106 protein-coding genes, 9 tRNA genes and 7 pseudogenes are annotated in these 99164 nt (G+C 30.2%); 65 read left to right on the plus strand and 57 right to left on the minus strand.

All coding sequences use genetic code 11. From position 1 onward, the window contains the following. Window positions 1-110 (plus strand): annotated as a pseudogene (locus ACOTU8_RS04865) (methyl-accepting chemotaxis protein); the annotation flags it as partial. Between the two features lie 42 nt (window positions 111-152). Here ACOTU8_RS04865 and pflA read toward each other — a convergent pair. The 20 genes from pflA to ACOTU8_RS04965 form a co-directional block, all read right to left on the minus strand. Further along, window positions 153-2519, minus strand: coding sequence for a DUF7494 domain-containing protein (pflA, locus tag ACOTU8_RS04870; RefSeq protein ID WP_422342025.1), 2367 nt, complete (start codon window positions 2517-2519; stop codon window positions 153-155). Between the two features lie 21 nt (window positions 2520-2540). After that, on the minus strand, window positions 2541-3929 hold the full coding sequence (gene nuoN / locus ACOTU8_RS04875) for an NADH-quinone oxidoreductase subunit N (protein ID WP_422342026.1): 1389 nt from the start codon (window positions 3927-3929) through the stop codon (window positions 2541-2543). After that, window positions 3919-5406 carry an NADH-quinone oxidoreductase subunit M gene (nuoM, locus tag ACOTU8_RS04880; protein ID WP_422342027.1) on the minus strand — a complete coding sequence of 496 codons (1488 nt, stop codon included), beginning with the start codon at window positions 5404-5406 and terminating at the stop codon, window positions 3919-3921. The genes nuoN and nuoM overlap by 11 nt, the downstream gene beginning before the upstream one ends. A 1-nt stretch (window position 5407) precedes the next feature. After that, the gene (gene nuoL, locus ACOTU8_RS04885) at window positions 5408-7198 is read right to left on the minus strand and encodes an NADH-quinone oxidoreductase subunit L (protein ID WP_422342028.1); all 1791 of its coding nucleotides are present in this window, start codon (window positions 7196-7198) and stop codon (window positions 5408-5410) included. Window position 7199: 1 nt separating this feature from the next. Continuing rightward, complete coding sequence (gene nuoK / locus ACOTU8_RS04890; RefSeq protein ID WP_070298995.1) at window positions 7200-7496, minus strand: NADH-quinone oxidoreductase subunit NuoK; 297 nt, start codon at window positions 7494-7496, stop codon at window positions 7200-7202. Beyond that, on the minus strand, window positions 7493-8011 hold the full coding sequence (gene nuoJ, locus ACOTU8_RS04895) for an NADH-quinone oxidoreductase subunit J (RefSeq protein WP_422342029.1): 519 nt from the start codon (window positions 8009-8011) through the stop codon (window positions 7493-7495). The genes nuoK and nuoJ overlap by 4 nt, the downstream gene beginning before the upstream one ends. Then, entirely contained in the window at window positions 8008-8649 is a 642-nt protein-coding gene (gene nuoI / locus ACOTU8_RS04900) for an NADH-quinone oxidoreductase subunit NuoI (protein WP_422342030.1), read from the minus strand. Before nuoI ends, nuoJ begins: the two co-directional genes overlap by 4 nt. 9 nt (window positions 8650-8658) lie before the next feature. Further along, window positions 8659-9657 (minus strand): NADH-quinone oxidoreductase subunit NuoH, encoded by a 999-nt coding sequence (gene nuoH, locus ACOTU8_RS04905; protein WP_422342031.1) that lies wholly within the window; start codon window positions 9655-9657, stop codon window positions 8659-8661. Then, a complete protein-coding gene (gene nuoG, locus ACOTU8_RS04910; protein ID WP_422342032.1) occupies window positions 9650-12112 on the minus strand; it encodes an NADH-quinone oxidoreductase subunit G in 2463 nt (820 codons plus the stop codon). The genes nuoH and nuoG overlap by 8 nt, the downstream gene beginning before the upstream one ends. Beyond that, window positions 12109-12801, minus strand: coding sequence for a hypothetical protein (locus ACOTU8_RS04915; RefSeq protein ID WP_422342033.1), 693 nt, complete (start codon window positions 12799-12801; stop codon window positions 12109-12111). The genes nuoG and ACOTU8_RS04915 overlap by 4 nt, the downstream gene beginning before the upstream one ends. Further along, on the minus strand, window positions 12798-13025 hold the full coding sequence (locus ACOTU8_RS04920) for an NADH-ubiquinone oxidoreductase subunit E family protein (RefSeq protein ID WP_422342034.1): 228 nt from the start codon (window positions 13023-13025) through the stop codon (window positions 12798-12800). The genes ACOTU8_RS04915 and ACOTU8_RS04920 overlap by 4 nt, the downstream gene beginning before the upstream one ends. Further along, a complete protein-coding gene (gene nuoD, locus ACOTU8_RS04925) occupies window positions 13022-14248 on the minus strand; it encodes an NADH dehydrogenase (quinone) subunit D (protein WP_422342035.1) in 1227 nt (408 codons plus the stop codon). Before nuoD ends, ACOTU8_RS04920 begins: the two co-directional genes overlap by 4 nt. A gap of 1 nt (window position 14249) precedes the next feature. Continuing rightward, window positions 14250-15044, minus strand: coding sequence for an NADH-quinone oxidoreductase subunit C (nuoC, locus tag ACOTU8_RS04930; RefSeq protein ID WP_422342110.1), 795 nt, complete (start codon window positions 15042-15044; stop codon window positions 14250-14252). After that, the gene (gene nuoB, locus ACOTU8_RS04935; protein ID WP_422342036.1) at window positions 15041-15544 is read right to left on the minus strand and encodes a NuoB/complex I 20 kDa subunit family protein; all 504 of its coding nucleotides are present in this window, start codon (window positions 15542-15544) and stop codon (window positions 15041-15043) included. The genes nuoC and nuoB overlap by 4 nt, the downstream gene beginning before the upstream one ends. Next, on the minus strand, window positions 15526-15915 hold the full coding sequence (gene nuoA / locus ACOTU8_RS04940) for an NAD(P)H-quinone oxidoreductase subunit 3 (protein WP_070277942.1): 390 nt from the start codon (window positions 15913-15915) through the stop codon (window positions 15526-15528). The genes nuoB and nuoA overlap by 19 nt, the downstream gene beginning before the upstream one ends. Window positions 15916-16027: 112 nt before the next feature. Beyond that, window positions 16028-16693, minus strand: coding sequence for an ATP-binding cassette domain-containing protein (locus ACOTU8_RS04945; RefSeq protein WP_422342037.1), 666 nt, complete (start codon window positions 16691-16693; stop codon window positions 16028-16030). After that, on the minus strand, window positions 16686-17396 hold the full coding sequence (locus ACOTU8_RS04950) for an ATP-binding cassette domain-containing protein (RefSeq protein ID WP_422342038.1): 711 nt from the start codon (window positions 17394-17396) through the stop codon (window positions 16686-16688). The genes ACOTU8_RS04945 and ACOTU8_RS04950 overlap by 8 nt, the downstream gene beginning before the upstream one ends. Beyond that, window positions 17393-18187 (minus strand): ABC transporter permease, encoded by a 795-nt coding sequence (locus ACOTU8_RS04955; protein ID WP_422342039.1) that lies wholly within the window; start codon window positions 18185-18187, stop codon window positions 17393-17395. Before ACOTU8_RS04955 ends, ACOTU8_RS04950 begins: the two co-directional genes overlap by 4 nt. Next, window positions 18174-19118 carry an ABC transporter permease gene (locus tag ACOTU8_RS04960; RefSeq protein ID WP_422342040.1) on the minus strand — a complete coding sequence of 315 codons (945 nt, stop codon included), beginning with the start codon at window positions 19116-19118 and terminating at the stop codon, window positions 18174-18176. The genes ACOTU8_RS04955 and ACOTU8_RS04960 overlap by 14 nt, the downstream gene beginning before the upstream one ends. After that, window positions 19118-20653, minus strand: coding sequence for an ABC transporter substrate-binding protein (locus ACOTU8_RS04965; protein WP_422342041.1), 1536 nt, complete (start codon window positions 20651-20653; stop codon window positions 19118-19120). Before ACOTU8_RS04965 ends, ACOTU8_RS04960 begins: the two co-directional genes overlap by 1 nt. A gap of 335 nt (window positions 20654-20988) precedes the next feature. Here ACOTU8_RS04965 and ACOTU8_RS04970 point away from each other — a divergent pair. Next, window positions 20989-21057: pseudogene (locus ACOTU8_RS04970) on the plus strand (globin); the annotation flags it as partial. Window positions 21058-21285: 228 nt separating this feature from the next. Beyond that, window positions 21286-21708 (plus strand): single-domain globin Cgb, encoded by a 423-nt coding sequence (gene cgb / locus ACOTU8_RS04975; protein WP_422342042.1) that lies wholly within the window; start codon window positions 21286-21288, stop codon window positions 21706-21708. 19 nt (window positions 21709-21727) lie between these two features. On the opposite strand, the gene ACOTU8_RS04980 is transcribed toward cgb, so the two are convergent. The 3 genes and pseudogenes from ACOTU8_RS04980 to ACOTU8_RS04990 form a co-directional block, all read right to left on the minus strand. Further along, window positions 21728-23359: a multidrug ABC transporter permease/ATP-binding protein gene (locus tag ACOTU8_RS04980; RefSeq protein ID WP_422342043.1), complete on the minus strand. Its 1632-nt coding sequence runs from the start codon at window positions 23357-23359 to the stop codon at window positions 21728-21730. A 36-nt stretch (window positions 23360-23395) separates the two neighbouring features. Further along, a pseudogene (locus ACOTU8_RS04985) lies at window positions 23396-23843 on the minus strand (MFS transporter); the annotation flags it as partial. Then, window positions 23834-23988: pseudogene (locus ACOTU8_RS04990) on the minus strand (MFS transporter); the annotation flags it as partial. The pseudogenes ACOTU8_RS04990 and ACOTU8_RS04985, both read right to left, overlap by 10 nt. A gap of 87 nt (window positions 23989-24075) precedes the next feature. Between ACOTU8_RS04990 and ACOTU8_RS04995 the strand changes: the two are divergent. The 15 genes from ACOTU8_RS04995 (at window position 24076) to hisIE (ending at window position 34385) form a co-directional block, all read left to right on the plus strand. Then, window positions 24076-24873, plus strand: a complete 798-nt coding sequence (locus tag ACOTU8_RS04995; protein WP_422342044.1) for an MBL fold metallo-hydrolase — start codon at window positions 24076-24078, stop codon at window positions 24871-24873. Between the two features lie 87 nt (window positions 24874-24960). Then, the gene (gene infA, locus ACOTU8_RS05000) at window positions 24961-25179 is read left to right on the plus strand and encodes a translation initiation factor IF-1 (protein WP_422342045.1); all 219 of its coding nucleotides are present in this window, start codon (window positions 24961-24963) and stop codon (window positions 25177-25179) included. Window positions 25180-25350: 171 nt separating this feature from the next. Further along, window positions 25351-25464, plus strand: coding sequence for a 50S ribosomal protein L36 (rpmJ, locus tag ACOTU8_RS05005; RefSeq protein WP_002781429.1), 114 nt, complete (start codon window positions 25351-25353; stop codon window positions 25462-25464). A 2-nt stretch (window positions 25465-25466) separates the two neighbouring features. Continuing rightward, window positions 25467-25832, plus strand: coding sequence for a 30S ribosomal protein S13 (gene rpsM, locus ACOTU8_RS05010; RefSeq protein WP_422342046.1), 366 nt, complete (start codon window positions 25467-25469; stop codon window positions 25830-25832). 9 nt (window positions 25833-25841) lie between these two features. Further along, the gene (gene rpsK / locus ACOTU8_RS05015; RefSeq protein WP_002779544.1) at window positions 25842-26234 is read left to right on the plus strand and encodes a 30S ribosomal protein S11; all 393 of its coding nucleotides are present in this window, start codon (window positions 25842-25844) and stop codon (window positions 26232-26234) included. Between the two features lie 31 nt (window positions 26235-26265). After that, window positions 26266-26892 carry a 30S ribosomal protein S4 gene (gene rpsD, locus ACOTU8_RS05020; RefSeq protein ID WP_422342047.1) on the plus strand — a complete coding sequence of 209 codons (627 nt, stop codon included), beginning with the start codon at window positions 26266-26268 and terminating at the stop codon, window positions 26890-26892. A 12-nt stretch (window positions 26893-26904) separates the two neighbouring features. Beyond that, window positions 26905-27918 carry a DNA-directed RNA polymerase subunit alpha gene (gene rpoA, locus ACOTU8_RS05025; RefSeq protein ID WP_002932419.1) on the plus strand — a complete coding sequence of 338 codons (1014 nt, stop codon included), beginning with the start codon at window positions 26905-26907 and terminating at the stop codon, window positions 27916-27918. A gap of 3 nt (window positions 27919-27921) precedes the next feature. Continuing rightward, the gene (gene rplQ / locus ACOTU8_RS05030) at window positions 27922-28275 is read left to right on the plus strand and encodes a 50S ribosomal protein L17 (RefSeq protein ID WP_240378323.1); all 354 of its coding nucleotides are present in this window, start codon (window positions 27922-27924) and stop codon (window positions 28273-28275) included. A gap of 172 nt (window positions 28276-28447) precedes the next feature. Then, on the plus strand, window positions 28448-29347 hold the full coding sequence (gene hisG / locus ACOTU8_RS05035; protein WP_053872692.1) for an ATP phosphoribosyltransferase: 900 nt from the start codon (window positions 28448-28450) through the stop codon (window positions 29345-29347). A 7-nt stretch (window positions 29348-29354) separates the two neighbouring features. Then, entirely contained in the window at window positions 29355-30641 is a 1287-nt protein-coding gene (gene hisD, locus ACOTU8_RS05040; protein WP_422342048.1) for a histidinol dehydrogenase, read from the plus strand. Beyond that, entirely contained in the window at window positions 30638-31696 is a 1059-nt protein-coding gene (gene hisB / locus ACOTU8_RS05045; protein ID WP_422342049.1) for a bifunctional histidinol-phosphatase/imidazoleglycerol-phosphate dehydratase HisB, read from the plus strand. The genes hisD and hisB overlap by 4 nt, the downstream gene beginning before the upstream one ends. Then, the gene (gene hisH / locus ACOTU8_RS05050; RefSeq protein ID WP_422342050.1) at window positions 31693-32280 is read left to right on the plus strand and encodes an imidazole glycerol phosphate synthase subunit HisH; all 588 of its coding nucleotides are present in this window, start codon (window positions 31693-31695) and stop codon (window positions 32278-32280) included. Before hisB ends, hisH begins: the two co-directional genes overlap by 4 nt. After that, window positions 32277-33011 carry a 1-(5-phosphoribosyl)-5-[(5-phosphoribosylamino)methylideneamino]imidazole-4-carboxamide isomerase gene (gene hisA, locus ACOTU8_RS05055; RefSeq protein WP_422342051.1) on the plus strand — a complete coding sequence of 245 codons (735 nt, stop codon included), beginning with the start codon at window positions 32277-32279 and terminating at the stop codon, window positions 33009-33011. The genes hisH and hisA overlap by 4 nt, the downstream gene beginning before the upstream one ends. Beyond that, window positions 32993-33760, plus strand: a complete 768-nt coding sequence (hisF, locus tag ACOTU8_RS05060) for an imidazole glycerol phosphate synthase subunit HisF (RefSeq protein WP_422342052.1) — start codon at window positions 32993-32995, stop codon at window positions 33758-33760. Before hisA ends, hisF begins: the two co-directional genes overlap by 19 nt. A 1-nt stretch (window position 33761) precedes the next feature. After that, window positions 33762-34385, plus strand: a complete 624-nt coding sequence (gene hisIE, locus ACOTU8_RS05065; RefSeq protein ID WP_422342053.1) for a bifunctional phosphoribosyl-AMP cyclohydrolase/phosphoribosyl-ATP diphosphatase HisIE — start codon at window positions 33762-33764, stop codon at window positions 34383-34385. 24 nt (window positions 34386-34409) lie between these two features. Here hisIE and dapD read toward each other — a convergent pair whose 3' ends face one another. After that, entirely contained in the window at window positions 34410-35570 is a 1161-nt protein-coding gene (gene dapD / locus ACOTU8_RS05070) for a tetrahydrodipicolinate N-succinyltransferase N-terminal domain-containing protein (protein ID WP_422342054.1), read from the minus strand. Window positions 35571-35595: 25 nt separating this feature from the next. Beyond that, window positions 35596-36702, minus strand: coding sequence for an Mrp/NBP35 family ATP-binding protein (gene mrp / locus ACOTU8_RS05075; protein ID WP_038401857.1), 1107 nt, complete (start codon window positions 36700-36702; stop codon window positions 35596-35598). Between the two features lie 122 nt (window positions 36703-36824). On the opposite strand from mrp, the gene ispDF reads away from it, so the two are divergent. The 6 genes from ispDF (at window position 36825) to prfA (ending at window position 41891) form a co-directional block, all read left to right on the plus strand. Then, the gene (ispDF, locus tag ACOTU8_RS05080) at window positions 36825-37940 is read left to right on the plus strand and encodes a bifunctional 2-C-methyl-D-erythritol 4-phosphate cytidylyltransferase/2-C-methyl-D-erythritol 2,4-cyclodiphosphate synthase (protein WP_422342055.1); all 1116 of its coding nucleotides are present in this window, start codon (window positions 36825-36827) and stop codon (window positions 37938-37940) included. Further along, window positions 37937-38824: a hypothetical protein gene (locus ACOTU8_RS05085; protein ID WP_422342056.1), complete on the plus strand. Its 888-nt coding sequence runs from the start codon at window positions 37937-37939 to the stop codon at window positions 38822-38824. Before ispDF ends, ACOTU8_RS05085 begins: the two co-directional genes overlap by 4 nt. Beyond that, window positions 38802-39962, plus strand: a complete 1161-nt coding sequence (locus tag ACOTU8_RS05090; RefSeq protein ID WP_422342057.1) for a sulfate adenylyltransferase — start codon at window positions 38802-38804, stop codon at window positions 39960-39962. The genes ACOTU8_RS05085 and ACOTU8_RS05090 overlap by 23 nt, the downstream gene beginning before the upstream one ends. Before the next feature lie 4 nt (window positions 39963-39966). Continuing rightward, entirely contained in the window at window positions 39967-40467 is a 501-nt protein-coding gene (gene pgpA, locus ACOTU8_RS05095; RefSeq protein ID WP_422342058.1) for a phosphatidylglycerophosphatase A, read from the plus strand. A 78-nt stretch (window positions 40468-40545) separates the two neighbouring features. Further along, a complete protein-coding gene (gene rpsT, locus ACOTU8_RS05100; protein ID WP_422342059.1) occupies window positions 40546-40809 on the plus strand; it encodes a 30S ribosomal protein S20 in 264 nt (87 codons plus the stop codon). Between the two features lie 14 nt (window positions 40810-40823). Then, window positions 40824-41891: a peptide chain release factor 1 gene (gene prfA / locus ACOTU8_RS05105; RefSeq protein ID WP_422342060.1), complete on the plus strand. Its 1068-nt coding sequence runs from the start codon at window positions 40824-40826 to the stop codon at window positions 41889-41891. 13 nt (window positions 41892-41904) lie between these two features. On the opposite strand, the gene ACOTU8_RS05110 is transcribed toward prfA, so the two are convergent. Continuing rightward, window positions 41905-42660 carry a HugZ family heme oxygenase gene (locus ACOTU8_RS05110; RefSeq protein ID WP_422342061.1) on the minus strand — a complete coding sequence of 252 codons (756 nt, stop codon included), beginning with the start codon at window positions 42658-42660 and terminating at the stop codon, window positions 41905-41907. A gap of 199 nt (window positions 42661-42859) precedes the next feature. Here ACOTU8_RS05110 and chuA point away from each other — a divergent pair, with 199 nt between their 5' ends. Genes chuA through chuD form a run of 4 tightly spaced genes read left to right on the plus strand, consistent with a single transcriptional unit; the run spans window position 42860 to window position 47520 of the window. After that, on the plus strand, window positions 42860-44980 hold the full coding sequence (chuA, locus tag ACOTU8_RS05115; protein ID WP_422342062.1) for a TonB-dependent receptor: 2121 nt from the start codon (window positions 42860-42862) through the stop codon (window positions 44978-44980). After that, the gene (gene chuB, locus ACOTU8_RS05120; RefSeq protein WP_422342111.1) at window positions 44955-45941 is read left to right on the plus strand and encodes a FecCD family ABC transporter permease; all 987 of its coding nucleotides are present in this window, start codon (window positions 44955-44957) and stop codon (window positions 45939-45941) included. Before chuA ends, chuB begins: the two co-directional genes overlap by 26 nt. Next, entirely contained in the window at window positions 45941-46717 is a 777-nt protein-coding gene (gene chuC, locus ACOTU8_RS05125; protein WP_422342063.1) for an ABC transporter ATP-binding protein, read from the plus strand. Before chuB ends, chuC begins: the two co-directional genes overlap by 1 nt. After that, a complete protein-coding gene (gene chuD, locus ACOTU8_RS05130; protein WP_422342064.1) occupies window positions 46714-47520 on the plus strand; it encodes an ABC transporter substrate-binding protein in 807 nt (268 codons plus the stop codon). Before chuC ends, chuD begins: the two co-directional genes overlap by 4 nt. On the opposite strand, the gene ACOTU8_RS05135 is transcribed toward chuD, so the two are convergent. Continuing rightward, complete coding sequence (locus tag ACOTU8_RS05135; protein WP_422342065.1) at window positions 47517-48374, minus strand: radical SAM/SPASM domain-containing protein; 858 nt, start codon at window positions 48372-48374, stop codon at window positions 47517-47519. The genes chuD and ACOTU8_RS05135 overlap by 4 nt on opposite strands. Window positions 48375-48539: 165 nt before the next feature. Between ACOTU8_RS05135 and kgtP the strand changes: the two genes are divergently transcribed. Further along, a complete protein-coding gene (kgtP, locus tag ACOTU8_RS05140; RefSeq protein ID WP_422342066.1) occupies window positions 48540-49799 on the plus strand; it encodes an MFS transporter in 1260 nt (419 codons plus the stop codon). Here kgtP and ACOTU8_RS05145 read toward each other — a convergent pair. Together ACOTU8_RS05145 and mutY are read right to left on the minus strand one after the other, a co-directional pair. Further along, complete coding sequence (locus ACOTU8_RS05145) at window positions 49792-50130, minus strand: cupin domain-containing protein (protein WP_422342067.1); 339 nt, start codon at window positions 50128-50130, stop codon at window positions 49792-49794. The genes kgtP and ACOTU8_RS05145 overlap by 8 nt on opposite strands. A gap of 47 nt (window positions 50131-50177) precedes the next feature. Beyond that, complete coding sequence (gene mutY, locus ACOTU8_RS05150; RefSeq protein ID WP_422342068.1) at window positions 50178-51197, minus strand: A/G-specific adenine glycosylase; 1020 nt, start codon at window positions 51195-51197, stop codon at window positions 50178-50180. A 72-nt stretch (window positions 51198-51269) separates the two neighbouring features. Between mutY and ACOTU8_RS05155 the strand changes: the two genes are divergently transcribed. The 7 genes from ACOTU8_RS05155 to ACOTU8_RS05185 all read left to right on the plus strand — a co-directional run bounded on the left by ACOTU8_RS05155 (window position 51270) and on the right by ACOTU8_RS05185 (window position 54187). Next, the gene (locus tag ACOTU8_RS05155) at window positions 51270-52022 is read left to right on the plus strand and encodes a hypothetical protein (protein ID WP_422342069.1); all 753 of its coding nucleotides are present in this window, start codon (window positions 51270-51272) and stop codon (window positions 52020-52022) included. A 71-nt stretch (window positions 52023-52093) separates the two neighbouring features. Beyond that, window positions 52094-52168 (plus strand) — tRNA-Gly (locus ACOTU8_RS05160). A 9-nt stretch (window positions 52169-52177) separates the two neighbouring features. Further along, a tRNA-Leu gene (locus ACOTU8_RS05165) sits at window positions 52178-52266 on the plus strand. 18 nt (window positions 52267-52284) lie between these two features. Continuing rightward, window positions 52285-52358, plus strand: a tRNA-Cys gene (locus ACOTU8_RS05170). Window positions 52359-52379: 21 nt separating this feature from the next. Further along, window positions 52380-52467: transfer RNA gene (locus ACOTU8_RS05175), tRNA-Ser, on the plus strand. Window positions 52468-52704: 237 nt separating this feature from the next. After that, window positions 52705-53685, plus strand: coding sequence for a bifunctional diaminohydroxyphosphoribosylaminopyrimidine deaminase/5-amino-6-(5-phosphoribosylamino)uracil reductase RibD (gene ribD, locus ACOTU8_RS05180; protein WP_422342070.1), 981 nt, complete (start codon window positions 52705-52707; stop codon window positions 53683-53685). Then, entirely contained in the window at window positions 53666-54187 is a 522-nt protein-coding gene (locus ACOTU8_RS05185; RefSeq protein ID WP_422342071.1) for a hypothetical protein, read from the plus strand. The genes ribD and ACOTU8_RS05185 overlap by 20 nt, the downstream gene beginning before the upstream one ends. Window positions 54188-54195: 8 nt before the next feature. Here ACOTU8_RS05185 and sdaA read toward each other — a convergent pair whose 3' ends face one another. From sdaA to ACOTU8_RS05205, 4 genes and pseudogenes are all read right to left on the minus strand, one after another. Next, a complete protein-coding gene (gene sdaA / locus ACOTU8_RS05190) occupies window positions 54196-55560 on the minus strand; it encodes an L-serine ammonia-lyase (RefSeq protein ID WP_422342072.1) in 1365 nt (454 codons plus the stop codon). A gap of 14 nt (window positions 55561-55574) precedes the next feature. After that, entirely contained in the window at window positions 55575-56825 is a 1251-nt protein-coding gene (gene sdaC / locus ACOTU8_RS05195) for an aromatic amino acid transport family protein (protein WP_422342073.1), read from the minus strand. Window positions 56826-57094: 269 nt separating this feature from the next. Further along, window positions 57095-57511 (minus strand): PepSY-like domain-containing protein, encoded by a 417-nt coding sequence (locus ACOTU8_RS05200; RefSeq protein WP_422342074.1) that lies wholly within the window; start codon window positions 57509-57511, stop codon window positions 57095-57097. A gap of 62 nt (window positions 57512-57573) precedes the next feature. Beyond that, window positions 57574-58302: pseudogene (locus ACOTU8_RS05205) on the minus strand (DUF4261 domain-containing protein). 147 nt (window positions 58303-58449) lie between these two features. On the opposite strand from ACOTU8_RS05205, the gene exbB reads away from it, so the two are divergent. From exbB to ACOTU8_RS05220, 3 genes are read left to right on the plus strand one after another with little or no spacing between them, the layout of a single operon-like run. Further along, window positions 58450-58875, plus strand: a complete 426-nt coding sequence (gene exbB, locus ACOTU8_RS05210; protein WP_422342075.1) for a TonB-system energizer ExbB — start codon at window positions 58450-58452, stop codon at window positions 58873-58875. Further along, window positions 58868-59257: a TonB system transport protein ExbD gene (exbD, locus tag ACOTU8_RS05215; RefSeq protein WP_422342076.1), complete on the plus strand. Its 390-nt coding sequence runs from the start codon at window positions 58868-58870 to the stop codon at window positions 59255-59257. The genes exbB and exbD overlap by 8 nt, the downstream gene beginning before the upstream one ends. Continuing rightward, window positions 59254-59937 (plus strand): TonB family protein, encoded by a 684-nt coding sequence (locus ACOTU8_RS05220; RefSeq protein WP_422342077.1) that lies wholly within the window; start codon window positions 59254-59256, stop codon window positions 59935-59937. Before exbD ends, ACOTU8_RS05220 begins: the two co-directional genes overlap by 4 nt. 12 nt (window positions 59938-59949) lie before the next feature. Here ACOTU8_RS05220 and ACOTU8_RS05225 read toward each other — a convergent pair whose 3' ends face one another. Together ACOTU8_RS05225 and ACOTU8_RS05230 are read right to left on the minus strand one after the other, a co-directional pair. Beyond that, the gene (locus ACOTU8_RS05225) at window positions 59950-60819 is read right to left on the minus strand and encodes a hypothetical protein (protein WP_422342078.1); all 870 of its coding nucleotides are present in this window, start codon (window positions 60817-60819) and stop codon (window positions 59950-59952) included. 3 nt (window positions 60820-60822) lie between these two features. After that, window positions 60823-60984, minus strand: coding sequence for a hypothetical protein (locus ACOTU8_RS05230; RefSeq protein ID WP_422342079.1), 162 nt, complete (start codon window positions 60982-60984; stop codon window positions 60823-60825). Window positions 60985-61078: 94 nt separating this feature from the next. Here ACOTU8_RS05230 and ACOTU8_RS05235 point away from each other — a divergent pair, with 94 nt between their 5' ends. After that, on the plus strand, window positions 61079-62062 hold the full coding sequence (locus ACOTU8_RS05235; RefSeq protein WP_422342080.1) for an ATP-binding protein: 984 nt from the start codon (window positions 61079-61081) through the stop codon (window positions 62060-62062). Window positions 62063-62146: 84 nt separating this feature from the next. Here ACOTU8_RS05235 and aroC read toward each other — a convergent pair whose 3' ends face one another. From aroC to ACOTU8_RS05255, 4 genes are read right to left on the minus strand one after another with little or no spacing between them, the layout of a single operon-like run. Beyond that, complete coding sequence (gene aroC, locus ACOTU8_RS05240) at window positions 62147-63235, minus strand: chorismate synthase (protein ID WP_422342081.1); 1089 nt, start codon at window positions 63233-63235, stop codon at window positions 62147-62149. Continuing rightward, window positions 63235-63909 carry a ribonuclease III gene (rnc, locus tag ACOTU8_RS05245; protein ID WP_422342082.1) on the minus strand — a complete coding sequence of 225 codons (675 nt, stop codon included), beginning with the start codon at window positions 63907-63909 and terminating at the stop codon, window positions 63235-63237. The genes aroC and rnc overlap by 1 nt, the downstream gene beginning before the upstream one ends. Next, the gene (gene rnhA / locus ACOTU8_RS05250; RefSeq protein ID WP_422342083.1) at window positions 63896-64336 is read right to left on the minus strand and encodes a ribonuclease HI; all 441 of its coding nucleotides are present in this window, start codon (window positions 64334-64336) and stop codon (window positions 63896-63898) included. Before rnhA ends, rnc begins: the two co-directional genes overlap by 14 nt. After that, entirely contained in the window at window positions 64323-65309 is a 987-nt protein-coding gene (locus ACOTU8_RS05255; protein WP_422342084.1) for a tetratricopeptide repeat protein, read from the minus strand. The genes rnhA and ACOTU8_RS05255 overlap by 14 nt, the downstream gene beginning before the upstream one ends. Window positions 65310-65379: 70 nt before the next feature. On the opposite strand from ACOTU8_RS05255, the gene dnaG reads away from it, so the two are divergent. From dnaG to ACOTU8_RS05320, 13 genes are all read left to right on the plus strand, one after another. Continuing rightward, window positions 65380-67197: a DNA primase gene (gene dnaG, locus ACOTU8_RS05260; protein ID WP_422342085.1), complete on the plus strand. Its 1818-nt coding sequence runs from the start codon at window positions 65380-65382 to the stop codon at window positions 67195-67197. Window positions 67198-67278: 81 nt separating this feature from the next. Continuing rightward, on the plus strand, window positions 67279-67551 hold the full coding sequence (locus ACOTU8_RS05265) for a NifU family protein (protein ID WP_178890497.1): 273 nt from the start codon (window positions 67279-67281) through the stop codon (window positions 67549-67551). Further along, the gene (locus ACOTU8_RS05270) at window positions 67538-68089 is read left to right on the plus strand and encodes a histidine kinase (RefSeq protein ID WP_178890496.1); all 552 of its coding nucleotides are present in this window, start codon (window positions 67538-67540) and stop codon (window positions 68087-68089) included. Before ACOTU8_RS05265 ends, ACOTU8_RS05270 begins: the two co-directional genes overlap by 14 nt. Further along, the gene (gene murE / locus ACOTU8_RS05275; RefSeq protein WP_422342086.1) at window positions 68073-69356 is read left to right on the plus strand and encodes a UDP-N-acetylmuramoyl-L-alanyl-D-glutamate--2,6-diaminopimelate ligase; all 1284 of its coding nucleotides are present in this window, start codon (window positions 68073-68075) and stop codon (window positions 69354-69356) included. The genes ACOTU8_RS05270 and murE overlap by 17 nt, the downstream gene beginning before the upstream one ends. Window positions 69357-69359: 3 nt before the next feature. Further along, on the plus strand, window positions 69360-69671 hold the full coding sequence (locus ACOTU8_RS05280) for a YbaB/EbfC family nucleoid-associated protein (RefSeq protein WP_178890494.1): 312 nt from the start codon (window positions 69360-69362) through the stop codon (window positions 69669-69671). Then, complete coding sequence (locus ACOTU8_RS05285; RefSeq protein WP_178890493.1) at window positions 69668-70762, plus strand: PDZ domain-containing protein; 1095 nt, start codon at window positions 69668-69670, stop codon at window positions 70760-70762. Before ACOTU8_RS05280 ends, ACOTU8_RS05285 begins: the two co-directional genes overlap by 4 nt. Continuing rightward, the gene (gene ispA / locus ACOTU8_RS05290; protein WP_178890492.1) at window positions 70759-71604 is read left to right on the plus strand and encodes a polyprenyl synthetase family protein; all 846 of its coding nucleotides are present in this window, start codon (window positions 70759-70761) and stop codon (window positions 71602-71604) included. Before ACOTU8_RS05285 ends, ispA begins: the two co-directional genes overlap by 4 nt. 9 nt (window positions 71605-71613) lie before the next feature. Continuing rightward, a complete protein-coding gene (tkt, locus tag ACOTU8_RS05295; RefSeq protein WP_422342087.1) occupies window positions 71614-73512 on the plus strand; it encodes a transketolase in 1899 nt (632 codons plus the stop codon). 1 nt (window position 73513) lies between these two features. Continuing rightward, entirely contained in the window at window positions 73514-74623 is a 1110-nt protein-coding gene (gene iamB, locus ACOTU8_RS05300) for an ABC transporter permease (protein ID WP_422342088.1), read from the plus strand. Then, the gene (iamA, locus tag ACOTU8_RS05305) at window positions 74624-75346 is read left to right on the plus strand and encodes an ABC transporter ATP-binding protein (RefSeq protein ID WP_178890489.1); all 723 of its coding nucleotides are present in this window, start codon (window positions 74624-74626) and stop codon (window positions 75344-75346) included. A gap of 2 nt (window positions 75347-75348) precedes the next feature. Continuing rightward, window positions 75349-76239 (plus strand): MlaD family protein, encoded by an 891-nt coding sequence (locus ACOTU8_RS05310; RefSeq protein ID WP_178890488.1) that lies wholly within the window; start codon window positions 75349-75351, stop codon window positions 76237-76239. Continuing rightward, entirely contained in the window at window positions 76239-76838 is a 600-nt protein-coding gene (locus ACOTU8_RS05315; RefSeq protein WP_422342089.1) for an ABC-type transport auxiliary lipoprotein family protein, read from the plus strand. Before ACOTU8_RS05310 ends, ACOTU8_RS05315 begins: the two co-directional genes overlap by 1 nt. A 55-nt stretch (window positions 76839-76893) precedes the next feature. Next, window positions 76894-77394: a flagellar FLiS export co-chaperone gene (locus ACOTU8_RS05320; RefSeq protein WP_215484987.1), complete on the plus strand. Its 501-nt coding sequence runs from the start codon at window positions 76894-76896 to the stop codon at window positions 77392-77394. A gap of 325 nt (window positions 77395-77719) precedes the next feature. On the opposite strand, the gene map is transcribed toward ACOTU8_RS05320, so the two are convergent. From map to ACOTU8_RS05350, 6 genes are all read right to left on the minus strand, one after another. Next, window positions 77720-78478, minus strand: a complete 759-nt coding sequence (map, locus tag ACOTU8_RS05325) for a type I methionyl aminopeptidase (RefSeq protein WP_422342090.1) — start codon at window positions 78476-78478, stop codon at window positions 77720-77722. A gap of 9 nt (window positions 78479-78487) precedes the next feature. Continuing rightward, complete coding sequence (gene murI, locus ACOTU8_RS05330; protein WP_422342091.1) at window positions 78488-79231, minus strand: glutamate racemase; 744 nt, start codon at window positions 79229-79231, stop codon at window positions 78488-78490. 1 nt (window position 79232) lies between these two features. Further along, window positions 79233-79688: a C40 family peptidase gene (locus tag ACOTU8_RS05335; RefSeq protein WP_422342092.1), complete on the minus strand. Its 456-nt coding sequence runs from the start codon at window positions 79686-79688 to the stop codon at window positions 79233-79235. Between the two features lie 8 nt (window positions 79689-79696). After that, window positions 79697-80866 (minus strand): Na+/H+ antiporter NhaA, encoded by a 1170-nt coding sequence (gene nhaA / locus ACOTU8_RS05340; protein ID WP_422342093.1) that lies wholly within the window; start codon window positions 80864-80866, stop codon window positions 79697-79699. Continuing rightward, window positions 80863-82011, minus strand: a complete 1149-nt coding sequence (nhaA, locus tag ACOTU8_RS05345; protein ID WP_422342094.1) for a Na+/H+ antiporter NhaA — start codon at window positions 82009-82011, stop codon at window positions 80863-80865. Before nhaA (ACOTU8_RS05345) ends, nhaA (ACOTU8_RS05340) begins: the two co-directional genes overlap by 4 nt. Window positions 82012-82126: 115 nt before the next feature. Next, window positions 82127-82306 (minus strand): YjfB family protein, encoded by a 180-nt coding sequence (locus ACOTU8_RS05350; protein ID WP_422342095.1) that lies wholly within the window; start codon window positions 82304-82306, stop codon window positions 82127-82129. 553 nt (window positions 82307-82859) lie between these two features. Here ACOTU8_RS05350 and ACOTU8_RS05355 point away from each other — a divergent pair. The 8 genes from ACOTU8_RS05355 (at window position 82860) to ACOTU8_RS05390 (ending at window position 90958) form a co-directional block, all read left to right on the plus strand. Next, on the plus strand, window positions 82860-84950 hold the full coding sequence (locus tag ACOTU8_RS05355) for an FTR1 family iron permease (protein ID WP_422342096.1): 2091 nt from the start codon (window positions 82860-82862) through the stop codon (window positions 84948-84950). Then, entirely contained in the window at window positions 84947-85486 is a 540-nt protein-coding gene (locus ACOTU8_RS05360; protein ID WP_126213783.1) for an iron transporter, read from the plus strand. The genes ACOTU8_RS05355 and ACOTU8_RS05360 overlap by 4 nt, the downstream gene beginning before the upstream one ends. Before the next feature lie 82 nt (window positions 85487-85568). After that, the gene (locus ACOTU8_RS05365) at window positions 85569-86972 is read left to right on the plus strand and encodes a Fe-S-containing protein (RefSeq protein WP_422342097.1); all 1404 of its coding nucleotides are present in this window, start codon (window positions 85569-85571) and stop codon (window positions 86970-86972) included. After that, entirely contained in the window at window positions 86959-88251 is a 1293-nt protein-coding gene (locus ACOTU8_RS05370; RefSeq protein WP_422342098.1) for an ABC transporter permease, read from the plus strand. The genes ACOTU8_RS05365 and ACOTU8_RS05370 overlap by 14 nt, the downstream gene beginning before the upstream one ends. After that, window positions 88241-89359 (plus strand): ABC transporter permease, encoded by a 1119-nt coding sequence (locus tag ACOTU8_RS05375; protein ID WP_422342099.1) that lies wholly within the window; start codon window positions 88241-88243, stop codon window positions 89357-89359. Before ACOTU8_RS05370 ends, ACOTU8_RS05375 begins: the two co-directional genes overlap by 11 nt. Then, entirely contained in the window at window positions 89356-90009 is a 654-nt protein-coding gene (locus tag ACOTU8_RS05380; RefSeq protein WP_422342100.1) for an ABC transporter ATP-binding protein, read from the plus strand. Before ACOTU8_RS05375 ends, ACOTU8_RS05380 begins: the two co-directional genes overlap by 4 nt. Beyond that, on the plus strand, window positions 90006-90494 hold the full coding sequence (locus ACOTU8_RS05385) for a TlpA family protein disulfide reductase (RefSeq protein ID WP_422342101.1): 489 nt from the start codon (window positions 90006-90008) through the stop codon (window positions 90492-90494). Before ACOTU8_RS05380 ends, ACOTU8_RS05385 begins: the two co-directional genes overlap by 4 nt. Beyond that, window positions 90455-90958, plus strand: a complete 504-nt coding sequence (locus ACOTU8_RS05390; protein WP_422342102.1) for a TlpA family protein disulfide reductase — start codon at window positions 90455-90457, stop codon at window positions 90956-90958. The genes ACOTU8_RS05385 and ACOTU8_RS05390 overlap by 40 nt, the downstream gene beginning before the upstream one ends. Window positions 90959-90967: 9 nt before the next feature. Here ACOTU8_RS05390 and ACOTU8_RS05395 read toward each other — a convergent pair. The 12 genes and pseudogenes from ACOTU8_RS05395 to recA form a co-directional block, all read right to left on the minus strand. Beyond that, window positions 90968-91395 (minus strand): annotated as a pseudogene (locus ACOTU8_RS05395) (DUF411 domain-containing protein). A gap of 287 nt (window positions 91396-91682) precedes the next feature. Next, window positions 91683-92054 (minus strand): hypothetical protein, encoded by a 372-nt coding sequence (locus tag ACOTU8_RS05400; protein WP_422342103.1) that lies wholly within the window; start codon window positions 92052-92054, stop codon window positions 91683-91685. A 172-nt stretch (window positions 92055-92226) separates the two neighbouring features. Continuing rightward, window positions 92227-92311: transfer RNA gene (locus ACOTU8_RS05405), tRNA-Leu, on the minus strand. 4 nt (window positions 92312-92315) lie between these two features. Next, window positions 92316-92392 (minus strand) — tRNA-Arg (locus tag ACOTU8_RS05410). 14 nt (window positions 92393-92406) lie between these two features. Next, window positions 92407-92483: transfer RNA gene (locus ACOTU8_RS05415), tRNA-Arg, on the minus strand. Window positions 92484-92487: 4 nt separating this feature from the next. Next, window positions 92488-92564: transfer RNA gene (locus ACOTU8_RS05420), tRNA-His, on the minus strand. A 24-nt stretch (window positions 92565-92588) separates the two neighbouring features. Then, window positions 92589-92666: transfer RNA gene (locus ACOTU8_RS05425), tRNA-Pro, on the minus strand. 42 nt (window positions 92667-92708) lie between these two features. Next, window positions 92709-93557 (minus strand): DNA ligase, encoded by an 849-nt coding sequence (locus ACOTU8_RS05430; RefSeq protein ID WP_422342104.1) that lies wholly within the window; start codon window positions 93555-93557, stop codon window positions 92709-92711. Next, on the minus strand, window positions 93557-94219 hold the full coding sequence (cgpA, locus tag ACOTU8_RS05435; protein WP_422342105.1) for a glycoprotein CgpA: 663 nt from the start codon (window positions 94217-94219) through the stop codon (window positions 93557-93559). The genes ACOTU8_RS05430 and cgpA overlap by 1 nt, the downstream gene beginning before the upstream one ends. Next, window positions 94209-94412 (minus strand): hypothetical protein, encoded by a 204-nt coding sequence (locus ACOTU8_RS05440; protein WP_002839177.1) that lies wholly within the window; start codon window positions 94410-94412, stop codon window positions 94209-94211. The genes cgpA and ACOTU8_RS05440 overlap by 11 nt, the downstream gene beginning before the upstream one ends. Window positions 94413-94477: 65 nt before the next feature. Further along, complete coding sequence (eno, locus tag ACOTU8_RS05445; RefSeq protein WP_422342106.1) at window positions 94478-95722, minus strand: phosphopyruvate hydratase; 1245 nt, start codon at window positions 95720-95722, stop codon at window positions 94478-94480. Next, window positions 95722-96753, minus strand: coding sequence for a recombinase RecA (gene recA / locus ACOTU8_RS05450; RefSeq protein WP_422342107.1), 1032 nt, complete (start codon window positions 96751-96753; stop codon window positions 95722-95724). Before recA ends, eno begins: the two co-directional genes overlap by 1 nt. A gap of 106 nt (window positions 96754-96859) precedes the next feature. Here recA and ACOTU8_RS05455 point away from each other — a divergent pair, with 106 nt between their 5' ends. The 4 genes and pseudogenes from ACOTU8_RS05455 to ACOTU8_RS05470 all read left to right on the plus strand — a co-directional run. Continuing rightward, the gene (locus tag ACOTU8_RS05455) at window positions 96860-97720 is read left to right on the plus strand and encodes a menaquinone biosynthesis family protein (RefSeq protein WP_422342108.1); all 861 of its coding nucleotides are present in this window, start codon (window positions 96860-96862) and stop codon (window positions 97718-97720) included. 11 nt (window positions 97721-97731) lie between these two features. Beyond that, window positions 97732-98001, plus strand: coding sequence for a flagellar biosynthesis protein FliQ (fliQ, locus tag ACOTU8_RS05460; protein WP_002851290.1), 270 nt, complete (start codon window positions 97732-97734; stop codon window positions 97999-98001). Then, on the plus strand, window positions 97998-98774 hold the full coding sequence (murB, locus tag ACOTU8_RS05465) for a UDP-N-acetylmuramate dehydrogenase (RefSeq protein WP_422342109.1): 777 nt from the start codon (window positions 97998-98000) through the stop codon (window positions 98772-98774). The genes fliQ and murB overlap by 4 nt, the downstream gene beginning before the upstream one ends. Before the next feature lie 281 nt (window positions 98775-99055). Next, window positions 99056-99164, plus strand: a pseudogene (locus ACOTU8_RS05470) (autotransporter); the annotation flags it as partial.

The raw sequence follows: 99164 nt of genomic DNA on the forward strand, positions 1-99164 counted from the left end.
AAACTACTAAAGATAATGTTGAAATTGCTAATGAATCAGCTATTATTTCTAGTACAGTAAGTGATATAGCTAATAATATCTTAGAAGATGTTAAGAAGAAGAGGTTTTAATCTTAGATAACTAGCTAAAAAGCTAGTTATCTCTAAATTTACTTATTGATTTAAAATTTGATTTTTACTCTTACATAAATTCTGCCAATTTGAAACACCTTTGATTTCAAGACATTGCTTTAAACTTTCTTTTTCAGCTTGTACATTTTGTATTCTTTCATAAGTTAAGGCTTGGATATATAAAGCTCTTGCTCTATCCTCATCTGAAAGTTTTAATTTAAGCAAATCTGTTAAAACAACTAAACTTTCTTCATTTTTATCAACCTTAGCCAAAGCATCAAGATACATAAATTCTAAATTAGGACTAAAAAGATTTATACCTTTAAAATTTTGATAGTCAATGGCCTTAGGTGCGTAAGTTAAAATAGTTGTTTGCATATTATGATCATTAGCATAAGAAAGTAAAGCATCATAGGCTTCTACCATACTAAAATTCATTGGAAAACTTTCTAAAATTTGCAAAATTTTAATGGCTTGATTATAGTCATTTAAACGCAATAAAGATAAAAATTGCAAATAATAAGCCTTAAAATTCTCATCATCGCTTTTTAAAATTCTAGAATTAGCTATATCTTTAGAAATTTTAATCACCTGAGAATATTGTTTATTGTCAAAAAGAATAGATGCTTTTTGAAGACCATAAAATATGGAATCTTCATTATAATTTTTATCTATATAATCAAGTGCTTGTTCAACATTAGAAGTTCTAATAAGACAAGCTAACATTTGTTTTTTATTCTCAATTTTCTGACCTATATCATAAGTACTAAAACGCATAAAAATATTTGCAGCATTGATACAATTATCAGCTTTTATCGCATTTTTTAAATCATTAATAGCTGCTTTCTCTAAAAATTGAGTAGCATTTGGAATTTTTTTACTTTCTATAAGATCTTTATAAGCTAAAATCGCACTAAAATTTCCCTCTTTATAATAAAGTGCAACATCTTCATCTAAAGCTTTATTTGCAATATTCTCATCTTTATTTGCATATTGCTTCATTAAATCTGTATAACGCTGATGTAAAAAGCTTGCATTATTATCGCCTAAAGCAAAGAATACCTCATCACTCGCTTTTTTAATTTCATCTAAATATTTACCATCTAAATAATCATCCATATACAAATCAAGGTATTTTTTAGCATCGCTAGATCTGTTAGTATGTGATAAAACCAAGGCTAGATCTTTTAAAGTTTCTTCATAACTTGGATCAAGTTTAGACATTTTAGCAAAGGCATCTTCATAAATACTTGCACTTATATCAAATTGTCCTTTTTGATTAAATAATTTAGCAAGTTCTAAAGATCTTTGAATATCTTTTCCAAAATATTCAGGATTGGCTTTTAAAATGGTATTAATATACTCTATAGCTTTATTTACTTGCTCATTTGAAAGCAAATTCTTTGCCAAACTCATAGCTGCTCTTGCGGCTAAATCTAAATTTTTTGTATTAAAATAAGTATTTTCATAAATATTTACAGCTTTTTCTTTTTCATTTAAATTATAAATATAGTCTGCATAATCAAGTTTTGATAACTGAGTAAAATAACTATTTGGTTGCTCATTGTCTAAGATTGACATTGTATACTCTACATCAGCACGCTGAGCTAAAGCGATATAAGTTCTTAACATTATATGTAAAACTTCTGAAAAATTTTTATCACTTGTAAAAGTACGCGTCCAATTTTTAGCATCATCAATCATCTTTTCTAAAATTTGTTGATCGCGCATACTTGGATCTTGGGTATAAAGTTTATTTTGAGCTCTTAATTTATATAGTATAAATTCACTAGTAAAAATACTGCCACGATATCTATTGATAGCATTTTGTGCATCAATCACCACTTGATTATAATTAGCTTTATCGTATTCTTTTTTGATGCGTAAATAAGTATTGATATCTGCACTTTGAGGGATAACAACAGGATCAGAATTTAAATCTAAAGCTCCAACATAAGGCAAGCTCTCATGTGGAAAATTGATATTAAAATCAAGTCCATCATAGTCTTTAATAGGTGCTAGCTCTGGTGCAAAAATAAAAGTAAAAGCCTTGCTTTTATACGAACTTGATGAACTAAGCTCTTTATCTATATAAATATTTTGAGAAGTGTCAAACATTCTTGCTTGCATTTTTGGCAAAATGATCATTTTAATTTTTTGAGCTTCTTGTATAAATTTTAAATCAAAAGCAGAAAAACTCTGATCTTTTAATTTATTATCAACCATACCTGCAATATCACATTCAAAATGAACTTTTGCTTCGGTAATAAATTTTTGACATGTAAATTCTAAATCATTACTTGCATGCAAAACTGCAAAAGCTTGATTATTTTCGCGACCCGTGTTTAAAACAAGCTCAAAAGCAAAAGCATTTAAAAAACTTAATAAAATTAAAAATAATATTCTCATAAAATAATTATAGCAAAACTCTTATAACATTAACAATATAGCAAAAGTGCTTACACAAACACAAAAAGCTAAAATAAAATTTTGCATAAAACTAAACTTAATATTACAAACCTTATCATTTTTCATGAATAAAGCGTGAATTAAAATTTTTAAATACGCATAAAGCATAATAACAGAAGATAAAGCCACAAAAAGTGCCAAATACCAATATCCATTTAAAATTGCCGTATTTAAAATCATAAATTTACCCCAAAATACTCCAAAAGGCGGGATACCTGCTAAAGAAAGCACACTAATGCTCAAACAAAAAGCAATTAAAGGTTTTTTAACCAAAAGCCCATTTAAACTCTCATAAGAATTATTCTCATAATTGCTTAAAATCATAAATACAGCATAATTTGCAAAAGCAAATAAAGTCCAATATCCAAAAATAGCAAGCAAAATTCCATCAAAATTTTGTTCTTTTAATAAAGGAATGCAAGCTACCAAAACCAAAGAAGAATGTACTACAGAACTATAAGCAAACATTTTTTTGATATTGTTTTGACTTAGAGCCGCAAAAGCGCCTATAAGCATAGAAAAAATTACTAGAACTATTATGATATATTCAAAACCTGTATTATTTAAAAAATCAAACAAACGAATAACCACAACCAACATGGCAACTTTTGGCACAACTGAAATAAAAGCAACCAAATTTGTATGTGCTGCATAATACACGTCTTTAAGCCAAAAATGAAAAGGTGCCAAAGAAAGCTTGATTGCACAAAGAACAAAAATCATCACTCCAGCACCCAAAAGCATGGGATCTTTTTGAAACTCATTTTTTAACGCTAAATTAGCAGATAAATCTAAAGTTCCTGTTTTTAAATAAATAAAAGCTACAGCCATAACAAAAAACCCAGCTCCTACAGCCGCTACACTAAAGTATTTTATCGCACTTGAAATAGCATTATCACTTCCACGCATTGCTATTAAAGTATAAAGTGCTAAAGAAGAACTTTCAAGTCCTATAAAAATGAGTACTAAATTTGAGCTTGAAACCATCAAAAGCAAAGATGCAATCATAAATAAAAATAAAGCATAAAATTCACCTTGATTTTCTTCTTTTTGCATAAAAAGATATAAAAATGAAAAACACAAAATCACCAAAGAAGCATAAAATGAAACAATATCATTATTTAAAGTAGCCAAAAAAGCTTTTGCTTCTAAACCTTGGGTATTTGCATTATTTAAAATCAAAAAAGCACTTACAATTAAAGACAAAGAACTTATACCGATATAAAACGAACGATGAAATTTCCAAAAACCAGAGCAAAGCAAAAGAACTATTGCAGTTGTAATTAAAAATAAAAATGGATAAGATAAGCTTATATTTAAAAGTTCTAAATTTAAAAAATTATTTAACATTTGCCTCTCCTATTTTGGATAAAAAATCTAAAGTATTTTGCTCAACAGCTCTAATATTCATTATTTTTATAAGATTATCCACATCTTTTTGTATCGGTTTTAAAAGTGTATTTGGCATAAGCCCTAGTCCAAAAATCATTACTACAATACACACAAGCGCTACTATTTCTCTAAAGCGTAAAGAAAAACTCTCTATAAAGCTTTGTTTTTGCATGAAAAATATTTTTCTAAATACTGCGAACATATAAATCGCCCCTAAAATAATCACCAAACCTGCTAACAAAGCATAAAATAAATTAATCTTTGCTATACCTAAAAGAACTAAAAATTCTCCAACAAAAGAAACAGTTAAAGGCAAAGAAACACTTGCAAGTAAAATCAACATAAAGAAAATTGAAAATAAAGGCGCCTTTTTAGCTAAAGAATGATAAAAAGCGATATCATAAGTGTGATATCTTTGGTATAAAAGCTCAACCATTAAAAACAAAGCTCCTGTAACCATACCATGTGCAAACATATAAAAAACCGCACCACTAATACCCAAAGCATTTAAAGAAAAAATTCCCAAAATCATTACACCAAGATGTGAAATAGAACTATAGGCAATCAATTCTTTAATATTATCTGCCTTATAAGCAATTAAAGCATTATAAACGATACTCACTATACACAAAGCTATAATTAAAGGCATAAAATACACACTTGCATCCGGAAAAAGTGGTAAACAAAAAAGTAAAAATCCAAAAGGAGCCATTTTAAAAACTACAAGCATTACAGAAACAAGTACAGGTGAATTTGCATAAACCTTAGGTGCCCAAGTGTGAAATGGAAAAAGGGGTGCTTTAATAGCAAAAGCGATAAAAAAAGCTCCAAAAAGTAAAAGTTGCTCTGTAAAATTTACTGCAGAGGCATTATTTTTCCAAATTTCCAAGTCAAAAGTGAAGATATTTAAAAGTTGATAATTCAAATAAGCTTGATAAATCAATGCTACAAGCATTAAAATTGAACCCGCAAAAGCATAGATAAAAAATTTCACCCCTGCTCTAAAATCTTTACCATAAACTCCCATAATATAAAGCAAAGGCAAAAGAGAAAATTCCCAAAAAACATAAAATAACAAACCATCTTTTGCGCTAAAAAGTCCCATAATAGCAAATTCTAAAAAGAATATACAAGATACAAGTGCCTTTTGTTCCAGCTTTAAAAATAAAAAGCTTAAAAATATCATCAAAGAACTTAAAAGCATCAATATAAGTGCTATGCTATCTATCCCTATATGAAAACTAAAAAATTTAAAAATTTTAAAAGAAAGATTATAATCAAAACTTGCTCCTTGTAAAAAATCCGCAAAAATATCCAAATTTAAAGCCAAAATCATAAAACTTACAACAACGCTAAAAACCTTAACACCTCCACGATTTAAAAGCAAAACCACAAAAGCAGAAACTAAAGGAAAAAATATCAAATAATTTAGCATTTTACACCATCCATACCAAAATCAACAAAATCACAAAAGCTGCCACCAAAAATCTAAGCATTAAGTTTAAGCTATTTGGCATAATCATTTTTTGTGAAATATTTTGAGAATACAAAGCAATTTTTTCAACTATTCTATCAAAAATGTAAAGATCACAATGTTTTAAAATCGTACATAAGCTTTCATATTTTGAAACGATAAATTGATGATAGAATCTAGGAATGAAATAATCATTACCTAAAAGTTTGTGAATTTTATTTTCTTCAATACTTTCTTTAAACCAAGAATTTTTATAAGCAAAAATAGCCAAAATTATACCCAAAATAGCTGCTACACTCGCACAAATCATTACGATTTGATTTTGTGCATCAATAAAAACTAATTTTGTGCTTAAATATTCAAAAAAACTATGTTCAAAAAATCCTGCAATAATAGCTAAAACCATCAAAGGACTCATAGCAAAAAGTGCGATTTTACTTGCTTCATATGGATGTTCATTGTGTCTTACAGGGGTAAAAAATACCAACATTAAAAGTCTAAAGCTATAAAATGCGGTTAAAAAAGCTGCGATTAAAAGCACTAAAAAAATACCATGGTGAAAAGAAATGAAAGAATATCCCAAAATCAAATCTTTAGAGAAAAATCCTGCGAAAGGATAAATTCCTGCTAAAGCTAAAGATCCTATACACATCAAAATAGCTGTAAATTTTAAAGGTTTAAAAAGTCCACCCATTTTTTTAATGTCTAATTTATCATTCATAGCATGCATTACATTTCCAGCACCTAAAAAAAGTAAAGATTTAAAAAAAGCATGTGTAGCTAAGTGAAATAAAGCTATACCATAAGCCCCAAGTCCTGCAGCCACAAACATATATCCAAGTTGCGATAAAGTAGAGTAAGCAATAATGCGTTTTAAATCCTTAGCCACCAAAGCCATAGAGGCTGCAAAAATCGCTACAAAAGCTCCAAGTAAGGCGATAATATAAGAAACTTCAGGAACTAAATCATAAAGCGTGCTCGCACGAATTACCAAATAAACCCCCGCTGTTACCATGGTTGCTGCATGGATTAATGCAGAAACAGGAGTTGGCCCTGCCATAGCATCAGCAAGCCAAGTGTGAAAAGGAAATTGTGCAGATTTTCCCATAGCCCCTATAAATAAACAAGTTGCAATTAAGATCAAAGCGTTGTGATCTAGGCTTTGTGCCATGAAAAAAACTTCATCATATTTTAAAGTTCCTGCTTGTAAATAAAGCCAAAAAATTCCTAAAAGCATACCCAAATCCGCAATACGATTCATAATAAAAGCTTCATTAGCCGCAAAAGAATAAGTATTATTTTTATACCAAAAACCTATGAGCAACCAAGAGCAAAGCCCAACGCCTTCCCAACCTACGAAAAGTCCTAAGAAATTATCACTCATAACTAAAAAAAGCATAGAAAAGACAAAAAGTCCCAAATAAGCAAAAAATTTATTAAAACCTTCATCATGAGCCATATAAAAAATACTATAAAAATGCACACAAGTAGCTACAATACCTACAACACTCATCATAGTAAGCGAAATGGCATCTATATCAAAGCCAAAATTTACTCCAGCAAACCATTCAAACAAACTCACATTAAAAGCTTCATTGCAAAAAAGCAAATACAAAGAACAAAAAGCACTTAAAGCTATTAGAAGTGAACAAATTATCCCTACAAATTGTTTTTTCTCACTCAAAGCAAAACAACTTGCAAACAAAAAAGCTATAAAAGGACTAAAAAGAGAAATCAAAGCTAAATTTTGCATACTAAGCCTCCACTTCTTTTAAGCTTTTTAATTCCAAGGTGCCTTTTCTTCTATACCAAAGCACACACAAAGCTACACCAACAGCCACTTCACAAGCCGCTACACCCATGATAAAAAGCGCAAAAACCTGTCCATTTAAATCATTGTGCATTTTAGAAGCTACTACTAGGGCTAAATTGGCACTATTTAATAAAATTTCACTCGAAATAAAAAGCATAATGAGATTTTGTCTTTTTAAAATCCCTACAAGCCCTATGACAAACATTAAAATAGCAACAAAAAAATACTTTTCTATCATTGTTTTTCCTTTGTAAGCTCTTTATGAGTAAGAGTGATAGCACAAACTAAAGCAATCAAAAGCAAAATAGCTATAAACTCAAAAGCTAAAAGATATTTTGAAAAAATCGCTAAAGCCAGTTGTTTATTAAAATCAAACAAAGTAGGATCATTTAAAGGCAAATCCGTGCTGATATTTTGGTATTTAAAACCTATAAGCATAGCCAAAAGTAAAACAGCACTTAAAATTATCAAAGTAAAAAAACTTTTTTTAGCTTTAAGTTGTTCTTTAAATTCTTTAGAAGCATCAAAAAACATCATCGCAAAACTATAAAGTCCAAGCACAGCTCCACTATAAACGATGATTTGTATCACGCCTAAAAACTCTGCATCAAGTAAAAAATAAAATCCCGATAAAAACACCATTCCACCTGCTAAAGCTGAAAGAGAATAAAGCATATTTTTACTTAAAACCGCAATAGCAAAAAAGCCTAAAACCACTACACTAAAAAATACAAAAGCCAAATTTTCTATCATTTGTTTTCTCCTTGCTCTTGTGTATTTTGATTTTCTAAGGCTCTTTCTTGCATCACATCATAATAATTTGGCGTTTTTTTAACCCACAAATTTGCATCCTTTCTAAGACTTCCTGCTCCTTCAAATTCAACTTGATTTTTAAGCTTATCAATAGGAGTTAAAAAATCTTGCTTATAGCCAAAATAAGACCTTTGCTCGGCTGCATTTTCATACTCTGTTCCATGTACTATAGCAAGTTCAGGACAAACTTCAGCACAAAAACCGCAATAAATACAACGCCCTAAATTAATACTATAATTTCCTACTTTCTTACGCCCATTTTCATCTAAAGAAGTTTCCATTCTGATACAATTACTGATGCAAATTTTTTCGCAAAGCCCACAACCTATACATCTTTCATTTTCGCTTTCTATAAAACGCATCAAACGATGAACAGCACGGTAACGATTGTCAAGCTTTACCTTTTCAAAAGGATATTTAATCGTAGCACTATTATTTCTCTTAAGTAATTCTCTCATCATCACAAAAAGCCCCACAAAAAGCTCTAGTTTAACGCTTCTACGCAAAGCTTGTAAAATTTTCTCCCAAGTGCTAATAGGAGTTTTTCTTTTTTCATCCACTAAATAATAATTTTTCATATCAAACTCCTATAAAAGAACTGCCAAAGCAGTAATTAAAAGATTAAAAACGGCTAAAGGGATTAAGATCAAATAGCACATTTTCATCACTTGATCAGGACGCAGTTGAGGAAAAGCTGCTCTTGCCCAAAAATACCAAAAGAAAATAAAACTTGATTTTACTATCATCATAATCCAACCAGGAATAATCCAAAAGCTATTAAAACCCCCTAAAAACAAAAGAGTTACTAAAATAGCTCCAGCTATCATAGAAGTGTATTCGCCTATAAAAAACATACCCCATCTTAAACCTGAATACTCTGTTCCATAACCCGCTACAATTTCAGCGTCATTTTCAGTTAAACAAAGCGGGGTTCTATTGGTTTCTATAAATAAAGCAATCACAAAAAGCACAAAAGCTAAAGGTTGCTTAAAAATGAGCCAAGAAAAAAATCCATCGCTTTGATAATTGTTAATATCCACTAAAGAAAAAGAACCTACAAGCATCACAATGGCAATTAAAGCTAAAGCTCCTACACTCTCATAAGAAATAATTGCTACAAGCCCTCTTGCAGCACCTAAAATCGACCATTTATTATTACTTGCAAGACCACCTAAAAACACTGCATAAAAACAAAGTCCTGAAGTACCGATGACAAAAAGCAAAGTCACATTGATATCTGCCACTATGGGCTGAATTACCCTTCCAAACAAAGTAAATTCCGGTAGCATTGGAATAGCCGCTAAAGCAACAAAAGCACAAATAGCAGAAATCAAAGGTGCTATGGCAAAAATAAATTTTTGTGAATTTGAAGGGATTATATCTTCTTTAGTAAAAAGTTTTATCATATCAGCTACTAACTGAATAAGCCCAAAAGGTCCTACCATATCAGGCCCTATGCGTCTTTGAAAATAAGCTAAAACCTTTCTTTCAGCATAAGTTGCAAAACCTGCTAAACTCGCAAATATCGCAATGATAATAATACATTTAATTAAAGCCTCTAAAGCAAAAAAAGCAAAATCACTCATGGTTTGCTCCTAATTTTTCTAAATTTGCCACAACAAATCTTTCATCAAAAAAGCTTAGCGTATCAAGTTTTTCATCAAAATACGGCAAGAAAGCTCCATTTTTTATATCCTTATCCACACGCACGCTAAGGCTTAATTCTTTATCTTTTATTTTAAGTTTTACAAGATCTTTATCTTTTAAATTTTTCTCTTTAGCTAAATTTTCACTCACACCTAAAAAAATCACCTCATTAATCGCACTAGCACGATTTGAAAATCTACCAAATTGATAGCTAGGATTAGCACTATAAAGCAAAATTTCATCTTCTTTTAAACTTAAATTTTCCAAACTTGGAAAGACAAATTCTTTTTTAGCTTCTTGTTTAAAGCATTCTAAATTAAGCTCATACCCCCTTTTACATTCACCGCCATTGGTATAAAAATTGTCTAAATGATCAAAATCAATTGGAGAAAAACCTTTATTTATAGGGAGTCTCTTAGTATAATTTATAGTATATTCTTCATCAAAACCTAAAGCATTAGCCAAATCATTTAAAAAATATCCATTAAATTCTAAAGCAGCATTAGTTGGTACCACTCTTTTATCATAGTTTAAAAAAGTACCTTCTTGCTGATTTAAACTCGCACTAGCCAAATTCGCATGTTCCTCATAAGAAAAACTAAAATCACCCTTTTCATTGTAGCCTAAAGTCTTGCCTTCTTGTGTGTTTTTATCTAAATCACAAATCATTGCTACTCCCAAGGTATTTGTATGCGTAGGATTTAAAAAGACTTTAAAAGGTGTTGTACTTTGGATTAAAGCAAGCAATTTAGCTAATTTTTTAGCTTTTTTATGAAAATAAAAATCACTTCCCACAACAAAAGTAAAACTTGTTTTTTTGAGCAATAAATCCTCTAATTTATCCTCATCTATACCTAAATTTTTGGCAAAAATAGAACGTTTTACCTCTATAGTCTTTTTCACTTTTTTAGTTACGACTTTTTTTACTTCTTTTTGGATTTCATTACCTTCTTCATCTTTTTCTATGATTTGTTCTACAACTTCTTCATTAATACTTTCTTCTATTTCTTTATTGTCACTTACAAAAAACTCTGCTAAATTTGTTTTAATGTTTTCATCTTGGCTAAATTTTTGAAGTAAAAAGTATAAAATTTGTTCTTCATCTCCACTTTTATGGGTGTATGAGATAAAATTTTTAGAATATTTTGCTATACCCATATCTTCCATAGGATGAAAATAAAGCCCTGAGCCTTTATTCATCACTAAAGCATTATTGATTTTATAGCTAAGCGTTGGAGCATCATATCTTAAAAGCGTTCCAGCTACAACTAAAAAATCACTTTTTGTTATATCTTGAGTATTAGCACTATAAAACTCACCAGAATTAGCGATAAATTCTTGTAAAAATTCTTTAAATTTCAAAGCTTCTTCATTGATCAAAGAAAGATTAAATTCCTTTTTTAAATTTTGCAAAATCAAAGCTTCTTCATTGGTAATAAAACTATTAAATTTAATATTTTTAATTTCATTTTTCTCAAAAAGTTCCACAAGTTCTTTAAAGGCTTTTTCGTCTTTATCCGCCTCATTTTGCGTATCAAAAGCAAATCTTGCAGCCTTATTTAAACTCGCAAAAGCAAAATCATTACTCACACGATAAATTTTTTCTTTTTGATTGCTAATGCCGCTTTGCTTAATATCATAATACATAAGCTCACAATCGCTTGAATGCGGATTTGAAGCTGGGATTCTTTTAAGTTCCCAAATATTTGAAGTGTATTGAAATTTCGAACCTATTAAAGCCCCTGTTGGGCACACACTTGTGCATTCTCCACAAAATGAACAATCAAGCGCATCGCCATCTGTAGGGCCTATCAAACTTTTTTGAAATTTAGTCCAAATCGTATAAGCATCTTTTCCCATGCTCTCTTTAAAGCTATTATCCACACTATCGCCACCACGAGGAACAGTCTTTAAAGCACTTTCGCCAATTTTATCCTTACAAACTGTAATACAACGCTCACATACTATGCAAAGTGCGGGATCGTAATTAATCATTCCCCAATGTTTATACGGTTTATGCGTGTCTTTAATCCAATGTTTTTGAACATTTACACGGCTTTTATGAGTGAAATTTTGCAATTCACACTCGCCTGATTTATCACAAACTCCACATTCTAAAGGATGATTGATACAATAAGCTTGCATGATCTCATTTCTTTCATCCCAAAGATTTTGCAAATCACTTTCTACAACCATGCCATCTTTTGCTTTAGTATTGCAAGAATATACCTTTTTACCATCAACTTCAACCATGCACATACGACAAGCCAAAGTAGGACTACAGCCTGAAAGATAGCAAATCGCTGGGATAAAAATATCATTTCTTCTTGCTATATTTAAAATATATTCGCCTTCTTCAAAGGCGCAATCTATACCATTAATCCTAACTGTCATTTTGCTTCCTTTATGCGAATTGGAGTAAAATCAAAACCATTGTTTTCATAATTTAAAAAAGCTATGGTGCCTTGTAAATTTTCATCTAAACAAAGCTTGGTTTTAAGACTAAAATCTTTAGCCAAAATTTCAACTTCACGTTGATCTTTACATTTTGCAATTTGTAAAAATTGCCTTGAACAATGTAAATTTTTATCTTGCAAATTTACTCTAAAAAGCACTAAGCCATCATAATTATCTAGTTCTTTTAGGGTGTTTAATTCTGCCTTTTTAAAATCGCATTCTTCTTCATCGCTATCTAAAATCTTTAATTCATATTTTACGCTTAAGAAATTCAAAAAATATTTGATATTTTCGCTATCTTTGTAAGAATGGATATTTTTATCTATGATTAAATGCTTAGCCTCTTTTAAAAAAGCAAGCACTTCGCCTGCTTCTTCCTCTCCAAAGCAAGATTCAGCACTTAAATATCCCTCATCTAAATCGCAAAATTGTCCTTCATCGCTTAATTTACAAAGTAAGGCTAAAACAAAACTCAAACTTGCAATTTCGCATTTGTAAAATTTAGCTTTTAAATTTTTATCTTCCAAACAAGAAATATTAATACTATTTACACCTATTTTTTCACATAAATTTTTGTTTTTAAGGCTTGGCATATCTAAAAAACAAAGAGCATTATCATAAATCATACTCTCTCCTTTTTTATAACAATAGTCCAATCCACTTGATTAAATTTCAAAGAATTTAAAAGCTCACAGCCTTGTTCTTTTACAAAAGAAAAACTTTTTTCAACAGGAGAAAAATCGCCGATTTCAAAAAGCACCGCTAAAACCTCGCCTTGTTTTGCTTCTTTTATAATTTGTGCTAAATCTTCAAAAAGATCTTTACTTTTTCTTAAATCTACTCTTCTCATCGATCTATCTCACCTAAAACTATATTTACATTACCCATGATTGCCACCACATCAGCTAGATAAGCACCTACAAGCATTTCTTCAAAAAACGCACAATGCCAATAACTAGGCGTTCTAGCCTTTAAACGATAAGGTCTTCCTGTACCATCACTATGGATAAAAAAGCCAAGCTCACCTTTTGGGCTTTCAGTTGGCACATAAACTTCACCTTTAGGAGGTTTTAAACCTTGAGTGATTAAAACAAAATGCTGCATTAAAGAATAATTCTGCGTTAAAATTTGTTCCTTTGAAGCACTTACATACTCAGGATGCGTAGCTAAAATTTCAGGCGGAGTGTCTTTATAAAGTGTGACACATTGTCTAAGGATTTTCAAACTTTCACGAAATTCTTGCATATAAACTTTATATCTTGCATAAGAATCCCCTTGCGTAGCATAAGGCACACCAAATTCGACTTCATTATAAAGCAAATAAGGCTCTTCTTTGCGTATATCGTATTTTATACCGCTTCCTCTTAACATCACACCCGTACAACCCCAATTTAAGACTTGTTCTTTAGTGACTACACCTACATTTTCAGTTCTTAAACGCCAAATTCTATTATCATCTAAAAGATCTTCATAATCCTTTAAATCATTTGGAAATTTATCGCAAAATGCAAGCATTTCTTCCAAATAATTCTCAGGTAAATCAAGCATAACCCCACCTATTCTCATAGAAGAATGTGTAAGTCTTGCCCCACAATATTTTTCTATCAAATCCAAAACATACTCGCGTTCTCTAAAACAATACAAAAACACACTCATCGCACCAATATCAAGCGCATGAGTGGCAAGCCAAAGTAAATGCGATGCGATACGGTTTAATTCTAAAAGTATCATGCGTATCACTGCTGCACGGCGTGGAATTTCTAAACCACAAAGCTTTTCAACCGCTGCACAATAAGCATAATTATTCGCTGAAGCGGCGATATAGTCCATTCTATCAGTAGTAGGAATAAATTCTTGATAAATCATATTTTCAGCCATTTTTTCCATACCACGATGCATATAACCTATACAAGGACGTGCTTTTACAACTTGCTCTCCATCAAGTTCTAAAACAAGGCGTAAATTTCCATGCGCTGAAGGGTGTTGAGGGCCTAAGTTGATAATCATTTTTGAGTCTTCTTGCTCAAAAACTATATTTTCATAATAAGGTTTTAACTTGCTAGGAATTTGCATTTTAACGCCTTTTCTCTAAAATTTTTGCTTCATCACGTTTTACTTTTTTTACAAAAGTCACACCTTCATCTTCTTGATATTCTTGTTTAAAGGAAATTTCCTTCTTTTGACCGCCTTTTGGTACTTCATGATAAAGTCTTGCAAAATTTAGCGTATCTTTATCATCAACAAAACCAGAATCTCTTTGTTCTTCGCCCACTACTTCACGGTATTCTTTACCAAAAATTTTATCAATCTCATACCATCTTGCAAACTCATCGCCCTTTAAAGGATAAGTTTTTAAAAGCGGATGCCCAAACCAATCATCGGGCATTAAAATGCGTTTTAAATTAGGATGATTTATGATGAAAATTCCAAACATATCATAAATTTCTCTCTCACTCCAATTTGCTCCTTTAAAAATATGAGCCACGCTTTGCAAACGCTCTTTTACACCTACAAAAGTTTTTATTCTCACTCTTAATTTTTTTTCTAAATTTAAAAGCTGATAGAATACTTCAAAACCATTTTTACTTGCCATAAAATCAATAGCACTTGCCTCTGTAAAACTTAAATACCTTAAAGTTTTAAGCATTTGTAAGGTTTTAACATTGTCTTCTTTTTTGATTTCTATTACCCAAAAATCAAGCTCTACAAAGGAATTTAAAATTTCTACTTGAGTTTTTAAAACTTCAAAATCATCTTTAAAAACACTTTCATTAATATCAGATTTTACAGTGTACGGTGCGTGATAAAATCTATCTTTGTAGTAATTTTGAGTTTGAGCATTTTTTTTATCGCTATACTTTCTCATTATACCAACCTTTTAGGCGCGATCTTGCGACTTGCTTTTTCTTTGCGAATCTTTTTTTGCAAAATCATCAAAGCAAACTGAAAACTTTCTGGACGCGGGGCACAACCTGGCACATAAATATCTACAGGTATGATTCTATCAACTCCTTGAACAGTAGAATAAGTATTAAACATACCACCTGTATTGGCACAACTTCCCATAGAAATCACCCATTTAGGATCAGGCATTTGATCATAAAGTCTTCTTGTAAATTCAGCATGTTTTTTAGATAAAGTTCCTGCGATAATCATCACTTCACTATGGCGTGGCGAAGCTCTAAAAATCGTTCCAAATCTATCAAAATCATATCTTGAACCCCCAGCCGCCATCATCTCAATCGCACAACAGGCAAGTCCATAAGATAAAGCCCATAAAGAATTACTCCTGCCCCATTGAACTAGTTTATCAACACTAGTTAAAACTACAGGCAAACCACTTGCATAATTTACTTGATGCTCTGCCATGCAAACGCTCCTTTTTTATAAGCATATAAAAATCCAACTCCTAAAAGTACAATAAAAACAAAAACTTCTAAAAGTCCAAACCAACCCAAATCTTTAAAAATCAAAGCCCAAGGAAATAAAAACACAACTTCTATATCCAAAAGTATAAAAATCAAAGCAATGATGAAAAATTGAGAGTTAATCTTGTTAGCTTGTTTAACAGGAATAGGACCACATTCATAAATTCCAAGTCCTAATTTTTTGCGATTTTTTGTGGCAAAATTATTACCGATTTTTGAAGCTAAAAAAACCAGTCCAAAAAAAATAACACTAGCAAGTACTAGCATTAAAAAAATACCAAAATAAGGATGCGAAGCATCTATATGAGACATTTATTCTCCTTTTTTAAAGCACTTTAATCACTCCACAACAAAAATTAAATTTACACTTTTCTTTATTTTACTCTAAACTTTCTATATTGAAACTTATATTAAAAAATATTTTTTAAAGTTTTAATTTTTTATGATTAAATTTATAAAAAAGATCACTTTGATGAGTTATAAATAAATAAGAAATATTATTTTTTTGCTGATAGTCATATAAAAAAGTTAAAATTTCTTTAGACGTTTTAATATCAAGCGCTGAAGTAATTTCATCTAAAATCAATAATTTAGGATTTAAAACCAAAGCACGGATAAGACCTACACGCGTGGCTTCTCCTCCGCTTAACTCATAGGGTTTTTGTTCTAAAATTTGTTTTTTTAGACTAAAAAAATCAAAAAATTCTAAAATCAATTCATCATTCTTTTGTAAATTAAAATTTTCCAAACCATCTTGTATAAGATTTTTGATTTTTTTATAAGGGTTTAAAGCCATTTTTTGATCTTGAAAGCAATACTGAATTTGCTTTCTTAAAAGTCTTTGTTTGTTTTTATCAAGCTTGTGTAAGTTAAGATTTTCATACCATACCTCACCTTCACTTGGATCTTCTAAAAAACAAAGAATTCTAGCTAATGTGCTTTTGCCTGCACCACTTTTACCCAAAATCATTAAATTTTCATTGTTTTTCAAAAAAAAATTGACATTATCAAAAATAATATATTTTTCTTTTTTTAAATACCAATGCTTTTTAAACTCATAAAACTTACTTAAATTACAAACTTTAAGCATTATACAACCTCAAAAACTCATTTAAGCTATATAAATTTGAACCATTTTTTTCTATCACAAGAATTTCATCTGCTAAAGAATTTACCAAATTTAAATCATGAGTGATGCAAACTAAGGCTGTAGTATTTTTTAATTCTTGTAAAATCGATATAATTTTAAAAGCATTTTCTTCATCTAAAGAAGCTGTGATTTCATCACAAATTAAAATTTGGGGTTGATTTAATAATGCCAAAGCTAGACTCACCCTTCTTGCCATACCCAAACTTAATTCATTAGCATAAGAATGCCATAACCTATCAAGGTCTTCAAATCCTAATTTTTGAAGATAAAAAAAAGCATAATCTTTTCTTTCTTTTTGTTTTAATTTTGTATGAGTTTTTAAAACAAGATGACATAAATTTCCAATATCCAAATAAGGATAAAGACTAAGCTCTGCATCTTGCAAAACAAGTGCCACCTTAGAACGAAAATCTCTAAGTTCTTCTTTGTTAAAATTAAAAATACAAGAATTATGAAAACTTAATTCATCAAAGCTTATTGTGAAATTAGAATCTAAAAGCCTTACTAAAGTTTTTCCCAGCAAACTTTTTCCCACTCCGCTTTGTCCTAGTATCATCAAAGTTTTGCCTGTTTTTATATCTAAATTAATATCCTTAAGTAATATATTATTTTTTAGGCTCAAATTTAAATTTCTTACCTTCAAGATCTTATACCCCAAATTTTTTGTAAAAAATTACCCAACCATAAAAGAGGTAAAAACAACAAAAGCAAACTTAAAAGTGGAAAAAGTATCATCCACCAAGCACCTATAAAAACTGCTTTTGAAGACTCACTCAAAAGAGCACCTAAAGTTGGAATTTCAAATCCTAAACCTAGTCCAAAAAAACTTAAAGTTGCCTCTGTAGCTATAGCATGAACGATATTAAATATAAAAAGTGTAAAAATAAGTGTTTTTAAAGCAGGTATTAAATCTTTAAAAAAAGCTCTAAATTTAGTTCTTCCAAGTACTATATTTGCTTTGTAAAAATCTAAATTTTCAAGTCTTTTTAATTCACTTTCTACAATTCTTGCTATAAAACACCAATGAATTAAAGCGATTAAAAAGATCATCAAAAACACATCAGAAGTTATCATGCTTTGAAAAAACATCATAAGTAAAAAAGCAGGCAGGGCTAAAAAAAACTCTAAAATACGCATCCAAAAGACATAAAAAAAACATCGTGCCAAAAACAAATAACAAAAGGCAAAGATAATAGACAATAAAGATCCACCGACACCTATAATCAAAGAATTTCTCAAAGCAAAAAGCAAACGAGAAAACAAATCCCTGCCCAAAAAATCAGTCCCCAAGATATAAGTAAAATTAGGAGCTTGATGCAAATTTTCTAAATGAGTGCTTAAAATATCAAAAGGTGCTAAGAAAGGTGCAAACAAGGCACATAAAAACAAAAAAATTAAAGGTGTAAGAATAATAAGAAATTTAAACAAAATCAAGCCTTCTTAATCTAGGATTTAAAATCCTAGCTATAATATCACTTAAAAATGTAAAAAATGCTGCAAGCAAAACACTAAAAAATATAAGCGCAAGTACAACAGGATAATCTTTAAAAATAATACTTTTAAAAAGTAAAGACCCAAGTCCCTCATAAGCAAAAACACTTTCTACCACATAAGTCCCCATCATAAAACTTAAAGCACTCCCACCAAAATAAGCCACAATAGGACTTAAGGAATATTTCAAAACTAAAAAATAAATATCTTTCTCTCTTAAAGCCCTAGCATATAAATTTTGAATAAAAATTTGAGAAAAACTTTCATTGATAAAATTTCTAGCAATCCTTAAAAACAGTGCTAAATGCGATAAAACAAGTACTAAAATAGGTAAAATCAAATGTTCCAAACGATTGAAAAAATCATCTTCAAAGCCTATATTACTACTTCCCATAACAGGCAAAATTTTCCAAAAAATTCCAAAAATCAAAACAAACAATAAAGCCAAAACAAAAGGAGGTAAAGCAAAAAAATTAAAAGCTAAAAAAGTAATGATTTTATCTATAAAACTTTCTTTATAATAATATCCTAAAAGTGCCAAAAAAACACTAAGCAAAAATAAAAGCATTAAGGCACTAAAACCCAAAATCAAAGTATTAAAAATTCTTTCTTTTATAAGCTTTAAAACACTTTCTCCACTTAAAAAAGAAACTCCTAAATCTCCTTTTAAAGCCTTAAAAAGCCAAATTTTATACTGCTCTAGCAAAGGCTTATCAAGCCCTAAATTTTGTTCTATTCTTTGAACAAATTCTTTACTTTGTGAATTAACTCCATTGGCATAAGCAATGCTACCTTTGCTAAAATGAAGTAAAACAAAACATAAAAAAGTGCTAAAAAATGCTACGACAATACTAAAAACAAAGCGTTTTAGCACTATTTACTCCACTCATAAACATTCCAAGTAAAACCCACTCCATGATGACCTAAAATCCTTGCTTTGATACCTTTTAAATCTTTATTATAAACTAAAGCAAAATCAAGATAGGCTAAAAAAATAAAAGGAGGGTTTTCATACAAAGCATCTATAAAATCTTTATAATATTTTCTTCTTTCTTCCAAATTTGAAGTATTTCTTGCTTTTTGCAAGGCTATATCCACTTTTTTATCATGATAATGTCCAAAATTCCAGCCTTCACCATTTAAAGCACTATCTTGCGAACTTTCAAATACTCTAAAAGTATGAAAATCAGGGTCTAAAGGACTTCCCCAGCCTATTAAAAAGCTATCTACTTTAGAATAATCAAAACTTCCAGCAGGTTTAGCCACCACCTTGCTTACAACTCCTATTTTTCTAAATTCACTTTGCAAAATTCCAGCTAAACTTACCCTTAAAGGATCATTGCTCATCGCCCAAATTTCAAATTCTAAAAATTTTCCATCTTTTTCAAAATTTCCATCTTTATTTTTCTTAAAACCTGCACTCACAAGCAAGTCCTTGGCTTTTTTAGGATCATATTTGTAAATTTTAAAATTCTTAGAATTTACCCAAGAGCGCTCTAAAGGGTGATTGGCTACAAAAGCATAATCATGTAAAAGATTTTTTACTATACTTTCTTTATCAACTGCGTAATTTAAGGCTTGTCTTACCTTTAAATCTTTTAAAAATTCATTATCAAAATTAAACATTAAAGCCCGATAATCAGCCGATTTTTCACGCAAAATTTCAAAATTTTTATCATTTTTAAAAATATTTAGAAAAGAAACATCGATTAAAGCTGCATCTATCTTACCATTTTTAAGCTCAGTACTAGCTATAGAAGGATCAAAAATGTGTTTTATAATAAGTCTTGGAGTTTTTACCTTATCAAGATAAAAATGTTCATTGGCTTTAAATTCAACATATTCACCTTTTTTCCATTTTAAAAATTTATAAGGACCTGTGCCTATAGGATTTTGATTAAAAGAACTTGTGCTTAAATTCTCATTTTCAAGCAAATGTTTAGGAAGCATTCCTATGCTTAAAGCATCTAAAAATGCAGGATAAGGTTTAAAAAGTGTGATTTTTACATGAGAAGGATTTAAAATTTCCACACTTTTAATATCTTCGAAATTAACATAAACAGAAGAATTGTTTTTAGGATTTTTAAAGGCTTCTATACTAAATTTCACATCATCAGCACTAAATCTCACTCCATCATGCCATAAAACATCATCTCTTAAAAAAATATCATAAACAAGCCCGTCTTTGCTTACATTCCAAGATTTAGCCAAATCAGGCTTTAAGCTCATATTTTCATCAAAACGCGTAAGTCCTGAAAATACAAGATTAATCACCGCATCATGATCCTCACTATAAGCAGGATTTATCCTTGTGATTTCATTTTCAACCGCTATAATAAGCATATCTTTTGGGGTTTTTGCTTCTAAATTCACAAACAACAACATTGCAAAAATTAAAAATCTCAACATAAAAAACCTTTTTTTTAATAACGCACAAAATTATAAAACAAAAAAACTCAACTTACAAGCCTATATGGGGGATAAAAATTTATATTTTAATCATAAAATTTGATATTTAATACTATAAAATTTTAATAAATTTAGTATTATTAAAGCTTAAATATAAGTCAAAACCCGATATAAGGATTCAAAAAAGTCTTAAAAATTATATTGTAATTACAATGACTTCTATGAAAAATATAAAACTTTTTAATTATCTAAAATATAAAATTTTAACATAAATCAATTTTTTTCTCCTTTTTAAAATATAAAATATCTTAATTTATATTAAAAAAGGAGAAATTATGACAAAAGAACAAATTCAAATTATTAAAGATTGTGTGCCTATTTTGCAAAAAAATGGATTTGATATTTAATACTATAAAATTTTAATAAATTTAGTATTATTAAAGCTTAAATATAAGTCAAAACCCGATATAAGGATTCAAAAAAGTCTTAAAAATTATATTGTAATTACAATGACTTCTATGAAAAATATAAAACTTTTTAATTATCTAAAATATAAAATTTTAACATAAATCAATTTTTTTCTCCTTTTTAAAATATAAAATATCTTAATTTATATTAAAAAAGGAGAAATTATGACAAAAGAACAAATTCAAATTATTAAAGATTGTGTGCCTATTTTGCAAAAAAATGGAGAGGATTTAACCAAAGAATTTTATAAAATAATGTTTAATGATTATCCTGAAGTAAAACCTATGTTTAATATGGAAAAACAAGCTTCAGGAGAACAACCAAAAGCTTTAGCTATGGCAATTTTAATGGCGGCTAAAAATATAGAAAATTTAGAAAATATGAGAAGTTTTGTTGATAAAGTTGCTATAACTCATGTTAATTTAGGAGTAAAAGAAGAACATTATCCTATAGTTGGAACTTGTCTTTTAAAAGCTATCAAAAATCTTTTAAATCCAGACGAAGCAACTCTTAAAGCTTGGGAAGTTGCTTATGGTAAAATTGCTGATTTTTATATAGATATAGAAAAAAAGCTTTATGAAAAATAATATAAGCCCTTTTTGGGCTTTAATCAAATTTTTCTACCAAATCTTTAGCTAAATCTTTAATATTTTCACCTTTTAACTCACTAATCTTACCATTTTGTGCTAATAAGATTCTATCTGCACTATCAAAATATGCATCATCATGTGTGATAGCAAAGATTGTTTTACCTTGCTCTTTCAGTAAAGGTAAAAGTTTTTTATAAAAAAATCTTCTAAAAACTGGATCTTGATCAGCTGCCCATTCATCAAGTACTAAAATATCCCTTTCTTCAAGTAAAGCTATAAGCATGGCTAAACGCTTTTTTTGTCCTGTAGAAAGTTTAGTTAAGGTAAGTTCGTTATTCTCAATACTTGTTTTATCTTTAAGTTCTAAAAATTCTAACCAAAAAGCAATTTTTTCTTCACTTGCAAAATTTTCTTTATTTAAAGTTTTGGTAAAAAGATGAAAATCGCTAAAAACAGCAGAAATAAGTGATCTATACTCATCTAAATTTTTATCGTCTATAAGCGTATTATCAAGATAAATTTCACCTTTACTTGGCTTAAAAAGTCCTGTTAAAAGCATACAAAATGTGGATTTACCACTTCCATTTTTACCTATTAAAAATACTAATTCACCTTTTTTAAGTTCTATATTTACAGGATCTAAATGAAAATTTTCTTCATAAGCAAATTGAGTATTTTTAAAAGAAATTTTTTTCCATTCCCTGATATAGTGCGTCTTTTTAAAACCTTCTATATAATCATCTAATTCTAATTTTGCAATCTTATCCAAAGCAATTTTTGCTAAAAGTAAGGTTGGGAAAGACCCTATCATAGATACTAAAGGGGTTCGTAAAAATAAAATAGAAAGAGCTATAGTTGTAGCATCAGCCACACTTGCCCACCCAAATTTTAAAGATAAATAAAACTCTACTCCTACTAAAGCCAAAAGAGTTACATTCGTCCAATTATTTGAGAGATTGTTAAAAAGATTACCTAAAGTACTATTTTTCTTTTTTAATCTTGCATTATTTTCAAATTCATCTTCATAGTAAAGCTTAGCTCTATCACGATTGATTAAAAGTTCTTTATGTCCATCTAGTATATTTTGGTAATTGTTTTGTAAAGCATCATCATTTTCCCTTGCTTTACGAAAATACTGATACACTTTCATCATCAAAAAATTATTAGTAATAAAAATAACCATAATCCATACTACACATAAAGCAAAAATTTGTGCTGAAAGATAACACAAATAAACACTAGTGCATAAAATTAATATACTTGATTGTAAAAAATCAGGCAATCTTAAAAGCCCAAAAGATATATTTCTTACATCACTTCCTAAAGAGGCTAAAATTTTTGCCTTACCTACCTTAGCCACCCTTAACAAAGGAGTATCTAAAATTTGTTTTACCACGCGTCTTTGCATTTTAAATATAAAATTTTGCCCAAAAACACTAAGTCCAAGTTCGACCATAGTAGAACTTATAAAAAATATCAAAAGTAAAATAATAAAATAAAAAATAGGAATATTTTGTACATTTTTAAGTAAATAATTATTAATAAAAACAAGAGTTAAAACTCCAACTACACTTGTAACAAAAGAAAAAAGTAAAAAAGAAATCAATTTTAATTTATTTTGCTTAAGCAATTCTATAATAAAAGGCATTTATAAACTCCAAAATATAATTTTAATTATAACATTTTAAGAGTGATTATCAAATTTTATTTTATCTTTTACCATAAAAACAGTACAAATAGCCAATAATACTAAAAAATATATATACTCATACCATAAAAAATAGATTTTCATTTTTACTCGCGAGTGTATTAAGCCAAAAAACGAGTTGCGGAGTAATACCGCCTGAAATTGCATAAGCAATATTATAAGAAAAAGAAATTCCTAAAAATCTTATTTTAGCTCTAAAAACTTCACTCATTAAAATAGGTGCAAACACATTAATCCCACCTAAAAAACAAACAATCGAATACAAAATACACATCAAAACCAAATTTTTAAGCTCATATAAAGCATAAAAATATAAAAAAAGAAAAAATACAAAAGTTAAAGATAAAGAAAATACAAATTTTAAATAAACCAAATTTATCCACAAAATAACCCATAAAAGACCACCTAAAGCTATTTCCAAAATTCACTCATATCTTTAGGAAAAATACATTAGCTATATATTTAGCAAAAAAGACCAAAATAATAAAATCATAAAATTCTAAAGTTCCTCCTAGTGAAGAAAGTCCTAAGATCTTAATTTCCTTTGTTCCAAATTTTGATTTTCTCATTGATTAATTACCTTAAATTTTAAAAACATTGTTTTTATTATACTATAATCATTTCTAAAATATTATCTAAAAAATTTAAGGATAAATATGTTTAATTTTATAACCACTCTTTTAAAAACCAATCTTTATTTTTTAGAAGAAAAAACCACAAGCAAAAATTCAAATCAAACCCATATAATCTCTCTTAAACAATCTGATGATAAATTTTTAAATTTATTATTTTCTTTTTTAGTGCCACAAAGCGATGAAGATAAGAATTTTATAGAAAAAACTCGCACAAAAATTAAAAGAAATGAGCATAATATTGCTCTGATAAAAAATCCAAATTTTAATGCTTTAATAGACACAGGGTTTTTAGATACTATTGACGTATTAAAAGAAAAATTGCATATCTACAAAACCGATTTCAAAGATATCACTCATATTATCTTAACACACGCACACCCTGATCATATAGGTGCTTTAATGAGCGAAGAAAATCTTTTTCCAAAAGCTCAAATTTTAATCGATAAAAAAGAATATGATTTTTGGATCAAAAGCGATAGACAAGAAATTAAAAACACCTTGCTTAAACTTAAAAATATAGAATTTATTAACCACTCTAAAGATTTGATTTTTCAAAATTCAGGCATTAAAGCCATACCTGCTTATGGACACACCCCAGGACAAAATGCTATAATAATTGATGATAAAATAGTCTTTTGGGGAGATTTACTTCATCTTTATGATATACAAATCTCAAAACCTAAAATCGCTATAAAATTTGATATAGATCAAAATGAGGCTATACAAACAAGGGAAAAACTACTTAAAGAATTTAAAGAGAGAAAACTCAAAGTTATAGGTACTCATGTACCTTTTATCGAGCCTGAATTTTTAGATTAATTACTTAAAAATTACTAAAAATTAAGTAAAAATTTTAATAATTTTTGCTAAAATTATAGCCTTTTTATTTCATGAAAGGAGAAAATTTTGGCAAGAGATGATGTAATTGAAATTGATGGCACTGTACTTGAAGCATTACCTAATGCAAATTTCAAGGTTGAACTTGACAACAAACATGTAATTTTATGTCATATTGCAGGAAAAATGCGTATGCATTATATAAGAATAATGCCAGGTGATAAAGTAAAAGTAGAACTTACACCTTATAGCCTTGATAAAGGGCGTATAACTTTTAGATATAAATAATCTAAGTTATTTAAAAGCTAATTTTAGATAAAATTAGAGTTTTTGCGACAAATTACATCGAACTATATGAAGAAGTATTTTTAAAATCCACCACTTATTTTGAAAATAGTTGGTTATTCATAAAACCTGATGTAGTCGTAAATCAAGTGGAATTTATTCAAGGAGACGCTCATGAAAGTGAGACCATCGGTTAAAAAGATGTGCGACAAGTGCAAAGTAGTTCGCCGTAAAGGCGTGGTTCGCATTATTTGCGAAAATCCAAAACATAAACAAAGACAAGGATAAACATGGCTCGTATTGCAGGTGTGGATTTACCAAAGAAAAAAAGAATTGAGTATGGATTAACTTATATCTATGGTGTAGGACTTTTTACTTCAAGAAAAATTCTAGATAAAGTAGGAATTTCTTACGATAAAAGAGTTCATGAGTTAAGTGAAGATGAAGCAGCAGCTATCCGTAAAGAAATTCAAGAAAACTATATGGTTGAAGGGGATTTGAGAAAACAAGTTGCTATGGATATCAAAGCACTTATGGATTTAGGAAACTTTAGAGGCTTAAGACACAGAAAAGGCTTACCAGTTCGCGGACAAAAAACAAAAACAAACGCAAGAACTAGAAAAGGTAAGAGAAAAACTGTTGGTGCAAAATCATAAGGATAAATTATGGCAAAAAGAAAAATCGTAAAGAAAAAAGTAGTTAAAAAAAATATAGCAAAAGGTATTGTTTATATCAGTGCAACTTTTAACAATACTATGGTTACAGTAACCGATGAAATGGGAAATGCTATCGCTTGGAGTAGTGCAGGTGGTTTAGGATTTAAAGGTTCTAAAAAATCAACTCCTTATGCAGCACAACAAGCAGTAGAAGACGCTTTAAATAAAGCAAAAGAACACGGAATTAAAGAAGTAGGCATTAAAGTACAAGGACCAGGAAGCGGTAGAGAAACTGCTGTTAAGAGTGTAGGTGCTATGGAAGGAATCAAAGTAACTTTCTTAAAAGATATCACTCCATTAGCTCACAATGGTTGCAGACCGCCTAAGCGTCGTCGTGTCTAAGATAGTAAGAAAAATTTAGGAGAATAATATTATGGCAAGATATAGAGGACCAGTAGAAAAATTAGAAAGACGCTTTGGTGTTAGCTTAGCATTAAAAGGAGAAAGAAGACTAGCTGGCAAAAGTGCACTAGATAAACGCCCTTATGCACCAGGACAACACGGAGCAAGAAAAGGTAAAATTAGTGAGTATGGACTTCAACTAAGAGAAAAACAAAAAGCTAAATTTATGTATGGAGTAAGTGAAAAGCAATTCCGTCGTTTATTTGCTGAAGCAGCAAGAAGAGAAGGAAATACAGGGGTATTACTTATCCAGCTTTTAGAACAAAGATTGGATAATGTGATATATAGAATGGGTTTTGCTACAACACGTCGTTTTGCAAGACAACTTGTAACACACGGACATATTTTAGTAAATGGTAAAAGAGTGAATATTCCTAGCTTTAGAGTAGAAGCAGGTGCTAAAATCGAAATTATCGAAAAAAGCAAAAATAATCCACAAATAACAAGAGCTATCGAACTTACAGCGCAAACTGGAATTGTTGCTTGGGTTGATGTTGAAAAAGATAAGAGATTTGGAATTTTCACAAGAAAACCTGAAAGAGAAGAAGTTGTCATTCCGGTTGAGGAAAGATTTATCGTTGAGCTTTACTCTAAGTAATAGGGGCTAAATATGAGAAATATTACAACATCTGCTTATACGCCAACAGAATTTACAATAGAAAACATTAGTGATACTGTGGCTAAAATCAGTGCTTGGCCTTTTGAGATAGGCTATGGAATCACCCTAGCCCATCCTTTACGCCGTTTGCTTTATACTAGCACTATAGGATATGCTCCAACTGCGATTCATATTGATGGTGTAGCTCATGAATTTGATAGTATGCGTGGTATGCTTGAAGATGTAGCACTTTTTATCATTAACCTAAAAAAACTACGCTTTAAAATTAAAGGCGAATCAAATAAAGAAATAGTAGAATTTAGCTTTAAAGGCTCAAAAGAAATTTACGGCAAAGATCTAAATAATGATCAAGTAGAAGTGGTAAATAAAGATGCCTATCTAGCAACAATCAACGAAGATGCTGAACTCAAATTTACATTGATCGTTGAAAAAGGTATTGGCTATGTACCAAGCGAAGAAATTAAAGAGCTTCTAAACGATCCTAAATTTATAGCTTTAGATGCTTTCTTTACACCTGTAAGAGAAGCAACCTATGATATTGAAAAAGTTTTATTTGAAGATAATCCTGATTATGAAAAAGTGGTTTTAACCGTAACAACTGATGGACAAATCACTCCAAATGAAGCTTTTCAAAATGCTCTAGAAGCTATGTATAAACAATTATCAGTATTTGATAAAATAACCAATGTTAGAAGTGTAATTAAAAATCAAGCAACAAGCAATGAGCTAGAAAATACTAAATTATTGCAAAACATTACAGATTTAAATTTAAGTGCTAGAAGTTATAATTGTCTTGAAAAAGCAGGAGTAGTTTACATAGGCGAGCTTGCTTTGATGAGTGTAAGTGAACTTGCAGGGCTTAAAAATTTAGGTAAAAAATCTCTTGATGAAATTAAAAACATCATGGAAAGCATAGGTTTTCCTGTGGGAACTTCTAAGCTTAGCGATAACAAAGAAATACTTAAAAACAAAATCGCAGAATTAAAAGCACAAAACGAAGGATAAAGAATGAGACATAAACATGGATATAGAAAACTTGGCAGAACTTCATCTCATCGTGCTGCCTTATTAAAAAATTTAACTATAGCTTTAGTAAATAGCGGAAAAATCGAAACTACTCTACCAAAAGCTAAAGAATTAAGAGGTTATGTAGAAAGATTGATTACTAGAGCAAGACTTGGAGATTTTAACGCTCATAGAGTAGTTTTTGCTTCATTGCAAGATAAAAACGCTACTAATAAACTAGTAACTGAAATTGCTCCAAAATTCAAAGATCGCAATGGTGGATATACAAGAATCATCAAAACAAGAATTCGCCGTGGTGATGCCGCTGAAATGGCTTTCATCGAATTTGTAGCTTAATCAAATCCTAGCTTTTGCTAGGATTAATACTTCAATTAAATACCCTAAAAATAAAAAGTTTTAAATAATTATTTTAAATAAAATTAAATTTATTTATTTTCTAAAACCCTTGCTAAAAATTCAACTACTTATGCTAATATAAGCTTTTAATTTTTAATTTCAAGGATATGTTATGCAAGAAAATACTCGTTTGCGTATCGCGATACAAAAATCAGGTAGACTTTCAAAAGAATCCATAGAGCTTCTTTCAGAATGTGGTGTTAAAATGCATATCCATGAACAAAGTTTGATCGCTTTTTCTACAAATTTACCCATAGATATTTTACGCGTTAGAGATGATGATATACCTGGGCTTATTTTTGATGGTGTTGTAGATTTAGGCATTATAGGAGAAAATGTTTTAGAAGAAAATGAACTTGAACGCCAGTCTTTAGGAGAAAATCCAAGCTATAAACTTTTAAAAAAGCTAGATTTTGGATATTGCCGTCTTTCTCTTGCCTTACCTCAAGAAAATAAATTTCAAAATTTGAAAGATTTTGAAGGCTTAAGGATAGCTACTTCTTATCCACAACTTTTAAAGCGTTTTATGAAAGAAAATGGGATTAATTATAAAAATTGTATGCTTACAGGTTCTGTTGAAGTAGCCCCTAGGGCAAATTTAGCCGATGCAATTTGCGATCTTGTTTCAAGTGGAGCAACTTTACAAGCAAATAATCTTAAAGAAGTTAAAGTAATTTATGAATCTCGTGCTTGTTTGATTCAAAAAGAAAATGCTTTAAGCAAAGAAAAACAAGCCTTAGTGGATAAAATTATGTTGCGTGTAGCAGGAGTAATGCAAGCAAGAGAATCTAAATACATTATGCTTCATGCCCCAAAAGAAAAGCTTGATAAAATTCAAGTTCTACTTCCAGGAGTTGAAAGACCAACTATCTTACCTTTAGCACACGATGAAAAAAATGTAGCTTTACATATGGTAAGTAAAGAAAATCTTTTTTGGGAAACCATGGAGGCTTTAAAAGAAGAAGGCGCGAGTTCGATTTTGGTTCTGCCTATAGAAAAAATGTTAAAGTGAGTAAAAAATGCAAATTTTAGTATATGATAATTTAGATGAAAAACAAAAAGAAGAAGCGTTAAAACGCCCTGCTATAAGTGCGAAAGATGAAATTTCAAAAATAGTAAGTTCTATCATTAAAGAAGTGCAAGAAAAAGGCGATAAAGCTTTAATAGAACAAGCTTTAGAATTTGATAAGGCTGAAATTTCAAAGATTAAAATCACTCAAGAAGAAATCACTCAAGCAAGCAATCGTTTGGATAAAGATTTACAAGAAGCTATTTTGGTAGCTTATGAAAATATCAAAAAATTTCACGAAGCCCAAATCCCGCATGAAATCGCTCTTGAAACTACAAAAGGTGTTAAATGTGAGGTTTTAACACGTCCTATAGAAAAAGTAGGACTTTACATACCAGGGGGTTTGGCACCTTTGTTTTCAACGGTTTTAATGCTAGCTATCCCTGCAAAAATTGCAGGTTGTGAAAAAATCGTTTTAGCAAGCCCTGCAAAAATCAATGATGCCGTGCTTTTTTGTGCCAAGCTTTGTGGCGTGGATGAAATTTATCAAATGGGTGGTGCAGGAGCTATAGCAGCTTTGGCTTACGGTACGCAAAGTGTTTTAAAGGTGGATAAAATTTTTGGCCCAGGAAATGCCTTTGTAACCGAAGCAAAACGCCAAGTAAGTAGCGATATAAATGGAGCAGCTATTGATATGCAAGCAGGACCTAGTGAAGTTTTAGTAATAGCTGATGATTTAGCTAATGAAAAATTTGTAGCTAGTGATTTGCTTTCACAAGCTGAACATGGTGCAGATTCTCAAGTGATTTTGGTGTGTTTAAGTCAAGATTTTGCCAAAAAAACAAGCAATGAAGTCCAAAGTCAATTAGAACTTTTACCTCGTAAAGAACTTGCAAGCAAAAGCATTACTAATTCACGCATTATCATAGCTAAAGATTTAAATCAAGCCTTAGAAATTTCAAATCTTTACGCCCCTGAACATTTGATCATACAAACTCAAAATCCACGAGAACTTTTAAAAGGTGTAAAACACGCAGGATCGGTATTTTTAGGAGCTTATTCCCCAGAGTCTATGGGTGATTATGCAAGTGGGACTAATCATGTTTTACCTACTTATGGACTTACTAAAACGCATTCTAGTTTAGGTTTGGCAGATTTTAGTAAAAGAATGACCGTTCAAGAGTTAAGCAAAGAAGGCTTTTTAGCTTTAGGTAAAAGTGTTGAAATTTTAGCACAAAATGAGCATTTAGATGCACACAAAAATGCAGTAACTTTTCGTTTAGAGAGCCTAAAATGAGTCAAAAAATTCTTTTTATAGATAGAGATGGCACTCTTATAGAAGAACCAAAAAGCGATTTTCAAATCGATACTCTTGAAAAATTGCGTTTTGAAAAAGATGCTATTCCCACTCTTTTAAAACTAAAAAATTTTGGATTTAAATTTGTCATGGTAAGCAATCAAGATGGTCTTGGAACGCCAAGTTTTCCAAAGGAAAATTTTGAAATCGCTCATGAAAAAATGCTTGATATTTTAAAAAGTTGCGGTATAGAATTTCAAAATATTTTTATTTGTCCACATTTTGAAAATGAAAATTGTGCTTGTAGAAAACCTAAAACTGCCATGTTAGAAGAGTATATCAAGCACGAACTTTACGATAAGGAGCAAAGTTTTGTTATAGGAGATCGTGAGAGCGATATGATCTTGGCTTCAAATTTAGGCGTGCGTGGTTTAAAATACAGCGAACTTTCTTGGAAAGAAATAGAAAATGAAATTTTAAGTTCTTTTAGAAGTGCAAGTTATCAAAGAACTACTAAAGAAACAGATATAAAAGTAAAAGTGTGTTTAAATGGAGGCAAAGTTAGTATTAAAACAGGGATTGATTTTTTTGATCATATGTTAGAGCAAATAGCCGTACATGGGGGCATAGGACTTGAAATTTCTTGCAATGGGGATTTAGAAATCGATGAGCATCATAGCGTTGAAGATGTAGCCTTAGCACTTGGAGCTTGTATTAAAAAAGCTTTAGGAGATAAAATCGGCATAGCAAGATATGGCTTTACTTTACCTATGGATGAGTGTTTGGCAAGTTGTGCGATAGATTTTTGCAATCGTCCTCATTTAGTCTATAAAGCTAAATTTAAAAAATCTCATCTAGGAGCTTTAAGCACAGAAATGATCGAGCACTTTTTTTATTCTTTAAGCTATACTATGGGTGTAAGTTTGCATTTAAAAGTTAAAGGCAAAAATGATCATCATAAAGCTGAAGGGCTTTTCAAAGCCTTTGCAAAAGCTTTGAAAATGGCAGTGAAAATAGAAAGTGAAAATTTAGCTAGCTCTAAAGGAATGATATGAAAATCATCATCATCGATACAGCCTGTGCGAATTTGGCATCTTTGAAATTTTGTTTGGATAGATTAGGTTTTAATGCAACTATTAGCAGGGATTTAAAAGAGCTTGAAAGTGCGGATAAGCTTTTTTTACCTGGAGTGGGTACCGCAAAAGAAGCGATGAAAAATTTAGAACAATTTAATCTTATTGATTTTATTAAAAACACCAAAAAACCTTTGCTTGGTATTTGTTTAGGTATGCAAATTTTAGGAAATTTTTCTGAAGAATTAAATCAAGAAACCTTAAAACTCATAGATTTTACAACCCAAAAATTTAAAGCTAAAGAAGACTTTACTTTTCCGCATATGGGATGGAATCAAGTTCATAGCTCTCATGCTTTATTCAAAGGTTTAGAAGGAGCTTATTTTTATTTTGTGCATAGTTATTGTGTAGAACTTGGAGAGTACACTATAGCAGATTGTGAGTATTCGCAAAAATTTAGCGCAAGTGTAATGAAAGATAATTTTTACGGAGTGCAATTTCACCCTGAAAGAAGTAGTGAAGTGGGAGAAATTTTAATTTCAAATTTTATTAAGGATATAGGATGACTCAAATCACACCCGCACTCGATCTTATAGATGGCGAAGTGGTACGTCTTGTAAAAGGGGATTACGAACAAAAAAAAGTATATAAATACAATCCCTTGGAGAAATTCAAAGAATACGAAAAAGCAGGAGCGAAAGAACTTCATCTTGTAGATCTTACAGGTGCAAAAGATCCTAGCAAAAGACAACTTGCTTTGATAGAAAAACTTGCTAAAGAAGTCAGTGTCAATTTACAAGTAGGTGGAGGTATACGCTCTAAAGAAGAAGTTAAAGCTTTGCTTGATTGTGGAGTAAAAAGAGTAGTTATAGGTTCTATAGCAATTAAGAATGCTGCTTTGTGTCTTGAAATTTTAAAAGAATTTGGTAATGAAGCTATAGTTTTAGCTTTAGATACAATTTTAAAAGAAGATTATGTTGTAGCTGTAAATGCTTGGCAAGAAACAAGCGATAAAAAACTTATGGAGGTTTTAGACTTTTATAGCAATAAAGGCTTAAAACACATACTTTGTACCGATATTTCAAAAGATGGCACCATGCAAGGAGTAAATGTAAGACTTTACAAACTTATCCATGAAATTTTTCCTAATATTTGCATTCAGGCAAGTGGTGGAGTAGCAAGTTTAAAAGACCTTGAAAACTTAAAAGGAATTTGTAGCGGGGTTATCGTAGGAAAAGCTTTATTAGACGGAATTTTTAGCGTAGAAGAAGGGATAAGATGCTTACAAAACGCATAATTGCATGTTTAGACGCTAAAAATGGCAGAGTGGTAAAAGGAACACAATTTAAAAATCATAAAGATATGGGAGATATCATAGAACTTGCTAGGTATTATTCTAAAAATGGCATTGATGAGCTTGTTTTTTATGATATTACTGCAAGTGCTAGAAAAGAACGCATATCAAGAGAATGGGTAAGTGAAGTAGCAAAAAATATCAATATTCCTTTTTGTGTTGCAGGGGGTATTAAAAGCGAAGAAGATGCAGCTGAACTTTTAGCTAATGGGGCAGATAAAATTTCTATCAATTCTCCTGCTTTAAATGATCCAAGCTTAATCACACGCCTTGCTAAAAGTTTTGGCGTGCAATGCGTAGTAGTAGGGATTGATAGTTTCAAAGATGAAAATGGAAATTTAAAAGTATTTCAATACACAGGCGATGAAAAAACAAGCAAGCATAGTGGAAAAAGCACTTTAGAATGGGTTAAAGAAGTACAAGATCTAGGTGCAGGCGAAATTGTTTTAAATATGATGAATCAAGATGGCGTTAAAAATGGTTATGATTTAGAACAATTAGAAGCTGTATATAAAATTTGTAAAGTACCTTTGATCGCAAGCGGGGGAGCAGGAAAAATGGAGCATTTTTTAGAAGCTTTTAAACTAGGTACAGATGGGGCTTTAGCTGCTTCTGTTTTTCATCAAAAACTTATAGACATTAAAGAATTAAAAATTTATCTTAAAAATCAAGGCTTAAGTATAAGGATATAATATGCAAAATTTCAAAGAACTTAATGAAAAAATCGCTTGGCAAAAAGTGAATCATCTTTTACCTGTCATCGTCCAAGATGCAAAAACTTGCGAAGTTTTAATGTTAGGTTTTATGAATAATGAAGCCTTAGAAAAAAGCTTAGAAAGTGGTAAAGTAGTCTTTTTTTCACGCACAAAACAGTGTCTTTGGATGAAGGGTGAAGAAAGTGGAAATTTCTTAAATATCATAGATTTAAGTTTAGATTGTGATAATGACACGCTTTTAATTTTAGCAAATCCTGTAGGGCCTACTTGTCATACGGGTAATATTTCTTGTTTTGAAAAAATTTCTAAAAATGCGGATTTTGTTTTTCTAGCCAGACTTGAAAAGCTTATTAATGCACGCAAAAATGCCGATGAAAATACTTCTTACACAGCAAAACTTTTCAAAAGTGGTACAAAACGCATCGCACAAAAAGTTGGTGAAGAAGGTGTAGAAACAGCTTTAGCAGCGACAGTAAAAGATAAAGAAGAGCTTATTTGTGAAGCAGCGGATTTAATGTATCATTTAAGTGTTTTACTTGCAGATGCAAACCTTAACTTCTCAGATGTGATTTCAAAGTTAAAAGAAAGGCATAAAGCTTAAAGCTTTATGTAAATAAATTTTGTATCAATGCAAGGCTTCATTAAGTTTGACTGCTTTTTTATTTAAAGCTACTATCATAGCACCACTTATAGAATCTTGACGGAAATGTAGGCCATTTAAACCTTTAAGCTCTAAGCCTTTGTAAATTTCTTTATCAAAATTAAAATAAGGATTAAGTTTAGCAAGCTCCTCAGCATCTTTGAGTAAAAATTTCGTTCCTTCTAACACCGCAATACCTGCATCAACTATACAATTATCCCCCAAAGGAATTCCTGTAACTGAATTAGCTCCTAAAAGACAAGCCTTACCCACACTTATAGCATTGCCACTTGTTCCACTTAAAACACCTAAAATTGAAGCTCCACCACCTACATCAGAACCTTCTCCTACTATAGCACTTGAGCTAATACGCCCTTCAACCATACAAGCTCCTGTTGTGCCTGCATTAAAATTCACATAACTTGCCCCTGACATGATAGTTGTTCCTGCTGCTAGTGAAGCACCCATTCTTACTTTAGAACTTTCCAAAATTCTTGTATTATCTTCAGGGATAATATGAGCTAAAAACCTTGGAAATTTATCTACAAAATCAATTTTTGGATATTGATTGCTCATTTTTAAACGCATTTCATTTGCTCTTAAATACTCAAGTTCGATAGGCTTATCATCACTCCAAGCTACATTGCTTAAAAGTCCAAAAGCTCCATTTAGATTGATACTTCTTAAAGGTACTTTTTTAGTAGAAAGCAAATAAAGTTTTAGATAAACACTTTCTACACTTAAAGGTTCTTTATCTTCAAAAAGACAAACAAAAGCAAATTCATCGTCTTTAAATTTATCTTTGATAAGCTTTAATAAATCAATATTTTGATGTCCTTCTTCTTCTAAAAAAGGTTTAAAACAAGAAAGTGCAAAATCAATATCTTCTAATTTCAAAGTTTGTACAAATTCACTCGCATTAAAATCAATCTCCACACCCCTTTGCATAAAAGCTTCAAGCATGATTGCTGCTGAGCCAAAATTTTGCTCATAATTAATCAAAGCAAAACTTGCTTGCAAGATTTTATTTTTATTTAACTGTCCTCTATCAAGCCTTGCTATACCAAAAGCTTTAGGTTTTTTATAGCCACTTTTTTGCTCAATTTGTTTGATTAAAAGTAAAAAATCTTCTTTAGTATTAATCATTTTCTTTTCCTTATTCACTTAATTTTTAATGCGAACACGCACTTTTTCCATTCATCACAGGTTGTATAGCAGAATTATCCGCACCACCTTCATTGTTAATCTTTTCTATAAAGCTCCAAATTTTTTCAGCCGCTATTAAATAACGCTTTGAACTCACACTTTCAGGATGATAAAAACTCACAGGCTTGCCTTCATCTCCACCTTCTCTTACTATCATTTCTATAGGAATTTGTGCTAAAACTTCACTTTTATAGGCTTTTGCCATATCCTCAGCTGTTCCTTTACCAAAAATATCATACTCTTTACCATTATCAGGGCATAAAAATCCACTCATATTTTCAATCACACCTGCTATAGGAATGTGAAGTTTATTAAACATATCTAAAGCTCTTTTACTATCGTCTAAAGATACGGTTTGAGGCGTACTTACACAAACTCCTGCAGTAATAGGAATACTTTGCGCGGAAGTAATTTGCGCATCGCCTGTTCCTGGAGGCATATCTAAAAACAATACATCAAGTTCAGGCCAAATCACATCAGCTAAAAGTTGCTCGATTGCTTTCATAATCATAGCTCCACGCCACATAAGCCCTTGACCCTCTTCGATCAAAACCCCCATACTCATCATATAAACACCATGAGTTAAAATAGGTTTTAATCTCTGCCCTACTACTTCAGGCTGAGTTTTGGTTTCGCCTAGCATTCTTGGAATATTTGGCCCATAAATATCCGCATCTAAAATTCCCACTCTTTTTCCCATTTTAGCCATAGAAATTGCCAAATTTACTGTAGTTGTAGATTTGCCCACACCACCTTTTCCACTTGAAACCATGATAAAATTTTTTACTTGTGGAGCGATGTTTTTTCCACTTCTTGAATTACTTTTTTCTTCAGGAATTTTTGGAGTGATGATATTAAGTTCAATATTTTTTAAAGCTAAACTTGATAAAGCTTCAGTAGCATTTTTACGAATTTCATTAGCTACTTCAGGATTTGCTGAAACGATTTCTATATCAATAAATACACCATCATCTTGAATTTTAATATCTTTTACAAAGTTAAAACTCACTATATCCTTTTCAAAACCAGGATATTTTACAGTTTTTAATTTCTCTAAAATTTGTTCTTTCATGTTTTTTCCTTGTCTTTTAAAAAAATCAATTTTACTAATAAAATGATAAAATTTAGCTTTTTATAAGTGTATAATATGGTAACATTATAAAAACCAACAATATTAAAAAGAGGAATGAAAAAATGAGTGAGATTAGCCTCATTATGTTAGCAGCTGGAAATTCTACTCGTTTTAACACAAAGGTAAAAAAACAATTTTTACGACTTGGAAATGATCCTCTTTGGCTTTATGCAACAAAAAATTTAAGCTCTTTTTATCCTTTTAAAAAAATAGTTGTTACCTCTAGTAATATCGCTTATATGAAGAAATTTACTAAAAACTATGAATTCGTAGAAGGTGGTGATACCAGAGCAGAATCCTTAAAAAAAGCCTTAGAGCTCATAGATAGTAAATTTGTCATGGTAAGTGATGTAGCAAGGGTATTAGTGAGTAAAAATTTGTTTGAGCGTTTGATTGAAAATTTAGATAAAGCAGATTGTATTACCCCTGCTTTAAAAGTTGCAGATACAACACTTTTTGACAATGAAGCCTTACAAAGAGAAAAAATCAAACTCATTCAAACCCCGCAAATTTCTAAAACCAAACTGCTTCAAAAAGCTTTAGATCAAAATTTAGAATTTACAGATGATAGCACAGCTATAGCTGCAATGGGTGGAAAAATTTGGTTTATTGAAGGTGAAGAAGATGCAAGAAAATTAACATTTAAAGAAGATCTTAAAAAGCTTGATTTGCCTACACCTAGCTTTGAAATTTTTACTGGTAATGGTTTTGACGTACATGAATTTGGAGAAAATCGCCCCTTGCTTTTAGCAGGAGTACAAATTCATCCTACTATGGGACTTAAAGCACATAGCGATGGAGATGTTTTAGCCCACTCTTTAACCGATGCGATTTTAGGTGCTGCAGGACTTGGAGATATAGGAGAACTTTATCCTGATACTGATATAAAATTTAAAAATGCTAACTCCATGGAGCTTTTAAAACAAGCTTATGATAAAGTCAGAGAGGTAGGTTTTGAACTCATTAATATAGACATTTGCGTCATGGCACAAAGCCCTAAACTTAAAGACTTTAAACAAGCTATGCAAAGCAATATAGCTCATGCTTTAGATTTAGATGAATTTAGAATCAATGTTAAAGCCACAACAACAGAAAAATTGGGTTTTATCGGAAGAAAAGAAGGTATGGCGGTGCTTAGTAGTGTAAATTTAAAATATTTTGATTGGACAAGATTATGAAAGTTTTAATTATTGAAAATGAAATTTATCTAGCGCAAAGCATTAGTATTAAACTAAGTGATGCTGGATATAGCTGCGAAATTATCAACTCATTTGATGAATACAATAGTGAAAAATACTATGATATTATACTGCTTTCTACAAATACTAATAACTTTTTAAAGGCCGTAGGTCAGTTTAAACATAGTATTATTATTTTGCTTATTTCTTACATAAGCACAGATACAGTTTCAAATCCTTTGAAATTAGGTGCTAGTGATTATATTCAAAAACCCTTTATGATAGAAGAGCTGATTAGAAAAATAAAGCATTATCAGGATTTTAGAAAACTTTCAATCCTTAATAAAGCTTATCAAAGCTATATCAAATCAAGACTAGAAACAATCAAAATTCCAGAGTATAATTATAAAAAATTAAAACTTCCATTGATATTAAAATCCAACAATCAAAGCAGTGCTGATGCTTTTGTTTTTAATTATGCAAATGAATGTGACATTACTCTTTCTTTTATTGATTTAACATCTACAAATTCAGTTGAAAAAGTTATGAAACTTCCCACAGAAAACAATCTTTTATTTTTAAGTAATTTTCAAGCATTAAAAGCAGTAGAAAAAGAAAAACTCCTAGATTTTATACAAAACAAAAATGTTATTTTGCATACCAATTCAAATACAGATGATTTAAAAATAAACTGCATTAATTTAAATGATAATGAAAAAAATATCGATAGTAATGAAATTTTAACCATAGATGAGTATGTAAAATATGTTATTATAAACTACCAAAATATATTTCCTGATACTGATCTTTCAAAAAAATTAGGTATTTCACGTAAATCTTTGTGGGAAAAAAGGAAGAAATATGAAATCAGTAAGAAAAAATAAAAACATTACCATAGATCAAAATGAATTTGGCATCTTATCACTTATTAAAGAAGGTTTACTAGGCACTTGCACTCATTTAATGAATGAAAAAGAAGTCAATGAAATCATTAAATCGGGAAAATTTAAAGGAGAAAGTTTTCCCTATCCCTTAAGCTTTGCACCAAAAAATGCTGAAAAAACACTAAATGATATAAAATCTGGCGATAGAATCAATCTCATACTAAATGAAAAAGTAGTAGGACATATAGATTTTAAAAGCGAATTTAAAAATAATAAAAATTTTTCTAATATCTTCAGCCCTAATACTTGTTCCTTAGAAAACATGGGAACAACTTGTATAAGTGGAAAAATAGAAATTTATAATTCTCAAATTAAAAAAGTAAAAGAAAATTTTCAACAAATTAAAAACAATCTTAATGCACGAAAAATTACTGCTATAGTTTCAAGTTTTGATCCTTTACATCGTGCTCATGAAAGAATGTTTCGTTGGACCATAGATAAAGCAGATTTAGTTGTAATTTTTCTTGTAGAATCTTTTGATGTAAATGGATTTGAATTTGAGCTTAAAGAAGCTTATTTGAAAAAATTTATTAAAAACTATCTTCCACCAGATAGGATTTTTATTTTTCCACTAAAAAATATCAATATCTTTCATGCTCATTTAAATCCTGGTTTAGAAAGCATTATTGCAAAAAGTCTAGGCTGTACTAAACTTGTAGTAGGACAAAATCATACAGGACTTGGAATGTTTTATGATGAAAATCAACCTAAAACTATACTTGACGATTTTTCTAGAGATTATGGTATAGAAGTGATTATTTTACCTGAATTTGTATTTTGTGATCAATGTCGTATGATTGTTAGCACAAGATCTTGTCCCCATGGCTCTCATCATCATTTACATTACAACTCTCAATCTTTAAAAGATCTACTAAAAGCAGGTATTATTCCTCCAGCAGTTTTTATGCGTAAGGAGGTATCTAGCATTATCTTAACCTCTCTTTTTCCAAATAGGTTAAAAAATATGCAAAAAATTTATAATGAACTTTTTCCAACCGATGGAATTTTAGAATATAAAAATGATGAAGAATTTTATCAAAAACTTTTAGAAATTCATCAAATGTCTTATATGGTGTAGCAAGATGCAAAAACTATTTTTAACTTTTTTTTATTCAGGTTGTGTAAAAAAAGCAAGCGGAACTTTTGGTACTATTGCTGCTTTAATTCCTGCTTTTTTTATACTCAAATATCTTGGAATTAATACTTTATTTTTACTTAGTATCTTAATTTTTGTTGTAAGTATTCGCGTTATAGACAATTATGAGAAAAAAACAGGGATTCACGATGATAAACATATAGTCATCGATGAAGTTGCTGGAATTTTTCTTGCTTGTGCTATTACAGCAAGTGTTGAAAACTCGATAATCAATTTTATTTTAGCTTTTATCTTATTTAGACTCTTTGACATTACAAAGCCTTCTATTATCGGTAAAATAGATAAAAAAGTCAAAGGTGGATTGGGTGTAATGCTTGATGATATGTTAGCAGGATTGTTTGCTGGACTTTTAGGTGCTATAATTTATGGATTTTTACTTAAATTTAACTTAGTGTATTGGGATATACATTTGAAAGATTTATTTTGAAATTTTGCTTAAATTAATTAAATTTTAAATTTTATTCCTATATAATTTAGTCTTTAATTTCAAAAAAGGAAAATATAAATGGCAAATCACAAATCTGCTGAAAAAAGAGCAAGACAAACTATTAAAAAAACAGAAAGAAATAGATTCTATAGAACAAGACTTAAAAATATAACTAAAGCTGTAAGAGAAGCTGCAGCAAATAAAGATAAAAATGCAGCAAATGAAGCTTTAAAAATAGCCAATAAAAGTATCCATGCTATGGTAAGTCGTGGTTTTATTAAAAAACAAACTGCTTCTCGCCGTGTAAGCCGCTTAGCTCTTTTAGTAAATAAAATTGCATAATTTTATAGTTTTTAATGTTAGCTAACAAACTAGTTCCTTTTTTAAAACGCTTTGAAGAGCTAAATTCTCTTCTTAGTAGTTCTGATATACTTAATGATATCAGCAAAATGACTACACTCTCTAAAGAACAAAAAAACTTAGAACCTATTGTTTTAAAAGCTAAAGAATACTTAAAAACTTTAGAAAATATGGAAGAGAATAAGCTCTTACTAAATGATTGTGAGCTTGGAGAGCTTGCAAAAGAAGAATTAAAAACTTTAGAAGAACTAAAACCTAAACTTGAAGAAGAAATTAAAATTTTACTACTTCCTAAAGATCCTAACGATGAAAGAAATATTTTTCTTGAAATTCGTGCAGGTACAGGTGGAGATGAGGCATCTTTATTCGTAGGAGACCTTGTAAAAGCTTATGCAAGATATGCTGAAAATCGTGGTTATCAACTTGAAATTGTAAGTTCTAGCGAAGGAAGTGTTGGTGGTTTTAAAGAAATCATTATGCTTGTTAAAGGCATAGGAGCTTATTCAAGACTAAAATATGAAGGTGGGACACACCGTGTTCAACGTGTTCCACAAACAGAATCTCAAGGACGAGTACATACCTCAGCTATAACAGTTGCAGTTATGCCAGAAGTTGATGATATAGAAATTGAGATTAATCCAAACGATCTTAAAATTGATGTTATGCGATCTTCAGGACATGGGGGACAAAGCGTAAATACTACCGATTCAGCTGTTCGTATCACTCATATCCCTACAGGCATAGTCGTAGTCAATCAAGATGGAAAAAGTCAGCACAAAAACAAAGAAAGTGCTATGAAAGTCTTAAAAGCAAGGCTTTATGAAATGCAAGAAAGCGAAAGATTGGCAAAAGAAAGTGAAGCAAGAAAATCACAAGTAGGAAGCGGAGATAGAAGCGAACGTATTCGCACTTACAATTTTCCACAAAATCGTATCAGCGATCATAGAATAAATCTTACTTTATATCGCTTAGATGTTATTATGCAAGATGGGCTTTTTGATGAAATCATAGAACCTTTAATCACTCATCATCAAGCCCAAGCTTTACAAGAACAAAATTTATAAGATTTTATATAAATTAATGCTTATGTGGGAATTTATGTGGATTTCCACTAGCACCTACATGTGCAACATTTCCATTTTCTATATCATAAGCTTGACCAAAACCTTTTACAAAGCGTCCTTTTTTAAATTCAAGCTTTACTAGATGAAAATCAAGCATCTTGCGTATAGTTTTAATGCCTCCTTCTCCTCCGGTTTGTTTTTCAAACTCATCATAAATTTGATCAAATCTTTCACCTGTCTCTAAAAAGCTTGCATTTACTCTATAGCGCAATCTTTTGCGAAGTATAACAGAAGCAGCTTTACTCTCATCCTCTAAAAACATTATTTCTATATTGTTTGGATTTACTTTGATGTTGCTAAAATGTTCGCTTACTTCACTTATATAAATATAATTACCCCATTGTGTGCTTACAAAAGGAGCATACGAGCAAACAACTTCTCCATTTGTATTTAAAGTTGCTAAAGATACAGAATTAAAACTTAACATAAATTCATTTAATTCTTCTTTTATAGCACTAAAATCTTGCTCAGCTTTTGCACTCATGCAAAGGGATATTATAGTATCTTTAATCGTGTTTTCATCGGCTTTTTTAGGAAATTCTACTCGTAAATTTTCATTATTATTATAAACAAGATCCAAGCCATTAAAATCAACACTTTTTAAAAAAATATTTTGAACTTGTTCAATGCCACCAAATTTTTTACAAAGATCGATTAAATTTGATTTATGATGATCATTCATATGAGAAACAATACTTTCAAAATTCATTTTTATCCTTTTCTTAAAAATTTTAATAATAAAACTATGAAAAAAATGGTATCAATTATCAAATTAAAAAATACTTAAAATATATAATATTGTCTATTTTAACAAAAATTTATACTAAATTAAGTAAATAAAGGATAAATTTACTTCTAAATTATTATGATATAAATTATCATTATTTATTTTATTTAAGGAGTAAAATTTGTACCCAAATAAAAAAGCTTTTAAATTATCTTTATTTGCATTATTGCTAATAACTAATTTAAATGCACAAGAATCAAATGAAGCTATCAATCTACAAAAAGTTGTTGTTAGTACAACAGGTTTTGAACAAGATGCGGACTCAAATTTACGCAATGTAATCAGCATAGAGGGAAAAGATTTACAAAATAAAGGTTATGTTTCTTTAGAACAGGCTTTAGAAAGAATTTCAGGAATTAGTTTTGTAAATTTTGGACTTGGACGCAATATAGATATACGCGGACAAGGAGATAAATCCAATATAGCTGTAAAAGTTATGGTCGATGGGCATACTATTAATGTCCTTGATAATTCTCATGGTATAACTCCATTAGAAAGTATAAATTTAGACAATGTAGAACGCATAGAAATCTTACCTGGGGGTGGTTCTGTGCTTTATGGAAGTGGTACTAGAGGTGGTGTGATTAATATCATTACAAAAAAGCAAAAATCAGATGCTTTTGCTATAAATTTAAAAAGCAGTGCTTATGATCATGGTAGACTAGGTGGAAATTTAGGTATCAATGGCGCCAAACAAATAAATGAAAATTTAGCTTTTAGCTTTGATATACAAGGTTTTAACCGTGATGGATATCAAGAAGGTTATAATGAAAAAGGTTATTTTATCAACACAAAAACCTATATTGATATCAATGATAATAGCGATTTAACCTTGGGTTATAATTATTTTAAAAGCAAAAATACTAGCAGTGGCTATCTAACAAAAGCACAAGCTCAAAACAATCCAACTCAAAAAGGCAATAGTGACAATATCACACAAATCAATCACCCTGAAATTTCTTTGGATTATCATTACTATTTTGATGATATATGGGAATTTAACCTAGAAGCTTTTTGGCAAAATCAAAAGATCAATTATCTAAAAGATGTTTCTACAATGAGTTCTATGGGGCTAAGTGTCCCTGTATATCAAAATGGAAGTGGTTTTGAAGACACACTTACAGGGATAAGTTTAAAAAACAAGCTAAATTACGCAAATAATTCCTATTTTATTTTTGGTTATGAATTTGCAAACCATGATGCAAAAAGAAAAAGCATTATTCATTATGATGTAAATAGCCCTAAGTTTCAAATGAGTCATACTATGACAACGCTTATGGATATGGATAAACAAAGCCATTCTATTTTCGCTCTTGATTCTCATGAATTTAATGATATTTTTAGTATTTCAGGTGGAGCAAGATATGAATATAGTCTTTATGACACCAATAGAAATTACACTAGCAATATGATAATGTTTGGAAAACCTAATATTAAAACTGAACTTTTTTCAACCGATGATACAAGTCATAACTTCGCCTTTGAAATCACTCCAAATTTTAAATACTCAGACACAGGAAAGCTTTATATCAAATACGAAAGAGGTTTTGTCTCTCCAAGTCCAGCACAATTTGTCAATAAAGATAAAAATTCACAAAAGTATTATTCTGCAAATTTAAATCCTGAGATCTTTAATACCTTTGAACTAGGAATTGATGATTTTTGGTGGGATTTTTACGGCTTTAATCTGACTTTATTTTGCACCTTAAGCAAAGATGAAATTTCTTATCTTGGAAACCCTCATGCAACAGGTGGAGGATTTTGGCAATATTATAATATAGATCAAACTCGCCGTTTGGGAGTAGAACTAAGTCTGAGTCAAAATTTTTTAGATGATGATTTAATCTTTAGAGAAAGTCTAACTTATCTTGATGCTAAAATTTCTAAAGGTATTAATGATGGCATGAGAATTCCTTATGTCTCAAAAATCAAAGCCACAGCAGCACTTGAATACACTTGGAATAAAAATTTCTCAAATTTTATTGATTTAACCTATTTTTCTAGAGCAAAAGATGGTGGAACTATAGATGAAAATACAGGAAAAATATCTAAAAATTCTTGGATAAGGGATTATTTTTTAACTGATATTGGTATGAGATACCATTATAAAAAATTACAAATTTTAGCAGGAATTCACAATCTTTTTGATAAAAGATACTACACCTATCAAGACAGCATAAATGATCAATACTTAGTTGGAAATGGCAGAAACTACTATGTCGAATTTAAATATGCATTCTAAAAATTTAGTAATTATAGGGCTTTTATTAGCCTATATAATCACTTGTTTTATTGCGCTTTGTTTAGGAGATGAGAATTTAAACCCAAAAGAACTTTTTTCATATATCTTTAGTCAAGACGAAATTTTGCGTCAGATCATCATAGATGGACGTTTGCCACGAATTATAATGGCGATTTTAATTGGTATGCTTTTAGCTAGTAGTGGAGCTATCACTCAAAATGTATTTTCAAATCCTATAGCCGATCCTTATATCATAGGTATAGCTTCTGCGGCAACCTTCGGTGCAGTTTTGGCATATTTGTTAAAATTGAATGATTATTATTATGGAATTTTAGGTTTTATTTGCTCTGCCTTTTTTGCCCTAGGAGTTTTTAAAATTTCTTCTAAAGCTTCTATAGCTACTTTACTCATCATTGGTATAGCTGCTTCGTCTTTTTTAGGTGCTTTTACTTCTTTTTTTACCTATCTTATAGGTGAGGATTCTTTTAAAATAGTCGCTTGGCTTATGGGAAATATAGGCAATGCTTCTTGGTTTCGTGTAGGAATTTTAATCTTACCTTTAATTTTTTGTTTGTTTTATTTTTACGCTCATAAAAACGAATTAAACATACTTTTAAGCGGGGATGATGAAGCTAGAAATCTAGGGGTAAATGCTCAAAAATTAAAGATAAATTTACTCATTGTCTCATCCTTGGCTGTATCTTTTGCGGTTGCTTTTAGCGGGCTTATAGGCTTTGTTGGACTCATCATTCCTCATACCATAAGACTTTTGCTTAAAAATTATGATAATGCCTTAGTTATCCCTTTATGTACAGCATTTGGAGGATTATTTTTACTTATTTGTGATACTTTAGCAAGAACTCTTTTAGCCCCTGTGCAAATTCCGATTGGAATTCTAACTGCATTTTTTGGAGCTCCTGTTTTTTTATACTTGGCTTTAAATGCTAGGAGATTTTTATAATGCTAAAAATACAAGATTTAAGCTTTGCTTATCACCAAAAAGATTTACTAAAAAATATTCATTTAGAACTTAAAAACAGATCTTTTGTTGGAATTTTAGGGCCAAATGGTTCAGGCAAAAGCACCCTTTTAAAACTTATACTTAAAAATTTAAGCCCAGATAAAGGAGAAATAAGTCTTTTTAATACAAATATCAAAGATTTTTCTCTTAAAGAATTTGCTAAAATTTGCGGCTTTGTGCCTCAAAAATCAGAATTAAACACCCCTTTAAAAGTCATCGATGTGCTTTTAATGAGCAAATATGCGAATTTAAAACACGCTTTTAGTTCTCATTCTAAAGAAGATATTTTAGAAATTAAAGAATTTGCTAAGGATTTAAAACTTGAAAATTTTCTAGAAAGAAGTATACTTTCTTTAAGCGGGGGTGAATTTCAAAGAATGCTTTTAGCAAGAGCTTTGCTTAAAAAGCCAAAAATTCTTTTTTTAGATGAACCCACTTCAGCCCTTGATTTAAACTATGCTATAGAACTTTTAAGCCTTTGTGAAAAACTAGTTAAAGAAAAAAATATAGCCGTTGTTGCCATTTTACATGATTTAAATTTAGCTTCTATGTTTTGTGATAAAATTGTTTTTTTAAAAGAAGGGGAGATAAGATATTTTGGAACAAACAAAGAGCTTTTTACCCAAGAAATTTTAAAAGAAATTTATGATTTAAACTGCAAGATTATTTATAAAAATTCCAAACCTTATATTTTAGCTTTAAAGGAGAAAAAATGAAAAAAATTTTAATTATTATGAGTTTGTTTTTAATCACACTAAATGCAAAAGAACGCCTTGTAGTGCTTGATCCTGCAAGCATAGAAACCCTTTTTATGCTTAAAGCTGATGATCAAATCGTAGGCATTGCCACTTTACAACACTCAAATATTTATCCTAAGGATAAAACCTCAAAACTTACAAGCGTGGGCACTTTTTCAAATCCCTCACTTGAAAAAATAGTAGTATTAAAACCGAGTTTAGTGATTTTAAGCTCTTATTCTTTAAATTTAGAAGAAGGACTTAAAAATTTTGGTATCAAAAGTATCAATTTAAAAGCTGAGCGTTTAGAAGATATAACAAACAATATCACAACCTTAGGCCAAATCACCAAAAAAGAAAAAGAAGCGGAGCTTTTAAAACAAGAATTTGCTCAAAATTTAAAAAAATTAAGTGATAAACCTTTAAATAAAAGTGCAATTTATCTTTATTCTAGCAACCCTTTAATGGCCTTTAATGACAATTCTTTAATGGCTGATATTTTAAGACTCATAGGGATTAAAAATTTAAGTCCGCAAAGTCAAATTTCAAGACCTGTTATATCAGCAGAATACATACTGAAACAAAATCCGGATATACTCATTCTTGGAATGAATGTCAAAAATAATCTTTTGGATACAAATGCTTTATTGAAAAATACCAAAGCAGTTAAAACAGGAAGTATTTATTTTAACAAAGATACACATATATTATTACGTCTTAGTCCTAAGATAATAGATAGAATTCAAGAATTTAAAACAAAGCTAGAAAATAACAATTTTTAATCACTCAATCTTGCTTTAAAAAATTCGCAAGTTTGACAAAGTTTTTCTATGCGTTCATCTTCTTCAAAAGCTTTTTTAATCGCTTCTGCACGTGGTGATTTAAGAAGCTTATCAAAACTATTTTTAAAAATATTTCCTAAATTAATATCTGCCTTAGCATCTAAACAACAAGGCACCAAACTTCCATCGCTTAAAATTCCAACTTGATCTTTTAAAGCATAACATTTTCCTTTTTTATAAAGGGGCTCATCTTTTAAATTTGGCCATTTAAAAAGTTTATTTTGATGAAGCAAAATATGTCTTTGCAAGCGATTTTTACTTAAGTTTGTATCGATCTTAACTTCAAATTCTTTGGCTAAAAACTCATAAATTTTTAAATTTGACTTGGGTGCTTTAAAATTAGCATCTAAATTCCAAAGTCTTAGATTGATAAAAGAAAGGCTTTTTTGCTCTAAATGCTTTTTGCAAAGTTCTAAAATAGGCTTAAAATACTGTTCTAAAGAAATTTTGCTTTGACTTAAAAAAGACATTAAAGAAATATTGATTTGATGGATATTATCATACTTTAATAATAAAGCTTGATTTTTAGAATTTAGATAAAAGCCACTTGTAGTGATTTCAAGCTTCATAGCTTCATTTTTTGCAATTTTTAGGTAATTCTCTAAATTAGGCAAAAGCAAGGGATCGCCTAAAAGATGAAATGTAAAAAGCTCAGCCTTAGCAGAGATTTCATGAGCTAAGTTTTGAAATTTTTCTTCACTCATTACCCCACGAACAGCCTTTTGAGAAGAGCAAAAATCGCATTTTAAACCACAAATATCGCTTAATTCTATATATATTTTTTTAAATTTCATTATATTTCCTAGAGTAAACATTTTACCAAAATTTATGAAATTTATTAAAATATGTAACATTTTTATCAATATTTTTATCTTTTTTATTTCTCTTCTTTATTTTTAAATATATTAAGCAAAAATCACACTATACTTAAATAAAAATCTAAAATTAAGGAAGGATTTATGCAAGAGCTTACTCGCACGAAAAAAATTCGCTCTATTGTTGCTGCAAGTAGTGGAAATTTAGTAGAATGGTTTGACTTTTATATCTATGCTTTTACAGCAACTTATTTTGCTCATACTTTTTCAACTTCAGATAATCCTGTTATCCAGCAAATCAATGCCTTTGGGGTTTTTGCAGCAGGATTTTTTATGCGTCCTATAGGCTCTTGGCTTTTTGGCTCTTTAGCTGATAAAGTAGGTCGTAAGAAATCTATGGTTATATCAGTGGTTTTAATGGCTTTGGGCTCTTTTATGATAGCAGCCTTACCAAGCAAAGATACAGTGGGCGATCTTGCTATTATCTTACTTTTAATAGCAAGACTCATTCAAGGTCTTAGTGTAGGCGGGGAGTATGGCATAGCAGCTACTTATCTTTCAGAACTTGCTACAGAAGGAAAACGCGGTTTTTACTCATCTTTTCAGTATGTAACCCTAATAGGTGGTCAACTTTTGGCCGTTGCAAGCATTAGTATAATGTTTTTATTTTTTAGCATTGATGATATGAAAGATTATGCTTGGAGAATACTTTTTGTAATAGGTGGAATTTTAGTACTAGGCTCGCTTTTTGTAAGAAAAATGATGAATGAAAGTGCTACAAAACTTCACCAGCATGAAGATCGTGGTACTTTAAAAGCATTATGCAAATCTTTGAAACCTTTTTTAATGGTGCTTGGGGTTACTTCTGGAGGTTCTTTAGCTTTTTATACTATTACAACTTATACTAAAACTTTTATGGAAAATACGGGTATGGATAAAATGCTTGTTAATAATCTTTTCTTAGGTGCTTTATTTATACTAATGATCATTCAACCTCTTTTTGGATATATAGGAGATAAAATAGGTCACAAACGATCTTTAATTGTATTTTGTATTTTAACATTGGTAGGAATTTATCCTATTTTTTCACTTATAGCCAATAACGCGCAAAATAATTCTTCTTTGACATTTATGTTAGTGGTATTATTGTTTGTTATTTTAAGTTTTTATACTTCAGTTGCTGGGATTTTTAAAGCAAAACTTTTTCCTGAACATGTAAGAGCTTTAGGGACAGGTTTGGGTTATGCTATTTCAAATGCTGTTTTTGGAGGATCTGCTCCTTGGGTTGCTTTACAATTTAAAAATGCAGGTATAGAAAATGGCTTTTTTATCTATATAACTATTTTTACAATCATCATGCTTATAGCTACTTTATGCTTGCCTAAAAAAAGCGAACTCAACTAAACATTCCCAAAGAATGCTCTTTAACTTGAACACAAATAAAATTTAAAACACTTTTAGCAAAAAATTGTCTTTTTACTTCGGGTTTAACTCTTATAACATCACCTTTATTTACAAGAATTTTTTCTCCATCTAAAACCAATTCACCTTGTCCCTCTAAAATAATAAAAAGCTCTTCGTTTTGTTTATGATGATGGATAAAAGGCACACAGGTATTGGCTTGAAGTTTATTAAAACTAACTTCACATCCTGTTAAATCTAATTTTTCCTTGAGTTCTATTCTAGTTTGATTTAAAAAATCATCGCCTAAATGAGCTACACTGATCTTATTCATTTATTATCCTTTATAATAAAATAATGGCAAATTATAAAAAATTTAAATTAATAAAAACTAAATTTTAACGCTTTTAAAGAAAGTGCCGAAAGTGCGGTATTTTCTAACTCTTTTAAGGTTTTAAATTCATAATTTTTATTTTCATTGTTTAAAATTTGATGATAAACCTTGATATTAAGTTTATACTTAGTATAGCCGTGCTTAAACTCCCCTGCAAAACTTATATCTTTAGAAAGTTTATACTCTCCTTCTTTAAAAAAAGGAAAATTATACATACCCTTATAAAGCTTATCTTGACTTTGCTGTATAGCAAATTTTTTATTAAATTCAAACAAAAAAAGATTTAAATTTACGCTTTCATAAAGCATTTTTTTAGCTCTTGGGTAAAGCTCTGTATTAAATTTACCTTGACAAAAATCATACAAAGGACAAATTCCACACTTTGCATTTTTACTCACGCAAACTAAAGCCCCTATATCAAGCAAGGCTTGATTGTGATCAAAGGCGTGATTTAAATTTAAAAGCTCTTTAGCTCTTTTTTCAAGTTCTTTCATGCTAGGATTTTCCAAAGCAAAAAGACGAGAAAGCACGCGACGTATATTGCCATCAACAAAAGAAACCTTTTGATCATAACCAAAACATGCTATAGCTCCTGCCGTATAAGCTCCTATACCGCTTAATTTTTTTAGATCCTCAACTTCTTTAGGTAATTTAGCTCCAAACTTATCCACGCATTCTAAGGCTGCCTTTTTTAAATTTCTAGCACGAGTGTAATAACCAAGTCCCTGCCAAGCCTTTAAAAGATCATCTTCATTAGCATTAGCCAAGCTTTCTAAAGTAGGAAATTTTTGCAAAAAGGGAAAATAAAACCTTTCTAAAACTGATTTAACTTGAGTTTGCTGAAGCATAATTTCGCTGATATAAACCCCATAAGCTCTATCAATATGCTTTAAACTTTCATCACAATTTCGACTTTGTAAATTACGCCAAGGCAAAGTTTTGCGTCCATTTTTTTCATACCAAAGAAGTAAATTTTCTTGCAGTTTTTCAAGCTCTTTTTTTTGCATAAATGAGAGTATAGCAAAAAATTTTAAAATTTTTTGCTAAAATTAGCTTAAATTAAATTATTAAGGATATCCATGTTAGCTTTTTTTAAAGGTTTAGGTATAGGTTTTTTATGTTTATTGCTTTTTGTTGCAGGAGTAGTTTTTAATGTGGAATTTTTAGGTAAAAAAGACTCTAATCATGATTTATATTTTTCAAGAAATATAGAAGTAAGCAATACTTTAAAGCCTGATATTTTATATGCAAATATTAATTTTTGGGCAAATGAAAATTTAAGTTCAAAAATTACATTAGACAATAGTGAAAAAGCCGAAATCGCAAATACTTTTAATCAAATTTTAGAACGCTCAAAAAAAGAAAATTTTTGTAGCGGAGGAAGTTTTTCTTTAGAGCCTAATTTTTCCTATAAAGATGGTATACAAACTCCAAAAGGTCAAAGATTTGATGCAAATTTAGAATGTGAATTTAAAGAAAACCAACTTGCAGATTTTAACAAGCTCTTAAACGACATCAATTCTATCATAGCTAAAAATAATTTCATCAGTGTTTCAACACCAGCCATACAAACAAGATTTTCAAAAGATACACTAAACAACAACAAAGAAAATCTCTACAAAGAGCTTTTAAAGACATCATACGAATATGAAAAAACTTACTCTTTAGATCTTAATAAAACTTGTGTATTGAAAAATTTACAAGTAAATACAAATACCAATATCGTATCTAGAATGCTAAATGCGAAATCTGACAATATAGAACTTTCATCTCCGATTATCAGCGAAAAAGAACAAATTTTAAGTGCAAAAGCTTTATTTATTTGCAAATAACTTAAGGCAAAATAAACTCCTTTTAAGTTTATTTTGCTATACTTTTATCTTCAATTCTTTCAGAAATTTATGCGGGAATAGCTCAGGGGTAGAGCACAACCTTGCCAAGGTTGGGGTCGCGAGTTCGAATCTCGTTTCCCGCTCCATAATCACCCGCCCGGGTGGTGGAATTGGTAGACACAAGGGACTTAAAATCCCTCGGAATTTTTCTTCCGTGCCGGTTCAAGTCCGGCCTCGGGCACCACTTTTTCGACATTATCAGGGCGACATAGCCAAGCGGTAAGGCATGGGCCTGCAAAGCCTTGATCTCCGGTTCGAATCCGGATGTCGCCTCCAAAAGGCAAAACTTTACTTTATCGGGAGATGGCTGAGTGGTCGAAAGCGGCGGTCTTGAAAACCGTTGAGGGTCACACCTCCAGGGGTTCGAATCCCTTTCTCCCGGCCACCAAGACTTTCTAGTTTATCAAGCTTATATCATTCCTGAAATTATAAAGGATACTACAAATGAAAAATAATACTTCAGCCTTACTATTTTTGTTATACCCTAAAAAACTTAGAAAAACTATGACTAATATAATAATTAAAAATAAGAAATACAAATGGAAAATTTAGAATTTATTATCTTAAAATAAAAATATAAAATTTTAAAAATATGTCAAATTTTAAAATATAAGGTAGGCAAATGAAAGAATTTTATATGAATTTGGCCTTAAATGAGGCTTGGAAATATCAGTTTTTAACTTATCCAAATCCGGCTGTAGGCTGTGTAATCTTAGATAAAAATGGCAAAATTTTAGCCATAAAAGCTCATGAAAAAGCTGGATTAGCTCATGCGGAACTCAATGCCATAGCTCATGCTTTTAAAAGCTTAAGACCTGAAATTTCATTGCCCAAAGAAGCAAACGCTTTACATGATTTCATTTGCAAAAACCATCAAGGTGTATTTAAAGATAGCATAGCTTTTGTAACGCTTGAGCCTTGCTCTCATCAAGGAAAAACGCCTCCTTGTGCAAAACTCTTTAGCGAGCTAGGTTTTAAAAAAATTTTTATCAGCGTTAAAGATGAAAATAAAATCGCAAGTGGTGGGGCTGAGTTTTTAAAAAAACAAGGCATAGAAGTTGAATTTGACATACTTAAAGAAGAAGGAAAAAAACTTTTAAAACCTTTTTTAAAATGGCAAAAAGGGCAATTTAAACTTTTTAAATTAGCCCTTTCTATGAACGGCTCACCTTTTGGCAAAATCGTAAGCAATGAGCTAAGTCGCACTTATGCGCATAAAATTAGAGCGGTAATTGATTTGCTTGTAGTAGGCGGAGAAACCGTAAGAAAAGACCGCCCTATACTAGATGCTAGGCTTTGCAAAGCAAAAGCGCCTAATCTTTGTATCTTAAGCCATCAAAATATAGATAATTTTAATAAAAATATCCCCTTATTTAAAGTGCCAAACCGCCAAATTTATACCCAAATTCCAAGTGAAGCTAAATTTTTAATGTATGAGGGTGGAGAAAATTTTCTCAAAATCTTCAAAGATGAAATAGATATGTTTTTGATTTTCCAAAGTTCAAGTTTAAATGATGAAAAAAATGTTACAATACCTTTAAATTTCAAGCCACTTTATAGGAATTTTTTAGGGAGTGATACTTATGGCATTTATGAACTTTAGTGGATTTTTTTATGCAAGAAATGATTTAAGATTATTTAAAATAGAAAAGAAAAATGAATTAAAATCCTTTTTTTACAAAGACTACACCTTATCAAGCTACAAAGATGATTTAAATTTAAACAATGAAATCTTTTTTTATCAAAGTTTAAAAGAAGGTTTATTTAAAGAAAATGATGAAATTTTAGTTTCAAATTTGGGTAAAAAGATCATACTTTTTAGAAATTTCACTCAAAATTTTGATAATTTTAATGAAGCAAAATTAAAACAAATATTGCTTTTATTTTTTTTATTATTAGCAAGCGTATTTTTTGCAAGTTTGGCTATGATTAATGAATTTGGGGCCATAGATCTTGTTTTTTTAATGATTTGCTTACTGCTTTTAGTGATGGGAGCAATCAATCTTGGCTTGCTTTTTAAGCAAATTCGTATTCTAAAAAGTTTTTCCAAAGAAGAAATGAAAGAATTTTTAAGTCAAAGAACGAAAAAATACACTAAAGTGTAAAAAACACTTTAGCATACCGTTTTTAAATTTGTAGCAAGACCACCTAAAGAAGTTTCTTTGTATTTATAATTCATATCTTTTCCTGTTTCGTACATGGTTTCTATAACCTCATCAAGGCTTACCATAGGAGTAGATTTACGTGTCATTGCCATTCTAGCAGCACTTATGGCCTTAATCGCTCCAAAAGCATTTCTTTCTATGCAAGGAATTTGCACAAGTCCTGCAACTGGATCGCAAGTTAAACCTAAATGATGCTCCATTGCCATTTCAGCAGCATTGCAAGCTTTAAAAGCATTAGCTCCTAAAACTGTTGCCATAGCCGCAGCTGCCATAGAACTAGCACTACCAATTTCTGCTTGACAACCTGCTTCTGCTCCACTAATACTTGCATTTTTCTTATAAAAAGAACCTATAAGCATCGCCGTTAATAAAAACTCTATAGCCTTTTCATCGCTAAATCCTATAGTATGATTTTTAAGATAAAGCATAACAGCAGGTATAACAGCGCATGCTCCATTTGTTGGAGCAGTTACAACTTTTGCTCCACTAGCATTTTCTTCAGCAATTGCAATAGCATATAAAGAAATAAAATCGATAATACCCATAGGATCAGCTGTCATTGCAACTCTTTCTTTAAGTCCTTTAGCTCTACGTTTTAAATGAAGTTTTCCAGGCAAATACTCTTCATTTGGATGTGTACCATTATAATACACTTCTTGCATTACTTCCCAAATTTCAAGACAATAAGCACGAATTTCCTCTTTAGTATGAAATTGTAATTCATAGCGATAAGAAAGCTCTGCTAAATCCCAATCTCTTTTATCGCAAAGCTCTAAAGCTTCTTTTGCATTGTTAAGCTCTATATCTAGTTTTTCCTTTTTATTTTGGTTGGAATTTTTATCCTTTTTTTCTAATTGTGCAGCTGTTAAAACAAAGCCTCCGCCTACAGAATAATAAGTTTCTTCATCAATTAATACATTTTTACAATCATAAACTTTAATTTTCATGCCATTTTCATGTAAAGGTAAAAAATCTTTAGAAAATACTAAATCTTTTTCATAATTAAAATCAAGTTTCTTTTTACCGCAAAAATTAATTTTAGCATTTTTAATAGCATTTTTATTTACTTCTTCTTGTATAACTGCACTTAAATTTTTAGCTTCTAAACCATTTAATCCCCAAATTACAGCCTTATCACTCAGATGCCCCTTTCCTGTTAATGATAAAGAACCATAAAGAATAACCTCAACTCTATTAATTTCATCAAGTTTTTTAGCAACTTTTTTACAAAATAAATTTCCAGCAAGCATAGGTCCTAAAGTATGAGAAGATGAAGGACCAACACCTATTTTAAAAATACTTAAATTGCTCATTTTTTACCTCAATTTTATAAAAGATTATGAATTGCAGCAGAAATTGCAACCAACCCCATTATTAAAATAAAAAGATCTAAAAATTTATTACGAAATCTTGCTAAAATATCGAAACGATAAATACAATAAAGTGGCATTAAAAAAAGCAAAATAGCTAAAACAGGACCACCAATAGCTTCAATAATCCCGATAATACTTGGATTTTTATATGCAACAAACCAAGCAATAGCAAAAGTAATAATCGCTGTTAAAGTCTGAGCAAACTTACTTTGAATTTTGCCATTACTTGCTTTATATAAAATACCATTTAAACCTTCTTGAGAACCAAGATAATGGCCTAAAAAACTTTTACTAATAGCTACAAGTGCAACAATAGGTCCAACATAAGTTAATAAAGAAACTTCAGGAAATTTATTTGCTATAAAAGTAAGAATATTGATATTTTGTTTCTTTGCCAATGCAAAATCTTCCGGTGTAAAGGTTAAAGCACAAGAAAAAACAAAAAACATTACAACAAAAACCATAAGAATAATTGCTAAAGAAATAATTTTTCTAGCACGAGGTTCGGCATAATCACCATATTCTTTTTTACAATAACAAGCAAGTGAAGAAATAATAGGAGAGTGATTAAAACTAAAAACCATTACAGGAATAACAAGCCATAAAGTAACCCAAAAATTACTTGTTGAGACTACAGAAAGATCAACATTTGTAAATAATGATAAATTCCATTGTGGGATTAAAAGCAATGAAAAAATAAATAAAAATATAATAAAAGGAAAAACAAGAAAACTCATTGCTTTTGTTACGGCGTTTTCACCAAGAATAGAAATAAGAACCAAAACTCCAACAATTAAAAAACTCACCCACCAACGAGCAGCATGAGTAAGATCTGCATTAAAATTAAACTGATTGATTAAAAACTCAAGTAAAGTTGTTGTAAGATTGGCACTATAAACCAATAAAATAGGTAAAATAGCAAAAAAATATAAAAGCGTAATTAAAAATCCACCACCCTTTCCAAAATAACTTTCTGCAACAAAAGTAATGTCATCTTTTGGATTAGAACTTGAAAGCACAAAACGACATAAATTCCTATGAGCTAAATAAGTCATAGGAAAAGCTAAAACAAGTATAACCAATAAAGGTATCAATCCGCCAAGTCCAGCACTAATAGGTAGCAAAAGCACCCCAGCCCCAATAGCTGTTCCAAAAAGAGATAAAACCCACCTTGTATCGTGGCTATTCCATTTAGGAGTATTCATTATTCTTCCTTAAAATTTAAAATTACATCTTTTTTATTTTTTTTATTTTAGCAAAATATTTCTAAATAATTATTTTTTTAAAAAAATATTTTAAATCTTATGTAACATTTTGTAAATTTAATTTTATAAAAAAACAATCACTTGTATCAATAAAGTATTATTTTAAAACTAAATATATTTTGGGTTTTGCAATCAAAAAATAAAATTTTGGAAGACTATGCTTCCAAATTTTTGCATCAAATTTTCTAAGGGAGTTAAATTTTCAAAAATTAATCTAATTTTTGACCTAAAATATTTCCTTGCATATCTGTATAAACTTTCATATTATTGTTAAACTTAAATTTATAGCCATTAATTTCCTTCTCTATTTCAAGAATCTGAGCATTTGGCTGAGTTTGACTTACTTTTTTCATAACACTAGGTAAAATAGTGTGAGGCAAAGCTTTGTATTTTCCATCAACTTCTTTCCACTCTCCATTAACCATAAAATCAATTTCAGTGCCATCATTTAAAATCACATCATAAGAATCTATATCTTTTTTCACTAAACCAATTTGAGCGGTTTTAAAATTTTTAGAAATAAATTCTTTAGCATTATTTGGAAGCTCACTCGCAGGAACAACCATATCTCTAGCTAAAAGTATTGTAGCACTTAACAAAGTAAATAAAGCTAATTTTGCTTTCATAATTTCTCCTTTTTATTTGGTTGGCGAAACTTTAACTTAAAACTGTGAAGTGAATGTGAAATCTAAAAAATAATTTTCAAGCTTTCATTCTCATGACTTTTTATAAATTTTATTTCTTTATCCATCTTCAAATTTTAAAATATCTTTATCTTTTAAGCTAATATCATAAGTAAAATATGCAAGATAATATCATAAATATAAAAGAAAAGTTCTTTTTCTTTTATATTTAAATCACAAACTTCAAGCTCTAATTTATCAAAATTTCTAAGCCCATAAGTATAAGCATTGACTCCATTTTTACTAGGATAAACACTAACATATATCCAATTATATACAAGCAAGCGGTTATCATCTAACATTTTTGCATTCTCTATATAAAAATATGGCTCTAAAACAACTGCACCTGTATAAAAATCTAAAGCATGTTTGTTATCTAAACATAAAGCTACAATTTTGTAAATATTTTAGCTTGTTCTATTTTACTTTGATCTTGACTTAACACTGCTATAAGAAGATGAGCTTTATGTTTTTTGTTTGCTCTAAGGCATCTTTCCACATAAAATTAATTTTGCATAATATTCTGCTTCGTGATTAGGTATAGGGTTTTTAATTAAGTTTAAAGTAATCAACATATTTTCATACGAAAAAATCACACCCTCTTTGGTAAAATTTTCATCAGCTATTTTTATATTGAATTTATCTTCTAAAATGCTTTTTAACTCCGGAAAATTAAAATCAACTTCATCAAGGAGAACAAAAGAGGTAAAATTGTGATTTAAATCTATAGTCATGTTAAACCTTATTAAATTATAACCCAATAAAAATAAAAACCATAAACAAGAATTTCTTAAAAATTATGATAATTGATATTAATTATAAATTTATTTTTTATATAGTATAATCTTTTAAAATTTATAAGTATATTTTTGGAGAAAAATATGGAATTTCTTAAAGATTATATTGACTTGATTATCTTTTTAATACTTGGAATTATGGCATTTATAGCTTTTTGGTGTGTGATAGAAAGAATGCTATTTTTTAGAAAAATTAACTTTAAAAATTATGAGAATCAAGAGCAATTTGATGATGCAATTAGCGAAAATTTAACTACTATATATATTATTTATTCTAATGCTCCATATATAGGACTTTTAGGTACTGTAATAGGTATTATGGTTACATTTTATGAAATGGGCTTAGCGGGAAATATAGATGTTAAATCCATAGTCATAGGGCTTTCTTTAGCTCTTAAAGCTACAGCTTTAGGACTTTTAGTTGCTATCCCTACTTTAATGGCTTATAATGCTTTACTTAGAAAAATTTCTCTCTTAAGCAATGCTTATAAGGCAAATAAAAATGCTTAAACTACCAAAAAATGAAGGTTTAAATATAGTTCCATTTATAGACATTATGCTTGTTTTACTTGCTATAGTGCTTAGTCTTTCAACCTTTATTGCATATGGAAAAATTCAAATTGCACTTCCTTCAAGTGCAAATGCCACCAATATAAGCAATAATGAAAAAAAACTTCTTATAACCATAGACGAAAAAAATACTTTTTATTTAAATGATAAATTAGCCAATTTAAATGAAGTTCAAAATGCTATTTTTTCACTTGATAAAAAAACCATAGTAGAACTAAAAAGCGATAAAAATGCTAAATTTGAAAGCTTTGTAAAAATTATAGATTTTTTAAAAGCCAAAGAACATGAAAATTTTCAGATTCTTACTGAGAAAAACAAATGAAAACTTTATTTTTAAATCATAAATATCAAGCTTCTTATATAACTTTTATAGTCTTTATACCTTTGCTTTTTGTCATTTTTTACTCGAATGACTTTTTTAAAATGGAAATTAAAAACGAAGATTCTTTTTCTTTGGCAATAAAACAATTTACCCAAACTAATCCAACAAATGAAACTAAACCAACAGAATCCATTATAGAACCTATCAAACCAAAACCTCAGCCAAAAGTTATTAAAAAAACTTCTGAAAAAATTCAAAAAAAGATAAAAAAAACACCTCCACACCCAATACCAAATAAAACCCCAATAGCGCCAACTCAAGAAATTAAAACTTTTACAAAAACAAACAATGTAAATGCCGCTCCTAAAATCACCCAATTAACACAAGGAAAAGATAATCATCCTGTATTAAAAGAAATCCAAAAAGCTATACAACAAGCACAATTTTATCCGAGGCAAGCAAAAAAAATGCGTATGCAAGGAACTGTAAAAGTAGAATTTTTATGGAAAGAAAACAAAACTTTAGCAGATTTAAAAATCATCGAAAGCTCAGGATATGATTTGTTAGATAAAAGTGCTTTGGAAAGTATAAAAAAAGCTTCTTTAAATTTTCCACCCTATAACGGAGATTTAAGAATTACACTACCTATTATATATGATTTTAAAATCCTAAGAGGGTAAAATTATAATTTGCTACACCCTCTTATCTATAATTTGTGCTTCTTGATTTTCAATTTTATTTTGAAAATCTTTACTTAAATTCTGACTTAATTCTTGCAAAGATTTTTGTTTGAGCTTTTCAAATTCTTCAGGATTATTAGCCTCAAGCTTTGCCTGCTCATCAGCACTTAAAGCACTTAAACCTTTTTCTTGGGCTTTTTGAAGCAAATCTTCATCTTCTTTTTCTTTGATATTATTTTTCTCATCATCTTTTTTATTGATTTTTTGCGGATCTATGGTTTTCATAGCATTAGATCCACCACCTGATGCTTCTTTAATGTCACTTAAAATTTCTCTCATGCTAGGTTCTTTAACATCGCTATCATCAACCTTACCATCTTTATTTACATCTTTATCAATAAAAAAATTTAATTTTTCTTCTATATTTGCATCATCAGATATTTTTTCATCGCTTGTTTTAAAGCCTAAATTTTGCATACTTTGTTGAAGGGTGCTTGTATTAAAATTTAATTTTACACTTTGTTGTTTATTATTTAAATTTGAATTTAAAGAACCAAAATTATCTTTTACACTTTCAAACCAATTTGAAATAAATTGATTTACTTCGCCATTAAGCCTTATACTGCCATCATTTCTAGCAACATAATTCGTATAAGAACCAAAATTTTTTTGCAAACTACTATAATTTTCATCGCTTAAATTTAAAGCTATAAGTTCGCCTTGCTTATTTTCAAAAACAACCTTAACACCATTACTATTTAAACTCGAAAGATCTTGCACGGGAATTTTATCTTGATCTTCTTTTTTTAATACGCTAAGCTCTTTTTTATCAACATTGTTAGTTAAAGAATGAGTTAAACTAGCAGAAGTATCGATTTTCATTATTTATCCTTTTTTACATTTTGCAAACAAACCTAAACGACACATTTTTCTCTCATGTGAATTTTTTAAAGAATTACACTTTTTAAGTTCTTGCTCGTAGTTAGCACAAGAATTTGCGGAAGCAAAAGAACTCAAAATGCTTAAAACCAAAATTATTTTTAACACTTTCCAATCCTTATTTTAAAGATTTTTTAGTTAAAATTATATCTTTTATAATCGACAAAATCTTAAAAAATTTTATAATCTCAGAAAGGAATCAATGAAAGCATTAGCTCTTTTTAGCGGCGGACTTGATAGTATGCTTGCGATGAAACTTATTACTTCACAAGGTATTGAAGTTAAAGCTCTAAACATCAACATAGGTTTTGGAAGTACAAGTGATAAAAGTGAAATTATGAAAAAACGTGCTGCAATGGTAGGCGCAGATTTTGAAATGATAGATGTAAGAAATTCCTATCTTCAAGAAGTGCTTTTTAATCCACAATATGGCTATGGCAAACATTTTAATCCTTGCATAGATTGTCATGCTTTTATGTTTAAAACTGCTCTTGCTATGTTAGAAGAAGAAAATGCAAGTTTTATCATCACAGGAGAAGTTTTAGGACAACGCCCTATGAGTCAAAGAAGTGATGCAATGGCAAAAGTTAAAAAACTTGCCCTTGATGAAGAAGATCTAATCTTGCGTCCTATGTGTGCAAAAAACCTACCACTAACCAAACCCGAAAGAGAAGGTTGGGTAGATAGAGAAAAACTCGAAGGTATTAGCGGAAGAAGTCGCAAGAGACAACTTGAACTTGCAGCTAAATTTGACCTAGAAGACTTTGAAAGTCCAGGTGGAGGTTGTTTGCTAACCCTTGATAGTTTTGCTAAAAAAATTCGAGATTTCATAGAATTTGACAAAGATATGCAGGTTAATGACGCGCAACTTTTAAAATATGGTCGTCATTTAAGATTGCCCAATGGAGCTAAAATGATCATAGGTAGAAATGAACTCGAAAATACTCTTTTAAAAGGTTTAAAAACTCCTAAATATGAAGCAATAGAACTTGGAGATTTAATCGGAGCTTACTCTTTAGTAGATGAAAAAATTTCAGAAAAAGACTTAGAACTTGCCTTAAAAATAGCCCTTACCTATACTAAACACGAAGCAGGAAAAAGCTATGAACTTAAATTTAAAAATCAAGCTTATACAAGCATAGCTTTTGAAAATAAGGCCGATATTAATCAATTTTTTATTAGTTAAAGTATAAAGTATTTAGCAAAACAAGCGATATAGTATTTAAATCTTTTCAAAATATTGCAATTAAGCCCATAAAATGGGCTTTTTTTATTTTAATCCATAAGCATTTTTTAAATTGTTTAAATTCGCACTCGCATTTAAAAGCAAACAATCAGCCAAAACTAAACGTACCATAGCGGTTGCAACCACACTTCCTCTAACACCTACACAAGGATCATGTCTACCTTTGAGTTCAAATTCTAAATTATTACCAAATTTATCCATGCTTTTTTGCTTAGCAAAAATAGAAGGTGTAGGCTTAAAATAAGTTTTTAAAATAAGATCTTCCCCATTTGAAATTCCTCCTAAAATTCCCCCGCTATGATTGCTTAAAAACTTACCATCTTTTAAAGCATCATTATTGCGTGATCCACGTATTTTACTTGCATTAATCCCTTCACCTATTTCAACTGCTTTAACAGCATTAATCCCCATTAAAGCGTGAGCTAGTTTAGAATCTAATTTATCATAAAGAACTTCTCCAAGCCCTATAAGCATACCACTAGCCTTTGTAAAAATGGCAGCACCTACACTATCTTTTGAATTTCTAGCATTTAAAATTTCATTTTTAAAGTCATTTTCTAGCCTTGGATCAAGACAAAAAATTTCACTTTCCTTAGCAAAATCAAAATCAAATTCTTCTTCTTTTAAATTCGAAACAAAAGCCCCTACTCCAAAAACACCACTTTGAACGCAAATACCAAATTCACTTAAAAGCATAGCTGCAACTGCACCACCAGCTACTCTAGCCACACTTTCTCTAGCACTTGACCTACCCCCACCCCTATAATCTCTTACGCCATATTTATAAAAATAAGTAAAATCCGCATGAGCGGGACGAAATAAATCTTTTAAATTATCATAGTCTTTAGAATGAGCGTTTTCATTAAAAACTACTATAGCTATAGGATGACCTGTCGTATATCCTTCAAAAACTCCACTTAAAACCTGAGCTTTATCGCCTTCTTTTCTTGGAGTTGTAAATTTACTTCCGCCTTTACGTTTATCAAGCTCATTTTGTAAAAACTCTTCATCAAATTTAACCCCTGCTGGCATCCCATCGATAATACACCCAACAGCTACACCATGAGATTCACCAAAGCTTGTGAATCTTAATCTTGCGCCAAAAGTATTCACTATAAAGCTCCTAGTTTTTCAAGTACAATTTTTGCCGCTATTTGTTGTGCTTCTTTTTTGCTTCCTGCAATAGCTCTTGCAAATTCTTTTCCATCAAGTATTAAAGCGATTTCAAATTGTTTTAAATGATCAGGTCCAAAGGCACGCACTGTTTCATACTGAGGAGTTTGTCCAATTTTTCCTTGTGTAAGCTCTTGTAATTTTGTTTTATAATCTTTTATGAGAATTTTTGCATCAATTTGAGGGAAATTTTTTTCTATAAGCCTTAAAGCAATAGTTTTTGCAAACTCAAACCCAGATTCCAAATGTATAGCACCTATAATAGCCTCTAATGCATCTGAAAGTATAGAAGATTTTTGTTTGCCTCCATTGTTTTCCTCAGCAACACTCATGAAAATAAAATCGCCCAAATTTAAACTATTTGCAATTTTTGCAAAAGATTTTTCATTTACCAAAGCTGCTCTAAGCTTAGATAAATCCCCTTCAGCATCTTTAGCGAATTTATGAAAAAGATATTCTCCTACAACTAAATCAAGCACTGCATCACCCAAAAATTCTAAACGTTCGTTGTTGTAAGATTTTTTAAAACTTTTATGAGTTAAAGCATGTATAAGAAGATTTTTATCCTTAAATTCATAAGTTAAATTTTGCTCTAAAATTTTAATATTTTCCATTCATTTCCCTTTGTAATGTCAAAGCAGCTTCACGTGCTAATGTATCACATCTTTCATTCTCCAAATGTCCATCATGTGCTTTTATCCAAAAAGCCTTGATCTTATGAGATTTTGCTACTTTAATATATTCTTTCCATAAATCCATATTTTTTTTACCCTTAAAATCCTTTTTTATCCATCCTTCTAGCCATTCATTAATGCTTTGAACCATTAACTTAGAATCTGTAAAAAGCGAAATCTCACAAGGCTCTTTTAAAGCTTTTAAGGATTTAATAATTGCCATTAATTCCATTCTATTATTAGTAGTATTAGCCTCAGCACCAAAACCTTCTTTTTGATACTCCTTATAACGTAAAATATAAGCCCATCCACCAAAACCTGGGTTATTAAGGCAAGAACCATCTGTATAAATTTCAATATGTTTCATTGTTTTTCACTTCATAAATAATTTTACAAGTATTAAACTCATAACAAATAGGACAATGATAAAAAAACAAAGGCATAACACTTTTACACTCTACACAGCGGTATGAAAATTCTAATCCTGCATTAAAAGAATTATCTTTTAAAATTTTTAACATTTTAAAACTAGAATTTTTAAAAATAACCTGATGTGTATTATCATATTTTGAAATTTTACCCAAAGCATAAAAAAATTCTAAAAAATCTTGGTTTTCTAGATTCAAAACTTCATTTCTTTCATAAAGCAAATCACAAATATCAAAAAAGTCTTGTCCTAAAAATACATGATATTTTTCAAAAATTAAACGGCCCAACATAGGATTATCTTTTATTTTAAATTCTAAAAGTTTTTTCTTTTTTTCTTCATCGGTAATATTAAAAGTACAAAGCTCTAAAGCCTTGATAAAATCATATTCTTTTTGTACATCTTCATTAAGCTCAAAAAGACATTCTAAAAGTTCTAAATTTTCTTTATAAGAACGAAGTTTTAAATAAACTATTTTTAAAAGTTTTAAAGCTTGTATATTTCTTGGACGAAGTTTTAAAGCTTGCAATAACACTTCTTTTGCACGCTCTAAAAATCCTGCCTTAAAATAAACTTTTGCTAAAGCAAGAAAAATAAATTCTCTCTCTTGTTTATCTTTGCATTTTTCAAGGGCAATTAAATAAATTTGAGTTGCTTTTTCAAACTCTCCACTTTTAGTAAAAATTTCAGCCAAAAAGCTTAAATTTCCAAAACTTAGACTACTGCTTTTCAACAATTCTTTATGGGCATTATCCATTTCAAATTTTTTTATAAATTTCTCAAGTTTTTGTTCTTCATCTTTGCTAGCAAATATTTTCCAAATATAATTAGCAACAGCTACAACAAATACTAAAATAGTTAAAATTATAAGCCCTACTAAAGGGTCTCTGTATTCTACAAAGAAAAAATCCATAGTCTCGCTCTAAAAAATTTTATGCTAAATTATAGCCAAATCTTTGTATAATTTTATTAAGGTTTATAAAATGATAACTAAAGAAAGCATAGAAAATTTATCCCAAAGACTTAATATTGTTGATATCATAGAAAATTATATTGAAGTAAAAAAACAAGGCTCTAGCTTTGTTTGTATTTGCCCTTTTCACGCAGATAAAAATCCCTCTATGCACATCAATCCTACCAAAGGTTTTTATCATTGTTTTGCTTGCAAAGCTGGTGGAGATGCTTTTAAATTTGTCATGGATTATGAAAAATTAAGTTTTGCCGATGCAGTTGAAAAAGTGGCAAGCCTTAGTAATTTTACTTTGAGTTATACAAAAGAAAAACAAGAAAACAAAAAAGAACTAAAATCCATACTGCCGAGTTTAAACGCGTATTTTAAAGACAATCTCAAACATCACAAAGAAGTTTTAACCTATCTTTACCAAAGAGCTTTAAATGACAAAGATATAGCCAAATTCGAATTAGGTTTTGCAGGAGCAAGTGAAGATAGTATAAGATTATTGCAAAATCAAAAAATTCCTTTAGAAGATGCAATAAACGTTGGTGCTTTAAAAAAAGATGAAAATAATGAATTTTATGCAAGCTTTATATGGCGTATAACTTTTCCAATCTACGATCATAAAGACTTATTAGTAGGGTTTGGAGGACGCACTTTAAATCCAAATATACCCGCAAAATATGTAAATTCTCCTCAAAATATACTTTTTGATAAAAGTAGAATTTTTTATGCTTTTAATATTGCTAAAGAAAACATAGCTAAAAAAAAAGAAATAATAGTATGCGAAGGCTACATGGATGCAATAGCTTTTCATAAAGCAGGATTTAATAATGCTGTAGCAGTCCTTGGAACAGCATTAACAGAACATCATCTACCCCTAATCCGCCGTTATGATGCAAAAGTGATCTTATGTTTTGATAATGATGAAGCAGGATTAAAAGCCGCAACACGCTCAGCATTTTTATTAAGCACAAATAAAATAGACGGTAAAGTGGCAATTTTGCAGGGTGGAAAAGATCCTGCTGAACTCGTAGCAAAAAATGAAAGCACAAAACTTCATGATATACTCGATAAAGGAATAGAACTTGGTGAATTTTATATCAGACGCTTAATATCTACTTATTCTATAAATTCTACCCTTGATAAACAAAAGGCTTTAGAAACCATACAAAAATACACCTTTAATCTTGAACCTTTAATAGCAAATTCTTATACTAATCTAGTTGCAAATTTATTAAAAGTGGATGAGAAATTTATAATCTTATCACAAAATTCAAAAAAAACCATACAAACCCCTTTAATTTCTCAAAATAAACATAATTTTCATAAAGAAAAAAATCACATTGCAGAATTAGAACTTATAGCTTTTTTAAAACAGCATCCAGATATATGTAACGATTTTAAGCAAATTAGTGATAGTGTTTGTTTTAAGCATAAGATTTTATTGGATAAAATTTTAGAAAAAAAAGGTTATGAAGATAGTGATATTAGAGAATTTGAAAGTAAAAATATTCGAAAAAATTTAAACTATAGCGAATTCTTGTTAGGTATTTGCAAGGTTAATTTAGCTTTTTTAAACAATGTAAAAATTAAAAATTCTACACTCGCATTAAAAAAACAACTTTTTACGCTTATTGATAAGAATTTAAATCTTTTGATTAAAAATTTAAATACCGAAGAATTAAATAATTTTTTAAAAGAATATTTAAGCTTCTTAAAATATGAAAAAAACGAAGAAATTCTACAACAATCATTTAGAAACTTAAATAGAATTTTTGGTAACAAAAACTTTACAGCTTATGATTTAGGATTTAGCACACAAGATAATGATAAACCTTTTTAATTTATTTAAATTTCAAGCCTTAATTTACCTTTTTTTAAACACAATCACGCTAAAGTATATAAAAATTTTTAAGGATAAATTATGATGCCTTTTAGTGATGAAGAGCTTATAAATCCTGTTAAAGCAAGTTTAGAAAAGAGCTTGCCTATGCTTGAACGTGATGGCGGAGGGCTTGAATTTTTAGGAATTAAAAATGGAATCGTTTATATCCATTTAATAGGAGCTTGCAAAGGCTGTGCATCAAGCGGAACAACGCTAAAATATGGCCTTGAAAGGCAACTTAAGATCGATATTCATCCAGAAATCACTTTAATCAATTTAAATGGCGGAGCAGACGAATTTGCAAAATTATAAAAAACTTGGAATTGAACATTTTTACAAGAAAGATTTTAAAACTGCAAAAATGTATTTTTCTATGGCTTATGAAAAACGCAAAAATAAACGTTTGTTGAATTTTATCTGCCTTTGCGATCTTGCTTTAAAATCTCCTAAAGAAGCTTCTTTACTTTTTGATTTTTATATAGAACATTACAAAATTTCTAGTATCGATAAAGACTTAGAAGAAATTTTAAATACAATCGAGTTTAAAAAGCAAGAAAATAAACAAGAAAATGAATTTGAAGATGGGCATGCACTAAATTATCAAGATTTTTTAAAAAGCGAAGAAAAACTTGGCTTTCAAAAAAGTTTTGAAAATATCATTAATAGTACTAAATTAGTTATTGATAATCGTGATGATTTTTTAGATTTTTTGGAAAAATTACTTGATAATGGCTATAAAGATATGACTTTAAATTACATAGAAAATGTTATGCCTCATTTTTGGGCAAATGATAGATTTATCAAACTCCAAGAAAAACTCATAGGATTTAAAAGTGAAATTAAAACTTGAAAATTCATTCATTACAGATAATACCTTAGAGTGTGAAAAAGAATGCTTTTTTTTACAAACCACACAAAATGCTAAATTTCACGCTCAAGCCTTAGAAAAAGGTGCAAAAATCATTGATGTAAATGAGTGTAAAAAACTTTTAAAAATCGATGAAAAGATTCAAATCATAGGAATCACAGGAACCAATGGCAAAACTACAACCGCAGCAGCGATTTATTCTATCTTACTGGATTTAGATTATAAATGTGGGCTTTGTGGGACAAGAGGAGCTTTTATCAATGATGAACAAATCGATGAAAAATCCTTAACCACCTCCCCTATTCTTAAAACCTTAGAATACCTACAAATAGCCACTCAAAAAAAATGTAATTTTTTCATCATGGAAGTAAGCTCACACGCTCTTGTTCAAAACCGTATCGAAGGCTTAAAATTTGCTGCTAAAATTTTTACTAATATCACTCAAGATCATTTAGATTTTCATGGAAATTTTGAAAATTATAAAGAAGCAAAAGAGCTTTTTTTTACCGATGAGAGTTTAAAATTTATCAACAAAGATGCTTTGGCTATTAAATTTAATGTGCGCAATGCTTTTACTTATGGCATAGAAAATCCTGCTTTATATCAAATCAAAGCTTATTCTTTAGAAGAAGGTATTAGTGCTATTGTAACAAATAAAAATCAAACCTTCCATATAGATTCGCCTTTACTAGGACTTTTTAATCTTTACAATCTTTTAGCTGCTAGTGCTTGTGTGAATGAACTCGTAAAGCCTGATTTAAAAGATTTGGAAAAAGCTATCAATGGATTTGGCGGGGTTTGTGGCAGGGTAGAACAAGTAGCAAAAGGTGTGATTGTGGATTTTGCTCATACGCCTGATGGTATTGAAAAAGTGCTTGACACTCTTAAAAATAAAAAACTCATCGTTGTTTTTGGAGCAGGTGGAGATAGAGATAAAACCAAACGCCCCTTAATGGGAAAAATCGTCGAACATTTTGCAAAAATTGCTATCATTACAAGCGATAATCCACGTAATGAAGATCCAAAAACCATCATGAAAGAAATTTTATCTGGCTTTGAAAAAAATGAAAAAGTTTTAATGTTAGAAGATAGAAAAGAAGCCATAAAAAAAGCTTTAGAACTAAAAGAAAATGACGATTTAGTCGTTATTTTAGGCAAAGGTGATGAAACTACTCAAGAAATTAAAGGGATAAAATATCCTTTTAGTGATAAAGTAGTTGTTAATGAAATTTTAAAAAATCAAGGATAATCAATGTTTGAAAATATGGATTTTTCTAAAATGGGAGAACTTTTAAATCAAGTTCAAGAAAAAGCAAAAAATATAGAACTAGAACTTGCAAATCGTGAATTTAGCGCCAAAAGTGGAGCAGGACTTGTTAAAGTAAGTGCTAATGGAAAGGGTGAAATTATCGATGTTAGCATTGATGATTCTTTACTTGAAGATAAAGAGTCCTTGCAAATTTTACTTATTTCTGCGATTAATGATGTTTTGGCTATGGTTGCGCAAAATCGCTCAAGTATGGCAAATGATGTTTTAAGCGGTTTTGGAGGTATGAAATTATGAAAAAAATTTTAATTATTTGCATGCTTTTTACTTTGTCTTTTGGCATAGAAAGACCTAAATTTGAAGATTTTTTAGCAGGTTATGAAAGAAATAAGGCAAGTATTCTCAACTATGAAGGAATGCCAGCTTTCGCACTCAGTGAAAATTTACTTGCTGTATTAAAACAGCCTAATGCTAAGCTTAACAAATATGTAAAATATGATCCATTTTTAAATTTATATCTTGTAAGAACTGACTTTAGCTTAATCCCTACTCCTATGGGTGATGAAGAAAAACTTACTCGTAATGATTGGGTTGGAATTTGGGATCCTAATAAACCCTATATAGGGCATATTAAATATTTAGCTCAAAATATTGATGAAAAAGATCAACTTGATTTTAATTCTAAAATAGGACTTTTAGGGACTCCATGCTGTGAAATGATGGGGATTGCTTTAAATAATAGCTCTTTTATAGGCAATCGCTATTTAAAACATTTTATGAAATACAACGATGTTTATTGGGGAGATATTGGCGTTGATTTTGTTGTTCGAGAAAATAAAATTTATGTTAACAATGTAAGAAAAAATCCACAATTTTTAGTCAATGATCAAGTTATAAGTGTTGATGGTTTACCCGCCAATGATTTAAGAAAACTCAATGAAAAAATTCTCTTTGCAGATCGTGGAAGCACTCTTTATTTTCAAGTGTTGCGCGATAATATGGATTTAAATATTTCTACTGAAGTTTTTGCAAAAGATTTGAGCAAATTTAACCTTCCTGATTCTAAACCAAAACCAAAAATTACAAATTTCACAAGCAATCTTGGTTTAACGGTTAATACTAGTCTTATTGTAACTAAAATAGATCCAAAATCAAAAGCATCAAATGCAGGATTTATGGTAGGAGATAAAATTTTACGCGTTAATAATATTATTTTAAATAATTTTAAAGAATTACAAAATATTTTAAGTGCTGGTAATGACTTTAGCATCTTAATTGAACGCAAAAGTACTAAATTACCTTTATCAAATTTCAACAATGAACTAGGTGGAAATGCCAACTCAGGTGGCGATGGTAAATTTCAATTTTTTATAAGGCTTACAAAGTGAATTTGAAAGAACTTTTCATCCATCACTTAGAAAAAAATCTACCCAAAGTTGAAAGTTTTCATCCTTTTTTTAATGAAGCTTTAGCCCTTATGTTAAGAGCAGGAGGAAAGCATTTTCGCGCACAATTGCTTTTAAGCGTAGTACAAAGCAATAAGCCTGAACTTTTAAATCAAGCTTTAGATGTGGCTTTAGCTTTGGAATTTATCCATACTTATTCACTCATACACGATGATTTACCCGCTATGGATAATGCGGACTTTAGACGAGGAATTCCAACCTTACACAAAAACTATGATGAAACTACAGCTATCTTAGTGGGTGATGCTTTAAATACTGAAGCTTTTTTTGTTTTAAGCCATGTCAATTTAAAAGATGAAATTAAAATAAAACTCATCAAAACTCTTGCTTTTAATGCAGGGCTTAATGGAATGGTCATAGGACAAGCTATTGATTGTTTTTTTGAAGACAAAAGACTGAGCTTAAATGAACTTGAGTTTTTACATACACAAAAAACTGCAAGATTAATTGCAGCGGCTTTAAAAATGGGTTGTGAAATCTGTGAACTTAGTAACGAAGAAAGTAATCAAATTTATAATCTTGGTTTAAAATTAGGACTAATTTTTCAAATCAATGATGATATTATCGACATAACAACAAGCCAAGAACAAAGTGGAAAGCCTACTAACAACGACACACATAAAAACTCTTTTGTAAATTTACTTGGGCTTGAACAAGCCATTAAAACAAAAGAAAGTTTTCTTAATGAATGCGAGCAAGACTTAAAAAAACTCGATGAAAAACTCGCACAAATGATACAAGATTTAATAATTCAATACTTATAAAGGTAAAAAATGGACATTCAAATTTTACAAGAACAAGCAAATACTCTAAGATTTTTAAGTGCAGATATGGTACAAAAAGCAAATTCAGGACACCCTGGAGCACCTTTAGGCTTGGCAGATATTTTAAGCGTTTTAAGCTATCATCTAAAACATAATCCTAAAAATCCAACTTGGTTAAACCGCGATAGATTAGTATTTTCAGGCGGTCATGCAAGTGCTTTACTTTATAGTTTTTTATATTTAAGCGGTTATGATTTAAGCTTAGAAGATCTTAAAAATTTCCGCCAACTTCATTCTAAAACTCCAGGACACCCTGAAATTTCAACTCCTGGAGTAGAAATTGCTACAGGTCCTTTAGGACAAGGTGTTGCCAATGCTGTAGGTTTTGCTATGGCAGCAAAAAAAGCACAAAATTTACTAGGTAGTGATTTAATTGATCATAAAATTTATTGCCTTTGTGGAGATGGAGATTTACAAGAAGGCATTTCTTATGAGGCTTGTTCTTTAGCAGGACTTCATAAACTTGATAATTTCATACTCATTTACGATAGCAATAATATCTCCATAGAAGGCGATGTAGGTTTAGCCTTTAACGAAAATGTAAAAATGCGTTTTGAAGCACAAGGATTTGAAGTTTTAAGCATAAATGGACACAATTATGAAGAAATCGATAAAGCCTTAGAACAAGCCAAAAAAGCTACAAAACCTTGTCTTATCATCGCAAAAACAACTATAGCAAAGGGTGCAGGAGAGCTTGAAGGCAGTCATAAAAGCCATGGTGCACCTTTGGGTGAAGAAGTGATTAAAAAAGCCAAAGAACAAGCGAGTTTTGATCCGAATTTAAGTTTTTATATACCACAAGCAAGCAAAATTCGCTTTGAAAGTGCTGTAGAACTTGGGGACTTAGAAGAAGCAAAATGGAAAGATAAACTTGAAAAAAGCGGTAAAAAAGGACTTTTAGAAAGACTTTTAAAACCTGATTTTAGCAAGATAGATTATCCTGATTTTAAAGGAAGAGATCTTGCCACAAGAGATAGCAATGGTGAAATTTTAAATATTTTAGCCAAAAATTTAGAAGGATTTTTAGGTGGAAGTGCAGATTTAGGACCATCAAACAAAACAGAACTTCACGATATGGGGGATTTTATAGAAGGTAAAAATATCCATTTTGGAATCAGAGAACACGCTATGGCAGCGATTAACAACGCTTTTGCAAGATATGGGATCTTCTTGCCATTTTCGGCAACTTTTTTCATTTTCAGCGAATATTTAAAACCGGCTGCAAGAATAGCAGCCCTAATGAAAATCAAACATTTTTTCATTTTCACGCACGATAGTATAGGTGTGGGCGAAGATGGACCAACGCATCAACCCATAGAACAACTTAGCACCTTTAGAGCTATGCCAAATTTTTTAACTTTTAGACCGGCTGATGGAGTAGAAAATGTCAAAGCTTGGCAAGTAGCTCTAAATGCTGATATTCCAAGTGCCTTTGTGGTTTCACGCCAAAAACTAAAAGCTCTAAATGAACCTATTTTTGGAGATGTAAAAAATGGAGCGTATCTACTTAGAGAAAGCAAAAATGCTAAATTTACACTTTTAGCGAGTGGAAGTGAGGTTTGGCTTTGTTTAGAGTGTGCAAACGAACTTGAAAAACAAGGTTTTTCATGTAATGTCATTTCTATGCCTTGTTTCGAGCTTTTTGAAAAACAAGATAAAGCTTATCAAGAAAGATTGTTAAAAGGTGAAGTTATAGGTATTGAAGCTGCACATTCTAATGAACTTTATAAATTTTGCCACAAAGTGTATGGCATAGAAAGTTTTGGAGAAAGTGGCAAAGACAAAGATGTGTTTGAACACTTTGGATTTAGCGTTTCAAAGCTTGTAAATTTTATCCTTAGCAAATAAAATGAATACAAATTTCAAATTTCGAAATAACACTCTTTTTATCTTTGGAATTTGGGATAAAACAAACATTTATAAGTTAAAAATAAAAGATTTTTTAGCTTTGATTCAAAGCAAGGAAGTGATTTTTGATTTTAAGGATCTAAAAGCAATCGATACTGCAGGAGTGAGATTTTTCCTTGCTTTGGAAAATGACCTTAAAGATAAAAATATTAAAATCACTAAAGAAGGCTTAAATTCACGCTTTCAAACTCTTTTTGAACTTTGTGAAAAAAACTACCAAAGACTAAGCAAAACAAAAAAATCATATAAAAATTTCAGTGAATACTTTATCGATCTTGGAAAATTAAGTTTAGAACTTTTAAAAATTTTAAGAAAATTCATCAATTTTACAGGAGCTTTTTTCACAAGTCTTTTTTTATGCCTTAAAAATCCTAAAAATTTTCGCTTTATTGCTTTTTTATATCATATAGAAAATTCTGCTTTTAAAGCTTTGCCTATAGTTATTTTAACCGCTCTTTTAGTAGGAGTGGTTTTAGCCTATCAGGCTGCTTATCAACTCGCACAATTTGGAGCCAATATTTTCATAGTGGATTTGATGGGAATTTCAGCCACTAGAGAACTTGCACCTTTAATCGCTGCCATAGTGATCGCAGGAAGAAGTGCAAGTTCTTATACCGCACAAATTGGGGTGATGAAAATCACTGATGAAATTGCAGCTATGAATACTATGGGTTTTCGTTCTTTTGAATTTATTATAATTCCACGCGTTATGGCTTTGGTAGTAGCTATGCCTTTAATCGTTGCCATTAGCGATGCGATCAGTATTATAGGTGGAATGATGGTTGCAAAATTAAATCTTGATATTTCTTTTGCTGAATTTTTAAGACGCTTTAGAGAAGCTGTAGATATAAAACATATCTTTATAGGACTTGCAAAAGCACCTATTTTTGGATTTTTAATAGGGCTTATTGCTTGTTTTCGTGGTTTTGAAGTAAAAAACACTACACAAAGTATAGGAATTTATACAACAAAAAGCGTTGTAAATGCTATTTTTTGGGTGATAGCTTTTGATGCTTTATTTTCTGTTATTTTAACTTCTGCAGGAATTTAAATGGTTATTAAAGCGCAAAATATCATTACAAAATTTGGAGAAAAAATCATCCATGATGGCATAAGTTTTGAAGTAAGAAAAAATGAAATTTTTGGCATTTTAGGAGGTAGTGGAAGTGGAAAATCCGTCCTTTTAAAACAAATGCTTATGCTTGAACATTTTGATGGTGGAGAATATGAAATTTTAGGCTATAAACTTAAAAATATCAACGAAGAAGATGCACTTATTTTACGTAAGAAATGGGGTGTGGTTTTTCAGTTTGCTGCACTTTTTAGTTTTTTTAATGTTTATGAAAATATTGCTATTCCTTTAAAAGAATATACCTATTTAGATGAAAATAGCATACAAGAACTGGTTTTAATGAAGCTAAAGATGGTAGGTTTAAATGAAAGTGTTTTAAAACAATTTCCAAGCGAACTTAGTGGCGGTATGCAAAAAAGAGTAGCAATTGCTAGGGCTTTAGCGCTCGATAGCAAACTACTTTTTTTAGATGAACCTACTTCGGGACTTGATCCTCATAGTAGCCGAGAATTTGATGATTTAGTTTTAGAATTGAAAAAAAGTTTTGATTTAAATATCATTTTAGTTACACACGATAAAGAAAGCATGAAAAATTTACTTGATCGCTTTATCATTTTAGAAAATAAAAAAGTTGGATTTTGCGGCACCTATGAAGGATTACGTATGCAAAATGAAAGACTTTTTAAAAGATTTATGGAGTAAAAGTGGAAAATAGAGCAAATTATTTTTTTGTAGGACTTTTTGTTTTTGGAGTGTTTTTTGCAAGTCTTGGTTTCATACTTTGGCTTGGGGGATACTCTAAAGAAGAAAGTTTTAAATATTATGAAATTCACACACAAGAATCCGTTGCAGGACTTGGTATAAAAGCACCCGTAAGGCTTTTGGGCGTGGAAGTAGGCAGTGTAGAAGAAATCAGTATTTATAATCAAGATGAACTCGGCGTTAACATACGCATCAAGGTCAAAAACAATACCCCCATAAAAGAAGACACCTTTGCTACTTTGCAACTTCAAGGTATCACAGGACTTAAGTTTGTTCAACTTCAAGGTGGAAGTAAAAATAGCAAAGATTTAGTATCTGCACAGGGAAAACTTCCAGTCATTCCTTTTAAAGAAAGTTTTTTAGCAACCATAGACAGACAAAGTGAACATATTTTTTCTTTGGTTAAAACGGCCGATGATAAATCAAAAGAACTTTTAAGCGAAAAAAATCTTAAAAATCTAGAAATCCTTTTGCAAAATCTGGCAGAACTGAGTGCAAATTTAAACGCTAATTCTAAAAATTTAAGCCTTAATCTTTCAAACGCAAGTTTAAAAATAGGAAAAATGGCTGATAATATAAGCCTTAGTGCGCAAAATTTCAACTCCAGTCTTAAAGACATAAAAGAAAGTACAACGATTTTAAAAAATTTCATAAAAAAAGCTGATGAAAAATTAAACACTTATGATGATATTAAAGTATCTTTGATGCAAAATTTAGAGCTTTTTAAACGAGTTTTAATTGAAAGCAATATTCTAATAGAAAATTTACAAAACAGCCCTGCTGATTTGATTTTTAAAGAAACCAAACCTAAACTAGGACCAGGAGAAAAATAATGCTAAAGCAATTATTCTATATTTTGACTTTTATTTTTATGTTATGCGGATGCTCTTTAAGACACGAAACCATCAATAAAAATGAAAATATCATATTAAAAGATGAAGGAATAGACTCAAATATTTTTTTTAAAAAAACCAGTAAAATTCTTAAAATTCGCAATACAGATATACCTTTATATTTAAATTCGCGAGCCATTATCTATATAGATAATGGTTTTAGCAACAAATATGCGCATTATTTCTGGGGAGATTTACCAAGCAATCTTTACTCTTTTTTAATTTTGTCAAAATTTGAACAAAGCAATATTTTTACAACCTTGCTTTCTTCAACAAGCTCTTTAAATGCAGATTATGCCCTTGAAAGCAGGATTAATTCTTTTGAGCAAATTCTTAACAACAATGAAAACTACGCTCAAATTTCTATAAGCGTAAATTTCATAAATCTTGAAAACAATCAAATAATAGCTCATAAAATTTTCAATACCAAAGAAAAAATAGAAAAAAAAGATATCCGCTCTATTTATAATGCTTTTCAAAAAGCCTTGAATAAAATTGGCAATGAGATTGTTTTTTGGGTAAATTCTAACTTATCCTAATTTAGGAACACTTTTTGCTTTTTAAATATTTAGCAATATTTTTGAAAGGTAAACAATGAAAAGTGATTTAGATATATTTAAAAAACACTTAGGTGAAATTCAAGGTGTGAATGAATTTAAAGCAAATCAAATTTGCTCTCAAATCAACGATGCAAATGATTTTATAGGAGCACTTCAAGTGCTTGATATGTCTTTAAAAAAAATAGAAAAAAGCATTCTAGAAAGAATAGATGAAAATTCAGATGATATGCAAAAAAGAACTCTTGATGCCACAGCATCACAACTTATACAAAACTGCTCTTTCATGGGAACAGCCCTTTTTGGAAATATTTTCAATGTTTATGTTGGTAAAAAACTTTTTGAATTTGAAATTGCCAATCCACTTTTAATTCTTCAAACAAGTAATTACGAAGGTGTATTGGCCTATATACAAGATAAAAGAGATGAAATAAAAATCATTCTATCGGAGTTAGCAACCGCAATCACCATGGGCGAAACTATGGATAATACTGGAATCTATAACTCTACAATGGATTTTAAAAATTTATTTAAATAAGAATAGTAATCGTTTGTTCTCTTTAAGCAAATATAATATATTTAGCTTAAAGAGATTTTCCAAACTCTTAAAAGAGAGTTAGGCTACGAATAAAAAGGGGGAGGGAAATAGCCTAACCCAAACGAGATCTTAAAAGATCTCTTTAAACTAAACCATATTTATATTTTAGTTTAATACGATGTGACATTTTATTCTAATAACACTTAATATATGATAAAAATATTATTTAGTAACTTAAATTATTAAAGAATGTTACTACAATATTATTTAAAAAATTTTAAATTTTTAGGATTTTAAGAAAAAATATTATTTTTATAATTTAATATCATATCATAGAAAGAATTTCAGCACGTCCATTAATCACAGCAACGCAATGTTCATAATGAGCTGCATTAAGTCCATCAACACTTCCAGCATCCCATTTTCCATTATAATGTTTTGGGGTTCCATCTTTTTGGCATATCATAGGCTCTATGCAAAACACCATTCCATTTTTAATTTTAGGGCCACTTTTTGCACTTGCACCTTTTTCTAAATAGTTTAAAATTTCAGGTTCTCCATGGGGCTTTCGTCCTATACCATGCCCACAATATCCACGAAGCGGGACAAAACCTCTTGCATGGATAAATTCGCCTAAAGCAGCTGAAAGTTCCTTAAAACGCATCCCATCATGAATAATATCTATAGCATAATATAAAGCATCTTTAGCACATGAGATTAAAGCTTTATCAGTAGGCGAAACTTCTCCTATAGCAATAGTCCTTGCAGCATCTCCATAATATCCATCAATCAAACTTCCCACATCAAGACCTAAAATATCACCCTCTTTAATAATTTTATCATCTGGAATTCCATGAATACAAACCTGATTTAAAGATGTACAAATTGCCCCTGGAAAACCATAAAGTCCCTTAAATGATGGTTTAGCACCAAGACTTACAATATAATCTTCTGCCATTTTATCGATTTGTTTTAAGCTCATCCCCGCTTTAATTTCATTCTCTAAAAAATCTAAAGTTTTTGCTACAATTTGATTTGCTATTCTTAATTTTTCTATTTCATCTGGTTTTTTTAATTCTATCATTTTATTTCCTTATAAATTTAGCCAAATTTTAGCAGTATTTTTTAAAGATTCAACATCACTTGAAGCATAAAAATGCAATCTTGCTTTATGATTTTTTAAACTTATATCTTCTCTTTCTTGAAGAAATTCAACTATAGCATCTCCTGAGTGAATTAATTTTGTTTTAGCACCAAAATATTTACCCAAAGATCGACTTAATAAAGGAAAGTGTGTGCAAGCAAGTATCAAAGCATCTGGAGATATAATATCCTTAAAATAATACTCCATAGCACTTTGCAAAAAATCTCCTTCAAAAATACCTTCTTCAACCATAGGCACAAAAAGCCCTGTAGCTAAAACATCCACATTTGTATATCCTTGAGATAACAAACGTTTTTGATATTCTTCTGATTTAATTGTTGCTTTTGTGGCAATCACTAAAATTTCTTTATTTTTATCATGCAAAGCTTTTATCGTTGCTTCAACCCCTGCATCAATTACACCATATACGGGAAAATGTGCTTTTAATCTTAAAGCATCTAAAGCATAAGCACTAGCAGTATTACATGCGATTATAAGCATATCGATTTGAAATTGTTTAAAAAATTCTAATGCTTCAAGACAGAACTTTATAATAGTATCTTTATCTTTCACCCCATAAGGAACTCTTGCGGTATCTCCATAATAGATAATTTCATCAAAAAGTCTAGCTTCATAAAGAGATTTTAAAACACTAAGCCCCCCTACTCCACTATCAAATACACCTATTTTCACTTTAATACCTTCTTGCTCCTATATAACGAGCCTTCCAATAAGAGCTATTTAGCTCGGCTTCTTTTACTCCACCTTTAGTAGATAAATGTATAAATTTTCCCTTGCTCATATAAATACCAACATGCATACCATTTGGCCCTCTACCTGTCTTAAAAAATACCAAATCTCCTGTTTGCAATTTTGATTTAGAAACTTTTCTCCCAGAACCTAATTGAGTTTTTGTAGTTCGAGGTATGCGTATATTAAGCTGAGCTAATGCATTCTGTGTAAACCCTGAACAATCAGCACCTTTTTTAGTAGTTCCACCTAAAACATAAGGAGTTTTTTTCCATTCATTTGCTATAGTCTTAAGTTTTGTTTCTTTATTTGTATTATAAATCGGACGAGTATAGTTTAAATTCTGATAAAAACTACACCCACTTATGAAAAATATAATTATAAAAAAAGCATACTTCATCAGTCCCCTTAAGATCGAGTAGCAAAAAATTTAAGATAAATAAAACCCCAAATTCCAGAACAAAATGAAGCTATGAGGATAGCTAAATTATCTGCGTAATTAAAAATATCACTGACCTCATATGCCAAGCCATCTATAAACAAACTCATTGTAAAACCAATACCCGTAAGTATACAAACTCCATAGAGTTGTTTTAAATTTGAACCTTGAGGTAAGGCTGCAAATTTAAAGCGGATTGCCAAATAAGAAAATAAAAATACACCTACTTGTTTACCTATAAAAAGACCTAAAAAAATACCTATACTTACACCTGAAAAAATTGATCCAATATCAATATTAGATAAATTTACTCCAGCATTAGCAAAAGCAAACAAAGGCAAGATAACAAAAGCGAGCCAAAATTTTAAGCTTTCATAAATTTCTTCTAAAAATGGTTCTCCATTTTTAGTTTGCATTGGTATAAAAATTGCTGTTATAATCCCAGCCAAGGTTGCATGTACGCCACTTTTTAAAACACTAATCCAAAGAATAACTGAACAAATAAAATAAAAAGATTTTCTTGTTATCCCTAAAAGATTTAAAACGAGCATTGCCAAAATAGCAATTCCCGCAACTACAAAAGCTGCTATAGATAATTTTGTCGTATAAAAAATAGCTATAATTAAAATAGCACCCACATCATCAAAGATAGCTAAAGAAAGTAAAAAGATTTTTAAACTTGATGGAATATGCTTACCGCACATCATTAAAATCGCTAAAGCAAATGCTGTATCTGTAGCTGTAGGTATAGCCCAACCTTTTAAAGTATAAGCATCTCCTATATTTACCAAAGCAAATATCATTGCAGGTATCAGTATACCTCCTAAAGCAGCCATAAAAGGCAAAACAATATTTTTAGGATTTTTAAAATCCCCATGCAAAAATTCTTTCTTAAGCTCAAGTCCTATAGCAAAGAAAAATATAGATATAAGCCCATCATTAATCCAAAGCAAAAAAGGCTTATTAAGCTCAAATTCACCGATACTAAATCCGACTTTTAAATTTAGAAATTCTCGATAATGTTCGCTAAAAGACCCGTTTTGCACAAGCAAAGCAAGCAAAGTGCAAACTATAAGTAAAACACCTCCAAAAGCCTCATTTAAAACCAAAGTTTTTAATTTAGTAATTACATTATTCATTTAACAATCTTAAGATAAATAAAACCAATAATGGCACTTAAAAAACTAGCTATTAAAATAGCAAGTTTATCCGCATGTTCAAAAATATCACTATTTTTATAAGCCAAACCATCAATAAATAAGCTCATTGTAAAACCAATACCCGTTAAAATACAAATACCATAAAATTTTCCATATTTAATATTTTCAGGTAATTTTGCAAGCTTAAGCTTAATGGCAATAAAACAAAAAATAAAAACACCTAATTGTTTTCCTAAAAATAATCCTAAAATAATTCCAAGACTTACAGGTGAAAATATAGAACCAAGATGCATATCTTTAATATCAATTCCAGCATTAGCAAAAGCAAATAAAGGTAAAATAAAATAAACCACCCAAGGATTTAAACTCTTAAGAACTTCATGCAAATAAGGCTTTTTATTTTTTGTATCAAGTGGTATAAATAGAGAAATAATCACTCCAGCCAAGGTTGCATGTACGCCACTTTTAAGCATAGCTATCCATAATATAACACCTGTTAATACATATAAAGAAAGATGGGTAACATGATAATAATTTAACAAAAGCAAAGCAAAAATACAAAACAAACAAATAATAATCGCTAAAGCCGAAAGTTGATCTGTATAAAATAAAGCAATAATTAAAATAGCTCCTAAATCATCAAAAATAGCCAAAGAAAGTAAAAAAAGCTTTAAACTTGTAGGAATTTTATTACCCAAAAGCATCAAAATACCTACCGCAAAAGCTATGTCAGTTGCCGTAGGTATTGCCCAACCTTTCATAGCAAAATCATGAGAATAATTAATAATAGTAAAAATCAAAGCAGGAGTAATCATGCCCCCTAAAGCACCGAATATAGGTAAAGATACAGCTCTTATATTTTTAAGTTGGCCACGCAAAATTTCGTATTTTAACTCAAGTCCTATACAAAGAAAAAAAATAGCTATTAGACCATCATTTATCCATAAATCTAATGATTTTGAAATTTGAAAATAATCAAATCCTACCGTAAAATTGGCATGAAAAAAATCTGTATAGATAGCATTTAAAGAAGAATTTTTACATAATAAAGCTAAAAATGTAAAAAATATAAGTAAAATACCTGGAAAAGTTTCACTTAAAACTATCTTCTTTATCATTTGCATCCTTACTCCTAAAAAATACTATAAAAAATTATAACGGAAAAATGCTAAAGAAATAATTATTTAAAAAACAAGCTTAAGTTCCAAAAAAGTTCTCAAGCTTGCATACTTAAGATATTTAAGCGTAAATATCCAAACCGCTAGAACTAATTTGTGGAGCAGAAGCTTGAGAAATACCTTCCATACCTTCGATGAGTTCATTCATCAATGCTTCGTTTGTATCCATAGACTTTTTTAAAACTGAAGTATTCACAGCAGTTATTAAATTAGCATTACTCATAGAAACATCTGAAACCATATCGCCCTCCTTAGTTTAAATTAAGTCTTAAGACTTAATTTAAAATCGGATGATACTTTCAAAACTTAATATTTTTTGTTAAGTTTTTTAAAATCTTTAAAAAGGAAAATAATCTCTAAAATTGAAAAAATTATAGATTTTTTAAAACAAAATCCTATACAAATTTTTAGTACTATAAACAATAATAAAGTTAATTCTCGTCCATTAGGAAGTGCTATGTTAATAAAAAATAAAAATTTTATTATTGTATGAATAAAAATAAAAACCTTTTCAAAGAGTTAAATCAAAATAAAAGTTTGTATTTGCGTATGTGCAAAAAAATTTTCTTGGATTAGAATTTATGCAAAAATTTTCTTTGACGATAATTTACAAATAGAAACAATAAATATTTATTAAAATATATCTTAAAGTACAATATAATAAAAATAATAATAAAAATATTTGTTGATTATAGAATCTTGTTTTAGTTCTATTTAAGATTTTTAATATTATACTAGCCATTATTTATTTTGATAATAAATATTATTTTTATCAAAAACCAAGGATAATGATAATGAAAATTTTTAAAATTATATTTTTAATTATAAGTATTTTTTTATCAAGCTCAGCTTTTGCTAGAGTAGATGATTATATTAATGAAGCAAATCTTATCAAAGACATGCTAAAACAAAGCATAGAAACTTACAAAAAGGGCGATAATCTAGGCGCCAAAAAGCTTAGCGAAGATGCGTATTTTCAACATTTTGAAAATATGGAAGGCCCTATAGGAAGAAACATAGGAAGAAAAGCCATCACCATGGAGCGTAAATTTGTAAATTTGCGTCGCATGTATAAAGATGAAGCTCCTTTGACACAAATTAATGCTTTAATTGATAGTCTTTATTATGATCTTGATGAAGTAGCCCCAATTTTACAAAATGGATACCGTTTAAAAGCAGAAGCAAGTAATACAAACTATGATAAGGCTAAAGCTGAAAAATCAAGCTTAGAAGCCAATGCCAAACGCGAAGCTGATGCAGAAGCTTTAATCGCACAAATGATGGCCGTGGATAAAAAAGATTTAACACAAAGCTCTTTAACCACCCAAGCTTCCACATCTGCAAACAACGATACGAGCAAACTTACAGATGATAATACAAGCGCTAATTTACAAGCTGCTGCTGCAATGGATGCAAGATTACAATTTATACTAGATAATATCTCTACCAAATTTTCACAGGCTGCTAATGCTTTTAAAGAAAAAAACTACCAAGCTAGTAAAGATTTTTTAAATGATGCCTTATTTAATGACTATCGAAATACTAAAGTAGAAATTTTAGTGAATAAATTTACTAAAGCAGGAAACGATCAAAAAATTCAACAAGCCATACGCACCCTTATACGCCAAATCAACGGTGAAAAAATAGATGAAAAAGGCTTAAGAGATGGCTTAGATAACATAGAAGAACAAATTTTTGATGTTTTCTTACAAATTCCAAATTCAAAACTTTCAAGTTTACAAATTTCAGGCTTTAACGATGAAACAAAAGGCAAAGATTATGCCAAAGTTTCCAATGATATCAAGCTTGCTTTAGATGAAATTTTAAAAAATTATGATGGCTTTAGTGCTTCTATAGTAGATGATTTACAAGGAATTTATCTAGATATTTTTGAAGCAAGCGGTATGGAAAATAAAATCGGTGCTGTAGATAGCGGCTTAAAACTTAAAATAGAAAGTTTATTCTCCAAAGGTGTGGCACTGATTAAAGCAAGCGCAGATAAAAAAGAGCTTGAAGCCACTTTTAATGACTTAGAACAACTCATAACAAGCAGCGTGGATAAAATTCAAGATTCTGCTCCTTATTCGCTGTTTATATGGGCTTTAGGTATTATTTTGCGTGAAGGCTTGGAAGCTTTAATCATAGTTGTAGCTATTGTTTCTTATCTTGTGCAAAGTGGTAATAAAAATCGTCTAAATATTGCTTATAGTGCTCTTTTTACAGGAATAGTTTTAAGTTTTATCACCGCTTTTGGAGTTTCTTGGCTATTCAAAGAAAATGCAGGACAAAGTAGAGAGCTTATAGAGGGTATTACCATGCTTATAGCCGTATTGCTACTCTTTTATGTGGGCTTTTGGCTACTTTCAAACGCACAAAATAAAAAATGGGCAAGTTTTATCAAACAAGGTGCTATAGACGCTATATCAAACAATAGTGCAAAAACCCTTTGGATCACCGTATTTTTAGCTGTTTATAGAGAAGGAGCAGAAACAGTGCTTTTTTATCAAGCCTTACTTTTTGATGCTAAAACAAACACTGATTTTAGTGCTGTTTTTGGTGGGCTTGGACTTGGAGTTTTAATACTTATTGTTTTATATTTTCTTTTAAAAGCAGGAGCTATTCGTATTCCTATAAAACAATTTTTTTATATCACTTCTTATATTATTTTTTATATGGTTTTTGTTTTTACAGGAAAAGGTATAGCTGAGCTCATAGAGGGAAAAGTTATCATTCCTGATCTTATACCTATAAATTTTGAACCTATTTTATGGCTTGGAATTTATCCTTACTATGAAACCTTAATTCCTCAATTTATAGTTTTAATCTTGCTAATCATTGGCATTTTAATAACAAAACAAATTTCAAAAAAAGGAGAAAAATCATGATAAAAAAAGTTTTATCAGTAGTTGCTGCAGCCGCAGTTATTAGCACAAATTTATTTGCGGGAGAAGTTCCAATTGGAGATCCAAAAGAATTAAACGGTATGGAAATAGCTGCTGTTTATTTACAACCTATAGAAATGGAACCAAGAGGTATTGATTTAGCTGCGTCTTTAGCAGATATTCATCTAGAAGCAGATATTCACGCACTTAAAAACAATCCGAATGGCTTTCCAGAAGGTTTTTGGATACCTTATTTAACTATAGCTTATGAGCTTAAAAATACTGATACAGGTGCTATTAAACGCGGAACTTTAATGCCTATGGTGGCTGATGACGGTCCTCATTATGGTGCAAATATCGCTATGGAAAAAGATAAAAAAGGTGGTTTTGGTGTAGGAAACTATGAACTTACTTTTTATATCTCAAATCCAGAAAAACAAGGTTTTGGACGCCATGTTGATGAAGAAACGGGTGTAGGCAAATGGTTTGAACCTTTTAAAGTAGATTATAAATTCAAATACACAGGCACACCAAAATGATTTTACACTCGGATTTTCCGAGTGTTTAAATATTTTTATTTTTATTTGAAAAATTAAAATAACAATGTTTAAAGAGTAAATTATGAGTATATATTTTGTGCATTTTCTTATCAGTGTTTTGCCACTAAGTATTTTAATGGCCTTTATCACTCCTGATAAAAAATATATTTTTAAAAGTTTTTTAGTAGTTTTTTTGGGCTTTTTGTTTGGATATTTTGCCTTTTTTATTGCAGCACAATTTTTAAAAACTGAAAATTTGATTTTTAATTTTGATTTTGTTTTTATAAGTTTATTGCTAATAAGCTTTATATTTTATTTTTGGAAAAAAATTGAAATTTTAAATTTTATTTTATTAGGAATTTTAAGTTTTTGTACAGCCTTACATTATTACTTTTTAAGTCAAGATTTTCCTATTTTTACCAGCTCTTTGATCAATAGCGAAGGCATGACCTCTTTAGGTTTTATAATTTTGGGCTTACTTGTTTGTATTTTGATTTTTTTCTTTTTAAAACGGCAAAAAAATATTAATAAAAAATCAATTTTTATACTTTTCTTATTGCTAGTTTTTATAGAAGGTGATAAAGCACTAGCCAATATCTTGCTTACTTTAATGCGAAATTCTATTATAGAAACTCACACCTTTTTAGTTAGCTTTGTAGGAAAAAGCAATTATTTTGGTGTTTTTGGAATTTATATTTATTTATTTTTTATCGCTTTTTTAGCATTTTCAAGTTTGAAAATTCGTAAAAAAAATATGGTCAAAAAACAAAATTTAGATACCAATTACCGTAAAAATAAAGCTAAAAACAACCTAATCAATAGCTATTTTTCTAGTATTTTTATCTCTTGTGTTGTAAGCTTTTGCATCATCTTATACTTTTTTATGGTAAGTTCTAAGCCTTTAGTTATAGATGAACCTAAAGAAATTTTACCTGATAGCAATGGTAAATTTATCTTTGATATAACTCTTTTAAGAGATAATAAACTTCACCGCTTTGCTTATATCAGCACAGAAGGTAAAGTAATAAGATTTTTTCTTATCAACAAAAGAGAAGATAAAGACTCTCCTGTAGCTGTTTTCGATGCTTGTATGATTTGTGGAGATATGGGCTATATTAAAAAAGATGGACAACTTATTTGTATTTCTTGTAATGTCCGTATTTTTTTACCTAGCATAGGTAAAAGTGGGGGTTGCAATCCTATTCCATTAAAATACGTATACGATGGTCAAAAAATAACTATAGATGTTAAAGATGTAATAGCAGGATCTAATTATTTTAGTCAAATCAAAGAAATTGAAGTGCAAGATCCTGTATCAAAAACTAAAATTATAAACACCCAAGCTCCTTTTTCTTATAGCTATAAAGGGATTACTTATTATTTTTCAAATCAAAACAACTATGAAGAATTTAAAAAAGATCCTATGAAATATGTAGAAGAAAATGAAGCTCAATTTTTAATTCAAAGGAGAAATGATGTTGGCTAAAATGATTTTTAACTCTATATTTAAAAACAAAATTCAAAAATTTTTAGCCTTTCTTACTTGTTTTTTAGCCACGCTTTTACTCTCTACTATGCTAAATATTACCCTAAGTATAGGCGATGAAGTAACTAAACAACTCAAAAGTTATGGCTCTAATATCCTTGTTTTACCCAAAGGCTCAAGTCTTAGTATAGAAATAGGTAACGAACTTTATGAACCCTTAAAAAACAAAAACTACCTAGAAGAAAAAAATTTATATATGATTAAAGACATTTATTGGCGTAACAACATCACCGCACTTGCTCCTTTTTTAGAAGGTAAAATCGCAATTGAAAACTCCCAGCAAAAAGCACTTATTTATGGCACTTATTTTCAAAAAGCTATAAAAATTAAAGACGATGATGATTTTATCACAGGTATAAAAAGTCTTTATCCTTATTTAGCAGTGCAAGGAGAATGGGCAAAAGATGATAGCAATGAAATCATGCTGGGCGAAGACTTTGCTAAAAACAATAAACTAAAATTAGGAGATACTATCAAACTCATAGGAGAAAACGATCAAAGCAAAAAAGCAAAAATCGTAGGCATTTTACTTCATGCCAATCCTAAAATGTCAAATAAAATCATCACTCCTTTAAATTTAGCTCAAGATTTACTCAACAAACAAGGGCTTTACTCAAGTGCAGAAGTAAGAGCTTTTACCATACCTGAATCAGCCCTTTCTGAAAAAGTGCGTCGCATGGGTGAAGAAAAATTAGATCAGTTAGAATATGACAAATGGTATTGTTCAGCCTATGTAGGCTCAATCGCTAGTCAAATTAGCGATGGCTTACCAGGTGCTGATGCAAAAGCTCTAAATGCTATAAGCGATGCTCAAAGTTTAGTAGTTAAAAAGATCCAATCCTTAATGGGCATTACTTGCATTATTTGTCTTATTGTTGCAAGTATTGCAATTTCAAGTCTAATGAGTTCTGAAATTCATCGTAGAAAAAAAGAAATAGGACTTTTAAAAGTACTTGGTGCTAATACTTTTCAAATTTATCTCATCTTTGCTAGTGAAAATTTAATCGTAGCTTTATTTGCTGCTTTATTTGGTTTTATTTTTGGTATAGCGCTTTCTCAAATCATCAGCCTTAACATTTTTGGATATTTTATTGATATAGCTTTTATAGCTTTACCTTTAAGCTTTATTTTTGCAGGACTTATTGCCTTACTAGGTTGCTTGATTCCTATAAAAAATATCACACAACTTTCAGCTGCAGGAGTACTTTATGGTAGATAAGTTTTTCCTTAATGAGCTTTTTAAAAGCATTAGCTTTTCTTATCAAAGACTTTTTATTATAATTTTAAGTGTTTTTATAGGAGCGCTTACTTGCTCAGCTTTTTTAAATATTTATTTTGATATCGATACCAAACTTTCTAAAGAATTAAAAGCTTACGGGGCAAATGTCATAATAAGCCCAAAACAAGATGAAAATTTTATATCCAATGCTGATTATGAAAAAATAAAAGAAAATTTAAAAGCCAGAGCTTTAACTCCTTTTTTGTATGATTTTTTAAATTTAGGCAGTACAAGTGGAGTGGTTTTAGGCACTGATTTTAGGGCTTTAAAAATCACTAAGCCTTTTTTAGAAGTCAAAGAAGGAAGTTTTTCCTTAAATAGCTTTGATGAAAATTCAACCTTTTTGGGTGTTAATCTAGCCAAACAGTTAGGCTTAAAAACAGGCAATGAACTTCAAATTTATAATCCCCATAATGGGAAAAGTATAAAACTTACCATAAAAGGCATACTTTCAAGCAATGATGAATTTGATAGCATTGTTTTAGCTCCTTTGAGTGTAGTGCAAAATTTAAGCGATAGAGCTGGTATTAACTATGCTAATGCTGTAGTTTATGGAAATTTTGATGAAGTTAAAGCCAAAACACAAGCAATCAACAATGAATTCATCGATGCAAAACCTATATCTTCAGTATCCTTAAGCGAAGGTTTAGTGCTTGGAAAAATAAAAGCTTTAATGTTTTTAATCATACTTGTAGTATTGATCATAGTTACCACTAGTGTCAATACAACTTTAAGCTCTATTATATTTTCTCGCAAAAAAGAAATCGCACTGCGTTTAGCCTTGGGTGCGAAAAAAAGTGAAATTTTTAAACTTTTTGCTAGTGAATGCTTTATAGTAAGTTTTTTTGCTAGTTTAATCGGAGCTTTTTGTGGGATATTTTTAGCTAATATCTTTGGTTATTTGATTTTTAATTCTAGTATTGATTTTAGATTTATAGCTGTTTTTATAGCCTTAATCATTTCTTTGATTTTTGCCTTTTTGGCTGCATTTTTTCCTATAAAAAAAGCATTAAAAATCAATGTGTGTGAAAATTTGAAAGGTGAATGATGAAAAAAGAACTTATTAAAATAAACAACTTAAATAAAGAATTTGGCAAAGTTAAAGCCTTAAGCAATATCAACTTAAGCGTCTATGAAGGAGAATGGCTTGCCATCATGGGTCCATCAGGAAGTGGAAAATCAACGCTTTTAAACATACTATCACTCATGGATACTCCAAGCTCTGGAGAGTATATCTTAGATAATGAAAGCCTAAAACAAATGGATGAGGAGCAAAAAATTACCTTGCGTCGTGAAAAAATAGGACTTGTCTTTCAACAATTTCACCTTATCCCCTATCTTAACGCTCTAGAAAATGTTATGCTTTCTCAATATTATCACTCAAGTGTAGATGAAGAAGATGCCAAAATAGTTCTTGAAAAAGTAGGACTTTCACATAGACTTACTCATTTACCTAGTCAATTAAGCGGTGGGGAGCAACAAAGAGTTTGTATAGCAAGAGCTTTGATCAACAACCCAGAACTTTTACTCGCAGATGAACCTACAGGAAATTTAGATGAAGCTAATGAAAAAATCGTTCTTCAAACCTTGCAAAAATTAAAAAATGAAGGCAAAACCATAGTTTTAATCACACACAATCCTGATTTAGCTAAATTTGCAGATCGAACCCTTGTCTTACAACATGGGGTGTTAAAATGAAAAAAAGCCTTTTAATCTTAAGTATTTTGTTTTTGTTCAATGCTTGTTCTTTTGAAAATTCAAAAGATACTGGAAAAGTTGAAGAAAAAAGTGTTGAAATTTCAGCTAAAGATACTTTAGGAAAAGCTGTAAAACTTGCTGATGATAATACAAGTTTAAAAGTCTTAGTCTTTTTTCAAAATGGCTGCCCTTCTTGCTTAAAAGAACTCCCTTCTTTAGATGAATTCATACAAAATCACCCCGATAAAATCAGTGTTTATGCTATAAATTCCATAGATAATGCCAATGTGGTTAAAGTTTTAGCTGAACAATTTGACTTTAAAAATGTAAAAGTTTTAAAAGACGATCTTAAAATCACCAATGATCGTTACGCTGTATTTGCAACCCCTACTACCATTATCATCAAAGATGGAGTGATAAAAGAGAGAATTTTAGGAGAAAAACCATGGGAATTTTTCGAATCCAAGCTTATTTCTTTGCTTTAATCATAGCTTTATTTTTTGTAGCTTGCGATAGTGGAGAAAATTTTAAAGCTTTAAATAGTGACAAAACCTATAATTTTGCCTACAATGGTTTTAAAAAAAACCTAAAACTAAATGATAAAGCACAAAATTTTGCCTTAGTATTTTTCACAAAAGATTGTGGAGTTTGCAAAGAACAAATTCCTATTTTACAAAACTTAGCTAGAAACTATGATTTTAATATCTTTGTGGTTTTAGGCGATGCAAATGATGCAAATGATGCAAAAGCTTGGGCTGATGAAAAAGGTCTATCTAATTTAGCAATGTTTTATGAAAAAAGAGCAGCTAAATATCTTTCAAGTGCCATTGGGGAAATATATGGAGTGCCTGTGCTTAGTTTTTTCAAAGAAGGAAAAATGGATGAAAAATTTATAGGCTTAACTCCTTATAGCATACTTGAAAAAGAAATCAAAAAAGTAAAAAGCTAAAAATTTACCTTAAAGCTTTTTATCTCCTACGAAATATCCATAAAGCTCATAGCTTCCATCTTTTTTCATCAAAATTACAGGATATTTTCACTATATCCTTGCTCCATCCCTGGGCTTCCTTGCAGCATGCCAGGAGCTGAAATTCCTATCACATCTTTAGGTTTGTTTTCAAGTAACCAGCTTACAGCACTTTCAGGAACATGCCCTTCAATAGCATAGCCTTCAATCACGCCTGTATGGCAACTTTGATACTTATCTTTTATACCCATTTTTTCTTTGATTTTAAGAAAATCATTGGTTTTATGAACACTAACCTCATAACCTTTAGCTTTCATATAATCAGCCCAAAGATCACAACAGCCACAAGTAGGACTTTCATAAACTTGTATTTCCTTAGCCTGCGTAAGAGTGAGTAAAAAAAGAATGGTTAAAATTATTTTTTCATAATTGCTATCCTAAGTAAAAAATATATAATAATACTTTTATAAAGTTAATATCATCATATTTTTAACACTAAAAAATAAAATTACAAAAATTTGATCAAGAAAAAGACTTTTAATGAGTGCTGATTTTGTCTTTACAGCAAAGATATAAAAGATAAAACGATTTAAAAAACTAGAAATTTTTAACTTAAAAAGCTTAAAATTTAGATATATTTTATACTATGTTTTTTATAGTCAAAACCTTTGGTGTGAAAGCTCTAAAATAATAGAGCTTTCAAGTATTATTTGAAATTATAGAACTTATCAGCAGCCCAATCTGTTTTTCTATCTACAACTAAGAATTCATTATAATAAATAATCTTTCCTTTTGCTATTTCTTGTTTCATTACTTTAAAAGTTCCCCTTTGAATAACATCATATTCATGCGGATCATCTTTTTTGATACTTTCTATAGCATAAATCTCTAAGTTATCAGTATTGAATTCATCTTTCATTTCTTCTTTAGCATCCTCTAAAGCTATTTTTGCATAGGCATCATCTCCTCCTGATACTTTAACTAAATTAGGATCATGTATAGTGATAACCCCCCCCCTGAAAATGCTGACACATTTAAAACAACTAAAGCTGCTAAAGCTAAACCTAATTTTTTTCATTTTATCTTCTTGAATTGAATTTTGTATATTTTAATTATTTTTCAAATCTTTTGCAAGATAATTTTGAATTTATCTAAATTAAATTTGCATTTTATCTAGCAATCATAAGAAATTTTAAAATGAAATAAAATTTATGAGAAATCAACTCTTGTTTGAAAATGATAAAAGTAAGTGGTGCGGATGAAAGGACTTGAACCTTCACGCATTGCTGCACCAGATCCTAAGTCTGGCGTGTCTGCCAATTTCACCACATCCGCAAAGTGGTACGCCCAAGAGGATTCGAACCTCTGACCTACGGCTTAGAAGGCCGTTGCTCTATCCAGCTGAGCTATGAACGCATATAAAATCTTGGTGGTGCGCCCGATAGGAATCGAACCCATAACCTACAGATCCGAAGTCTGTCGCTCTATCCAGTTGAGCTACGAGCGCTTAGTGGGGTGAGTGATGGGAATTGAACCCACGACCCTCAGGACCACAATCTGATGCTCTAACCGACTGAGCTACACTCACCATTTTGTATAAATTTATAAAAAATGGTCGGGGTGAAAGGATTCGAACCTTCGGCCCCTTGGTCCCAAACCAAGTGCGCTAACCAGACTGCGCTACACCCCGAATAAACAAAAGGAAATATTTTATCACAAAATAATTTTAAAGTCAAGGATTTTCATCCCTTATTCTTAAAAAAACCGGAAAGCGAGGTAAGGAATTTTTGGTCAATCCATTAAATTTATAAGTCACAATACTACCAATTTTTGGAGGATTTTTTCTATCTTCATCTTTTAAACCACTACCTATTTTAATGATTTGTCCATTAGGCATTTTACAAAGCAGAGCACCTACTTGATTTTCAAATTTACCCTTACCCTTGCGAAATCCTACCAACTCACATTCTGCATCATCATAGGATTTTAATTTCATAGCATTTTTACTTCTGCCTTTTTCATAAGGACTTAAATTTTTGCGTATGACAATACCTTCGCCTTGATTTTTTATAATGCTTTCGTAAAATTGATTTAAATTATTTTGATTTTCAACTGAAATTTGAGGAATAATTTTTATATAGGCACTAGGATATTTTTGTAAATACTCTTCTAAAACAGCTAAACGATTTTTAAGCGTACAAGTAGGAATTTGAAATTCTTCGCAAGCATTTGGCACATCAAAAATATTATAAGTTACTTCCTTCCATAAGGTCAAATTGCTATCGCCACTACGAATTAAAGCTGAAATTTCATCAAATTTATTTCTTGCTATCCAAAGCTCACCATCAATAGCAAAAGGAGGGAAATTTTTTGTAAAAAAGTCAGGAGTTTTTATTTTGTAATTTTGGCGAGTTTTTAGATATTTCCCATCCCAAATTCCACGCACTCCATCGAGTTTTTCGCTCATCAAATAAGCATTAAAATCTTTAGAATTAAAATCTTGCTTATCGAATTTGCTAAGAAGCAAAATTTCATTAGCAAAAACTAAACAAGCACAACATATTAAAAAAATAAATCTCATCAAAGCAGATTAATCATATATCCAGTTGCATCTTTTTGAATATTATAATTATAAGTTCCATCAAGATATATTACAAGTCGATAATATCCTTTATGAGATCCAAAGTCTATGCGTTTAAAAATAGAATTGCTAAGGCGTATATTTTTTGTAGGGCTAATCATTTTAGACCTAAAATCTATAACGATTTTACTTGGATTTCCTACTGAAAAATCTGTGATCATTTCATCACTAGTGTTAAGTTTTATTTTGTTTTTATAAACCGCGTAAGAAATAAAATCATAAATCTTTGCAACCTGTAAAGGTATTTCAACATTGGCTGTTGAGTTTGATTCTTGTTTAGAGCTATTTTTTTCAGGTATAGTAACTGAAACATCAAGTACTTTTGAAGGATCAGGGCTTTTAAATCTTGATATAGTATAAGTATCGTGCCAATCAATACTTTTATTGACATCTAAATCGATCTTATCTTCACTTCCGTCTAAATTGATATAATTAAAAGTGATGCTTTTTAAAATCCTTGCACTAGAATTAAATTTAACTTCCTCTTTTTGAAACTCGGGTGGAGCAACCAAACTTATGTTTTGTTCTATTTTAAAAGGATTTTCATCAGCATATAAAAGAGAGGTAAAAATAAAACATATTGCCAAAATTCTAGTTTTCATTTGGGTATAATCCTTTTAATTCAAAATAATCTTTTTGTGCTTTAGCATTTTGTTCTTTGAGCAAAATAATCTTTTTATTAAGCTCTTCTTTGGTATTTTCTAAGCTTAATAAAGTATCTAAAGAATACTGCCCAAAAAACATATTGCCAAAATAAATCGCTCCAATTACAACAAGAAAAGCCCAAAAAATCATTTTTATAACATGAGTATAAAAACTTTTTTTTCTTGTACTTTCGTCGTATTCTTTAAGTAAATCGCTCAGAGCTTTTCTCCTAAGTATTCATCGCCTTCAAGTTCAATTTCAAGTAAGCGATTGTATTTTGCAGTTCTTTCGCCTCTTGCTAGGGCTCCTGTTTTGATTTGTCCTGTATTTAAAGCTACAGCAAAATCCGCTATAAAAGTATCTTCACTTTCGCCGCTTCTATGACTCATCACACATTTATAGTTATTTCTTTGTGCTAAACGCACAGTTCTCATAGTTTGAGTAATAGTTCCGATTTGATTTGGTTTGATAAGTACAGCATTTGCCATTTTTTTGATGATACCTTCTCTTAAAATATCTTCATTAGTTACAAACAAATCATCGCCTACAAGCTGAATTTTATTGCCCAATTTTTCAGTCAGTTTAATCCAGCCTTCAAAGTCATTTTCAGCTAAGCCATCTTCGATACTGCAAATTGGATATTTTGCACAAAGTTCTACATAGCGTTCAATCAAATCCTCGCTTGAAAAAGCCTTGCCTTCCATGTGATATTTGCCATCTTTAAAAAATTCTGTACTTGCTACATCAAGAGCAATTTTTACACGATTTTCATAACCTGCTTTTTTGATACAAGTCATTAAAAGATCGATAGGTTCTGTGTTGTTAGCTAAATTTGGAGCAAAACCGCCTTCATCACCTAAAGCCGTAGATTGTCCAGAATTTGCGAGTTCTTTTTTTAATATCGCATAAATTTCACAAACTGAACGCAAAGCTTCTTTAAAACTGGTAAAACCAAAAGGCATGATCATAAATTCTTGAAAATCTACATTGTTATTTGCATGAGCACCGCCATTTATGATGTTACACATTGGTACAGGCAAAATGCTCGCATTTGCACCACCTAAGTAACGATATAAAGGCACTCCTAAAGCAACAGAGGCTGCACGAGCTGTTGCCATAGATACGCCTAAAGTCGCATTAGCTCCTAAATTTGAATAATTATTTGTTCCATCAAGCTCACGCAAAGTATCATCAAGTTGAGTTTGATTAAAAGCATCTAGTCCTAAAATTTCATCTGCAATGCTCTCATTGACATTTGCAACAGCTTTTAAAACACCTTTTCCGCCAAATCTTTCATCATTATCACGCAATTCCAAAGCTTCTTTTGAACCTGTACTTGCACCACTTGGAACTATAGCTGCACCTAGACTTCCATCGCTTAACGTAACTTCAGCTTTTACGGTTGGATTTCCCCTGCTATCAAGAACTTCATAGGCTCTAACATCTTCAATTACCAACATTATTCTTCTCCTTCGTCATCTTCGCTACCGCTGATCATACCTTCTATTCCCATAGAATTTTGAATCGCTTTTGTAATTTCATCTGCAATCTCAGGATTTTCTTTTAAGAAAGCTTTTGAGTTTTCTCTACCTTGTCCAAGTTTTTTATCTTTGTAAGAAAACCATGCACCACTTTTATCCACGATATCAAGTTTTACGCCATAATCGATCAATTCACCCTCACGGCTTAAACCCTCTCCAAACATTACATCAAATTCAGCTTGTTTAAATGGAGGTGCTACTTTATTTTTAACCACTTTTACTTTAACGCGGTTTCCTATAGGTTCTTCATTTTGTTTTAAGGTTGCTACTTTTCTAACATCTAAACGCACAGAAGCATAAAATTTAAGTGCATTTCCACCTGTTGTAGTTTCAGGAGTACCATAGCCCATAGCACCAATTTTCATACGAATTTGGTTGATAAAAATCACCGTGGTATTCATTTTATGAACTATACCTGTAAGTTTTCTTAGAGCTTGAGACATAAGTCTTGCTTGAAGCCCTACATGTTGATCGCCCATATCGCCTTCAATTTCTGCTTTTGGGGTAAGTGCTGCAACGCTATCTACTACGATAAGATCTACTGCACCGCTTCTTGCTATAGTTTCTACAATTTCTAAGGCTTGTTCTCCAAAATCAGGTTGAGAAACATACAAATCATCTGTATTTACACCTAAATTTTTAGCATATTTTACATCAAGCGCATGTTCTGCATCGATAAAAGCACAAACTCCACCTGCTTTTTGGCATTCTGCGATAATATGTAAAGTTAGAGTGGTTTTACCTGAACTTTCAGGCCCATAAATTTCTATAATTCTTCCTTTTGGAACACCGCCTATACCTAAAGCAAGATCAAGCCCAACTGAACCTGTGCCTATGCTATCGATTTGCTCGACTTCTTTATCCCCTAGTCTTAAGATAGTACCTTTTCCAAAGGTTTTATCTAAACTTTTTAGGGCAGCGTCTAGGGATTTTCTTTTATTATCATCCATAACTTTCCTTAAAAATTCTAAATTTTTAGTTAGAATTCTAACAAAATAAAATTAAATAACAATTTATTTTGCTAGAATTAAAGCAAAGATTTAAAGGAAATTAAAGATGAAAAAAATCACTATCGCACATTCTCCTGATGCTGATGATATTTTTATGTATATGGCTATTAAATTTGGATGGATAGGGAATGATTTTGCTTATAAAAATACAGCTTTAGATATACAAACTTTAAATGAATTTGCCTTGAAAAATGAATTTGATGCTACGGCTATTTCTTTTGGGCTTTATCCTTTAATCGCTTCTGAATACGCTCTTTTACGCACAGCAGTGAGTTTTGGCGAAGGTTATGGGCCAAAACTCATCAAGAAAAAAGACACGCATTTAAAAAGAAATTTTAAAGTCGCTTTGAGTGGAGCAAATACCACCAATGCTTTGATTTTTCGTATGAAATACCCTGAAGCAAGAATCATTTATAAGAATTTTTTAGACATTGAAAATGCAGTTTTAAGTGATGAAGTAGATGCAGGAGTTTTGATCCATGAAAGCATTTTAGATTTTGATCAAAGTCTTTGCGTAGAAGCAGAACTTTGGGATATATGGCTTGAATTTGCTAAAGAAAATTTACCCTTACCTTTAGGTGGAATGGCTTTGCGTCGCTCTTTGCCTTTAAGCGATGCAATTAAGATCGAAAAGGATTTAACCAATGCTGTAAAAATCGCCGATGCAAATCGTAAAATTTTAGCCCCTATGCTTATGGAAAGAAAACTTATCCGTGTTGATGAAGAAAAACTGGATACTTATCTTAATCTATATGCCAATAAAAACTCTATTAGCATGAATCAAACTCAACTTTTAGCTGTAGATACGCTTTTTAAACTAGGATATGATTATAAATTTTATGATAAAATCATACATGTAAGTGATTATCTTATCCCTAGCGAATACGAAGAAGCTAGAAATTCTTAAAAAGGATAAAAATGGATGAAAGCACCTTGGTTGCTCTTGGAGTGCAAACCTTTAAAATCACACTTTTACTTTCCTTGCCTATGCTTTTAGCAGGGCTTATTGCAGGGCTTGTAATCAGTATTTTTCAAGCAACTACACAGATTAACGAAATGACACTTTCTTTTGTTCCTAAAATCATCTTGGTTGTAGTTATTTTAATCTTTTTAATGCCTTGGATGACTACAACTATGATTGACTTTACCGAAAACATACTAAATCAAATTCCAACTTTTATCAAATGATCATTGATTTTAAAAAATACTCTTCTGTGCGTATAGGAAATGAATTTGAAGTTTTAGTTTTGGATCAAATTTGTGATTTTGATGGTTTTTTAATAGGCGGTGCAAATAACCTTTTAGTTAGCCCAAAACCTAAAAATATAGGAATTTTAGGAGATAGTTTTGATTTTATACAAATTTTAGATCAAAATAAAGATTTTATACATCTTCGCATAGGTTGCAAAACAAAATCAAGCAAAATGTATCACTTTGCCAAAGAAAATAATCTTAAGGGTTTTGAGTATTTAAGCAAAATTCCTGGCACACTTGGCGGGCTTTTGAAAATGAATGCAGGACTTAAAGGAAACTGCATCAGTCAAAATTTAATCAAAATTGCCACTTCTGAAGGCGAAATTCTAAGAGCAAATATAAATTTTGATTATCGTTTTTGTCCTTTAAATATGCCTTTTTTTTGGGCTGAATTTAAACTAAACTTTGGCTTTGATACCCTTAAAGATGAAGCTTTAAAAAATGCAAGAAGCAACCAACCTAGTGGAGCAAGCTTTGGCTCTATCTTTAAAAATCCGAAAAACGACTTTGCAGGACGTTTAATCGAAGCTGTAGGACTTAAAGGATTTAGCAAGGGAGATGCTATGTTAAGCGATAAACACGCAAATTTTTTAATTAATAAAAAAAATGCAAGTTTTGAAGATGCGTTTTTTCTTATCAAATTAGCCAGAAAAAAAGTCTTTGAAGAATTTGGCATAAACTTAGAAAATGAAGTGCTTATTATCTAATCATACAAAACAATAAAAATTCTGTCTAAAATTTTACCCTCATTAATCAATTTTTTTATATAAAACAAATTTTAAATTGAAATTTTATAATTATACGATAATTAGTATTTAATTATACTTTAAGTTTAAATATTTTAATATTCCGCTATTTTATTTTGTATTTTATATTATTTTTAATTATTTAATACATAAATACATAAGACAAATTATAAGGGAGGAAAAATTTTATGAACAATATCGCATGGATGGGGGGGGGGGATTGAAAAAAAAAAAAATTCATCAAAAAACTAGTTCTTTCTTTAGTTACAATTTCTTTCTTAGCGAGTTGTGCTAATGCTACATTAAATTCTGAAATAAAAACTTATGATGAAGTAAATAAAAATCTTAAGG

Source organism: Campylobacter jejuni (assembly GCF_049221745.1).
GTDB lineage: Bacteria > Campylobacterota > Campylobacteria > Campylobacterales > Campylobacteraceae > Campylobacter_D > Campylobacter_D jejuni_E.

What these genes read in the sequence shown, in the direction of transcription:
- nuoJ (WP_422342029.1), bottom strand. Translation starts at nt 8,011, where the DNA reads ATGATAGAAAATTTGGCTTTTGTATTTTTTAGTGTAGTGGTTTTAGGC.
- ACOTU8_RS05350 (WP_422342095.1), bottom strand. Translation starts at nt 82,306, where the DNA reads ATGGTTTCAGATGTTTCTATGAGTAATGCTAATTTAATAACTGCTGTG.
- pgpA (WP_422342058.1), top strand. Translation starts at nt 39,967, where the DNA reads ATGCAAAAACTATTTTTAACTTTTTTTTATTCAGGTTGTGTAAAAAAA.
- nuoH (WP_422342031.1), bottom strand. Translation starts at nt 9,657, where the DNA reads ATGAGTGATTTTGCTTTTTTTGCTTTAGAGGCTTTAATTAAATGTATT.
- ACOTU8_RS05110 (WP_422342061.1), bottom strand. Translation starts at nt 42,660, where the DNA reads ATGAATTTTGAAAGTATTGTTTCTCATATGAATGATCATCATAAATCA.
- ACOTU8_RS05265 (WP_178890497.1), top strand. Translation starts at nt 67,279, where the DNA reads ATGATGCCTTTTAGTGATGAAGAGCTTATAAATCCTGTTAAAGCAAGT.
- murB (WP_422342109.1), top strand. Translation starts at nt 97,998, where the DNA reads ATGATCATTGATTTTAAAAAATACTCTTCTGTGCGTATAGGAAATGAA.
- nuoD (WP_422342035.1), bottom strand. Translation starts at nt 14,248, where the DNA reads ATGCAAATTCCTAGCAAGTTAAAACCTTATTATGAAAATATAGTTTTT.
- ACOTU8_RS05380 (WP_422342100.1), top strand. Translation starts at nt 89,356, where the DNA reads ATGATGAAAAAAGAACTTATTAAAATAAACAACTTAAATAAAGAATTT.
- ACOTU8_RS05220 (WP_422342077.1), top strand. Translation starts at nt 59,254, where the DNA reads ATGAAAACTTTATTTTTAAATCATAAATATCAAGCTTCTTATATAACT.
- ACOTU8_RS04915 (WP_422342033.1), bottom strand. Translation starts at nt 12,801, where the DNA reads ATGATTTATGATAATGCTCTTTGTTTTTTAGATATGCCAAGCCTTAAA.
- rpsK (WP_002779544.1), top strand. Translation starts at nt 25,842, where the DNA reads ATGGCAAAAAGAAAAATCGTAAAGAAAAAAGTAGTTAAAAAAAATATA.
- nuoI (WP_422342030.1), bottom strand. Translation starts at nt 8,649, where the DNA reads ATGAAAAATTATTATTTAGTGGATGAAAAAAGAAAAACTCCTATTAGC.
- ACOTU8_RS05280 (WP_178890494.1), top strand. Translation starts at nt 69,360, where the DNA reads ATGTTTGAAAATATGGATTTTTCTAAAATGGGAGAACTTTTAAATCAA.
- ACOTU8_RS05375 (WP_422342099.1), top strand. Translation starts at nt 88,241, where the DNA reads ATGGTAGATAAGTTTTTCCTTAATGAGCTTTTTAAAAGCATTAGCTTT.
- nuoK (WP_070298995.1), bottom strand. Translation starts at nt 7,496, where the DNA reads ATGATAGAAAAGTATTTTTTTGTTGCTATTTTAATGTTTGTCATAGGG.
- hisB (WP_422342049.1), top strand. Translation starts at nt 30,638, where the DNA reads ATGAGTCAAAAAATTCTTTTTATAGATAGAGATGGCACTCTTATAGAA.
- pflA (WP_422342025.1), bottom strand. Translation starts at nt 2,519, where the DNA reads ATGAGAATATTATTTTTAATTTTATTAAGTTTTTTAAATGCTTTTGCT.
- ACOTU8_RS04945 (WP_422342037.1), bottom strand. Translation starts at nt 16,693, where the DNA reads ATGCTTAAAGTTTGTAATTTAAGTAAGTTTTATGAGTTTAAAAAGCAT.
- iamA (WP_178890489.1), top strand. Translation starts at nt 74,624, where the DNA reads ATGGTTATTAAAGCGCAAAATATCATTACAAAATTTGGAGAAAAAATC.
- ACOTU8_RS05285 (WP_178890493.1), top strand. Translation starts at nt 69,668, where the DNA reads ATGAAAAAAATTTTAATTATTTGCATGCTTTTTACTTTGTCTTTTGGC.
- ACOTU8_RS05370 (WP_422342098.1), top strand. Translation starts at nt 86,959, where the DNA reads ATGATGTTGGCTAAAATGATTTTTAACTCTATATTTAAAAACAAAATT.
- chuC (WP_422342063.1), top strand. Translation starts at nt 45,941, where the DNA reads ATGCTAAAAATACAAGATTTAAGCTTTGCTTATCACCAAAAAGATTTA.
- hisG (WP_053872692.1), top strand. Translation starts at nt 28,448, where the DNA reads ATGCAAGAAAATACTCGTTTGCGTATCGCGATACAAAAATCAGGTAGA.
- ACOTU8_RS05440 (WP_002839177.1), bottom strand. Translation starts at nt 94,412, where the DNA reads ATGATTTTTTGGGCTTTTCTTGTTGTAATTGGAGCGATTTATTTTGGC.
- rpsT (WP_422342059.1), top strand. Translation starts at nt 40,546, where the DNA reads ATGGCAAATCACAAATCTGCTGAAAAAAGAGCAAGACAAACTATTAAA.
- ACOTU8_RS05430 (WP_422342104.1), bottom strand. Translation starts at nt 93,557, where the DNA reads ATGAGATTTATTTTTTTAATATGTTGTGCTTGTTTAGTTTTTGCTAAT.
- nhaA (WP_422342093.1), bottom strand. Translation starts at nt 80,866, where the DNA reads ATGAATAATGTAATTACTAAATTAAAAACTTTGGTTTTAAATGAGGCT.
- rplQ (WP_240378323.1), top strand. Translation starts at nt 27,922, where the DNA reads ATGAGACATAAACATGGATATAGAAAACTTGGCAGAACTTCATCTCAT.
- nuoL (WP_422342028.1), bottom strand. Translation starts at nt 7,198, where the DNA reads ATGCAAAATTTAGCTTTGATTTCTCTTTTTAGTCCTTTTATAGCTTTT.
- rpsM (WP_422342046.1), top strand. Translation starts at nt 25,467, where the DNA reads ATGGCTCGTATTGCAGGTGTGGATTTACCAAAGAAAAAAAGAATTGAG.
- ACOTU8_RS05145 (WP_422342067.1), bottom strand. Translation starts at nt 50,130, where the DNA reads ATGAATAAGATCAGTGTAGCTCATTTAGGCGATGATTTTTTAAATCAA.
- ACOTU8_RS04920 (WP_422342034.1), bottom strand. Translation starts at nt 13,025, where the DNA reads ATGAGAAGAGTAGATTTAAGAAAAAGTAAAGATCTTTTTGAAGATTTA.
- ACOTU8_RS04965 (WP_422342041.1), bottom strand. Translation starts at nt 20,653, where the DNA reads ATGTTGAGATTTTTAATTTTTGCAATGTTGTTGTTTGTGAATTTAGAA.
- ispDF (WP_422342055.1), top strand. Translation starts at nt 36,825, where the DNA reads ATGAGTGAGATTAGCCTCATTATGTTAGCAGCTGGAAATTCTACTCGT.
- prfA (WP_422342060.1), top strand. Translation starts at nt 40,824, where the DNA reads ATGTTAGCTAACAAACTAGTTCCTTTTTTAAAACGCTTTGAAGAGCTA.
- ACOTU8_RS05385 (WP_422342101.1), top strand. Translation starts at nt 90,006, where the DNA reads ATGAAAAAAAGCCTTTTAATCTTAAGTATTTTGTTTTTGTTCAATGCT.
- nuoB (WP_422342036.1), bottom strand. Translation starts at nt 15,544, where the DNA reads ATGGCAGAGCATCAAGTAAATTATGCAAGTGGTTTGCCTGTAGTTTTA.
- rpoA (WP_002932419.1), top strand. Translation starts at nt 26,905, where the DNA reads ATGAGAAATATTACAACATCTGCTTATACGCCAACAGAATTTACAATA.
- hisIE (WP_422342053.1), top strand. Translation starts at nt 33,762, where the DNA reads ATGCAAAATTTCAAAGAACTTAATGAAAAAATCGCTTGGCAAAAAGTG.
- recA (WP_422342107.1), bottom strand. Translation starts at nt 96,753, where the DNA reads ATGGATGATAATAAAAGAAAATCCCTAGACGCTGCCCTAAAAAGTTTA.
- map (WP_422342090.1), bottom strand. Translation starts at nt 78,478, where the DNA reads ATGATAGAATTAAAAAAACCAGATGAAATAGAAAAATTAAGAATAGCA.
- rpmJ (WP_002781429.1), top strand. Translation starts at nt 25,351, where the DNA reads ATGAAAGTGAGACCATCGGTTAAAAAGATGTGCGACAAGTGCAAAGTA.
- ACOTU8_RS05355 (WP_422342096.1), top strand. Translation starts at nt 82,860, where the DNA reads ATGAAAATTTTTAAAATTATATTTTTAATTATAAGTATTTTTTTATCA.
- dnaG (WP_422342085.1), top strand. Translation starts at nt 65,380, where the DNA reads ATGATAACTAAAGAAAGCATAGAAAATTTATCCCAAAGACTTAATATT.
- ACOTU8_RS04995 (WP_422342044.1), top strand. Translation starts at nt 24,076, where the DNA reads ATGTTTAATTTTATAACCACTCTTTTAAAAACCAATCTTTATTTTTTA.
- iamB (WP_422342088.1), top strand. Translation starts at nt 73,514, where the DNA reads ATGAATACAAATTTCAAATTTCGAAATAACACTCTTTTTATCTTTGGA.
- hisF (WP_422342052.1), top strand. Translation starts at nt 32,993, where the DNA reads ATGCTTACAAAACGCATAATTGCATGTTTAGACGCTAAAAATGGCAGA.
- nuoM (WP_422342027.1), bottom strand. Translation starts at nt 5,406, where the DNA reads ATGCTAAATTATTTGATATTTTTTCCTTTAGTTTCTGCTTTTGTGGTT.
- rpsD (WP_422342047.1), top strand. Translation starts at nt 26,266, where the DNA reads ATGGCAAGATATAGAGGACCAGTAGAAAAATTAGAAAGACGCTTTGGT.
- ACOTU8_RS05155 (WP_422342069.1), top strand. Translation starts at nt 51,270, where the DNA reads ATGTTAGCTTTTTTTAAAGGTTTAGGTATAGGTTTTTTATGTTTATTG.
- ACOTU8_RS05320 (WP_215484987.1), top strand. Translation starts at nt 76,894, where the DNA reads ATGAAAAGTGATTTAGATATATTTAAAAAACACTTAGGTGAAATTCAA.
- hisH (WP_422342050.1), top strand. Translation starts at nt 31,693, where the DNA reads ATGAAAATCATCATCATCGATACAGCCTGTGCGAATTTGGCATCTTTG.
- ACOTU8_RS05135 (WP_422342065.1), bottom strand. Translation starts at nt 48,374, where the DNA reads ATGAAATTTAAAAAAATATATATAGAATTAAGCGATATTTGTGGTTTA.
- kgtP (WP_422342066.1), top strand. Translation starts at nt 48,540, where the DNA reads ATGCAAGAGCTTACTCGCACGAAAAAAATTCGCTCTATTGTTGCTGCA.
- exbB (WP_422342075.1), top strand. Translation starts at nt 58,450, where the DNA reads ATGGAATTTCTTAAAGATTATATTGACTTGATTATCTTTTTAATACTT.
- mutY (WP_422342068.1), bottom strand. Translation starts at nt 51,197, where the DNA reads ATGCAAAAAAAAGAGCTTGAAAAACTGCAAGAAAATTTACTTCTTTGG.
- dapD (WP_422342054.1), bottom strand. Translation starts at nt 35,570, where the DNA reads ATGATTAATACTAAAGAAGATTTTTTACTTTTAATCAAACAAATTGAG.
- hisD (WP_422342048.1), top strand. Translation starts at nt 29,355, where the DNA reads ATGCAAATTTTAGTATATGATAATTTAGATGAAAAACAAAAAGAAGAA.
- ACOTU8_RS05255 (WP_422342084.1), bottom strand. Translation starts at nt 65,309, where the DNA reads ATGGATTTTTTCTTTGTAGAATACAGAGACCCTTTAGTAGGGCTTATA.
- nhaA (WP_422342094.1), bottom strand. Translation starts at nt 82,011, where the DNA reads ATGCAAATGATAAAGAAGATAGTTTTAAGTGAAACTTTTCCAGGTATT.
- fliQ (WP_002851290.1), top strand. Translation starts at nt 97,732, where the DNA reads ATGGATGAAAGCACCTTGGTTGCTCTTGGAGTGCAAACCTTTAAAATC.
- ACOTU8_RS05315 (WP_422342089.1), top strand. Translation starts at nt 76,239, where the DNA reads ATGCTAAAGCAATTATTCTATATTTTGACTTTTATTTTTATGTTATGC.
- ACOTU8_RS05400 (WP_422342103.1), bottom strand. Translation starts at nt 92,054, where the DNA reads ATGAAAAAAATTAGGTTTAGCTTTAGCAGCTTTAGTTGTTTTAAATGT.
- ACOTU8_RS05200 (WP_422342074.1), bottom strand. Translation starts at nt 57,511, where the DNA reads ATGAAAGCAAAATTAGCTTTATTTACTTTGTTAAGTGCTACAATACTT.
- rnhA (WP_422342083.1), bottom strand. Translation starts at nt 64,336, where the DNA reads ATGAAACATATTGAAATTTATACAGATGGTTCTTGCCTTAATAACCCA.
- ACOTU8_RS05185 (WP_422342071.1), top strand. Translation starts at nt 53,666, where the DNA reads ATGGCATTTATGAACTTTAGTGGATTTTTTTATGCAAGAAATGATTTA.
- ACOTU8_RS05455 (WP_422342108.1), top strand. Translation starts at nt 96,860, where the DNA reads ATGAAAAAAATCACTATCGCACATTCTCCTGATGCTGATGATATTTTT.
- ACOTU8_RS05225 (WP_422342078.1), bottom strand. Translation starts at nt 60,819, where the DNA reads ATGAAAATCGATACTTCTGCTAGTTTAACTCATTCTTTAACTAACAAT.
- cgb (WP_422342042.1), top strand. Translation starts at nt 21,286, where the DNA reads ATGACAAAAGAACAAATTCAAATTATTAAAGATTGTGTGCCTATTTTG.
- nuoN (WP_422342026.1), bottom strand. Translation starts at nt 3,929, where the DNA reads ATGTTAAATAATTTTTTAAATTTAGAACTTTTAAATATAAGCTTATCT.
- ribD (WP_422342070.1), top strand. Translation starts at nt 52,705, where the DNA reads ATGAAAGAATTTTATATGAATTTGGCCTTAAATGAGGCTTGGAAATAT.
- ACOTU8_RS05390 (WP_422342102.1), top strand. Translation starts at nt 90,455, where the DNA reads ATGGGAATTTTTCGAATCCAAGCTTATTTCTTTGCTTTAATCATAGCT.
- eno (WP_422342106.1), bottom strand. Translation starts at nt 95,722, where the DNA reads ATGTTGGTAATTGAAGATGTTAGAGCCTATGAAGTTCTTGATAGCAGG.
- chuB (WP_422342111.1), top strand. Translation starts at nt 44,955, where the DNA reads ATGTCGAATTTAAATATGCATTCTAAAAATTTAGTAATTATAGGGCTT.
- mrp (WP_038401857.1), bottom strand. Translation starts at nt 36,702, where the DNA reads ATGAAAGAACAAATTTTAGAGAAATTAAAAACTGTAAAATATCCTGGT.
- ACOTU8_RS05360 (WP_126213783.1), top strand. Translation starts at nt 84,947, where the DNA reads ATGATAAAAAAAGTTTTATCAGTAGTTGCTGCAGCCGCAGTTATTAGC.
- rnc (WP_422342082.1), bottom strand. Translation starts at nt 63,909, where the DNA reads ATGGAAAATATTAAAATTTTAGAGCAAAATTTAACTTATGAATTTAAG.
- ACOTU8_RS05365 (WP_422342097.1), top strand. Translation starts at nt 85,569, where the DNA reads ATGAGTATATATTTTGTGCATTTTCTTATCAGTGTTTTGCCACTAAGT.
- nuoG (WP_422342032.1), bottom strand. Translation starts at nt 12,112, where the DNA reads ATGACAGTTAGGATTAATGGTATAGATTGCGCCTTTGAAGAAGGCGAA.
- hisA (WP_422342051.1), top strand. Translation starts at nt 32,277, where the DNA reads ATGACTCAAATCACACCCGCACTCGATCTTATAGATGGCGAAGTGGTA.
- sdaC (WP_422342073.1), bottom strand. Translation starts at nt 56,825, where the DNA reads ATGAATACTCCTAAATGGAATAGCCACGATACAAGGTGGGTTTTATCT.
- chuD (WP_422342064.1), top strand. Translation starts at nt 46,714, where the DNA reads ATGAAAAAAATTTTAATTATTATGAGTTTGTTTTTAATCACACTAAAT.
- tkt (WP_422342087.1), top strand. Translation starts at nt 71,614, where the DNA reads ATGGACATTCAAATTTTACAAGAACAAGCAAATACTCTAAGATTTTTA.
- ACOTU8_RS05090 (WP_422342057.1), top strand. Translation starts at nt 38,802, where the DNA reads ATGAAATCAGTAAGAAAAAATAAAAACATTACCATAGATCAAAATGAA.
- nuoA (WP_070277942.1), bottom strand. Translation starts at nt 15,915, where the DNA reads ATGTCTCATATAGATGCTTCGCATCCTTATTTTGGTATTTTTTTAATG.
- exbD (WP_422342076.1), top strand. Translation starts at nt 58,868, where the DNA reads ATGCTTAAACTACCAAAAAATGAAGGTTTAAATATAGTTCCATTTATA.
- sdaA (WP_422342072.1), bottom strand. Translation starts at nt 55,560, where the DNA reads ATGAGCAATTTAAGTATTTTTAAAATAGGTGTTGGTCCTTCATCTTCT.
- cgpA (WP_422342105.1), bottom strand. Translation starts at nt 94,219, where the DNA reads ATGAAAACTAGAATTTTGGCAATATGTTTTATTTTTACCTCTCTTTTA.
- ACOTU8_RS04980 (WP_422342043.1), bottom strand. Translation starts at nt 23,359, where the DNA reads ATGCCTTTTATTATAGAATTGCTTAAGCAAAATAAATTAAAATTGATT.
- ACOTU8_RS05335 (WP_422342092.1), bottom strand. Translation starts at nt 79,688, where the DNA reads ATGAAGTATGCTTTTTTTATAATTATATTTTTCATAAGTGGGTGTAGT.
- ACOTU8_RS05085 (WP_422342056.1), top strand. Translation starts at nt 37,937, where the DNA reads ATGAAAGTTTTAATTATTGAAAATGAAATTTATCTAGCGCAAAGCATT.
- ACOTU8_RS05235 (WP_422342080.1), top strand. Translation starts at nt 61,079, where the DNA reads ATGAAAGCATTAGCTCTTTTTAGCGGCGGACTTGATAGTATGCTTGCG.